This is a genomic window from Clostridium beijerinckii (assembly GCF_036699995.1).
GTDB classification, from domain to species: Bacteria; Bacillota; Clostridia; order Clostridiales; family Clostridiaceae; genus Clostridium; species Clostridium helianthi.
In genome coordinates this window covers 437,501-552,843 of record NZ_CP144906.1, presented here as the reverse complement: position 1 = coordinate 552,843, position 115,343 = coordinate 437,501, and the positions used below count along the sequence as shown (strand labels likewise).

The 115,343-nt window shown below is 30.2% G+C and carries 99 protein-coding genes, 9 tRNA genes, 1 rRNA gene, 1 pseudogene and 2 riboswitches (2 of these 112 running past the window's edge); of the genes and pseudogenes, 15 read left to right on the top strand and 95 right to left on the bottom strand.

Annotated features, from left to right (window positions below):
* From dpaL to PZA12_RS02750, 4 genes and pseudogenes are all read right to left on the bottom strand, one after another.
* Nucleotides 1-830, bottom strand: partial view of a diaminopropionate ammonia-lyase gene (gene dpaL / locus PZA12_RS02765; protein ID WP_078115822.1) — the 5' portion only. Its footprint begins 385 nt before the window's first position; only the first 830 of its 1,215 coding nucleotides appear in the window; its start codon is at nucleotides 828-830; the stop codon falls past the left edge of the window.
* A 326-nt stretch (nucleotides 831-1,156) separates the two neighbouring features.
* Nucleotides 1,157-1,693 carry a helix-turn-helix domain-containing protein gene (locus PZA12_RS02760; protein ID WP_039768184.1) on the bottom strand — a complete coding sequence of 179 codons (537 nt, stop codon included), beginning with the start codon at nucleotides 1,691-1,693 and terminating at the stop codon, nucleotides 1,157-1,159.
* A gap of 469 nt (nucleotides 1,694-2,162) precedes the next feature.
* Nucleotides 2,163-4,165 (bottom strand): annotated as a pseudogene (locus PZA12_RS02755) (methyl-accepting chemotaxis protein).
* 76 nt (nucleotides 4,166-4,241) lie between these two features.
* Entirely contained in the window at nucleotides 4,242-5,246 is a 1,005-nt protein-coding gene (locus PZA12_RS02750; protein ID WP_103697901.1) for a BMP family protein, read from the bottom strand.
* A 173-nt stretch (nucleotides 5,247-5,419) separates the two neighbouring features.
* Between PZA12_RS02750 and PZA12_RS02745 the strand changes: the two genes are divergently transcribed.
* Nucleotides 5,420-6,853: a DDE-type integrase/transposase/recombinase gene (locus PZA12_RS02745; protein ID WP_168983577.1), complete on the top strand. Its 1,434-nt coding sequence runs from the start codon at nucleotides 5,420-5,422 to the stop codon at nucleotides 6,851-6,853.
* A gap of 280 nt (nucleotides 6,854-7,133) precedes the next feature.
* Here PZA12_RS02745 and PZA12_RS02740 read toward each other — a convergent pair whose 3' ends face one another.
* The 5 genes from PZA12_RS02740 to PZA12_RS02720 form a co-directional block, all read right to left on the bottom strand.
* A complete protein-coding gene (locus PZA12_RS02740; protein ID WP_078115819.1) occupies nucleotides 7,134-8,075 on the bottom strand; it encodes an ABC transporter permease in 942 nt (313 codons plus the stop codon).
* Nucleotides 8,075-9,145, bottom strand: a complete 1,071-nt coding sequence (locus PZA12_RS02735; protein ID WP_039773871.1) for an ABC transporter permease — start codon at nucleotides 9,143-9,145, stop codon at nucleotides 8,075-8,077. Before PZA12_RS02735 ends, PZA12_RS02740 begins: the two co-directional genes overlap by 1 nt.
* Nucleotides 9,142-10,677 (bottom strand): ABC transporter ATP-binding protein, encoded by a 1,536-nt coding sequence (locus tag PZA12_RS02730; protein ID WP_242984905.1) that lies wholly within the window; start codon nucleotides 10,675-10,677, stop codon nucleotides 9,142-9,144. The genes PZA12_RS02735 and PZA12_RS02730 overlap by 4 nt, the downstream gene beginning before the upstream one ends.
* 548 nt (nucleotides 10,678-11,225) lie before the next feature.
* Nucleotides 11,226-11,300 (bottom strand) — tRNA-Trp (locus PZA12_RS02725).
* A 188-nt stretch (nucleotides 11,301-11,488) separates the two neighbouring features.
* The gene (locus PZA12_RS02720) at nucleotides 11,489-12,391 is read right to left on the bottom strand and encodes a metal ABC transporter substrate-binding protein (RefSeq protein WP_077841454.1); all 903 of its coding nucleotides are present in this window, start codon (nucleotides 12,389-12,391) and stop codon (nucleotides 11,489-11,491) included.
* 447 nt (nucleotides 12,392-12,838) lie between these two features.
* Between PZA12_RS02720 and tsaE the strand changes: the two genes are divergently transcribed.
* From tsaE to rimI, 3 genes are read left to right on the top strand one after another with little or no spacing between them, the layout of a single operon-like run.
* Nucleotides 12,839-13,300 (top strand): tRNA (adenosine(37)-N6)-threonylcarbamoyltransferase complex ATPase subunit type 1 TsaE, encoded by a 462-nt coding sequence (gene tsaE, locus PZA12_RS02715; RefSeq protein WP_011967818.1) that lies wholly within the window; start codon nucleotides 12,839-12,841, stop codon nucleotides 13,298-13,300.
* On the top strand, nucleotides 13,297-14,028 hold the full coding sequence (gene tsaB, locus PZA12_RS02710) for a tRNA (adenosine(37)-N6)-threonylcarbamoyltransferase complex dimerization subunit type 1 TsaB (protein ID WP_077841453.1): 732 nt from the start codon (nucleotides 13,297-13,299) through the stop codon (nucleotides 14,026-14,028). The genes tsaE and tsaB overlap by 4 nt, the downstream gene beginning before the upstream one ends.
* Nucleotides 14,028-14,468 (top strand): ribosomal protein S18-alanine N-acetyltransferase, encoded by a 441-nt coding sequence (rimI, locus tag PZA12_RS02705; protein WP_077841452.1) that lies wholly within the window; start codon nucleotides 14,028-14,030, stop codon nucleotides 14,466-14,468. The genes tsaB and rimI overlap by 1 nt, the downstream gene beginning before the upstream one ends.
* Nucleotides 14,469-14,620: 152 nt before the next feature.
* Here the strand turns inward: rimI and PZA12_RS02700 are convergent, their stop codons facing one another.
* The 7 genes from PZA12_RS02700 to kduD all read right to left on the bottom strand — a co-directional run bounded on the left by PZA12_RS02700 (nucleotide 14,621) and on the right by kduD (nucleotide 20,846).
* Nucleotides 14,621-15,385 carry a DeoR/GlpR family DNA-binding transcription regulator gene (locus PZA12_RS02700; RefSeq protein ID WP_077841451.1) on the bottom strand — a complete coding sequence of 255 codons (765 nt, stop codon included), beginning with the start codon at nucleotides 15,383-15,385 and terminating at the stop codon, nucleotides 14,621-14,623.
* Between the two features lie 195 nt (nucleotides 15,386-15,580).
* Nucleotides 15,581-15,742 (bottom strand): rubredoxin, encoded by a 162-nt coding sequence (rd, locus tag PZA12_RS02695; RefSeq protein ID WP_023974876.1) that lies wholly within the window; start codon nucleotides 15,740-15,742, stop codon nucleotides 15,581-15,583.
* A gap of 772 nt (nucleotides 15,743-16,514) precedes the next feature.
* Nucleotides 16,515-17,096: an ECF transporter S component gene (locus PZA12_RS02690; protein ID WP_078115818.1), complete on the bottom strand. Its 582-nt coding sequence runs from the start codon at nucleotides 17,094-17,096 to the stop codon at nucleotides 16,515-16,517.
* Nucleotides 17,097-17,284: 188 nt separating this feature from the next.
* A riboswitch (FMN riboswitch) is annotated at nucleotides 17,285-17,402 on the bottom strand.
* A 158-nt stretch (nucleotides 17,403-17,560) separates the two neighbouring features.
* On the bottom strand, nucleotides 17,561-17,950 hold the full coding sequence (locus PZA12_RS02685; protein ID WP_078115817.1) for a bacteriohemerythrin: 390 nt from the start codon (nucleotides 17,948-17,950) through the stop codon (nucleotides 17,561-17,563).
* Between the two features lie 317 nt (nucleotides 17,951-18,267).
* Nucleotides 18,268-18,894: a bifunctional 4-hydroxy-2-oxoglutarate aldolase/2-dehydro-3-deoxy-phosphogluconate aldolase gene (locus tag PZA12_RS02680; RefSeq protein WP_078115816.1), complete on the bottom strand. Its 627-nt coding sequence runs from the start codon at nucleotides 18,892-18,894 to the stop codon at nucleotides 18,268-18,270.
* Between the two features lie 88 nt (nucleotides 18,895-18,982).
* Nucleotides 18,983-19,930 carry a sugar kinase gene (locus PZA12_RS02675; RefSeq protein WP_103699000.1) on the bottom strand — a complete coding sequence of 316 codons (948 nt, stop codon included), beginning with the start codon at nucleotides 19,928-19,930 and terminating at the stop codon, nucleotides 18,983-18,985.
* Between the two features lie 133 nt (nucleotides 19,931-20,063).
* A complete protein-coding gene (gene kduD / locus PZA12_RS02670; protein WP_103698999.1) occupies nucleotides 20,064-20,846 on the bottom strand; it encodes a 2-dehydro-3-deoxy-D-gluconate 5-dehydrogenase KduD in 783 nt (260 codons plus the stop codon).
* Nucleotides 20,847-21,089: 243 nt separating this feature from the next.
* Between kduD and PZA12_RS02665 the strand changes: the two genes are divergently transcribed.
* Nucleotides 21,090-21,899 (top strand): IclR family transcriptional regulator, encoded by an 810-nt coding sequence (locus tag PZA12_RS02665; RefSeq protein WP_078115814.1) that lies wholly within the window; start codon nucleotides 21,090-21,092, stop codon nucleotides 21,897-21,899.
* Between the two features lie 242 nt (nucleotides 21,900-22,141).
* Here PZA12_RS02665 and PZA12_RS02660 read toward each other — a convergent pair whose 3' ends face one another.
* From PZA12_RS02660 to PZA12_RS02650, 3 genes are all read right to left on the bottom strand, one after another.
* The gene (locus PZA12_RS02660) at nucleotides 22,142-22,954 is read right to left on the bottom strand and encodes a Cof-type HAD-IIB family hydrolase (protein ID WP_078115813.1); all 813 of its coding nucleotides are present in this window, start codon (nucleotides 22,952-22,954) and stop codon (nucleotides 22,142-22,144) included.
* Between the two features lie 131 nt (nucleotides 22,955-23,085).
* The gene (locus PZA12_RS02655) at nucleotides 23,086-23,703 is read right to left on the bottom strand and encodes a DeoR/GlpR family DNA-binding transcription regulator (protein WP_078115812.1); all 618 of its coding nucleotides are present in this window, start codon (nucleotides 23,701-23,703) and stop codon (nucleotides 23,086-23,088) included.
* 302 nt (nucleotides 23,704-24,005) lie between these two features.
* Complete coding sequence (locus PZA12_RS02650; RefSeq protein WP_078115811.1) at nucleotides 24,006-24,473, bottom strand: methylated-DNA--[protein]-cysteine S-methyltransferase; 468 nt, start codon at nucleotides 24,471-24,473, stop codon at nucleotides 24,006-24,008.
* 753 nt (nucleotides 24,474-25,226) lie between these two features.
* Between PZA12_RS02650 and PZA12_RS02645 the strand changes: the two genes are divergently transcribed.
* Complete coding sequence (locus PZA12_RS02645) at nucleotides 25,227-27,320, top strand: glutamine synthetase III (RefSeq protein ID WP_103698998.1); 2,094 nt, start codon at nucleotides 25,227-25,229, stop codon at nucleotides 27,318-27,320.
* 155 nt (nucleotides 27,321-27,475) lie between these two features.
* Here the strand turns inward: PZA12_RS02645 and PZA12_RS02640 are convergent, their stop codons facing one another.
* From PZA12_RS02640 to PZA12_RS02610, 7 genes are all read right to left on the bottom strand, one after another.
* Complete coding sequence (locus PZA12_RS02640) at nucleotides 27,476-28,369, bottom strand: ROK family protein (RefSeq protein ID WP_078115809.1); 894 nt, start codon at nucleotides 28,367-28,369, stop codon at nucleotides 27,476-27,478.
* Nucleotides 28,370-28,917: 548 nt separating this feature from the next.
* Nucleotides 28,918-29,841 (bottom strand): DMT family transporter, encoded by a 924-nt coding sequence (locus PZA12_RS02635; RefSeq protein ID WP_103698997.1) that lies wholly within the window; start codon nucleotides 29,839-29,841, stop codon nucleotides 28,918-28,920.
* A gap of 56 nt (nucleotides 29,842-29,897) precedes the next feature.
* Nucleotides 29,898-30,854, bottom strand: a complete 957-nt coding sequence (locus tag PZA12_RS02630) for a Gfo/Idh/MocA family protein (RefSeq protein WP_103698996.1) — start codon at nucleotides 30,852-30,854, stop codon at nucleotides 29,898-29,900.
* 257 nt (nucleotides 30,855-31,111) lie between these two features.
* The gene (locus tag PZA12_RS02625) at nucleotides 31,112-33,289 is read right to left on the bottom strand and encodes a Tex family protein (protein WP_103698995.1); all 2,178 of its coding nucleotides are present in this window, start codon (nucleotides 33,287-33,289) and stop codon (nucleotides 31,112-31,114) included.
* A gap of 155 nt (nucleotides 33,290-33,444) precedes the next feature.
* Nucleotides 33,445-33,780: a hypothetical protein gene (locus PZA12_RS02620; protein WP_077844648.1), complete on the bottom strand. Its 336-nt coding sequence runs from the start codon at nucleotides 33,778-33,780 to the stop codon at nucleotides 33,445-33,447.
* A 51-nt stretch (nucleotides 33,781-33,831) separates the two neighbouring features.
* Entirely contained in the window at nucleotides 33,832-35,331 is a 1,500-nt protein-coding gene (locus PZA12_RS02615) for a sensor histidine kinase (RefSeq protein WP_078115804.1), read from the bottom strand.
* Nucleotides 35,321-36,016 carry a response regulator transcription factor gene (locus PZA12_RS02610; protein ID WP_011967784.1) on the bottom strand — a complete coding sequence of 232 codons (696 nt, stop codon included), beginning with the start codon at nucleotides 36,014-36,016 and terminating at the stop codon, nucleotides 35,321-35,323. Before PZA12_RS02610 ends, PZA12_RS02615 begins: the two co-directional genes overlap by 11 nt.
* 194 nt (nucleotides 36,017-36,210) lie before the next feature.
* Here PZA12_RS02610 and PZA12_RS02605 point away from each other — a divergent pair, with 194 nt between their 5' ends.
* Nucleotides 36,211-36,543 (top strand): hypothetical protein, encoded by a 333-nt coding sequence (locus PZA12_RS02605; RefSeq protein WP_017213034.1) that lies wholly within the window; start codon nucleotides 36,211-36,213, stop codon nucleotides 36,541-36,543.
* Nucleotides 36,544-36,680: 137 nt separating this feature from the next.
* Here the strand turns inward: PZA12_RS02605 and prfB are convergent.
* The 15 genes from prfB to PZA12_RS02530 all read right to left on the bottom strand — a co-directional run bounded on the left by prfB (nucleotide 36,681) and on the right by PZA12_RS02530 (nucleotide 48,845).
* Nucleotides 36,681-37,779 (bottom strand): peptide chain release factor 2 gene (gene prfB, locus PZA12_RS02600; RefSeq protein WP_423220254.1). Its coding sequence is split into 2 segments (ribosomal slippage): nucleotides 36,681-37,706 and nucleotides 37,708-37,779, totalling 1,098 coding nucleotides; the frame shifts between segments, so codons are not numbered across the junction.
* 170 nt (nucleotides 37,780-37,949) lie between these two features.
* Nucleotides 37,950-40,508: a preprotein translocase subunit SecA gene (gene secA / locus PZA12_RS02595; protein ID WP_078115802.1), complete on the bottom strand. Its 2,559-nt coding sequence runs from the start codon at nucleotides 40,506-40,508 to the stop codon at nucleotides 37,950-37,952.
* Between the two features lie 344 nt (nucleotides 40,509-40,852).
* On the bottom strand, nucleotides 40,853-41,386 hold the full coding sequence (gene hpf / locus PZA12_RS02590) for a ribosome hibernation-promoting factor, HPF/YfiA family (protein WP_077839666.1): 534 nt from the start codon (nucleotides 41,384-41,386) through the stop codon (nucleotides 40,853-40,855).
* A gap of 415 nt (nucleotides 41,387-41,801) precedes the next feature.
* Nucleotides 41,802-42,458, bottom strand: a complete 657-nt coding sequence (locus tag PZA12_RS02585; protein ID WP_078115801.1) for a ComF family protein — start codon at nucleotides 42,456-42,458, stop codon at nucleotides 41,802-41,804.
* The gene (locus tag PZA12_RS02580) at nucleotides 42,431-43,447 is read right to left on the bottom strand and encodes a hypothetical protein (protein ID WP_078115800.1); all 1,017 of its coding nucleotides are present in this window, start codon (nucleotides 43,445-43,447) and stop codon (nucleotides 42,431-42,433) included. Before PZA12_RS02580 ends, PZA12_RS02585 begins: the two co-directional genes overlap by 28 nt.
* Before the next feature lie 18 nt (nucleotides 43,448-43,465).
* Entirely contained in the window at nucleotides 43,466-45,694 is a 2,229-nt protein-coding gene (locus PZA12_RS02575; protein WP_078115799.1) for an ATP-dependent RecD-like DNA helicase, read from the bottom strand.
* 284 nt (nucleotides 45,695-45,978) lie between these two features.
* A complete protein-coding gene (gene metK / locus PZA12_RS02570) occupies nucleotides 45,979-47,154 on the bottom strand; it encodes a methionine adenosyltransferase (protein WP_077839670.1) in 1,176 nt (391 codons plus the stop codon).
* A gap of 236 nt (nucleotides 47,155-47,390) precedes the next feature.
* A riboswitch (SAM riboswitch) is annotated at nucleotides 47,391-47,487 on the bottom strand.
* Between the two features lie 135 nt (nucleotides 47,488-47,622).
* Nucleotides 47,623-47,707, bottom strand: a tRNA-Tyr gene (locus tag PZA12_RS02565).
* Nucleotides 47,708-47,719: 12 nt separating this feature from the next.
* A tRNA-Thr gene (locus tag PZA12_RS02560) sits at nucleotides 47,720-47,794 on the bottom strand.
* 30 nt (nucleotides 47,795-47,824) lie between these two features.
* Nucleotides 47,825-47,900: transfer RNA gene (locus PZA12_RS02555), tRNA-Val, on the bottom strand.
* Between the two features lie 9 nt (nucleotides 47,901-47,909).
* Nucleotides 47,910-47,994 (bottom strand) — tRNA-Tyr (locus PZA12_RS02550).
* Nucleotides 47,995-48,006: 12 nt separating this feature from the next.
* A tRNA-Thr gene (locus tag PZA12_RS02545) sits at nucleotides 48,007-48,081 on the bottom strand.
* Nucleotides 48,082-48,111: 30 nt separating this feature from the next.
* Nucleotides 48,112-48,187: transfer RNA gene (locus PZA12_RS02540), tRNA-Val, on the bottom strand.
* A 9-nt stretch (nucleotides 48,188-48,196) separates the two neighbouring features.
* Nucleotides 48,197-48,281 (bottom strand) — tRNA-Tyr (locus tag PZA12_RS02535).
* A 159-nt stretch (nucleotides 48,282-48,440) separates the two neighbouring features.
* Complete coding sequence (locus tag PZA12_RS02530) at nucleotides 48,441-48,845, bottom strand: hypothetical protein (protein ID WP_078115798.1); 405 nt, start codon at nucleotides 48,843-48,845, stop codon at nucleotides 48,441-48,443.
* A 100-nt stretch (nucleotides 48,846-48,945) separates the two neighbouring features.
* On the opposite strand from PZA12_RS02530, the gene yyaC reads away from it, so the two are divergent.
* Nucleotides 48,946-49,482 (top strand): spore protease YyaC, encoded by a 537-nt coding sequence (yyaC, locus tag PZA12_RS02525; RefSeq protein WP_077842704.1) that lies wholly within the window; start codon nucleotides 48,946-48,948, stop codon nucleotides 49,480-49,482.
* A 67-nt stretch (nucleotides 49,483-49,549) separates the two neighbouring features.
* On the opposite strand, the gene PZA12_RS02520 is transcribed toward yyaC, so the two are convergent.
* From PZA12_RS02520 to PZA12_RS02400, 25 genes are all read right to left on the bottom strand, one after another.
* Nucleotides 49,550-50,584, bottom strand: coding sequence for a rod shape-determining protein (locus PZA12_RS02520; protein WP_011967774.1), 1,035 nt, complete (start codon nucleotides 50,582-50,584; stop codon nucleotides 49,550-49,552).
* A gap of 79 nt (nucleotides 50,585-50,663) precedes the next feature.
* Nucleotides 50,664-50,918 carry a sporulation transcriptional regulator SpoIIID gene (spoIIID, locus tag PZA12_RS02515; RefSeq protein WP_011967773.1) on the bottom strand — a complete coding sequence of 85 codons (255 nt, stop codon included), beginning with the start codon at nucleotides 50,916-50,918 and terminating at the stop codon, nucleotides 50,664-50,666.
* Between the two features lie 105 nt (nucleotides 50,919-51,023).
* The gene (locus PZA12_RS02510; RefSeq protein WP_168982701.1) at nucleotides 51,024-51,761 is read right to left on the bottom strand and encodes a M23 family metallopeptidase; all 738 of its coding nucleotides are present in this window, start codon (nucleotides 51,759-51,761) and stop codon (nucleotides 51,024-51,026) included.
* A 441-nt stretch (nucleotides 51,762-52,202) separates the two neighbouring features.
* The gene (gene spoIID / locus PZA12_RS02505; RefSeq protein WP_078115797.1) at nucleotides 52,203-53,261 is read right to left on the bottom strand and encodes a stage II sporulation protein D; all 1,059 of its coding nucleotides are present in this window, start codon (nucleotides 53,259-53,261) and stop codon (nucleotides 52,203-52,205) included.
* A gap of 289 nt (nucleotides 53,262-53,550) precedes the next feature.
* Nucleotides 53,551-54,813: a UDP-N-acetylglucosamine 1-carboxyvinyltransferase gene (murA, locus tag PZA12_RS02500; protein WP_078115796.1), complete on the bottom strand. Its 1,263-nt coding sequence runs from the start codon at nucleotides 54,811-54,813 to the stop codon at nucleotides 53,551-53,553.
* Nucleotides 54,814-54,974: 161 nt separating this feature from the next.
* Nucleotides 54,975-55,625: a hypothetical protein gene (locus tag PZA12_RS02495; RefSeq protein WP_077837984.1), complete on the bottom strand. Its 651-nt coding sequence runs from the start codon at nucleotides 55,623-55,625 to the stop codon at nucleotides 54,975-54,977.
* A 214-nt stretch (nucleotides 55,626-55,839) separates the two neighbouring features.
* Complete coding sequence (gene atpC / locus PZA12_RS02490) at nucleotides 55,840-56,247, bottom strand: ATP synthase F1 subunit epsilon (protein ID WP_077837985.1); 408 nt, start codon at nucleotides 56,245-56,247, stop codon at nucleotides 55,840-55,842.
* A gap of 15 nt (nucleotides 56,248-56,262) precedes the next feature.
* A complete protein-coding gene (gene atpD, locus PZA12_RS02485) occupies nucleotides 56,263-57,654 on the bottom strand; it encodes a F0F1 ATP synthase subunit beta (protein ID WP_077837986.1) in 1,392 nt (463 codons plus the stop codon).
* Nucleotides 57,655-57,668: 14 nt separating this feature from the next.
* Nucleotides 57,669-58,520 carry an ATP synthase F1 subunit gamma gene (gene atpG / locus PZA12_RS02480; RefSeq protein WP_103699363.1) on the bottom strand — a complete coding sequence of 284 codons (852 nt, stop codon included), beginning with the start codon at nucleotides 58,518-58,520 and terminating at the stop codon, nucleotides 57,669-57,671.
* A gap of 41 nt (nucleotides 58,521-58,561) precedes the next feature.
* Nucleotides 58,562-60,076, bottom strand: a complete 1,515-nt coding sequence (atpA, locus tag PZA12_RS02475) for a F0F1 ATP synthase subunit alpha (RefSeq protein WP_077837987.1) — start codon at nucleotides 60,074-60,076, stop codon at nucleotides 58,562-58,564.
* 10 nt (nucleotides 60,077-60,086) lie between these two features.
* On the bottom strand, nucleotides 60,087-60,626 hold the full coding sequence (locus tag PZA12_RS02470) for a F0F1 ATP synthase subunit delta (RefSeq protein WP_078115795.1): 540 nt from the start codon (nucleotides 60,624-60,626) through the stop codon (nucleotides 60,087-60,089).
* A 2-nt stretch (nucleotides 60,627-60,628) separates the two neighbouring features.
* Nucleotides 60,629-61,108, bottom strand: a complete 480-nt coding sequence (locus tag PZA12_RS02465; RefSeq protein WP_023974852.1) for a F0F1 ATP synthase subunit B — start codon at nucleotides 61,106-61,108, stop codon at nucleotides 60,629-60,631.
* A 52-nt stretch (nucleotides 61,109-61,160) separates the two neighbouring features.
* Nucleotides 61,161-61,376, bottom strand: coding sequence for an ATP synthase F0 subunit C (atpE, locus tag PZA12_RS02460; protein WP_017209887.1), 216 nt, complete (start codon nucleotides 61,374-61,376; stop codon nucleotides 61,161-61,163).
* 54 nt (nucleotides 61,377-61,430) lie between these two features.
* On the bottom strand, nucleotides 61,431-62,111 hold the full coding sequence (locus tag PZA12_RS02455) for a F0F1 ATP synthase subunit A (RefSeq protein ID WP_171773307.1): 681 nt from the start codon (nucleotides 62,109-62,111) through the stop codon (nucleotides 61,431-61,433).
* 1 nt (nucleotide 62,112) lies between these two features.
* A complete protein-coding gene (locus PZA12_RS02450; RefSeq protein WP_078115793.1) occupies nucleotides 62,113-62,478 on the bottom strand; it encodes a hypothetical protein in 366 nt (121 codons plus the stop codon).
* A gap of 720 nt (nucleotides 62,479-63,198) precedes the next feature.
* The gene (locus PZA12_RS02445; protein ID WP_077837992.1) at nucleotides 63,199-64,380 is read right to left on the bottom strand and encodes an acetyl-CoA C-acetyltransferase; all 1,182 of its coding nucleotides are present in this window, start codon (nucleotides 64,378-64,380) and stop codon (nucleotides 63,199-63,201) included.
* 121 nt (nucleotides 64,381-64,501) lie between these two features.
* Complete coding sequence (wecB, locus tag PZA12_RS02440) at nucleotides 64,502-65,692, bottom strand: non-hydrolyzing UDP-N-acetylglucosamine 2-epimerase (RefSeq protein ID WP_078115792.1); 1,191 nt, start codon at nucleotides 65,690-65,692, stop codon at nucleotides 64,502-64,504.
* A gap of 237 nt (nucleotides 65,693-65,929) precedes the next feature.
* A complete protein-coding gene (locus PZA12_RS02435) occupies nucleotides 65,930-66,424 on the bottom strand; it encodes a deaminase (RefSeq protein ID WP_011967758.1) in 495 nt (164 codons plus the stop codon).
* Nucleotides 66,425-66,505: 81 nt separating this feature from the next.
* Nucleotides 66,506-67,135, bottom strand: coding sequence for a uracil phosphoribosyltransferase (gene upp, locus PZA12_RS02430; RefSeq protein WP_077837994.1), 630 nt, complete (start codon nucleotides 67,133-67,135; stop codon nucleotides 66,506-66,508).
* 149 nt (nucleotides 67,136-67,284) lie between these two features.
* Entirely contained in the window at nucleotides 67,285-67,734 is a 450-nt protein-coding gene (rpiB, locus tag PZA12_RS02425; RefSeq protein WP_078115791.1) for a ribose 5-phosphate isomerase B, read from the bottom strand.
* 50 nt (nucleotides 67,735-67,784) lie between these two features.
* Nucleotides 67,785-68,834 carry an L-threonylcarbamoyladenylate synthase gene (locus PZA12_RS02420; protein WP_077842712.1) on the bottom strand — a complete coding sequence of 350 codons (1,050 nt, stop codon included), beginning with the start codon at nucleotides 68,832-68,834 and terminating at the stop codon, nucleotides 67,785-67,787.
* Nucleotides 68,835-68,888: 54 nt separating this feature from the next.
* Entirely contained in the window at nucleotides 68,889-69,476 is a 588-nt protein-coding gene (locus tag PZA12_RS02415; RefSeq protein ID WP_011967754.1) for a hypothetical protein, read from the bottom strand.
* 63 nt (nucleotides 69,477-69,539) lie between these two features.
* The gene (gene prfA / locus PZA12_RS02410; RefSeq protein ID WP_077842713.1) at nucleotides 69,540-70,622 is read right to left on the bottom strand and encodes a peptide chain release factor 1; all 1,083 of its coding nucleotides are present in this window, start codon (nucleotides 70,620-70,622) and stop codon (nucleotides 69,540-69,542) included.
* Nucleotides 70,623-70,757: 135 nt separating this feature from the next.
* Nucleotides 70,758-72,518: a peptide chain release factor N(5)-glutamine methyltransferase gene (gene prmC / locus PZA12_RS02405; RefSeq protein WP_078115790.1), complete on the bottom strand. Its 1,761-nt coding sequence runs from the start codon at nucleotides 72,516-72,518 to the stop codon at nucleotides 70,758-70,760.
* A gap of 25 nt (nucleotides 72,519-72,543) precedes the next feature.
* The gene (locus PZA12_RS02400) at nucleotides 72,544-73,128 is read right to left on the bottom strand and encodes a thymidine kinase (protein ID WP_017209894.1); all 585 of its coding nucleotides are present in this window, start codon (nucleotides 73,126-73,128) and stop codon (nucleotides 72,544-72,546) included.
* 189 nt (nucleotides 73,129-73,317) lie between these two features.
* On the opposite strand from PZA12_RS02400, the gene rpmE reads away from it, so the two are divergent.
* Both rpmE and PZA12_RS02390 read left to right on the top strand, forming a co-directional pair.
* The gene (gene rpmE / locus PZA12_RS02395) at nucleotides 73,318-73,527 is read left to right on the top strand and encodes a 50S ribosomal protein L31 (RefSeq protein ID WP_017209895.1); all 210 of its coding nucleotides are present in this window, start codon (nucleotides 73,318-73,320) and stop codon (nucleotides 73,525-73,527) included.
* Between the two features lie 213 nt (nucleotides 73,528-73,740).
* Nucleotides 73,741-74,847: an MGDG synthase family glycosyltransferase gene (locus PZA12_RS02390; RefSeq protein ID WP_077842716.1), complete on the top strand. Its 1,107-nt coding sequence runs from the start codon at nucleotides 73,741-73,743 to the stop codon at nucleotides 74,845-74,847.
* 40 nt (nucleotides 74,848-74,887) lie between these two features.
* Here the strand turns inward: PZA12_RS02390 and rho are convergent, their stop codons facing one another.
* From rho to PZA12_RS02325, 13 genes are all read right to left on the bottom strand, one after another.
* Nucleotides 74,888-76,330 carry a transcription termination factor Rho gene (gene rho, locus PZA12_RS02385; protein ID WP_078115789.1) on the bottom strand — a complete coding sequence of 481 codons (1,443 nt, stop codon included), beginning with the start codon at nucleotides 76,328-76,330 and terminating at the stop codon, nucleotides 74,888-74,890.
* 310 nt (nucleotides 76,331-76,640) lie between these two features.
* Nucleotides 76,641-78,251 carry a CTP synthase gene (locus PZA12_RS02380; RefSeq protein WP_011967747.1) on the bottom strand — a complete coding sequence of 537 codons (1,611 nt, stop codon included), beginning with the start codon at nucleotides 78,249-78,251 and terminating at the stop codon, nucleotides 76,641-76,643.
* A 164-nt stretch (nucleotides 78,252-78,415) separates the two neighbouring features.
* Nucleotides 78,416-78,724: a hypothetical protein gene (locus PZA12_RS02375; RefSeq protein WP_078115788.1), complete on the bottom strand. Its 309-nt coding sequence runs from the start codon at nucleotides 78,722-78,724 to the stop codon at nucleotides 78,416-78,418.
* Between the two features lie 105 nt (nucleotides 78,725-78,829).
* On the bottom strand, nucleotides 78,830-79,246 hold the full coding sequence (locus PZA12_RS02370) for a DUF1934 domain-containing protein (protein WP_011967745.1): 417 nt from the start codon (nucleotides 79,244-79,246) through the stop codon (nucleotides 78,830-78,832).
* 124 nt (nucleotides 79,247-79,370) lie between these two features.
* Nucleotides 79,371-80,108: a stage II sporulation protein R gene (gene spoIIR / locus PZA12_RS02365; RefSeq protein ID WP_078115787.1), complete on the bottom strand. Its 738-nt coding sequence runs from the start codon at nucleotides 80,106-80,108 to the stop codon at nucleotides 79,371-79,373.
* A gap of 63 nt (nucleotides 80,109-80,171) precedes the next feature.
* A complete protein-coding gene (ispE, locus tag PZA12_RS02360) occupies nucleotides 80,172-81,014 on the bottom strand; it encodes a 4-(cytidine 5'-diphospho)-2-C-methyl-D-erythritol kinase (RefSeq protein ID WP_077842721.1) in 843 nt (280 codons plus the stop codon).
* Between the two features lie 147 nt (nucleotides 81,015-81,161).
* Complete coding sequence (gene cphA, locus PZA12_RS02355; RefSeq protein WP_078115786.1) at nucleotides 81,162-83,804, bottom strand: cyanophycin synthetase; 2,643 nt, start codon at nucleotides 83,802-83,804, stop codon at nucleotides 81,162-81,164.
* A complete protein-coding gene (locus PZA12_RS02350) occupies nucleotides 83,776-84,621 on the bottom strand; it encodes a cyanophycinase (protein WP_077838006.1) in 846 nt (281 codons plus the stop codon). The genes cphA and PZA12_RS02350 overlap by 29 nt, the downstream gene beginning before the upstream one ends.
* A gap of 341 nt (nucleotides 84,622-84,962) precedes the next feature.
* Nucleotides 84,963-86,525: a DUF3794 and LysM peptidoglycan-binding domain-containing protein gene (locus PZA12_RS02345; RefSeq protein WP_077838007.1), complete on the bottom strand. Its 1,563-nt coding sequence runs from the start codon at nucleotides 86,523-86,525 to the stop codon at nucleotides 84,963-84,965.
* A gap of 463 nt (nucleotides 86,526-86,988) precedes the next feature.
* Nucleotides 86,989-87,231 carry a Veg family protein gene (locus PZA12_RS02340; RefSeq protein WP_011967739.1) on the bottom strand — a complete coding sequence of 81 codons (243 nt, stop codon included), beginning with the start codon at nucleotides 87,229-87,231 and terminating at the stop codon, nucleotides 86,989-86,991.
* Nucleotides 87,232-87,749: 518 nt separating this feature from the next.
* A complete protein-coding gene (locus PZA12_RS02335; RefSeq protein WP_078115785.1) occupies nucleotides 87,750-88,289 on the bottom strand; it encodes a glutathione peroxidase in 540 nt (179 codons plus the stop codon).
* 238 nt (nucleotides 88,290-88,527) lie between these two features.
* On the bottom strand, nucleotides 88,528-89,388 hold the full coding sequence (gene yabG / locus PZA12_RS02330) for a sporulation peptidase YabG (RefSeq protein ID WP_077838009.1): 861 nt from the start codon (nucleotides 89,386-89,388) through the stop codon (nucleotides 88,528-88,530).
* 274 nt (nucleotides 89,389-89,662) lie between these two features.
* A complete protein-coding gene (locus PZA12_RS02325) occupies nucleotides 89,663-90,661 on the bottom strand; it encodes a CotS family spore coat protein (protein WP_011967736.1) in 999 nt (332 codons plus the stop codon).
* Between the two features lie 108 nt (nucleotides 90,662-90,769).
* Here PZA12_RS02325 and PZA12_RS02320 point away from each other — a divergent pair, with 108 nt between their 5' ends.
* The gene (locus tag PZA12_RS02320; protein ID WP_077838010.1) at nucleotides 90,770-91,891 is read left to right on the top strand and encodes a glycosyltransferase family 4 protein; all 1,122 of its coding nucleotides are present in this window, start codon (nucleotides 90,770-90,772) and stop codon (nucleotides 91,889-91,891) included.
* A gap of 326 nt (nucleotides 91,892-92,217) precedes the next feature.
* Here PZA12_RS02320 and PZA12_RS02315 read toward each other — a convergent pair whose 3' ends face one another.
* The 3 genes from PZA12_RS02315 to PZA12_RS02305 are packed head-to-tail and all read right to left on the bottom strand — an operon-like array spanning nucleotide 92,218 to nucleotide 95,153.
* Nucleotides 92,218-93,273, bottom strand: coding sequence for a CotS family spore coat protein (locus PZA12_RS02315; RefSeq protein WP_077842726.1), 1,056 nt, complete (start codon nucleotides 93,271-93,273; stop codon nucleotides 92,218-92,220).
* Nucleotides 93,274-93,328: 55 nt separating this feature from the next.
* A complete protein-coding gene (locus tag PZA12_RS02310; protein ID WP_077842727.1) occupies nucleotides 93,329-94,135 on the bottom strand; it encodes a spore coat protein in 807 nt (268 codons plus the stop codon).
* Between the two features lies 1 nt (nucleotide 94,136).
* Nucleotides 94,137-95,153 carry a CotS family spore coat protein gene (locus PZA12_RS02305; protein ID WP_065415916.1) on the bottom strand — a complete coding sequence of 339 codons (1,017 nt, stop codon included), beginning with the start codon at nucleotides 95,151-95,153 and terminating at the stop codon, nucleotides 94,137-94,139.
* Nucleotides 95,154-95,281: 128 nt separating this feature from the next.
* On the opposite strand from PZA12_RS02305, the gene PZA12_RS02300 reads away from it, so the two are divergent.
* Nucleotides 95,282-96,400: a glycosyltransferase family 4 protein gene (locus tag PZA12_RS02300; RefSeq protein ID WP_077842729.1), complete on the top strand. Its 1,119-nt coding sequence runs from the start codon at nucleotides 95,282-95,284 to the stop codon at nucleotides 96,398-96,400.
* A gap of 157 nt (nucleotides 96,401-96,557) precedes the next feature.
* On the opposite strand, the gene PZA12_RS02295 is transcribed toward PZA12_RS02300, so the two are convergent.
* The 5 genes from PZA12_RS02295 to tsaD all read right to left on the bottom strand — a co-directional run bounded on the left by PZA12_RS02295 (nucleotide 96,558) and on the right by tsaD (nucleotide 101,759).
* On the bottom strand, nucleotides 96,558-97,712 hold the full coding sequence (locus tag PZA12_RS02295) for an ABC transporter substrate-binding protein (RefSeq protein ID WP_078115783.1): 1,155 nt from the start codon (nucleotides 97,710-97,712) through the stop codon (nucleotides 96,558-96,560).
* A gap of 12 nt (nucleotides 97,713-97,724) precedes the next feature.
* On the bottom strand, nucleotides 97,725-98,033 hold the full coding sequence (locus PZA12_RS02290; RefSeq protein ID WP_011967729.1) for a PTS lactose/cellobiose transporter subunit IIA: 309 nt from the start codon (nucleotides 98,031-98,033) through the stop codon (nucleotides 97,725-97,727).
* 200 nt (nucleotides 98,034-98,233) lie between these two features.
* Entirely contained in the window at nucleotides 98,234-99,463 is a 1,230-nt protein-coding gene (locus tag PZA12_RS02285) for a S1C family serine protease (RefSeq protein WP_077842731.1), read from the bottom strand.
* Between the two features lie 265 nt (nucleotides 99,464-99,728).
* Nucleotides 99,729-100,730: an alpha/beta fold hydrolase gene (locus PZA12_RS02280; RefSeq protein ID WP_077842732.1), complete on the bottom strand. Its 1,002-nt coding sequence runs from the start codon at nucleotides 100,728-100,730 to the stop codon at nucleotides 99,729-99,731.
* A 9-nt stretch (nucleotides 100,731-100,739) separates the two neighbouring features.
* Entirely contained in the window at nucleotides 100,740-101,759 is a 1,020-nt protein-coding gene (tsaD, locus tag PZA12_RS02275; RefSeq protein WP_078115780.1) for a tRNA (adenosine(37)-N6)-threonylcarbamoyltransferase complex transferase subunit TsaD, read from the bottom strand.
* Nucleotides 101,760-102,234: 475 nt separating this feature from the next.
* On the opposite strand from tsaD, the gene PZA12_RS02270 reads away from it, so the two are divergent.
* Both PZA12_RS02270 and PZA12_RS02265 read left to right on the top strand, forming a co-directional pair.
* A complete protein-coding gene (locus tag PZA12_RS02270; RefSeq protein WP_078115779.1) occupies nucleotides 102,235-102,933 on the top strand; it encodes a RusA family crossover junction endodeoxyribonuclease in 699 nt (232 codons plus the stop codon).
* 21 nt (nucleotides 102,934-102,954) lie between these two features.
* Nucleotides 102,955-103,518: a GDSL-type esterase/lipase family protein gene (locus tag PZA12_RS02265; RefSeq protein WP_077838020.1), complete on the top strand. Its 564-nt coding sequence runs from the start codon at nucleotides 102,955-102,957 to the stop codon at nucleotides 103,516-103,518.
* A gap of 77 nt (nucleotides 103,519-103,595) precedes the next feature.
* Here PZA12_RS02265 and PZA12_RS02260 read toward each other — a convergent pair whose 3' ends face one another.
* Nucleotides 103,596-104,552: an NAD(P)/FAD-dependent oxidoreductase gene (locus PZA12_RS02260; protein WP_103698772.1), complete on the bottom strand. Its 957-nt coding sequence runs from the start codon at nucleotides 104,550-104,552 to the stop codon at nucleotides 103,596-103,598.
* 24 nt (nucleotides 104,553-104,576) lie between these two features.
* A complete protein-coding gene (yedF, locus tag PZA12_RS02255; protein WP_103698771.1) occupies nucleotides 104,577-105,149 on the bottom strand; it encodes a sulfurtransferase-like selenium metabolism protein YedF in 573 nt (190 codons plus the stop codon).
* A gap of 289 nt (nucleotides 105,150-105,438) precedes the next feature.
* Between yedF and PZA12_RS02250 the strand changes: the two genes are divergently transcribed.
* Nucleotides 105,439-107,322 carry an LTA synthase family protein gene (locus tag PZA12_RS02250; RefSeq protein WP_103698770.1) on the top strand — a complete coding sequence of 628 codons (1,884 nt, stop codon included), beginning with the start codon at nucleotides 105,439-105,441 and terminating at the stop codon, nucleotides 107,320-107,322.
* Nucleotides 107,323-107,378: 56 nt separating this feature from the next.
* On the opposite strand, the gene PZA12_RS02245 is transcribed toward PZA12_RS02250, so the two are convergent.
* The 6 genes from PZA12_RS02245 to PZA12_RS02220 all read right to left on the bottom strand — a co-directional run.
* Nucleotides 107,379-108,188, bottom strand: a complete 810-nt coding sequence (locus PZA12_RS02245; protein ID WP_078115776.1) for a putative ABC transporter permease — start codon at nucleotides 108,186-108,188, stop codon at nucleotides 107,379-107,381.
* A gap of 45 nt (nucleotides 108,189-108,233) precedes the next feature.
* The gene (locus PZA12_RS02240; protein WP_103698769.1) at nucleotides 108,234-109,577 is read right to left on the bottom strand and encodes a TldD/PmbA family protein; all 1,344 of its coding nucleotides are present in this window, start codon (nucleotides 109,575-109,577) and stop codon (nucleotides 108,234-108,236) included.
* Nucleotides 109,578-109,579: 2 nt separating this feature from the next.
* Entirely contained in the window at nucleotides 109,580-110,965 is a 1,386-nt protein-coding gene (locus PZA12_RS02235; protein WP_103698768.1) for a TldD/PmbA family protein, read from the bottom strand.
* Nucleotides 110,966-111,257: 292 nt separating this feature from the next.
* A complete protein-coding gene (locus PZA12_RS02230) occupies nucleotides 111,258-112,409 on the bottom strand; it encodes a polysaccharide deacetylase family protein (RefSeq protein ID WP_192927460.1) in 1,152 nt (383 codons plus the stop codon).
* Between the two features lie 165 nt (nucleotides 112,410-112,574).
* Nucleotides 112,575-112,649, bottom strand: a tRNA-Asn gene (locus PZA12_RS02225).
* Between the two features lie 72 nt (nucleotides 112,650-112,721).
* Nucleotides 112,722-115,343: ribosomal RNA gene (locus tag PZA12_RS02220) — 23S ribosomal RNA — on the bottom strand (it continues 289 nt past the right edge of the window).

Below are 115,343 nucleotides of genomic sequence, written 5' to 3'. Positions count from 1 at the left end.
TTTTTCTCTGAAGTTCTATAAATGCAATCGGCCTTATTAGGTTCAACTATCGTTGTTATTGGTCTTTTTTCACCATAGACACTAGCAAAAAATCCTTGAACTGCTCCTGCAAAAGCTCCAACCCCTGCTTGTAGAAAAATATGTGTTGGCATATCTTCTTTCATTTCTTGCAACTGCATATATACTTCATATGCCATTGTAGTATATCCCTGCATAATCCAAGTTGGTATTTTTTCATAACCTTCCCATGCTGTATCTTGAACCATTACCCATCCATTTTTCTCAGCTAAATCATTTGAAAACCTTACAGCCTCATCATAATTCATATCAGTTATTGAAGCATCTGCCCCTTCGGCTTTTATATTATTTAATCTCTCTAATGAACTACCTTTTGGCATATATACTACAGATTTTTGTCTCAATCTATTCGCTGTCCATGCAACACCACGCCCGTGATTTCCATCTGTTGCAGTAATAAATGTTATATCCCCAAGTTCTTTTTTCACTTCATCAGAAGTTATTTTATCGTATGGTAGATTATCTATATCTTGTCCTAGTTTTTCAGCAATATAATTACCTATCGCATAACTTCCTCCAAGCACTTTAAATGCATTTAATCCAAATCTGTATGACTCATCTTTTACATATATATTACTCACACCTAAAGTACTAGCTAAATTCTTTAGTTCAGTAAGCGGAGTCATACTGTAATTATGAAAATTGCTATGAAATTTTTGTGCTTTTCTTGCAACATCAATATTTAAAAAATCTAATGATGTTTTCTTTTCATTTTTCCTTTTAAAATTAACATTCTTAAAATTTTCAGTCATTATGATTATCCTCTCTACTCTTAATACATAAAATCAATTGTTATTATTTTTACCTATACTTAATTTTTATGATACATCTTACTCTTATTAATTATTTAACAATAGATTACTGATAAGATACCCCTTTGCACAAACCGTCTACTCTATGTTTATTTAATTAAAGAATACTATTCAATATCCCGTACCAATAAAAAAAAGCCACCACAAATGATCATGTGATGACTTCATCGTCAATATAAGTTTAATGTGACTAAATTTATTTAATGTATGTATAATATCATTTCTTAGAGATGTTGTCAATAAATTCATAATAATTGTATTATTTTTTAGAATTGAGGAGGAGTAATGGTTGAAATAAATATTAGTTCTTCTGAACCAGTATTAATAATTTGGTGTGGAGTTGTTCCAAAATAGTAAATTGTATCACCTTCTTCGAGGGTATACTCATCTGTGCCTATTTTTATCCACATCTTTCCCTTTAAAACATAGGTTACTTCTTCTCCGGGGTGAGTCAATGGTTCACTACAAGTCATGGCTCCTGGCTCCAGCTTAGCCATAAACATTTCAAGTTGCCTATCCATATCTGGGCATAGTAGTTCATATGTCATATGAGATTCTGAGAATCTTATTTTCTTCCTTTCATTATGTCTTACTACTGGGTTTTTAACCTTATTATCTATTAAAAAGTAAAACACAGCCACTCCCAAAACTTCTGCAATTTTTCGTAGTGATGAAATTGATGGCTCTGATAAATCTCTTTCTATTTGACTTAAAAAACCAGATGTCAAATCTGTTTTTTCAGCTAATTCCTTTAGGCTCAATCCTAATTGTTGTCTTCTTTCTCTTATTTTTTCTCCAATCATATAAAATCTCTCCTAATACTAAGAACATTTTTATAGAATTCCTCTAAAATCTCCTATTATCTATTATTTTATATAAGTAATAAATAATTTCAAACCATTATTCTATTTGGAATTCTAAATTTATAAAGTATAAAAAATATTATACTATTAAATATTCATTTTTAAACTATTTTATTGTTATAATATTATATAACAATAAAATTATAACGCAAAAACTATCTTTATGTATAAATTTACTTATTAATTTTTTTCGTTGATAATAGCTAACTGTTATATCATATAAATCCTAATATCAACTATTAGCATTTAAATATGTATTACTTGTATCTTCCATAGTCATGATCTCAGTAAAAATGTTTTCTTATGACTCAAATGCGAATTTGAGCTGAGCCTACTTTATATAAACTATTATTAAATATTCGAAGCTTCGGTCGACACAAAACTATAGAAATTAAATTCATTGCATATCTTAATTTATCTTAAATCTTTTTATTTCTAAATTTAACTTTTCTGCTAATAATTGAAGCTCGTCTGCATATTCAGTATACTTATCCATAGCCCCACTTATTTCTTCTGTTGAAGCTGTCACTTCTTCTGATACAGCTGCATTTTCTTGTGATATAGATGAAATATTTTCAATTTCTGTTACTACTCTGCACTTTTTTTATCTATATCAGCAACAGATAGTTTTACTTCCTCAACCTTATTGATCATCCCCCCAATTGAATTAAGAATTTCATTAAATATATCATGTGTGTTGTTAACTGATAAATCTTGTTCATTTATTACCTGTTCTGTAACTTTAATAGCCTTTACAACTGTATTTGACTTTTCTTGTATATTTACTATGATATTCTTTATTTCTTCTGTTGCCGTCTTAGACTGCTCTGCAAGTTTTCTTATTTCTTCTGCTACAACAGCAAACCCTTTACCAGCTTCACCTGCACGTGCAGCCTCTATACTTGCATTTAAAGATAAAAGATTAGTTTGCTCTGTTATTTGAGATATCTTTTCAGATATTGTATTTATTATTTTAGTACTTTCATTCATGTCCTGAACTATGTCGTTAACTTCATTAGACGCAAGTTTAGTTTTATTTGATTTTTCCGCTAATATATCTACCATAGATAATCCTTTAGATCCTAACTCTTTAGTTTTTTTAGAAAGCTTATCCATTTCATAAGAATTTTTACTAATTTTATCTAGTCTATTTGATAAATCATTCATTTCTAAAACTCCATTTTGGACATTTTGTGATTGAGTTGTTGCACCTTGTGAAACATCTTCTATTGCTTTTGAAACTTCACTTATAGAGGCTGTTACTTCCTGTGACATGCTAGCCAAATTTGATGAAGTTTCTAATACTGTTTTAGATGATTTTGTAACATTCTCCATAAGCCTTGATATATTTCTTATCATCTCATTAAAAGAGTTTGATAAATCCATAAATTCATCTTTTGTATATGTGACCATAGATACTGTTAAATCTCCCTTAGAAGCCTTTTCAAATACTCCTTTTAGTTTTTTTATATTTTCCGCTATACCTCTACTTAATAATAAGGATAAAATTATTGAAGTTAGACTTATAACTAAAGTTATAATTGATGTGGTAGTCAATATGGAATTCGTATCATTAATTATTTCTTTTTCATCTAATGTAGCTACTAATTTCCAGCCTGTAGCCTTATTGGTTTCATAAACTCCAAACCTCTTTACATTATTATCTTCATAAGTTACAAATCCCTTATCTTGAGTTTTTACATCTTGCCAAAATGATTGTTTAGATGCATTATCACTACCGATTAAATCTTTATTAGGATTAACTATCATATTTTTTCCTTCAATGTCAGAAATAAAAATATATCCTGTATTTCCTATTTTCTTTGTTCCTATCTTTTCTAAAAGAGTATCAACTGAAACACTCATTGCGCAGACACCTATTACATTTCCATCCCTTTCTACGGCTTTTGCTATAGCTACAACATTTTTTCCCGTTTGAGCATCTTGAAATGGTAAAGTTATTATTACTTGATGATTACCCTCAAGCGCTTTCTTATACCAACTTTTCTCTTTGGGATTATAACCATAGGGCATTTTTTCATTGGGGTATATTTCAAATTTTCCATCTTCTGTTGCAAAATATACACTATAAATATCTCTATTACTTTCTTTTACGTTCTGTAACATTGCTGCTGTAAATGAATATGCTTCCTCCTTATCAGAATTAATAAAGTTATAATTACTTGATAACATGTTAGTCATGCTGCTAAAACCATTAAAATAATTATTAATTCCATCATTCATCTCTAAAAGTGTTTGCTGACTTGTTGTCTTTAATTTTTCGTTAAGAATTAACTTAGCTTGTTTATTAGAACCATATCCAAGAATAATTAATGGTATTATACATATTCCGAACAAACTAATAACCAGCTTAGTTCTAATACTATTTAATTTTAACTTATGTAACTTCATTTTTAACCTCCTTGATCTAAGTAAATTCTATATGATAAAAAAACCTCCGAGAAAACGGAGGCTTTTCATTTTTTAATTATTTTTTAATAAAGGTACCAGCCTTAATCTTATCAACTATCTCCAAATATTTACTCTTAATATCTTGTGGCACTTTATCACTTAATGTACCAACACTTAAAGATCCATTTTCAATATTTCCATATATAGTTTTATTACCAAACTTGCCGTTTATAACATCATCCATACAAAGTTTTATCATAGCTGCATTATCTGTCACTACACTAGAAATTATTATGCCAGATTTATCATCCTTTACAAGATCACTTGGCTGACCAATATCATATGTATTTGATTTATTAGCTAATGCTTGGCGTGCTCCTGAATCAACAGCACTTGCGTCACCAAACATTACGTCTACATTCTTAGATGTTATCATAGAATTTGCAATTTCCATCCCCTTTGCAGTGTCACTAAATGAACCTGCATAAGCTGATGCAACTTGGATATTTGGATTAACAGCTTTTGCTGCTGCTTCATAGCTTTCAAGTTTAGTTTTTGTAGTATCTAATTCCATACCTCCAATAAAACCAATATTATTAGTTTTGCTCATAAGACCTGCAAGAGCACCTGCCATTTGGCCTATTTGCTCTGCATCTGGTAAAAGAGAAACTATATTATCTGTTTCGACTGTACCATTTAATAATGCAAAATGTACATCCGGATAATCTTTGGCTACTTCCTTTACTGCATCTGAATATTGATTACCTGGTGCAAAAATCAAGTCATATCCTAAATCTGCATATGAACGTATGCTTTGAGCAAAATCCGCTGTCTTAAGGCCATCTGTATATTGAGTTTCAAAGCCCTTTTCTTTTGCAGCAGTAACCATCGCATTATAACATGCAGCTCCCCATCCCCCATCAGAAATTGAAGTATCAGAAATCATTGCAACTTTATAGGTTTTATTTTTTGCATCCTTTGAATCTTTTGTTGAAGTTTCAGTAGTTTTTGAACCTCCACACCCAGCTAGTAATGCAACTAATGTGCACATTGTTAATACTAATGATAATAATTTTTTCATATATTACCCCTCCATTTGTTTATGGTACTGTCAAAGTTTTTTATCTAACTAAGGCAGCAACCCTTTAATTTTTCTTATTTTTTATATAAATAACTTGCCACCCCCAAAAAGTTAAGATATTTTATACTTGCAAAACAAAAACACTGAACTAAAAAAGGAGGCAAGCTATTACCATGATTAATAAGTTTCTTCTTGAAACTGTAATTTATCTTATTGAAATTATAAAGTATCTCATGACTTTGCTGGTTGGCAAAAACTTGCTTAAAAGCATTTCGGACGAACCTGTTAAGAAAGAATACCGAAAGCTTCAAGTAGATGATCAACCAATCTTTGATGTTCCCGAAAAACTTAACTATAAGCTTCTAATAGCTGAATATGAGTTTAAGCACGGCAAAGAATTTGCTCCTGTGAAACCTCGCAAAAACAAAGCGTTAGCTCCTAAGGATGTTATCTGTCCTAAGTGTGGTGCTCCACATACCTATCTTTACGATAATAACGGAGGCCGAGGACAATATCTTTGCAAAGTCTGTGATACCACATTCAATCCTAAAAATTACTATCAGAAATCCATAGTGTTAAGATGTCCTCACTGCAGTAAAACACTTGAAAGAATCAAGGCGCGTAAGGATTTCTACGTTTATAAGTGTAAGAATGATAATTGCTCTTTTTACCAAAATAATCTTAAATCAATGACAAAATCTGAAAAACAAGATTTTAAGAAGAATCCTGGTAAGTTCAAAGTTAGATACATATTTAGAGATTTCACTTTTGACTTTAAGCCACTTTCTAAAGAAAGTCCGGTAAAATCAAAGGTTTCTCTTCCAAACATTATGATTTCTTCTTACACCTTAGGACTCATTCTAACTTACTACGTTAACTACGGTTTATCTTCCAGAAAGACAGCTGCATTGCTTAAAGATATTCATGATATTAAAATATCTCATCAAGCAATTTTAAACTATGTTAATGCCGTTTCAATTGTAGTTAAGCCATTTATAGATAACTACGATTATAAACTTTCTGACTCTTTCTGCGGCGATGAAACCTACATAAAAGTTAACGGTAAGTGGAACTATATTTTCTTCTTTTTTGATGCTGTTAAAAAGATTATTCTATCTTACAGAGTATCACCACATAGAGATACCGAAACGGCTGTAAAAGCCATCGATGATGTTCTAAGTAAGTTAAAAGAAATACCTGAAGATCTTAATCTTATAACTGATGGTAACCCTATATATCTTCTTGCACAGCACTTCTTTGCAAGCCATAGTATAAAATTCGATGTTACTCAAGTTATAGGCTTAACCAATAAAGATGAAGTTTCAAAAGAATATAGGCCATTGAAGCAAATTATTGAACGTCTTAACCGAACCTTTAAAGGCAATTATAGAGCTACTACTGGCTTCGGAAGTCCTAACGGGTCGGTTGCATTTGTAACTATGTTTGTGGCATACTTTAACTTTCTAAGACCACATTCTGCCCTTGAAGGCAAAACTCCTGTAATCCTTGAAGAGTTAGAGTCAATGTCCAACATGCCTACTAGATGGTGCAAATTTATTGAACTATCTCAAGACTTTGTTCTAAATAACTGTACAATAACTGCCTAATGATCTAAAGCAGTTGGTGAAACGCACCCTTGACACGCCCACAAAGATAAATGGTAAAATATCTCAATAGGCGGGTCTATTAGTCATGTTCAAAATTATCATTCACCCGTCCTTAACTGCCTAAGACCATTTATCTTTAGGTGTGTCAAGGGCAACTAGCAAACATAATTTAACATTAAATGGTAGTTGGATTGATTTTTCATATATTTTTTACACTACCTTGTTTATTGCTTTTATCTATAATTATTGTAGGTAAAACCTATAATTTAGATTTCTTTTATTAACGTTCTTCTCTGAAATATGGTTTTCCATTTGCCTTTGGACCTGCCTTTTTTATTCCAAAGAATGCCAATGCAAATAGTGTACAAAGATATGGAATCATTGCAAGCAGCTGATAAGGAGTATCTGCGCTAGCTACCTGCATCCTTAATTGAAGAGCATCGGCAAATCCAAATAATAATGCTGCTAATAATACTCCGCCTGGCATCCATCTTCCAAATATTACTGCTGACAATGCAATAAAGCCTCTTCCTGACACTACTCCATCGGAATATGTGTTAATATAACAAGTTGTAAGATAAGCTCCTCCAATACCAGCTAAAGCTCCACATATAATGCTTGCAATATATTTCTGTCTAACCACATGAATTCCTAGTGATTCTGCCGCCTTAGGATATTCCCCTACAGCTTTAAAATTTAAACCTGCCTTTGTCTTATTTAAAAATATTGCAGTTATAGGCACCATTAAATATGTGAAGTATACTATAGGTGTATGATCAAATAATACTGTACCTATAACAGGTATATCACTTAACAAAGGAATAGGCACCGCTTCCATTAAAGGGCCTTGTATTAATGATGAATTTATTCCAAAATATATCTTATAAATAAATGATGCTATAGCAGGTGCAAATATGTTAATCGCCATACCATAAACTATTTGTTCTGCACAAAGATGTATTACACAAAAAGCATAAATCATATTAACAAGTATTCCTCCAACTGCCCCTGCTAAAACTCCAATGTAAGGATTCCCTGTAGCATATCCCACTAAAAATCCAATAAGTGCACCAAAAGCCATAATTCCGTCAAGTCCAATGTTCACCAGTCCAGCACGTTCTGAATAAAGTTCAGCAATTGCTACCATTAAAATAGGAGTTGCCATACGCACTGTAGATAAAAGCAATTCTTGAATGAACGTTGCATTTAAAATGTCCCCCATTATCCTTCCACCACCTTTGTTTGTTTCTTTGAAGTTATATTAATAAAGAACTGTTTAACTTTTGGAAGATTAACAAGCGCACTTCCTGCAACTGCAAATACAATAACCAACGCTTGAATGATATCTATTACTGAAGTTGGCATACCAGTACCAACCTGCATTGTATTTGCTCCAGTACGTAGTATTGCAAAAAGATACGCTACAAGCACAGTACCTATAGGATTTAATTGGCCAATGAGTGCAATCGCCACACCGTCAAAGCCATATCCAGTTCCAAATCCAGACATTAGACGATATTGTACTCCGTGAAGTTCAACACTTCCACCTAGTCCAGCTATTGCTCCTGAAACTATAAATGACATTAACATAAATTTTTTAACAGAAAATCCATTATACATGGATGCTACTTCATTCATTCCCACTGCACGAAGTTTAAATCCTTTTGATGTGTAAAATAAAAAATAATATATTACAAGAGCTAAAACTATAGCAATTATAAAACCAGTATGTACGTTAGATCCAAACACTCGTCCAAGTTTTAAAGCATCACTGACAGCCTCTGTCTGAGGAACATTTCCTTCTCTTAAAGGACCTGTATAGAGATATCCCATAAAAAGTACGGCCACATAGTTGAGCATAATGCTAACTATCATTTCGTTTAATCCCCTTGTAATTTTCAATATTCCCGGAATAGCACCCCAAATTCCACCAGCTGCTGCTCCTAGCACTAAACTTAATATAATAAGCCAAACTCCTGATACACCTTTTAAAGTTACTGAAATCCATATACTAGTTACAGCACCAATAATAAATTGACCCTCTGCTCCTAAATTAAAGACACCACATCTATATGCAAAGGTTGCTGCAAGTCCCGTAAAAATTAAAGGTATTGCTTTAACTAATGTCTTCCCAAAACTTGTTAAATTTCCAAATGCACCTTTAAATAAATACAAGAAAGCCTCTCCTGGATTTCCTCCAATAGTTGTAATCAATATTGCACCCACTATAAAAGCACATATTATTGAAATGATAGGTATAAACATTTTAATTAAGACATTTTTTAATTTCATACTAATACTTCCTCCATATTTTCATTAGTTTTTCCAGCCATAGCAAGGGAAATTTCGTTAATTGGAGGATTTTCACCTGAAAATATACCAACAATTTTTCCTTCAAACATTACTAAAATTCTATCTGACAATTTTAATACTTCATCAAAATCTGCACTTATAAGCAAAACTCCACAGCCTTTATCTCTAGAGGCTATCATCTTATCATGAACATATCTTGTAGCTCCTACATCTAACCCTCTTGTTGGATGTACTGCTACCAAAAGTTCTGGATTTTCTTCTATTTCACGTGCTAAAATAATTTTCTGCTGATTACCACCAGAAAGGTTTCTTGTTTCCTGTTCTACTGAATCACATCTGATATCATATTTTTCTTTCATCTTGTTCGCATATTTCGTAATTTCTTTTTTCTTTAAAAACCATCCTTTACCCAGAGAAAATTGTGATTTTTCTATATCTTTAAGTACCATATTCTCCTTAATGGTCATATTTCCAATAAGTCCCATCTTATTTCTGTCTTCAGGTATATGTGAAACACTTGAATTTATAAAATTTTCCGGTAAGAATTTTGAAATCCTCTTTGATTTCAGCAAAACTTGTCCATTATCTGGTGAAATAACTCCTGTTACCAGTTGAGCTAATTGAGATTGCCCATTGCCATCAACACCTGCAATGCCAACTATTTCCCCTTTACCAATAGTTAATGAAATATCAAATAATCCATTATGTTTTGATTTCTTATTATAATCTACATGTTCTATTGAAATAATATTTTCTTTTGTACTTTTAACTTTCTTATATTTACTCTGAACTAACTCTCGTCCTATCATAAGATTTGCAAGTTCTTCTGAGTTTGTATTATTTTTATCTAATGTTTTAATTGTTTCTCCTTGTCTAAGAATAGTTATTTTATCACTAATTTCTAAAACTTCTCTCATCTTATGAGATATAAAAATAACGGACTTCTTTTCGCTTATAAGCTTTCTAATAATTTCAAATAATCCAACAACTTCAAGATCTGTTAATGCTGCTGTCGGCTCATCTAAAATTAATAACTCCGCTCCTCTGTATAATGCCTTAAGTATCTCAACCTTTTGCTGTTCACCTAATGATATTTCTGTTATTTGTTTATCAAGTTCTACATTTAGTTCATACTTCTTCGCAAGCTCCATTATGTCTTTTCTAATAATGTCTTTTTTAATAAAAATAGATTTATCTTTTCTTATTCCTAATATTATATTTTCAAAAACAGTCATAGCCTCCACAAGCATAAAATGCTGATGTACCATACCAATTCCCATTTTAACTGCCTTTGCAGGAGAATCTATTTTCACTATATTCCCATTAATGTGTATATTTCCTTTCGTTGGTTGGTACAATCCCACAATAATATTCATAAGTGTACTCTTTCCTGCTCCATTTTCACCTAAAAGAGTATGAACTTCACCTTTGTTTATTATTAAATTAATATTATTATTTGCAAAAACATTGTTAAATTTCTTTGTCATATTTTCTATTCTAAGAAATTCCACTCTATAATTCCTCCCATATAAATATTTTTCTAGTAAAATAAAAAAGTCTTATTCCATAAATTACGGAATAAGACTTCTCTGTCTAATTTAAATTATATTAATTTTTTTTACTTATACTAAACTATATCCACATTATATATTCTTTATTTTTCATTGTCAACATTTTTCAAATTAATTATTTTAGTTCTACTATTGGTTTATAATAACATCTTATATCAACTTTTGCATTACAAATTCTTATAATATATAAATGTACAACTTATGTTTGATTAATATATCTTTAATTTGCTTATTAAAGCAAATATTCTACATTTTCATGCTGCAATAGCAACATATAATCAACTTTAAATATTGACATACTATAAAATACTTTTTAATTTCTAAAATTACTTTGTATGAATTTCTTTTTGATTAAATCTTGCTCTATGATAAATATTAGGAAATAAATTCCGAAAACTTTTAATAATATAAAGCTACGTCTTTCACTAGGTCCTAAGAGTTTATTTTTGCAAGTAAAAAAATCGTAGTACAATGTACTACGATTTTTGTGGCAGGGGCAGTAGGATTTGAACCCACAACCAATGGTTTTGGAGACCACTACTCTACCGTTGAGCCATACCCCTAAGACAATAATCATTATATAACATATCTATAAAGAAATCAACTTATTTTTATAATTAATTATCATGAAAATAAAACTACACTAAATAGAAGATACTTTATATTTATATTCAAAATTTACAGATTCTTTAGTGCAGTATATAATCATATCTAATAATAAAAGGATATATAACTCAAAAAATAAGTAATTCTATTTTGCATTACTAGAATTTACGACTTCATTGGGTTTAGCCCATTTTGATAATTCTTTTATATTGTATAAAATCAAATCATCAAAAGACATATCTCCATAATATTTCCACAGCTTTATAGTATTATAACCTGACAAATCTAATTTTGTTCCTTTTTCACCATCAACTATTATTATTATTTTTTTAGGATCTAAATTATTAATTTTTATAAACTCACTTAACTCATGATTATCAAGCTGAATAGTGTTTAAATTTAAAGACTTAGTTAAATAATCAAAATCATTATTTAATGTAATAAATTTATATTCACTTAAGGATTTTAGTTTTTCACTATATTCCTTTATGCTAGTATCAAAATTTTTGATAGCTTCATTATAATTTTCCTCATAATAATCTCTATTTTGAGGATCTCTATCTTGAATAGCTGCTTTTACATTGTATAATGCTATTTTATACTCTTCTATGCCTTCAAAATAGTAAGGATTTTCTTTAGTGTCATTATCATGCCCATAATTTAATAATTTTATGCCTCTAGCTAAATTTATTATCCCAAGGTTTCCTTTCTTCAATTCACTAATTAGTGAATCACTCCATGGTTCAAAAGATGTACCGGAATATATAAATAAATCCATATTGGATATATTATTTAAAACATCTTCACTATATTTAAATTCACTAATATCTTTCTCATTAGTAAACATATACTCTGCATTATTCTTTTCCTTTATAATTTTTTTAACCATATAATATTGTGGTTTATTAACTGTCATTATATTTAGATATTTATCTCTGCTTTCAGTTCTATTATTCTCAGTATTAGCTAATAAAGGATTTGAAAAAAAACTCATACCAAAAGACAATGCTATGGTTATTATAACCATGGCAAAGGTAATTTTCTTCAAAGACAAGTCACCTCCAAAATTTAACTGACTTCATTTATAACTTTATTTTTAATATGTACTGTAATTAATTTCTTAAGTTAATTATTAATTAACATTTATTAGGTTAAACATAAAATAATTCACTTTATATATATTGAGTTACATATGTTACCTCAGTAATTACTCTGTTAATTAAATTTTAGCATATACCTGTTTTTATTATACCAACTAATTTAAAATAAATATATACAAATTTATTACATTTTTTTGGATGCTTATTTCCTGTTTTATATAATTAAATTAGTTAATACATTATTAATTTGCTTTTATGCAATTTTGAGATAAAATAAAAAGATGAGAGTTTGTAGATTTAACAATTATTAGGTTCTATACATAATAACTATATGTAAGTTATTGATATAAAATTCTAATTAATAAGAATTAATTCTCACTTAAAGGAGGCACTTCATGGAATTTGAAATTTATAATGTAGATGATACTGCTAAATTAGGAATAAATTTAGGCAAATTATTAAATGCCGGTGATATAATCTGCTTAACTGGTGATTTAGGTGTAGGTAAGACTCATATTACAAAGGGCATAGCTAAAGGATTAGGCATTAACGATAATATTACTAGTCCAACATTTACTATAGTGAACGAATATGATAGCGGTCGATTAAAGCTCAATCATTTCGATGTTTATAGAGTAAGTGATCCTGATGAAATATATGCAATTGGATTTGATGATTATATATTTTCAGATGCAGTATCAATAATAGAGTGGGCAAATTATATAGAAGAAATTCTACCAAATGACTTACTTCATATAGATATAAAGAAAGATTATAGCAAAGGCGAAGATTATAGGAAAATCACGCTAAATGCTTATGGAAAAAGATATGATTATATAAAGGAGTTGAAAATATGATTATTCTTGCCGTAGATTCATCTTCTAAAGTGGCAACTGCTGCTTTGATGAAAGATGATAAACTACTTGGAGAAATTACATTAAACGATAAGAAAGAACACTCTATAATACTAATGTCTATAATTCAAGAGTTGCTAAACAATAACAACTTAAGTATTGATGATATTGATGGCTATGTTATTTCAAAGGGTCCCGGTTCATTTACTGGACTTAGAATAGGCATGGCAACAATAAAAGGTCTTAGCTTGGGAAGTAACAAGCCTTACATTAGTGTTTCTAGTTTAGATGCACTTGCATTTAGCGTATCTAATTTCGATGGTATAATATGCCCTATAATGGATGCTTTAAGAAATAGTGTTTATACTTCACTATATAAAGGAGAATATACTTGCAATAACAATAATGATTCAAATTCACCTATAAAATTGGAACGTCTATTAGATTATTCAGCATTGGATATTGATGAACTTATAGAAATAATTAAATCCAAAAATGAAAAAGTTATTTTTATAGGCGATGGTGTTGATAAATATAAAGATTATTTGATTGATAATTGTCCAAATTCATATTTTCCTCCTAATCACCTTAATTTAATTCGTGCCTCTTCATTAGGCGAAATAGGCAGCATACTATTAAAGAACGGAGAATATGACGATCCAAATTCCGCTCCAGTTTATCTTAAAAAATCTCAGGCTGAAAGAGAATACGAGCAAAGGATGAGATTATAGTGAATATAGCTATAAATTTAATGAAAGAAGAAGATATAGATGAAATTTTAGATATAAGCTCGTTGAGCTTTTCTATATGCTGGAGCAAAAGTTCTTATATGCAGGAACTAACCAATCCTGTTGCTAAATATTTTGTTGCTAAAGTTGATGATAAAGTTGTAGGATTTGCTGGAACATGGATAGTATTGGATGAAGCTCATATAACAAACATAGCAATACATCCAAACTATCGAAAACAAGGAATAGCCTCTAAACTCCTAGAAGAATTACTATCTTATTGTAAATCTCAAGGGTGTGTAGCATATACTCTCGAAGTTAGAAAAAGTAACGCCGCTGCCAAAGCCCTTTATGAGAAATATAACTTTAAACAAGAGGGAATTCGAAAAGGGTACTATGAAGATAACAAGGAAGATGCTATTTTAATGTGGTTAAAGGAGTAATATCTCAATTGCAAATTTCTGTGCTTAGGTAAACATATCAAAGAGACAATTAATGCAATCATTATGTTCAAATTGCATAAATTGTCTCTTTACACTTATCATCAATTTATATGTAGCAAAAAACTACCTCTACTAATTGATTCACTTCTATTCTATATCAATTCAATTTCATTACTTTCTAATACATCTATAATTTGTTGATTAGGCTTTTCATCCGTTATTATGGCATTTATATCATCAATCATTGCAAATTTATAATTACCATCTACAAAAAATTTCTTGTTCTCCATAACTAAAAATGTCTTTTTACTAGATTGTATTATTGTAGCCTTAGTGATTCCATCCTCAATTTCAAAAGTAGTTATACTTTTGTCAAAGGCATCAATTCCACAACTTCCTATAAAAGATTTATCGAATTTATATTTTTTAATAAAATCATTAGTTGAAGATCCAATAAAGCCATTAAGAGATTTATTTAAAACCCCGGCTGCAACTACAACCGTAATATTATTGGTTGCTTTTGCTAAAATATTTGCTATCTCCAACATATTTGTTACTACAGTTATTCTTTTTTGAGTTGTCAAAATAGATTTAGCTATAAGAATATTAATTGTTGATAAATCTAAAAATATAGTTTCCCTATCTTGTATTAGCTCTAAGGCTTTCTTAGCAATTATGCTTTTAGTTGAAATATCTATCTTCTCTCTTTCTGAAATGTCATACAACTGAGATGATTCCCTTATTTGGATCGCACCTCCATACGTCCTTTTTAGCTTTCCCGTATGCTCAAGCTGTTTTAAATCTTTTCTAATACAATCTTCTGTTACATTAAACTTTTTACTTAAATCCTTAACTTTAACTTTTCCATATGTATTTAAAATATTTAATATTTCGTTTAGTCTCTCTTCTGTAAACATATCTATGCATTCTCCCATTTTTATTATTTAGGACCTTGTGGTAAATAATTAATATAAATATATTATAAGGGACTTTCAAAATCTAATAAAATTATTTTGATAGCCCCTTATATCTATTGTTTTTAAATATTTTATTCTTATTTATAAATTTTCTAAAATAATTATATAGTCAAATTTAAATTAAAACAATATCTATTATTGTTCTTTTTCAAAATCTGATTTTGGAACTCCACATAATGGGCAAACCCAATCGTCTGGAATATCTTCAAATTTTGTTCCAGGTGCAACTCCATTATCTGGATCACCTGCTGCCTCATCATAAATATAACCACATACTGTACAAATATATTTTTCCATAAAAAAACCTCCCTTAGATTTGATAATTAAATATTAATAAATACATATCTTACTATGTTAATCTATCATCTTGTAAAATATATATCAATTAAGCGCTTCTGCATTTATTGTAATGAGCTAATTAGAATGACCTTTAATTTAAAGGTTTCTATAATTATATCATTTTTGTGACTTCTTGCAGAGTTAATAATTTAACTACTACCTCTTTATTATTACTTGTTATTCCTTTTGATATACATTTAGCCATTCGTCTTGTTGCATTCTAAATGCTATGATAAATTATTATGATCTCATTTTCTTTATATTCACTTGATCATTAAATATCTTCTTTAATCTTTTAATGTTTTCTATATATATAATACCAAATAATCCATTATTAATCAATAATTATTATTAATTAATTTTAACTTTCTACTAATAAATTTACTTTATCACTTTTGGGATAATAAATATTAATATATCTAAAAACTATAATATATCTGTTTAAAGTTAATTATTTATATATTATTATAACCAGTATGCCAAATTAAATCTAAATTATAAATTTGAAAGGAGAAAGCACTCCTCTTTATTTCAATAGTTACTATTAAAATTTGATCCTACATTAAATAAATTATCATCTTTAGCTTATTTAATAATCATGTTAAAAATCAATTTAATATAAATGGTTATATATAATACTAAATTTATATACCAACCAATATACAATAAAAAGCTGTAACAAAATTTGAATTATTTTGTTACAGCTTTTTCTACTTATATTATTTTAAAATTATACAATTTTTGTCTTATTTTCTGAGCTGCCAAAGTTTGGTTCAACCTTAAAAATTGAAACAGATACTTTTTTGTATAGAATATATGTTAATACTGACACCATAATGGCCTTTACTCCATTGAAAGCTAGTAATGCCCAAACATAATTCTGTAACATATCTGCTGGCATCTTCATCCCATAAGCTGGCAATAATAAATATATGTTACCCACAATTCCCATTGCCTCCATTGCAATTCCACCTATTATCATTCCTAATATTGCATTTTTCTTGCTCTTATTTCTATAGTAAATAAATGATGCTGGTAAAATTAATGCTGCCCCAAACAAGAAGTTTGCTGTCTCTCCAACAAAACCTGTTTGACTTCCTCTAATTAATGGAACCAAAAGATTTTTTATTAATTCTATTATTACCCCTGCTACAGGACCAAATCCAAAAGCACCCAACAATGCTGGTACATCACTCAAATCTATCTTAAGCCATGGAAACGCAGGTATTATTGGAAAATCAAAATACATAAGTATAATTGCAATTGCTGATAATAAAGAGATTTTGATTAATTTACTTGTTTTTTCATTCATATTCTTTGCCTCCCAAAAGATTATCTTCTTGGTGTAGCTTATTAGGAATTTAGTATCAAAGTATTCTTATTACATTATTTACTCCTGAATTATTTGCAATACTTATAAAAAAATAAAAAGCCCTGATGTAAAATACATCAGGGCATACATTCAGTAAGTAATAATAAATCAAGTTTCAATTCCTAATAGGTTACCTTCTTTCATCCAGACTATACTGTCGGCCTCGGAGTTACACCGAATCTGCTTTCTTAAAAGCTCGCGGGCTATACCGCCGGTAGGGATTTACGCCCTGCCCTGAAGATATATATTTTATTTTCTTTATTATATAACTTTAATCAATACTTTGCAACATCTATTTGAGTACTCTTTACATTTTTAAATTTATAATAAAAAAAAGAGTAAGATTTCTATATCTCACCCTCACCGCAAAATAATTATAATAAAACGTTTTTATTATAATTATACTATTCTCCTATGAGCTTATCAGTTTTCAATATATGCTCTGTTAACCAATCATTTAAAAAATTCAAAAGTTTTATTAAACTTTCATCTTGATTTTCATCAATGTTTTTGTAATCTATTTCTTCAAGACTTTTAATAAACTTATCATGCTCAACTTTTTGAGTAAAGAGTCTTTTATAATTTATGCTTTTCATATATTCTTCTTCTGACTTGAAGTGGAAAATTGTGTAATCCTTTAGTTCATCCATAATATGTATTATCTTATCATACTTATCAATTGCAAATTCATCTTTTAACAGCGTATAAGCTTTATCTGCCAATTCAAAAAGCTTTTTGTGTTGCTCATCAATCTGATCAATTCCGATTTTGTATTCTTCCTTCATTTCATACATGTATAATACCTTCCTTCTACTCATTATTTTAATTATACTCGGTCCATTTTTTATTAATATATCATTTTTTTAATATAAAGTCACTATCATTAGTCTTTTATTCAATAGATAAATTTCTAAATATAAATTGCAAATTGATATTATTTAACCCTACATTTTAAATAATATTAACAGTATCTGTTGCTTTCTAAAACAATCTGCCTTTTAACATAACTATTTTATAAATATCTAAAAAAAATAGCTCAGAAAATCATTAATAAAAAAAGATTTAAAGCACTTAATTTTATTGATTAAGTGCTTTAAATCTTTACTGAAAATTATAAATTTTTAACTTTACTTATAACATCTGCGCAATATTCTTTTACACCTGCAACACCGTTACTTTTATAAACTTTATTTAAATCGCTACCTATACCGCTACAATCTGCTCCTGCTTGTATCCATTCACTTATATTATCTTTGTTTACGCCTCCAGTAGGCATAACGCTAAGATCTGGGAATATTGATTTTGCTGCCCCTATAAATGCCTTTCCGACAACATTACCTGGGAATACTTTAATAAATCTCAAACCTAATTTGTAAGCCTTATTTAACTCTGACATTGTCATTAAGCCTGGAATTATTAATGCTTTTCTTTGATTTGCATAAGCAATTACATCTTCATCTATACAAGGAGAAACAATAAAATCAGAATTGTTTTCAATACATGCATCTACAGCATCTTTTGTTAACACTGTTCCAGCACCAACACAAGCATTTTTATATTCTTCTTTTAATTCTTTTATTAACTTTGGTGCATTTGGTACACTCATAGTTATCTCTATAATTTTCATTCCGCCTTCAATTGCTGCTATACTTATTTCTTTTGCTTCTTCATATGTCTTAGTTCTAATAACAGCTACTGCCTTTTCTTCTTTTAATGTATTATATATTTTTTCAAACATTATTTATTACACCTCATCTTTAATTTATTTTATTTAAAATTAATCTACATCATTCATAAAATACTTTATTAAATACAAATATCTATTCTTAGCGTTCTATTTTCTTTGCTTGCCCTAAATGTACTAAAACATCATCATAGTAAGGTAGTCCCTCATTATCGCCTTCGACACCTACAACTAATGATCCAACTGCATTTGCAAATCTAACACAATCTTCTAGTGACTTACCTTTCAATAAGGCCGTTAAAAATCCTGCCGCAAATCCATCGCCTGCACCTACTGTATCAACTAAAGCTTTTGGTTTAATAGCTTCAATATCATAAATATTTTTACCATCTGAACCTATTGCTCCCTTGGCTCCTTTTTTAACTATTACTTTTTCTATTCCTTTATTATGGAAAACTTTTATTGCTTCTTCTATATTTGCATCTCCCAATAATATCTCTATTTCTTCATCACCTATTAAAAGAATATCAACATAAGGTAAAAGTTTTTCTATATAGTTTTTTGCTTCTTCCTTAGTCCACATCTTTAATCTGATATTTGGATCAAATGATATTATAAGATTATTTTTTTTAGCTAATTTTACTGCGTCTAATATAACTTCTCTATTATTTTCAGTTATTGAAGGAAAAACGCCTGTAATATGAAGCACTTTCGCATTTTTTATATATTCCTCATTCAATTTCTTTGCATCCATTGTACTAGTTGGTGATTTTTCTCTATAATAAAACGATCTACTTGATCCATCAGATAAAACTTCTCTGAAATACACTGAAGTTGGATATCCATCAACAAGTTGTACTTCTGATGTGTCTATCCCCTCACCTCTTACAGTCTTTAATATATATTTACCGAAATCATCATTTCCTAATCTACTTATCCATCCAGATTGCAATCCTAATCTTGCACATCCCATTGCAACATTTAATTCTGCTCCACCTACTTTTCTTTTGAATGTGTCACAAAATATTATTGGTCCTTTTTCTTGAGGACACATTGCAATCATTGCATCTCCTATAGTAATTACGTCCATAAATACACCACTTTCACTATATATTTGTTTTTAATCTTACCAAAATAATCTAGAGATAGATTTCCATATCTATACTTTTGATAAGGCCATTTTTTAATTTTAGTCAATATTTATATATAATTTTGAATACTGATTATCTTACTAACCATCCTCCATCAACTGCTAGAATATGGCCATTAACATAATCAGATGCTCTACTTGCTAGAAATACTACTGCTCCCATTAAGTCAGATGGTTCAGCCCATCTATCTGCTGGTATTCTTCCCTGGATTTCTGCATTTCTTTCTTTATCTGCTCTTATTGGCTCAGTATTTGCTGTCTTTATATATCCAGGTGCTATCGCATTTATTTGAATATTTTTACTCGCTAATTCATTAGCAAATGCCTTTGTTATACCTGCAACTCCATGTTTACTTGCTGTATATGGAGGCACGAACTTTCCACCCTGAAATGATAACATAGACGCTATATTTATTATTTTACCAGAGCCTTGTTTAACCATTATTTTAGCAACTTCTTGACTTAAGAAATATACAGCATTCAAATTAATATCCATAACTGCGTTCCAGTCTTCTTCTTTATAATCAAGAAGAGGTGTTCTTCTTATAGTTCCAGCGTTGTTTACTAATATATCTACTTTCCCATAAGATTTCATCGCAGAATTAATCACATCCTGCCTTCCTTCTTTTTGTGTTAAATCTGCTTTCACAAATATGACTTTTCTGCCTTGTTTTTCTATCAATTCTCGTGTATCATCCCAATTATCACCGTGGGTAGAAATAACTAAATCTGCTCCTGCCTTAGCTAATGCAACTGCATATCCTTGTCCAAGACCTGTATTTCCTCCAGTAACTATTGCCACTTTTCCATCTAATCTAAAAAAGTCCATTGAAAACTGATCCAAAATGTTTTCCATTATCTATTCTCCCCTTTCCATATAAATATTTCCATCCTTATATGTATTATTAAATTTTTTCAACGCGCGCCATCGTTCCGTACTGTGGAACGCCGTTTCATTTATTATCTTAATTCTAATATCATCACTTACAATTGTCAATGATACTGATATAAAAATAAAATTTTTAACTTTTTATTTGTTAAAATTAAAATTAAACATTACAATGTAGTATAAAGATAAAACTATTTAGGAGGATTTTATATGTCAGAGGATTTAAGCAATCCAAACTTAGTTCAATCGGTGGAACGTGCTCTTGATATACTTGATTGCTTAGCCGAATATCCAAAAGGATGTGGAATTGCTGAATTGTCAAAAAATTTAGGTTTAAGCAAGAGTACCATACATAGAATAATTACAACTTTAAAATATAAAGAATATGTTACACAAAATACAGAAAACGATAAATATCAATTAGGAATTAAGCTTCTTAACTTATCTTCTTCTATAACAAATAGTATGGATTTAATAAATGTCGCCAGACCTCATATATATGACTTTGCTAATAAGTTTGATGAAGTAATACATCTTTGTATTCCTGACGAATCATTTAATAACATAATTTATGTAGATAAAGTATCTTCCGAAAATACTAGTAGAAATATAATAATGTCTTCTAGTATAGGAAAAAAAGCGCCTATTTATTGTACTGCTTCTGGTAAATTGATATTATCTCAATATTCTGATGATAAAATAAGAGAATTATTAAAAGATACAGAATTCATAAAATATGCTGAGAACACAATAACTGATATAAATGTTCTTATAGAAGAAATTCATGTTATAAGAAAGAACCTATATGCATTAGACAATATTGAATACGATACGGGTGTTATATGCATAGCTGTTCCTATTTTTGATAGAACTAATAAAATTATTGCCGCAACTAGTCTCTCATCTGTAACACTCTTTAATACTATGGATGATTTATTAAAATACAAAGACGAATTTATGAATGTAGCTAAAAATATTAGCCGACTTATGGGATATGCATATTATACAGATATAAAATAAATATTTGGAATAAAAGATTAATAAATTTCAAATATAAAAAGGCTGGAATTTAAATAAATTACATACATTTGCTTAAGTTTATAAATAAACATTCCGCAAGTGTATGTAATTCATTTTTATTTCACATAACTTCGATAGTATGAGTTAAAATTTAACTTTTTTATACTTATTATCTATGCTTACACATCTCTAAAAAAGCATTTTATGAAAGTTCTAAATACAGCAGACATAAAACATTTTCTTTATTTCTTGTTGATAACATATTTTATCAGTGCTTCTGCTACCCCATCTTCATCATTAGTTAAGGTTACATCATCAGCATGTTTCTTCACATCTTCTGGAGCATTTCCCATCGCTACTCCAACTCCTGCATACTCTAACATATCAATGTCGTTATAATTGTCTCCCATTGCTATTATTTCTGATTTATCTATACTGAATTTCTTTTGTAAGCAGGTTATTGCAGATGTTTTTGATGCTTTTATAGGCATAATTTCTAAGTATGTTGGCTTTGAAGGATATATATTTAAATCATTCCCATAAATATTTTCTTTCAAGAAGTTTATTTCTTTTGGATTAGACATACATAAAATCTTACTTGGTCCTACCCCTTCTCTTTTCCATTGTTCTATTAATTTATTAAAATCAATGATATTAGGAATGATGTTAGTTATTTCGCTTTCTTGTTTAGCCCAGTAATCTAATTTTTCTATATACCATTCATCTTCCTTGTATAAACTCATATGAATGTTATTTTCACTTGTTAACTTATATATTTCCTCGAAATTAGAAACATCAATTACTTCTCTAGCCAATACACTATTATCTTTATCTAAAATTAAAGCACCACTATAGCATATAATTGGTTCCTCTATTCCAAGTTCTTCTTGAAGAAATCTTATCCCTTTCGGCATTCTAGCTGAAACTAAAATTACAGGTATTTTCTTATCATTTGCAACTTTATTTATAGTACTTTTCACCTTTTCAGTTACTTCATGATTTGAATTTAACAAAGTTCCATCAATATCCAAGCAGACCATTCTAATTTTTTTCATTGACTCATCCCCTAACTATTTATAATAAAACATTCAATTGCTTATAATTACTTATTGCATTGAATACTTATAAACAAATAAAACTCAATTTTATTCTCTTAAATAACACTACTTAAATTAATATGTTTTCTTTATATAATCACTAGACTTTTAGGATTAATTTTAATATTATGCAATTCCATAATATCACTAAAAAAAGAAACCGAGATTGGATCAACAATAATAATATCTACCTGATCTAGGTTTAACCCTTTATAAAAGGCATCTTTTTCATACTTTTGATGTTCGGCAAGCAAAATAACCTTCTTAGCCCTTTTCACAATTTCCCCTTTAATATAAGCGTCTTCTTCATTTTCATAATAAATGCCATTACCTTTTATAGCTCCAGCACCTATAAATGCTGCCTCAAACTCAACTCCGCTGAAATACTCATCATAATTCCTTCTATAGAAAAAGCGATTTTTCTTATTAAATTTTCCATCAATCAAATTTACTACCATCCCACTCTTTTCTGAAAGTATATTAAAATTATCTATGGAATGAGTAAATATGGTTACTTTTTTATCTAATGATCTTGAAAGAAATTCAATACTAGTAGAAACATCAAAAAAATATGTTTTATTGTTATGAATAAATTTCATTGCCTTTTCAACAATCTTAGTTTTTTCATTAACATTTAATTTCAACCTCTCCTTATATGAAAATATATTGTCTCTATTAAAATTTTCATATCCTTCTTTCCCAATCATAAAACCACCCCTTATAAGTAATTATAAGCATATACAATTATTTTTTCAATACTTATAAGCACTTTAATCATTATTCACCTAAAACACTTTATATAATAATTATTTTCATCTTCAAAACATTTCCTAAATTTTTAATAACCATCAAAAATTTAGTATTAATTATTTGAGCACTATAACTTTACTTGAAACAATGTTCTTTGTTTGTCGTAAATAAAAAAAGCAAATCTCTACAAATAGTTTACTATTCATAAAGACTTGCTCACCTATATTATTAATATTATTAAATTATGTTATTTTTCAAGTTATATTTTATAATCCTTCTCAATTTCAAGAAGCTTTTCCTTTACATTAAGACCACCAGCATATCCAACCAATTTACCATTAGCACCAACCACTCTATGACAAGGTATTATAATTGGAATTGGATTTTTATTATTAGCCATACCAACAGCTCTCGCTGCTTTTTCATTGCCTACTATTTTGGCAATTTCACCATAACTCCTTGTTTCTCCAAAAGGAATCTCTTGTAGAGCACTCCATACTTTTCTTTGGAACTCCGTCCCCTTAGGCGCTAATGGTAAATCAAAACAATTTCGCTCTCCTTCAAAAAACTCTTCCAATTGTTTTATAGCTTTTCGTAGTAACTCTGTTTCATTTCCTTCTATATTAAGTTCATCTTTGCTTATGAAACAAATTTTTGTAATTGCTGTACCATTTTCCACTATGCTGATTTTGCCGATTTTAGTGTTATAGTAATATACATTTTCCATAATGCACTTCCTTTTCGCAATATTATTTTTTTTCTATTACAATTAAAATAGGTGCTTCTTCACTCCTATTTTGCAAAAATTCTTTAATTATATAGTGGGAAATCATGCTTATGTCACTAACATACCTGAACATACTTTTCATCTCCATCTAAAAACTAATGTCTTTAATCAGACTAGAAACTTTGTTACTTAATATATTACCATAAAATTAAATTCAAAATAACCAAACAATTTTATAAAAAATCAAATATTTTATTTTGAATTTATATACCTTAATAATATATCTTCTATGAATAAAGCCATATCAGAATAATTTTTTTAATTATAATTCTTATATTAAAATTAGTAAAAATATAATATAAATATTTAAATTTCTACTAATTTTTTACTGCAAAAAATCGGATTTTTGTATTGTACAACCTATAACAATATAGTATAATTGTTATAGAAAATACTTAAGGCTATGGCAGTCTTATCAGTGTTATATATTAACTATGTTTGATTTATTAATTGAATAAGATTTTAGCAAAGGAGCTAGAGAATATTAAAATAATTCTTTAGCTTTTTATTTTTTTAACATGAATTTTTTGCCATATATGAATTTATATGGCAGGAACTTATATGTGGCAATTTCTTATTTCTTGTTGACAATTTATCATTTATACTCTAAAATTTTTTTAAAATTATTAATGTTTTTAATTAGTTAATATTAATTTAAATAAATGTTGTGTATTCTGAAAGGGGATCTTATTAATGAACAAAATCAATGAAATTTTTGCTTCAAATGTATTCAGCGATGCTGTAATGAAAGAACGTCTTCCTAAAGCTACTTATAAAGCTTTAAAAAAGACAATTGAAAAAGGAACTACTCTTGAACCAGATGTAGCAGATGTTGTTGCAGCTGCAATGAAAGATTGGGCTGTTGAAAAAGGTGCTACTCACTTTACTCACTGGTTCCAACCTATGACTGGAATTACTGCTGAAAAGCATGATTCTTTTATAAATCCAACTTCTGACGGAAAAGTTATATTAGAGTTCTCAGGAAAAGAATTAATTAAAGGTGAGCCAGATGCATCTTCATTCCCTTCAGGAGGACTTAGAGCTACTTTTGAAGCTAGAGGATATACTGCATGGGATTGTACTTCACCAGCATTCATAAAAGATGGTTCTTTATGTATACCAACCGCATTCTGCTCTTATAACGGAGAAGCTTTAGATAAGAAAACTCCATTATTACGTTCAATGGAAGCTTTAAACAAACAAGCTCTACGTGTTTTAAAAGCATTAGGTAATACTACTACTAAAAGAGTAATTACAACTGTTGGTCCTGAACAAGAATACTTCCTAATCGATAAGTCAATGTATGATGCTCGTAAAGACCTTATCTTAACAGGAAGAACATTATTCGGAGCAAAACCTTCAAAGGGTCAAGAACTTGAAGATCATTACTTTGGAACAATCAAACAAAGAATTTCTGATTTCATGAAAGAAGTAGACGAAGAACTTTGGAAGCTTGGAATATTAGCTAAAACTAAGCATAATGAAGTTGCTCCTGCTCAACATGAGTTAGCTCCAATATTTAGCACAACAAATATATCAACTGACCATAACCAACTTACAATGGAAATAATGAAGAAAGTTGCTGCAAAACATGATTTATATTGCTTGCTTCATGAAAAACCATTCGCTGGCGTAAACGGGTCAGGTAAACACAATAACTGGTCAATGGGTACTGATGATGGAATGAATCTTCTTGAACCAGGTAAATCTCCACACGAAAATCAACAATTCCTTTTATTCCTTTGTGCTGTAATAAAAGCTGTTGATGAATATCCAAGCTTATTAAGAGTATCAGCTGCTAATGCTGGAAATGATCATAGATTAGGTGCTAACGAAGCTCCTCCTGCTATAATCTCTATCTTCTTAGGCGATCAATTAGAGGATGTATTAGAACAAATTGAAAAGGGTCCAGCTACAAGTTCTAAGTCTGCAAGTGAATTAACTATTGGAGTAAATACATTACCTCCACTTCCAAAGGATGCAACTGATAGAAACAGAACTTCTCCATTTGCGTTTACTGGAAATAAATTTGAATTTAGAATGGTTCCATCTTCTGCTTCAATTGCTGGATGTAACTTTGTATTAAATACTATAGTTGCTGAAACTTTATCTGAAATTGCAGATAAACTTGAAAAAGCTACTGATTTAGATACTGAAATTCAATCAATCTTAACAAATATCGTTAAAAACCATAAGAGAATCATATTCAACGGTAACGGATATTCAGATGAATGGGTTGCTGAAGCAGAAAGAAGAGGACTTCCAAACATCCACTCAACTGTAGAAGCTGCTAAAGCTCTGATAGATGAAAAGAATCAAGCTGTATTAGAAAAGCATGGAGTTTTAACTAGAGTAGAATCAACATCTCGTTATGAAATCACTTTAGAAAACTACAATAAGATTATAAATATTGAAGCTTTAACAACACTTGAAATGGCAAAACGTCAAATTTTACCTGCTGTAATTAAGTTTGCTACAAGTCTTGCAGAATCAATTAATACTATAAAGGCTACTGGTGTGAATGCGGACATATCAGTTCAAACTGAATTATTAACTGAAGTTTCAACATTAACAGCTTCATTAAATAAGAATGTTGCTCTTCTTGAAAAATTAGTTGAAAAAGCTGATAACTTCGATGGAGATATATTCGATTTAGGAATGATGTACAGATATGAAGTATTTGAACAAATGAATACTTTAAGAGCTGATGCTGATAAACTTGAAACTCTAGTAGACCAAGAATTCTGGCCAATTCCAACTTATAGCGATATGTTATTCAACGTTTAATATAAAATCTTTATATAAAATGGAGTGATTCTTTTTAGAATCACTCCATTTTATATATTATTACTAAGTTAATTTGTATAATGTTATTATTAGAAAAGCTAAATGCTAATGATACCCTCCTAGAAAATATCATTAGCATTTAATACAATTATATTTTATTTGCTAGTTATAAAATTGTATAGTGCTCCTATGAGATTAGCATCATTTCTAAACTTACAGCTAACTACATTAGGTATTGGTAAATCATCAATTTCAAAACTCTTCTGATACTTGTCCACATTCCTCTTAATATATTGTATCAATATCTCTTGACTACTTATCCCTCCACCAATTGCAAATATTTCTGGATCTAATATACACTGTAAATTAAAAATTTGTACTGCTAGCTTATAAGTGAAATCATCTAAAATTTTAAGAATATCTGGATCGTTATTATTTGCATATTCAAATATTTTATACCCATCTAATTCATCTGTCGGAAGACTTTTTACCTTTGCAACTTCATTTATCAATGCTTTAGAACCACTTATAGATCCCCAACACTCATCCGTGTTCTCAGTATTATTTACATTTGTATTTATAAAGCTAAACTCACCTGCAAAGAAGTTTTTTCCTTTATGGATTTTCTTATTTCGAACTATTCCTCCACCCACACCTGTTCCTAGTACTATTACAACTCCATCATCGAAATCTTTTAAACTTCCTTTCCAAACCTCTGCTAAAGCTGCACATTTTCCATCATTCTCTATTGTAATCTTTATCGGGCATCTTTCTTTAAGAATTTTTACAATCTCTTTACCTTCATTATATGACAGTGCACCACCTGTATAAGTATAGCCTTTTTCACTATCTAATACTCCTGGCATACTTATAGCTATTCCTTCTATATCATCTTTATATATATCATAGATTTCACCTATTACATCTATAAAACTTTCAATTTTATCAAGTGGTGTTGGTTTTTTACCCTTTTCAATAAACTCCAAATCCTCTGTCATCAGTGCATACTTAATAGAACTTCCACCAACATCTAACACTAAATATCTCATCTTTACACCTCTCATTATTATCTTTAAAATTTAATTCACCCACACTCTATGCCCTAATATTTACAAAAATAACGTTTACTAAAATAATAATAGCATAATGTTAAACCTCTTTCAATTCAAAGTAAGTAACTTAAAATTATCAACATCTTCTTATAGTTATCCACACAATATGTCTATACATCCTGTTAATTCTTTACTAACTCTAATTAGTAAAAGCTCTATTAACAACCTTATTGTAGCTGGAATTATAATTTCTGCCAACCACAAATCTCCCATGCCTAATCATAAAAAAATACCATCTATATACTGTATACAATGCTTGTACAAATATAGCTGATTCTGATGGCATAAAGTATGATCTCTTTATAAAAGAAGACTTGCCTTAGAAGCAAATCTTCTTTTATAAAGCCAATACTCATAATGGTCCTATATCAATCTTAAATCACTCTCTCCTTACTTAGAATTTAATCATACATCTGTTCATGAGTTGAAAGAGTTCTTTACAAAATTAAGATTTCTAAATATATGTTATGCACAATATTCCTATTCTACTTTTCTTTCTTAACTCTATAAACTAGAAATATTCCATAACAAACTAAAATAAGCGCTATTAATATCTTAATATCAAATATATTTTCACCTAAGATTGATGCTGATAGCAATGTTCCAAATACCGGTATTAAAAAATTAAATACTGATATTAATCCTACTTTGTTATATTTTAATAATTGTGTCCAAACAGCAAAGGCTATTGATGATAGTAATGCCATATATATAAGTAGTGATGTTGATTTCGCTGTAAATCCTTCTAAGCTACCTCCCAATGTAAATCCTAGCGCTGTAAGAAGAATTCCTCCTATAAACAACTGAAAGCCAGTTACTATTGAGGGTTCTTGAGTTTGAGTTATCTTCTTCCCATATATTGCTGACACAGCAAATATTATTGCGGCAATCATTATAAACCCCTCACCTTTAAAAGTGACAGATGTTCCTCCTAATGATTCTCCATTTAAGTTAACAATTACTACTCCTATAAATCCAATAACACATCCTATTATCTTATTTAAATTTAACCTATCATTCTTATATATAAAATGAGCTAGAATTATACTTACAAAAGTTCCTGTTCCATTTATTATAGATCCTCTAACCCCTGTAGTATATGACATTCCAACGTAAAAGAATATATATTGAAGTGCAGTTTGAGTTAACCCTAATAAGGTTATCTGCCCAAATTGCTTTCTAGTAAATTTAAATATAACTCTTTTTGATATAAGCTCAAATATAAGTATAAAAATACCTGCAAGTGTAAACCTATATCCTGCAAAAATTAATTTAGAGCCTATGTCACTTATATTGAATAGTGAATATCCAACTTTTATAGCCGGATATGCACTTCCCCATAAAAAGCAACATAATGTTGCTAAAAGTACAATATTTTTTCTGTTAGTATAAACTTTTACTTCATCCATTTTATATGTTTCTCTCTCCCGCCTAATCATTGTAAGTAGTTCATCAAATCACTTTTTTATTCCGCATTCATTCTAATTCTATCTAATACTTCCATAACCCGAATTGATTCATTTAAAGTTAAATAATCACTTTCAAGCTTTGACTCTTTTAAACAGTTATGAACTTCTTTAATCTCTGCATACATGTCATCAAATTCTATATCTTTTTCAATTGTATATGACTTGCCCGAATTTAGATTAACAACAGCTTTGTTCGGTCTATTATACATCGGAATCTCCATCCATCCCTTTGTTCCTCTAATAATAGCTGTCCTTTCTTTATTTCTATCAATTGCCCCTTCTACAGTTCCTATTACTCCATCTTCAAAAGAAAGTATTGCTTTAAAATAGGAATCGACTCCTGATTCATTTATATCCATGTAAGACTTAACATTTATAACTTCTGAATCAATAATATCCATTACAAATGACAATGGATAAATTCCTACATCAAGTAGCGCCCCACCTTGTTCCTTGTCTAATAAATACGATCCCGGTTTAATGTTTTCTACATTATTGCAAAAGTTAGCTTCTATAGCCGTTATATCTCCGATCTCTTTATTTCTTATTATTTTCTTAATATCACTAATTATCGGAATAAATCTTGTCTTCATAGCTTCCATAAAGAATGTACTATTTAGTAAAGCTTCTTTCTTTATTTCTACCATTTCTTCTGAATTTATCCCTACGGGTTTCTCACACAACACAGCCTTTTTATGCCTTAAAGCTTCGATGGACCAGTGTTTATGAAAGCCGTGAGGTAATGCTATATATACAGCATCCACTTCTTCATCTCTTAATAATTCATTATAATTTTCATAAACTTTCTCACAATTATACTTGTCATAAAATTCATCACGTTTTTCCTTAGTTCTAGATGCCATAGCATACAGTTTACCTTCATTAGAATATGATAAACTCTTTGCAAATCTCAAAGCTATATTTCCAAGTCCTATAATTCCCCATCTAATCATTACTTTTCCTCCTTATTATAAACCTACAATTTTATTCATCTTTATTTATTAAAAATACTATTCTATATTACTATATCATACTCTCCATTCATACACGCTAATCGCTAGTACAAAAATATCCGCAATACTTAGAATGTATTAAACAATTATTAGTATACAATCATATATTTCTGCCTATAAAAAGTTTGTAAGCAGAAAAGTCTTAAGAATAAACATACCCATACTCTTAAGACTTTAAATTTGATTTATTATGTTAACTATACTTCTGCTGATTCATCAATATCTTTCATAGTTAATGATATTCTCTTTCTCTTTTCATCAACTTCTAATATCGCTACCTTCACTATATCTCCAACTTTAACTATATCTAAAGGATGCTTTACAAATCTATTTGCCATTTGACTTTTGTGAACTAATCCATCTTGATGCACTCCTATATCTACAAATGCTCCAAAATCCGATACATTTCTAACAGTTCCAGCTAAAACCATCCCAGGTTTTAAGTCTTTAAGTTCTATTATTCCCGTTTTTAGTATTGGCTTTGGCATTTCTTCTCTAGGGTCTCTGCCTGGCTTCTTTAATTCTTTTATTATATCCTTTAGAGTCATTTCCCCAACTTCCAATGTTTCACTTAATTTTTTTAATCCTTGGGATTGAGCTCTTTCATCAATGTCCCCTAATTTATTATTCTTAAGGTCTTCTTTATTGTAACCAAGTATTTCTATTAGCTTCTTAGCTATATCATAAGACTCTGGATGCACAGATGTATTATCCAAAGGTTCTTTGCTATCATCAACTCTTAAAAATCCAGCACATTGCTCATAAGCCTTTTGACCTAATCTCTTAACTTTTAATAGTTCTTTTCTTGAAGTGAATCTTCCAACTTCTTCTCTATAGTCAACAATATTTTTAGCGATAGATGCATTTATTCCCGAAATATGTGTTAAAAGCGATGGTGTTGCTATATTTAAGTCAACTCCAACAGTGTTAACTGAGTCCTCTACTACACCTGCTAAAGATTCTTCTAACTTTTTAGGAGTAACATCATGTTGATATTGTCCTACTCCTATAGCCTTAGGATCTATCTTAACTAGTTCCGCAAGTGGATCTTGCAGCCTTCTTCCTATTGAAATTGCTCCTCTTACTGTAACATCTAAATCTGGATATTCCTTAGTTGCAAGCTCTGATGCTGAATAAACCGACGCTCCTGCTTCAGATACTATTACATATGCTAATTCTTTTCCAGTTTCATTTTTTATCTCCGTAATCATTTCAGCAATAACTTCTTCTGATTCTCTTGATGCTGTACCATTTCCAAGGGATATAACATCAACATTATGTTTAGCAATAAGAGCTTTTAAAGTTTTCTTCGTTCCTTCGATATCTCTTTTAGGCACTGTAGGATATACTGCTGTATTTTCCAAAAATTTTCCTGTTGCATCTAGAATCGCTATTTTACAACCAGTTCTAAATCCTGGATCATATCCCATTACTACTTTTCCTTTAATAGGCGCTTGTAATAACAATGCTTTCAAGTTTTCTTTAAATATCTTAATAGCACCTTCTTCACCTATATCAGTTAATTCACTTCTTATCTCTCTTTCTATAGATGGATAAATTAATCTTTTTAACGAATCTCTAATTGCAAGTTTTAATTTTTCATCTAAAGTTTCATTACCTTTTAATACTTGATTTTCTAAGTATTGAATTATCTTATCTTCATTAACAGTTATCTTAACATTTAGGATTTTTTCTTTTTCCCCTCTGTTTATAGCTAATATTCTATGAGGTGGTATCTTATTTACTGCTTCAGAATATTCATAATACATTTCATATGGAGTTGGCTCATCTGAACTTCCCTTTGATTCTATATTACCTTCTCTAATAACAAATTCTCTTATATACTTTCTGTACTTAGCTTCATCAGAAATGCTTTCAGCTATTATATCTAAAGCTCCTTGAATAGCTTCTTGGCTATTTGTAACTCCCTTTTCTTCACTTATATACTTAGCCGCCTCTTCATCTAAGTCCCCACTGAATTTTCCTTCCAAAATTAGTTCAGCAAGAGGCTTTAATCCCTTTTCTACTGCTATTGTTGCTTTTGTTCTCTTTTTAGGTTTGAAAGGTCTATATATATCTTCAACTTCTGTTAAGGTCGTTGCACTTTCTAAAGCTTTTCCTATTTCGTCAGTATATTTTTCTTGTTCTTTTATAAGCCTTGTAACATCAGCTTTTCTTTCTTCTAAATTTCTTAGATAAGTAAGTCTTTCAGATAATTTTCTTAAGACTTCATCTGAAAGTCCTCCTGTTGCTTCTTTTCTATATCTTGAAATAAATGGAACTGTATTTCCATCATCTAAAAGTCCAATAACATTTTGAACCTGACTTAACTTTATTTCTAATTCTTTTGCGATTCTTTCTTCAATTGAATTCATAATTTCCTCCTGCTTATATTAAATTACCTAAATAGTCATTGCCACAACAATACTATTTTACCATATAAATCATTATTGCCATTACTATTTTTAGTAATGGCAATAATCCTATATCACTATTAATATTATAAACTTATTTTAATTGAAAGCAATAATTATATATATTTTTCTTCTACAGTTGTCCTCACTTTCAGTTTCCCATTTTCCTTACTAATCTCAAGAATTAATTTTCTTAAATCCTTTTTGTTTAATTCATTATATACTACGATTTCTTGTTTTTGCCCATCGTTATAATAGCAGAGTTTAAGTTCTGTTACTCTATTCAAATAACTTAAAACTAAAGTCTTAACTACTTGCCCATCCTTTCTTATATTGGATATCTTTAATGGATGTTTTTCAATTCCCTCAAAGCTTAAATATATATCCCTTAAGTCTTCACCTGTTAAGTTTTTAATAAGAATATCTTTTGTTCCTGGTATATTAAAATACATATTTACCCCTCCAATTTTTATTGAATAAGTATAGAAGACTAAACTTTAAATTTAGATTTTATTCTTAAATACAACAAGTGGGAGCATTATCTCAAAAGTTGTCCCTATTTCACTATCTATAATTCTAATATCACCATTATGTTTATTTAATATCTTCTTTGTGATAGATAATCCAAGTCCTGTTCCTCCAGTTTTTGAGTTTCTTGATTTATCAACTCTAACAAATGGATTAAATATATTTTCTCTATACTTTTGAGGAATACATTCACCGTTATCTGATAATATAATATAGAAATAATTATCTCTCACTTCTGTTTTTACTCCTATTCTACTTCCTACAGGATTGTATTTAACTTTATTGTCCAAAACATTATTTATAGCTCTAGATAACTTTTCTTCATTTATCATTACATAATAGGGCTCTTCAATTATTTCAAAATCATATTCGAACTTTTTATGATCAAATTCCGGAATATAGTTTGCTATTATTTGTCTAACAAATTCAGCTATATCTGCTTTTACGGTAATCATTTTATAATCAGAATTATCATATAATGAAAATTCAAACAAGTCTGTTATTAATTTATTTGCTCTTTGTGAATTCTTATTTATTATGTTTAAGTATTCTAACTTTTCCTTTTCATCTAAATCATTATTATTAATTAAAATCTCACTATATCCTAAAATTGATGAAAGAGGGTTTTTTAAATCATGCGATATATCTAATATTAAATCCTCTTTTATCTTCTGTAATTTTTCCTTTTGACTTTTTTCATTTTGTATAGTTCCTGCCATCATATTAAATCCATTTGCTAATTCAAGAAATTCATTCTTTTTATCTATATCTAAACGTATATTATAATTGCCATGAGATATCTCTATTACTCCAGCCAATAATGTCTTTATTGGTTTTATAAATGCGCTAGAAGTTGCTTTAGCTAAAATATACACTATCGAGAGAATTAATAGAACATTGAACGCACCCATTATTTTTATTATTAGATTATGAGGAATTACTTTGGTGATTCTATTCGGCTTTGTAATCTCTGAATACGGGAATCCAACTACCACTAAAGAATCTTCTTCTTTTAGATACTTGCTATATAGTGAATATTTAACATTATCTTTTGTTTCAATTATTGAATTATTGAAATCTGATAATGCAAACATTGTTCTAATATCATCATTTAGTGATTCTTCATTATCCTTTGTTAATCCAAATAAATACATATAGCTTTGCAAATTTATATTTTTAAATTCCTCGATAACATGTCCCCTCATGTAAAGAACTTTATTCTCATTATTTATTTTTACCATGAAACCATCTATATCAGACAAATCCCCATCCGTTATACTCGTATAATCTTTTACAAGCTTATTTTGTAGCCCTCCAAAATAAGAATTATATGTATTAGGTCCGCATAAAGTTCCATAAACAACAATTGAGCCAATAATCGCTATTAATAGTATTATGTTTATAGCTATATATCCCAAAAAATATATAAAAAATAACTCTGTTGTAACACTCCTTTTTATTCTTTTAGCTTTCATGCATTGCAACCCTCTCAATTTTATAACCTATCCCTCTTATGGTTTTTATGTAGATTGGATTCTTAGGATCATCCTCTATTTTCTCTCTAATATGACTTAAATGAACCATTATATTATTAGAGTCTCCAAAATAAGCTTCCTCCCATACTTCTTCATATATTTGTTTCTTAGTAAATACTTTCCCTAAATTTGAAACTAATAACTTTAAAATTTTGAATTCCTTTGGATTTAGATCAATCTTTCTGTTCCCCTTATAAACTTCAAAAGTCTCAGTAAATAGTTTTAATTCTCCTGTCGAATAAATTATGTCCTTATGCTCAGCATATTTGTAACATCTTCTAAGATTAGATGCCACTCTTGCAGATAATTCAATTGGACTTATAGGCTTTACTAGATAATCATCAGCTCCAAGTCCTAAAGCCAAAACTTTATCAGAATCGTTCCCCATCGCTGTAATACAAATTATAGGAATAGTAGAGATGGCTCGTACCTTTTGTATCACTGAAATCCCATCAACATTTGGCATCATTATATCTAATAAAATTAAATCTATTTTTTCATTTTCAAATATATTTAAAGCTTCTCGTCCATCGGAAGCTTCATAAACTTCATAGTTTTCCTTTCTCATATGCAATGAAATAAGATTTCTAATATCTCTTTCATCTTCAACTATTAGAATATTCATAAATTCAACTCCTCCACTAATATGAATATATTTTATCATATTTATATACCATTTTAGGAATTAATTTCAATTATTAATTCTGATATTATATGCTAATCATATAAGAATACTTATTTTATATAAATTTGTTATTGATTGAATAAAGATCTAACGGTATAATTATTATGTAAATAATTACCAGGAGTGATGGGTTTATGGTTAAAAATATTAGTAGAATTTGCTCTTTCTCATTATTATTTTTACTCTCAATACTTGCATTAAACGAATTTCAAATAATGAGTTACTCAGTTAACTTAAAAAATATATTTTACTTTCTAGTATTAATTTTGATTATGTTTTCGTCTGTCACAACTCTTCTAACAAACAAATCAGGCTTTTTTAAATTTGTTAGTGTAGTAATAATGACAGCATTGGTAGTTGGAGGAATCATGTCTATACTAAAACCTGGACTTAATATTTCCCTATATGTGTGCATAATTCTTATTGCCGTCTATTCTTTAATCGATATATTTTATAAAGCTGCTTAGCTATACAGATATACCAGTTTATTTTTACTATTTATTTTATATAAACTTTATTTTTAGAAAATTTCTCTTAATAAAAAGGCTTCTATCATAAAATCATTTAGATAGAGGCCTTTTTCATTAAGAGAATATATATTCTTTTATTGTTGCTTTAGATATGCATTTATAAACATATCAATCTCACCATCCATTACTGATGTAACATTTGATGTTTCGACATTAGTTCTATGATCTTTAACCATGCTATATGGATGAAATACGTATGATCTTATTTGACTTCCCCATCCCATATCTTTTAATTCTCCGGTTAAATCCTCAATTTTTTCTTTATGTGCTCTTTCTTTTAGTTCAACAAGTTTAGATTTCAGCATTTCCATAGCTGTATCCCTGTTAGAAAATTGACTTCTTTCATTTTGGCACTGTACAACTATTCCAGTTGGAATATGAGTTATCCTAACTGCTGAGTCCGTTTTATTAACATGCTGGCCTCCAGCTCCTCCTGATCTATAAGTATCTATCTTTAGATCATCAGATCTTATTTCTATATCTTGTTCCTTTGTAAGTTCTGGAAGAACTTCCATAGATGCAAATGATGTTTGTCTTTTACCATTGGCGTTATATGGCGATATTCTAACCAGCCTGTGAATACCTTTCTCCGCTTTTAAGTAACCATATGCATATTCCCCAGTAACTTTTAAAGTAACGCTTTTAATTCCAGCTTCATCTCCAGGAAGTAAATCTAGAGTTTCAATACTATAGCCTTGTTTCTCACACCATCTTGTATACATTCTTAAAAGCATTTCTGTCCAATCATTAGCATCAGTACCTCCAACACCAACGTGAAGCGTCAAGATGGCATTGTTTTTATCATATTCTCCGCATAGTAGTACTTTCATATTATAGTCATCAATCTGTGCTTCTATATCTCTTAAAGTTTGTATTATTTCATTAGCAGATTCTTCATCATCATCTTCCATGATTTCTTTTAGTACTTCTATATCCTCAATCCGAGACTTCAGCTTATCGAAATTTTCAATTTTGTCTTTTATCAACTTACTCTTTTTTGTAACTTCTTCTGCCTTTTTTATATTATCCCAGAAACCTGATTCTTGCATTTGATATTCTAACTCATTGAGCTCCTTTTCTAACCTATCTCGGTCAAAGTGAAGCCCCCATTTCTTCTATAGATTTTTTTATACCTGGAAGTTTAACCAATTCCTTTTCAAGTTCAATTATCATCTATTATTCACCTCTTTCAAAAAATCCAGTATTAATAAGAATTCCGCAGAAGCCTTCTTAAAACTGTATTTAATTCTAAATAACAATTCTTCAAACCTCTACGGAATTTATTATATCATATTTATCATTTTTCAAACTCTTTAGAGCTTATTACAAAGTTTCAAACTTGTTTATGCTTCTCTTCCACAACAATTTTTAAATTTCTTACCGCTACCACAAGGGCACAATTCATTTCTTCCATGCTTATCTAGATTTCTAACTGGAGCTACTGGCCCTGCACTAGGTCCACCTGGTTGATTTTGTCCTGGCCCTGGAGCCGCAGCACTTGAAGATTCCGCATGAATTGCTGCAGTTTCTTGAGCAACCCTTACTCTTTCTGGTGCAACTTCTATTCTAACATGGAATAACAGCCTAACTGTTTCTTCTTTGATTGCTTTAATCATATCATTAAACATTTCGCTACCTTCCATTTGGTACGCTTGAACTGGATCAATTTGTTTGAATGATTGAAGCCCTATACCTTGTTTTAAATGATCCATATTATCTATATGATTCATCCATTTAGTATCAACAGCTCTTAAAAGAACAACTCTTTCAACTTCTCTTAATCTTTCTGCACCAAACTCTTCTTCCTTTTGTTCATAGAACTTACGTGCTGATTCAAATAAGCTTTCGATTATTTCCTCATTTGACAGATTTTCAAGACTAGGTAAATTAACTGTACCTGGAGCTATACATATATCTTGTAAAGCAACCATTAGATGCAAGAATTCTTCTCTATAATCTTCTGATTCACCTGTAACATAAGTATTAACAGCTTCAGCAATAATATCCTTTGTCATTGATAATATTTCTTCTTTTACATCTTCGCCTTCAAGAACTTCTGATCTTTGTTTGTAGATAACTTCTCTTTGGATATTCATTACATCGTCATAACCCAATAATTGTTTTCTAATATCAAAGTTATTACCTTCAACCTTCTTTTGAGCATTCTCAATAGCTTTTGAAACCATTTTACTTTCAATTGCTTCTTCTTCTTGAAGTCCTAATTTTTCAACAACACCTTGAATCTTCTCTGATCCGAATATTCTCATTAGATCATCTTCTAAGGAAATAAAGAATGTTGATTCACCTGGATCTCCTTGTCTTCCTGAACGTCCTCTTAACTGGTTATCTATTCTTCTTGATTCATGTCTTTCAGTACCTATTATTTTAAGACCACCAAGTTCAACTACACCTTCGCCAAGCTTGATATCAGTACCTCTACCTGCCATATTAGTAGCTATAGTAACCATGCCCTTTTCACCAGCATGACTTATTATTTCAGCTTCTTGTTCATGGAATTTAGCATTTAATACTTGATGTGGTACTCCTTTTTTCTTAAGCATACTTGATACAAGTTCTGACTTTTCAATACTTACTGTACCAACTAACACTGGTTGCCCTTTAGCATGAGCTTTTTCAACCTCTGAAGCAACTGCCTTTATTTTTCCAAGCTCTGTGCTAAATACTAAGTCTGGATTATCTTTTCTTGCTATTGGTCTATGTGTTGGTATAACAATAACATCTAGCCCGTAAATTTCTCTAAATTCATTTTCTTCTGTTAATGCAGTACCAGTCATACCTGATAACTTTTTATACATTCTAAAATAGTTTTGGAATGTTATAGTAGCCAAAGTTTTTGATTCTCTAGCGATTTTAACTCCTTCTTTAGCTTCTATCGCTTGATGAAGACCATCTGAATACCTTCTTCCCTCCATAAGTCTTCCTGTAAATTCATCAACAATTATTACTTCGCCATCTTTAACCATGTAATCTTTGTCTCTTCTCATAGCAAAGTTTGCTTTTAACGCTTGAGTTACATAGTGTTGTAATTCAATATTTTCAGCATCTGCATAATTGGCTACTTTAAAGGTTACTTCTGCTTTTCTAACACCTTCATCAGTTAACATTACTGCATTTGCTTTTTCATCTCTAGTAAAATCTTTCTCTGCAACTAACTTCTTTGCAAAATAGTCTGCAACTTTATAAAATTCAGTAGATTTTTCACCTTGACCTGAAATTATAAGCGGAGTTCTAGCTTCATCTATTAATATTGAGTCAACTTCATCGACTATAGCAAAATTTAATGGTCTTTGAACTCTTTCCTCTTTGTAAATAACCATGTTATCTCTTAAGTAGTCAAATCCAAATTCATTATTAGTTCCATAAGTGATATCTGATGCATATGATTCTCTTCTTTGATCATTATTTAATTCATGTACAATAACACCTGTAGTCAATCCTAAGAAACCATATAACTCACCCATCTGCTCAGCATCTCTTTTTGCAAGATAGTCGTTAACTGTTACTATGTGAACACCATTTCCACTTAACCCATTTAAGTACGCTGGTAAAGTAGCAACTAGAGTTTTACCTTCACCTGTTTTCATTTCTGATATTCTACCTTGGTGAAGTATCATACCACCCATAAGTTGTTCATCATAGTGCTTCATTCCTAAAACTCTTTTTGAAGCTTCTCTTACAACTGCGAATGCTTCTGGCAAAATATCATCTAATGTTTCACCATTTGCTAATCTTTCTTTAAACGCTGGAGTTTTTGCCTTTAACTCCTCATCAGAAAGCTTTTGCAGCTCTTCATCTAGATCATTTATTTTTTGTATAGTAGGTTTGAGCCTTTTAACTTCTCTTTCACTATATGTTCCAAATACGGCATTTAATAGTCCCATAATGTCATCCTTTCGAAATTATATATTTCACGTTAATTTCCAATATATTTTAACTATCCATAATTCATAATCTGTAATTTATTTTATAAATCACGTATTTTATAATTATAACATTTTACTTATCTTATTTTCAATAAAACTCATGATTTTTGTATTAAATCCTATATAAAGCACCCAATTTTAACTTTTTTTTAATATTTTAATCACAAATTATTAATATTAATTGAAAATTTTATGTAAAAATATTGTCATCATCTATTCAATCATTTGATATGAAAAATAACTGTCCAATGATGCAAATTAAATAAGCACATTGGACAGCCATTATTAAAATCTCTTATATGTTATATGAATTCTGGTTCTAACAAACCATAATCCCCATCTTTTCTCTTATAAATTACATTTACTTTACTACTATCTGCATCTTGATATACAAAGAAATTATGTCCTAATAAATCCATTTGAAGAATTGCCTCTTCAGAATTCATTGGTTTTACCCCAAATTTCTTTACCTTAACCAATTTACCTTCTTCCTCTTCTGATGGCTTAATATCTATATTATTTATTTCTCCAAATCTCAATGACCCACTATGTTTTCTAGATAATCTAGTTTTTTGTTTTCTAATTTGTCTTTCTAATTTATCTTCCACTAAGTCAAGAGATTTATACATATCGGAAGTTGATTCTTCGCCTCTTAATACTACTCCATTAAAAGGGATCATAACTTCTATTTTATGTCTATTTTTTTGAACACTTAGTGTAGCCTTAGCTTCTACATTCATTTCAAAATACTTTTCCAATTTGCTTATCTTTTTTTGCACTATTTCTTTTAGCGCATCTGTTAGTTCCATATTTTTTGCTATAACTGTGACTTTCATAAATTCCAGCCCCTCTCATATGAAAAAGTTTTTAAACTTAATATCTTTAAGTTATTAATATTCTATCACTTTTTTATTAACTTAACAAGATAATTATCAGTAAATTCTGAAAACTAAAGACAAAAAATAAATCTAATCGCAAACTTTAGATTAGATTCCTCACATTTCCTATTAATGATAATTTTAAAATAAATAGAGGTAAAGCTAGTTGACCTGGTTTTTGACCCCACACTCGCCTGCTGGAGCTTTTGCTAATAGAATTTAATCCCTCACTACTAACCCTCTCAGAATACAATCTGGCAGGACTTACTTCTATACCGCACCATGCTCCTTAGACATTTTGTCTAAATTACGTGGATCGTTTTGCCTGCGACTAGCTTCGACTTTCAACCACAAACCTAGCTTTACATTAATATTATATATGACTTTTAGCTAAGGTCAAGAGTTTTATGTCTTTTACTTGATATTTTCTTAATAATTTATAAGCTTCTTTAAGAGTTGCACCTGTAGTTGTTACATCATCTACCAATATAATATTATATTTCCTAATTTCTAATCCTTTTTTTATTTTGAAAGCATCCTTTATATTCTCATATCTTTCGTCCTTCTTTAATCTTTTCTGTTCTTTTGTTTCCTTATCCTTTATCAAAATTTCTAGAACTTCAATTGATAAATCCTTAGCTATTTTCTTCGCTATATACTCACACTGATTAAATCCCCTAATCTTTTTAGATTTTTTTGATAGTGGTATATAAGTTATTACATACTCCTGATATTTCAAGTTTCTTATAATATATTCTTCTAAAAATTCTGCTAATATATCTCCTGCTGTAAAATTGCTTTTATATTTAAATTTAAGTATTAAATCTTTTAATACGCCTCCATAATACCCATAACTTATTATTTCATCTTGATATGAATCTGCTATTGTTTTTATACTTTTCCTACAGTGCTCACATATACCAAAGCAGTTATCTTCTTTACATATAATGCAATAACTTTCTCTTGGATATATTACTTCAATTAATCCTTCTAATATACTTTTTATAATTCTATTAAACGCTTTTCCCATACTTTTTTATTGAAATCTCTTGCCATATTCTTCGCCTTCTCAATATCTTCTGATATGTCGTTTGATACCAAAAGAACCTCTGGTAATTTTAGATTTACATTTCTTATTTGGCCACATATATACAAAAGCTTTTTATACGTATATCTTTCATTATCGGCAAAAAGTACTACTGCATCATCCATATAGCAATATTCAAGTAACTCCTCTATTTTATTAGTTATTATAAATATTGCCTTATCCTTATATTTTGATACTTTTTCACTCTTTTTTATATCATCATTTCCTGAAACTTTTATTACTTTTACATTTGAAAGTTTTAGTTTATTACAAAAATAATCATATACTATATCAAGCTTCTCTTTGTTAGGTACATAAATAGCCACCTTATGGCTATTTTCCCTAAACCATTTAAGGTAGTCATATAGAGAAAATGGAATATCCGAATTCAAATCTATTCGTGTAGTTAGAACCCTAGGCTCTACAAATGGTTTTTTATAATTATATGCTGCAAGTTCGAATTTTTCTCCTACTAAAGCCGTCTTTTCTATGCTATATAACAAAACTCTTTCTCCTATATTTGAACACATCTCTAACATCTCTCTTATATTTACATTGCTTAGATTAGAAAAATATGTTATATCATCAAAAATAACTAAATCATAGTTCTGCTTGATCTTTGCCAGGTTATTATAGTGTGCAAAAGTAAGTTTAGTATTTGAAATTTCTTTTACAATATATGAATGAGTTATATCAGAATACATTTCTCTTGTTATATTTACTAATTCCTTATTTTCACCTTCTTTTCCCCATACATATAAGACCTTCCCATTATTTTGTGAAACTTTACTTATTATCTTTGAAAAAACACACGATGTATTAAATGGAACTGTTATTACTGTTAAAAATTTAATATTTTTCTTATACCAATAATCTATCTTATCAAATGCATACTTTAAATCTTCTAAAGTTACTTTACATAAATTCCTCATACACCTATCTCCTTTCTCTTATTCTTCGAATTCATCTTTGGTTATTATCTCTCTTATTCTATATTTCAAAGATGAGTATCTTTCTATACTATTTGTATTGTTAATCATATACATTAATGCTTTTTGAAACCCAACAACTACTACTAATTGTTTTGCCCTCGTAATACCCGTATAAAGCAAATTACGATTCATAAGAAATGGCGATCCCATAAATACCGGAATTATTACAACCTTAAATTCACTTCCTTGGCTTTTATGTATTGTAGTAGCATAAGCCAAATCCAACTCATCTAAAAAATTAAAATCATATATAACTTTTCTTTCTTCATCAAATATGATTGTAAGTGTTTTCCTTTCTTCATCTATGCTTTCTATGAATCCCAAATCACCATTAAAAACTCCCACTCCTTCATTTTCGCCATAACCACTAACCCTAATCCACTTTAATGTATAATTGTTTTTTGTTTGCATTACCTTATCACCTTCTCTGAAAATTATATCTCGAGAAGTCTTTTCTTTTTTATCTTTTGATGCCGCATTAAACATTTCTTGAAGCTTCATATTTAAATTTGTGACTCCAAGCACACCTTTTCTCATAGGAGTTAAAACCTGCATATCCTTCAGTTTATTCCAAGACTTATTAAACTTAGGGAGTCTTCTATTTATTAGATCCATTATAGTATTTGCAATTCTTTCTTGATTATCTTCGCTAATAAAGAAAAAATCTCTATCTTTTTGATTTAGTAAAGGCATCTGTCCCTCATTTATTCTATGAGCATTTACTACAATTAAACTTTCTGATCCTTGTCTAAATATCTCTTTTAATCTTACTACCTTTATATAATCGCTTTCTATAAGATCTTTTAGCACATTTCCTGGTCCAACAGAAGGTAATTGATCAACATCTCCCACAATTATCAACCTAGTTCCTAAATTAATTGCTTTTAGTAGATTCTGCATTAAAATAATGTCAATCATAGAAGCCTCATCAATTATTATTACATCACAATCTAGAGGCGATGATTCCCCTTTTTCAAATACTGATTCATCATCCTCAGAAATTCCCATTTCTAATAGTCTATGTATTGTTTTAGCTTCTCTCCCCGTTGATTCAGTCATCCTCTTTGCTGCTCTTCCTGTTGGTGCCCCAAGTATTACTTTCATTCCATTGTTCTCATATATATGTATTATTGCCTTTATAATTGTAGTCTTCCCTGTTCCTGGCCCACCAGTAATTATTTCTATACCATTATTAAATGCGCCAATAATTGCTTCTCTTTGTGATTCTGCAAATTTTATATTTTGTTCTTTTTCGAAAACATTAATTTCAAAATCAACATCCGAATTTATAGTTTGTATTTGCTGTAATCCTAAGGTTATTATTTTACTAGTAACACCTAGTTCGCAATAATAATATTGAAGCAAAAATCCCACTTCAATACCATTTATGTTTTCAACAATAATTTTTTGCTGCGCAGCCATATCATATATATTTTTTTCAATTAGTTCCTTGGATATTAATAAATTATTTTCGCATTCTTCTATTATATTATTTTTAGGCATAAATGTGTTTCCTGCAGAACAAAATTGATTCATAACATATTTAATTCCACTTTGAATTCTAAAATCCGAATTCTTTTCAATGCCAATGCTCATAGCAATTCTATCAGCTGTTTTAAACCCAATTCCTGATATTTCATCGCATAATATATATGGATTATTAGATACTATCTGCCTCGCATTTGGACCAAATTTCTTATATATTTTTACGCACTGATTGTTAGTGACCCCGTGTTTATGAAAATATAAGATTATATCTTTTAAACCTTGTTGCTCTATATAGGATTCATATATTATTTGAAATTTCTTTTCCCCTATACCCTCTATCTCCATAAGTCTCTCAATATGGTTTTCCATTATGTCTAAAGTTTCTTCACCAAATCTCTCTATTATTTTCTTAGCTGTAACTGGTCCAATTCCATGTATTATTCCTGCACTTAAATATTTTTCTATGCCATCTAATGAATTTGGAAGAAGTTCTTCATAATCCTGAATATTAAATTGATTACCAAATTGTTTGTGTACTGTCCAGTATCCTGTTAACTTTACATTTTGCCCCTCTTTTAAGAAAGGCACTGTGCCTACAGCACTAATTAATGTCTTTTCGTTTCTAATCCTACAAACGACATAACCAGTATCTTCACTTTTAAAAACAATATTCTCAACAAATCCATTTAGAACTTCCATATAGAATCTCTCCAAATCTTTATATATTTACCTTAAACTTTCTAAAATTAAAATTTAGCGTCAGATTTAACTTTAATTTTTTCTTATAATTATATCATAAATATTTATAGCAATTTAAAACTAATCATTTATAGCTCATAATCTTTTCCTATACTTGCCTATATATAATTATAAATTTCTCCATAATAAAAAGCCGTCTATATTTAAGACGACTTTTTACCATTCTACAAAAACTTTTATTATATATACAAATCTTGATAATAAAAATTCACTTAAGAATTATCTTATAGATTTTTTCTTATTTCATCTACTTTATTTAATTGTTCCCATGGTAAGTTAAGATCATTTCTTCCAAAATGTCCATATGCAGCAGTTTGCTTATAGATAGGTCTTCTTAAGTCAAGATCTCTAATTATAGCTCCTGGTCTTAAATCAAATACTTTCTCTACTACTTCAACAATCTTATCTTCATCTACTTTTCCTGTTCCAAATGTTTCAACTTCAATTGAAACTGGCTTTGCAACACCAATTGCATATGCTAATTGAATTTCTAGCTTATCTGCAACACCAGCTGCAACTAAATTCTTAGCAACCCATCTTGCAGCATATGCAGCTGATCTATCAACTTTAGTTGGATCTTTACCTGAGAAAGCTCCACCACCGTGTCTGCCATATCCACCATAAGTATCAACTATTATCTTTCTTCCTGTTAATCCTGAATCCCCTTGAGGTCCTCCAACAACGAATCTTCCAGTTGGATTTATGAAATATCTTGTCTCACTGTCCAATAATTCTGCTGGTACAACAGCATCTATAACAAACTTCTTAAGATCTTCCTGAATTTGCTCTAAAGTAACTTTCTCATCATGTTGTGTTGATATAACTATAGTATCAATTCTCTTTGGCACATTATCTTCATATTCAACTGTTACTTGAGTTTTACCATCTGGTCTTAAGTAACTTAATGTACCATTCTTTCTTACCTCTGTAAGTCTTCTTGATAATTTATGAGCCATATATACTGGAAGCGGCATAAAATCTTCAGTTTCATTAGTTGCAAAACCAAACATCATTCCTTGGTCTCCAGCACCAACTGCTTCTACTTCATCTTTTTCACCTTTTTTTGACTCAAATGCTTCATCTACACCCATAGCTATATCTGCAGATTGTTCATCTATCGATGTAAGAACTGAACATGTATCACAGTCAAATCCAAATTTTGCTCTATCATATCCAATTTCTCTTACTGTTTCTCTAACTACCTTAGGAATGTCAACATAACAATTTGTTGTTATCTCTCCCATTACCATAACCATACCTGTTGTTGTGCAAGTTTCACAAGCAACTCTAGCCATTGGATCTTTAGATAGAATAGCGTCTAGTATAGCATCTGAAATTTGGTCACACATTTTATCAGGATGTCCCTCTGTAACTGATTCTGAAGTAAATAATCTTCTCATATCTTTTCTCTCCTTAGATTTAAATATTATAATTATCTTCACGAATAAAATTATTTTATTAAAAACTATACATAGTTTTATAGAATAGTACTCGTTTATAAAAGCTTTACCTTATTTAAATACAATAAATAATAGTTAAACTATTTTATTAATTGTTTCTTTTATAATTTAAGCATGCGCAAACTTAAAAAAATAAAAAAGCTCTTCGATAAGAAGAGCGCAATTTAGCAATCATTTTCTTATCTTGTAGAAACTCTACAGGAATTGGCACCTTATATAATACAGGTTGCCGGGTTTCACAGGGCCCTTTCCCTCCACCTCTCTTGATAAGAGTAACATAATTCAATTTTCAAAAGTATTTTATCATATGCGGTACAATTAGTCAACATTATGAATCTACTTTTTCCATCATTTATTTTTCATTTTAAATAAAAAATAAAAAAGAATAAACTTAAGTTTATTCTTTATTGGTGGAGGAAGATGGATTCGAACCATCGAAACGAAACGTAACAGATTTACAGTCTGCCCCCTTTGGCCTCTCGGGAATTCCTCCGCATTATTTTATTGGAGCTGGCAATAGGAATCGAACCTACAACCTGCTGATTACAAGTCAGCTGCTCTACCGTTGAGCCATGCCAGCATATATTAATTAGATTTAGCATTTTTATAATGGTGGGCACAACAGGGCTCGAACCTGTGACCCCCTGCTTGTAAGGCAGGTGCTCTCCCAGCTGAGCTATGCGCCCATTATAAATTGGTGGAGGAAGATGGATTCGAACCATCGAAACGAAACGTAACAGATTTACAGTCTGCCCCCTTTGGCCTCTCGGGAATTCCTCCGTATTATTTTATTGGAGCTGGCAATAGGAATCGAACCTACAACCTGCTGATTACAAGTCAGCTGCTCTACCGTTGAGCCATGCCAGCATATATTAATTAGATTTAGCATTTTTATAATGGTGGGCACAACAGGGCTCGAACCTGTGACCCCCTGCTTGTAAGGCAGGTGCTCTCCCAGCTGAGCTATGCGCCCATTATAAATTGGTGGAGGAAGATGGATTCGAACCATCGAAACGAAACGTAACAGATTTACAGTCTGCCCCCTTTGGCCTCTCGGGAATTCCTCCGTATTTATTTTTTATATCTTGTTGCCTCATTTGTCGGTCAACAATGATTAGTATATCGGTAAAGCGATTTTATTTCAACTCCAATATACACCCATATATGTAATTTAAATTCATATTGCTCTCATTTTCTACAATATACTCTCATTTAATATAGTAATCTTAATTATTTTTTATTCTTTTGTTAATCTCTTGTATATCTAAAAAGGAAGATGATATTTCTTGAATTTTCTTATAATCTTCTGTTGTTAATCTCTTTTTTAAGAGACTAAATATTTCTATTAGGCTTTCATTATCATTAGTATCCTCATAATATTCTTTTATTTTACCTATATCAAATGCAGATAATTTTTTTATTATCTTTTCAAGTTCCTTTTTATTATCTGTAGATAATTGACTTAACGCCTTTTCCTTATTCATTTTATATAATGGCTTCGAATATGAAACATTTTCTTGTACAACAACTTCTTTTGCAGAATTTTCATCTTGCGGTTGCCAATATAACAGAAAATACATATTTATTATTATTGTAGGAACTAAAACTAAATATATTAAAAATTTTTTCATAGGCACCTCCTCATTTACTATTAATTTCCAAAAAATATTTTTTTATACTATCTTCTGTTAATTACTCATATATATATTTTATAAAGGAGGTATATGTCCCTTGAGCAAGCCAGATATTAAACTTGATCCTAAATTTTATTATGATTTAGCTTTAGAAGTTAAAAAATTTATATCAAAAGACACCATAATAGTTTGTATTGGTACTGACAAATGTATTGGGGATTGCTTAGGTCCTCTAGTTGGATCTATACTCACAGAAAACTTTTTCCCTTTACCTGTTTATGGAACTTTATCTTCTCCAATTCATGCTTTGAACATAGATGAACGTTTAAATGAAATATATAGTAATCACCCTAATGCATCAATAATTGGTGTTGATGCCTGCTTAGGTGACGAAGATGATATTGGTGAAATTCGTATAAGGGACTATGCCATACATCCTGGTAAAGGAGTCGGAAAAGAACTTCCTGAGGTAGGAATTGCATCAGTTATAGGCATTGTAGACTCTAGTGATAATGCTGAATTCTTTTTTTCACGGAGCATAAGACTCTCATTCATTATGGATATGGCTAAAATTATATCTAAAATATTTATTGATGCCTATAGTTTAAGTCACGGAAAATATCCTAAAATTTAAGCATTTTATAGTCAACCAAATAAATAGCAGTCAGTAGTAAAATTACTAATGACTGCTATTTATAAAGCTATTCTATAAGAACTATTTGCTGAGAATTAACTTGACTATCTAATTTGTCTATATAATTAAGCACTTTACCTGTACCATTTGCAACACATTCAACTGAATTCTCAGCTATAGTTGCTACTACGCCAGTCTTAAACTCTATAAGTTTATCTAACCCATGTATTAAAGCTCCCCCACCGGTCATTAATATTCCTCTTTCGATTATATCCGAGGCTAATTCAGGCGGTGTTCTTTCTAATACCTTTTTTACAGTATCAACTATTATTTCCACAGGTTCTTTTATTGCATTTCGGATTTCTTCTGTTGTAATTTCTATTTCATCTGGTAATCCTGTAATGAGGTTTCTACCTTTCATCATACAAGTTAGATTTCTAGAGTTTTTAAATGCTGATCCAATATTTATTTTTAAATCTTCAGCTGTTTTCTCACCTATCATTAATTTATATTCATTACGTACATATTTTATTATGGCTTCATCGAACTTGTCTCCTGCTACTTTTATTGACTCTCTTTCTACCACTCCACCTAATGAAATAACAGCGATATCACAAGTACCTCCGCCAATATCCACTACCATACATCCATTCGGCTTGGTAATATCTAATCCTGCTCCAATGGCTGCTGCTAGTGGTTCCTCAATTAAATGGACTGTTTTTGCTCCTGAATTCATAGCTGCATCAATAACAGCTCTCTTTTCTACTTCTGTAGCTTGAGATGGTACACAAACAATTACTTTAGGTGCACTTATACTTCTTTTTCCGCACGCTTTTTTTATAAATTCCTTTAGCATTTTTTGTGTTATATCGTAATCAGAAATCACTCCATCTCTTAATGGTCTTACTGCAACAATATTTCCTGGGGTTCTACCTATCATTTTTCTTGCTTCTTCCCCTATAGCCAACAATTTATTATTATTTTTATTTATAGCTACAACAGAGGGCTCTTTTAATATTACCCCTTTACCTTTTACGTAAACTAGTACAGTTGCCGTTCCTAAGTCAATTGCGAGGTCTATCCCCGTTCTCCAAAAGCACATTTTTTATTCACTCCTATAATACATATTAATACCTATATTTACATAATTCTACTAATAATATATTATAGACTTAATCCTACTAAGATTCAATAATTTTATACTTCATTTGTGTAGCTTTTCCACCTCTAATATGTCGTTCAGCCTTATTTAATTCCAAAATAGAATGAGTTTCTTGAGCAATTTCTGGGTTAATTTTTAACAATCTCTCTGTCATATCTTTATGGATTGTACTCTTGCTAACACCAAAAACCTTAGCTGTTTTTCTTATTGTAGCTTTTGAATCTATGATATATCTTGCAACATCTAAAACTCTTTCTTCAATATAGTCTTTCAAAATACCACTTCCTTGATTTTATCATTTTATTGTCATTTATTTTTTGATTTATTAGTCATTTATTTCAATGAAAAACAAATGACTAATATATATTTTCATAAAATTTTATTTAGATTTTAAATTAAAATATTTTTCTGGATTAACTTGTTCTCCATTAGCATCAATTACTTGTAAATTTAAAAATTCGCCAAATACATCTTTACTAAATACCTTTGCGCTATCTCCTACTTTTGCAATAACTTGATTTGCTTTAACCTTATCTCCTTTTTTTACTGATAAGTTTGCATCAAGATTTCCATATCTTGTCTTTAGGCCATTAGCATGTTTAATTTCTACTACAACACCTTCTTCAACACCAGTATTTTCTGCAACTTCCACTACACCATCTGCTGCTGCCTTTACTTCTGATCCTACTGTTGATTGTAGATTTATACCTCTAATAGTTCTGAAAACTCCTTCTTCCATCTTAACTGGTGCAGGATAGGTATATTTTCTACTTTCTACTCCATCTATAGGATTTACAAATGTTACTGTATTATTTGTAGATACTGATGCAGCCTTTTCTGTTTTTGTTTTATCTGCATTATCTTTATTACTATTATTTTGAACATTCTCTACTCTTTCAGCATTTTGAACTGAATTATTAGAATTTCCTTCATTTCCAGAATTCATTGTTAGATCTTTATTTACGTCTTCTGTTTTATTAACTTGGTTTTTGCTGTTGAGCATTTTATAAGAGATAGTTCCAACAGTTACTACAATACAGAGACATAGGAATAAGGCGATATAAAATCCCTCCTTCCTAAATAAGTTTTTAAGTTTTTCTTTTAAATTTTTGTCCAATATGAACACCTCCAATTGTTATAGTTCCCTTTTTATGAAAAATAATACATAAATTTGCTTTTTTATCATGCATTATTTACATTTAAAGGCATTTTAAAATTATTTTTACAAGTGTATATCTAGTGTTAAAAAGTACATATAATTTAATTATTAAACAATAGATATATCCATCAGGGATTTAGACCCTAATTTAAGAAGTTCTACTTTATAATTTCTGTTTTAAGTAGTGATGTTCTAAATTATGTCCATCTCCACTTTTTTTAAACATAGATATACAAAAATTCAATTAATTGGAGTATATAATCCATGCTAATTTAATAGACAAAAATAGAAAAAGATACTTGCTATAAAAAAATAAACAAGTATCCTCTTTACATTTATTCAATTATTTATATAAAGGTATGCCAAACCTATGTCTAAGTTAACGTAAATACTCTCTCCTTAGTTGTAATTTATTTCTTGAATTTCGACTCCGCTATAGTAATGTTTAAGAATTTCATCATACTTCGATCCACTCTTTGCCATCGCATTAGCTCCCCATTGGCTCATCCCTACACCGTGGCCATAACCCTTACAGTTGACTTTTACAGAATCTTGTTGAAAGTCTAATGTGAAATTGGTCGAATTCAAATTGAACAATGTCCTAAATTCAGTTCCTTTAACAGTCTCATTCCCTATTTTTATTTCTTTTACACTTCCAGCTTCTGTAAAGCTTAATATCTTAATTAATGATGATAAATTACTTTTATTAGCATTAACACCTTTATATCTAGAATTAATTTTATCTATAAAATCGTTTATAGGAATTTGTGTGCTTGTCTTATATTTAGGTGCAATTTCTTCACCCTTACTATCCTCTGATTTTAAATATGGTACATCCATAGAAAATACATCTTTTGCATCTTCTGTTTTTCCAGAGCTAGTTGCAAAAAATTGAGGGTATTCCAACACTGAACCATCATAGGTAAGAACTTGCCCTTTTGTATCCAGAACTGCTTTTTGTATCTTCTCCCAATTACTTTCAGCTTCACTTTTACTCCATTTAGAGATTCTCTCATCCTTACTCATGTATACTTGGCAGTGGGTTGTATCACAAATTTCAGCTCCTTTCTCTTTTTCTTCTTTATTAGGGTTATTTCTTTTACTCATATAAAATGTTCTTGCTGCAACAGCTTGAGCCTTCAAAGCTTCTTCCTCAAAATTAGCTGGTACTTCACTCGCAACTACTCCCATTACATACTCTTCCAAATCTATTTCCTCAACTCTATCTTCTGACCTATGATATAGCTTAACTTTACCATTAGAGGGAAATGTTATTTTTGAACTCTTCATTATATCTTTGTCTCTCAAGTTAAACGAATCAATCTTCCCTTTGCCATTTTCTAAGAAAGCTATTGGTAATGCTATTAATATAGTAAAAATGATCAAAGTCATAGCTGCAATTATTTTCACATTATTGCTAATCTTTATACTTGTAGTCCTCGCATTAATTATCTTCATATTCTACCTCCTAAAGCCTGCACTCTAAAGTATATTGTCTTAGCCTAATAATTATGTTAACTTTAAACTACTCAAATTTAGATAAACCATAACTTTCTTAATTGATCTTTCCTATAACTCACCCGCAGATTTTACTGGAATATAAATTCCTAAAGAATAAAAAAAGCATAATTAGGGATAGGTAATTAAATTTCATGTAAATTCTTCTATAAAATTTACACGAAAAATTTTTATACCTTGTTCATAACTACGAACCCTAATTATGCATATACATAATTCATATCTTAATCTATATATTTATTCTATATATTTCTGCTCCTAAACTCCTAAACTTTTCTTCAATACTTACATATCCTCTATCAATATGATAAACATCATTTACCACTGTTTCACCATCTGCTACTAATCCACTTAGTACCATCGCTGCCCCAGCCCTTAAATCAGTTGCTTTAACTTCACAACCTGTAAGTTTTGGCCTGCCTTCAATTATAGCAGTTCTTCCATCAATCTTGATGTTAGCTCCCATCCTCTGCAATTCAGCAACATGCATAAATCTATTTTCGAAAACTGTTTCTGTAATAACACTAACTCCCTCAACAATAGATAATAAACTCATCATTTGAGCTTGCATATCTGTTGGAAATCCTGGATAAGGAAGTGTTTTGATATCCAATGGCTTCTTACTTCCCCTTCCATCTACTACAATGGAATGATCTTTGTAATTGCTGAATCCTATACCACATTCTCTTAATTTTTCTATTACAGGTCTTAAATGCTCTTCATTTACTCCATTTATTTTTATTTTACTATTTGTAATAGCTGCTGCTATCATGAATGTTCCTGCTTCTATTCTATCATATATAGGTGTATAACTAATTCCTTTTAGATTTTTAACACCAGTTATAGTTATCTTTCCAAATCCTGCTCCTTCTATTTTAGCCCCCATCTTATTTAAGAATTGTGCTAAATCCCAGATCTCTGGTTCTTCCGCTGCATTCTCTATTATAGTTGTTCCTTCAGCAAAGACCGATGCCATCATAATATTTTCAGTTGCGCCAACAGATGGAAAATCAAGGTAAATCCTGTTACCCACCATTTTCTTTGCTATCACCTCTACAAACCCATGACCTATTACAACATCTGCTCCAAGTAATTTAAATCCTTTAAGATGCAAATCAATTGGTCTGCTTCCTATGTTACATCCGCCTGGTAATGATAATTTACAATATCCAAATCTAGCAAGCATAGGTCCCATAATTAAAAATGATGCTCTCATTTTTCTCATAAGTTCTTCATTAGCATCCATTTCTACTATATTTTTTGTATTTATCGTCAATCTATCATTTACGTTTGAAATATTAACGTCACAGTTTAGTTCGCTTAATAATTTACAAATAACCTCAACATCTTCTAACTTAGGTGCATTATCAATAATTATAGGCTCTGGGCACAATATAGTTGCCGCAATTATTGGTAAAATTGAATTTTTTGCACAACTTATATTAACTTCCCCTCTCAGTTCTTTTACACCTTTAACCACTATTTTCTCCATATTATCCTCCATAATGAATTGTTAAGCATATGAAAAATAACTGTCCAAAATATTACATATACTCTGCTTTAGAAAAATCCAATAAGATTTCGCTAATAAACAAATCTATATTATACCCAAAGCAAAATAAAGGTTATATTGAAAAGCTTTTTCAATATGTCTTAATATGTTGTAAATATTATTGGCGTACCAATTATTATATGTGAACCAGTATCATAATCAACTAATGCAAAATTAATTTTTTCTCCATCGTTCAAATAACCTGTTGCTGAGTATCCATTACTGATTTTCATAAGTTGTGCCTTCCTTATGTTATATTCACTGACTAATCCATTTGTAAAATAATCACTATCTAATCCTTTTTCTTTACCTTCATAGTAAAGAAAATATTGCGTATTTTCTAATTTTGAATTTTCAATATTCTTAAGTATGTTTTTCAAATACTTTGTCCCATATTTAGGATTCTTGTTCGTTAATATAATTTCAACATAACTATATACATCTTCACGCCATATTTTTATATTAATATCCAAATCACTGTTAAACGCTTCAAACTCATCATTCCCATCATCCTTATAAGAGAAATTCATATTTGTGGGTAAACTTTCTTTTATTCTATACCCTTCATCTGCAATATTATTTTTCGTCCTATACTGAAGTTTTACACCATTTTCCTGAAACTCACTTATATCTTTCACTTTCATTTCTAAAGTATTGAATGAATTTTGAGCGCTGACTATATCGCTGGAAATAGCGCCTATATTAAAAAAAGATAATAATATAAAAATTACTATACTCATTTTTATATTCATATTAAGCCCCCCTTAATTTATCTTCTTAATTATGGCCATCTCCTTTAACTTTTATTCTCTTTTCTATCCAGCTATATAATATATAATATAAATTTCTTAAAATTTTGTGATAGATTGTCAATATCTAGAATAAAAAATAATAAAAAATAAAGTGTAGCATCTTTATACGGTATTTACCTATATAAAAGATGGTACACTTTAATTTATAGTAATATTATCTATTAGATTTTTTTAGAGCTAATCTTTGCTTTGCCCTAAAGAATGCTGCTTCTGCTCTTCCTCTATTGTAGTTTTCTGAGTTTTTTAGTCTATCTTCTGCTCTTCTAAGAGCTCGTTCCGCTCTTTCTTCATCAATATCTTCCTCAAACTCAGCAGCATCACTACTTATAACCATTTCGTTATTATTAACCTGAACAAGTGACTTAGAAATAAATAACTCTTCATCATTTCCCTTAGCATCTTTGAATTTCGCGATGCAAGGTATCGTAGTAGATATTAGACTTTGATGATTTGCAAGTACTTGAAATTCTCCATCTGCACTTTTTAAAGTTACTTTTTCTACTTGATCATTATAAACTTCACGACCAGGTGTTATAATTTTTAGTAAAAAGGTATTAGCCATAATTGCTCATCCCCTTTATCCTAATTTTTTTGCTTTTTCTATAACATCATCTATAGTTCCTGCAAATAAGAAAGCTGATTCTGGTAACTCATCGTATTTACCTTCAAGAATTTCTTTAAATCCTCTTACTGTTTCTTTTACTGGAACATACTTACCTTTTAATCCTGTAAATTGTTCACCAACTGTAAATGGTTGAGATAAGAATCTTTGAATTCTTCTTGCTCTAGCCACGATAGCCTTATCTTCATCCCCTAATTCGTCAACACCTAAGATAGCTATGATATCTTGTAATTGCTTATACTTTTCAAGAACGTGTTTAACATCAGCTGCTACTTTATAGTGCTCTTCTCCAACAATTCTTGGATCAAGGATTCTTGAAGTTGATTCTAATGGATCAACAGCTGGATATATACCAAGTTCCGCAATACCTCTAGATAAAACTGTTGTTGCATCTAAATGCGCAAATGTTGTTGCTGGAGCTGGGTCTGTTAAGTCATCAGCTGGAACATATACAGCTTGAACTGACGTAATAGAACCGTTAACTGTTGATGTAATTCTTTCCTGAAGTGCACCCATTTCAGTTGCAAGTGTTGGCTGATATCCAACCGCTGAAGGTGTTCTTCCAAGTAATGCTGAAACCTCTGAACCTGCTTGAGTATATCTGAATATGTTATCTATGAATAATAACACATCTTGACCTTTATCTCTAAAGTACTCTGCCATAGTAAGACCTGTTAATGCAACTCTCATTCTGGCACCTGGTGGCTCATTCATTTGTCCAAATACTAATGCTGTCTTATCAATAACTCCTGACTCTCTCATTTCATGATATAAGTCATTACCTTCTCTTGATCTTTCACCAACTCCAGTAAATACTGATAAACCACCATGTTGTTTAGCTATATTGTTTATTAATTCTTGGATTAAAACTGTTTTACCAACTCCAGCTCCTCCAAATAGACCTATCTTACCACCTCTTTGATATGGTGCAAGTAAGTCTACTACCTTGATTCCTGTTTCAAACATTTCAGGCTCAACTGATTGATCTTTAAAGCTTGGTGCTGGTCTATGAATTGGATATTCTTGTTTTACTTCAATATCTCCACACTTATCAATAGGCTTTCCTAAAACATTAAATAATCTTCCTAATACTTCTTCTCCTACTGGAACAGAAATAGGTGCTCCTGTATCAACAGCATCCATTCCCCTCTTTAATCCTTCTGTAGCTGACATAGCTATTGTTCTAACTATATCGTCTCCAACGTGTTGTTCAACTTCTGCTACTAATTCATAATCTCCCGCCTTAATAACAATGGCATTATATAAATCTGGGAGAGAATCTGAATCAAACTTTATATCTATTACCGGTCCAATTACTTGAACTACTTTTCCCATCTTTCCAGGCATAAGATACCTCCTTACTAATTTTGAGCTGCTGCTCCTCCAACAATTTCAGATATTTCTTGCGTAATCGCACCTTGCCTAATTCTATTAAATTTAAGCTTTAATTTGTCTAATAGATCATCTGCATTTTTTGTTGCTCCGTCCATAGCTGTCATTCTTGTACTTTGTTCACTACATTTTGAACTTAATAAAATGCTTCTGATTTTTCCTTTTAGATAAATATTAAGAGCATCTTCTAATACTATATCTAAATCCGGCTCAATAAGAAATGATCCTGTTGTTCCTTCAGATTTACTTATAGGCAAAATCTTAACTGACTTTGTTTCTTGTTTAACTGATGATATAAAGTCAGAGTATACAATATTCACCTCTGATACATCACTATTTAAATACATTTCAAGAGCTTTATCAAATATTTCTTTTGCTTCGCTTACTGTTGGCACATCTTCAATCCCAACATATTCTCCTACTGGTTCTATCTTAATTCTCTTTAAATAACCAAGACCTTTGCTTCCAACTAAAACAATCTTTGCAGTATCCTTTTTATCTTTAATTTCACTTACTAATTGAGATACTACACTACTGTTAAACCCACCGCACAATCCTGAATCTGATGTTATTACTACATATAGTTTATTTTGACTATCATTCCCTTCAAAATAAACATTGCTTCCTTCTTCACCAGCTGTAGTTGCAAGATTTCTTACGACAGGTTCAGTTATATCAATAAACTTATTGTTTACTGCTAACTCATTTTTAGTTTTTCTTAACTTAGAAGTGGCAACAAGTCCCATTGCATTAGTGATTTTTCTTGTATTTTCAACTGATTTAATTCTCTTTTTAATTTCAAGAAGTCCAGCTGCGCCCATTATCTCCACCTCCTAAGAAGGGCATAGCTTAAGAATTTAAGCTATGCTTCTTGTAAAAATATCTTTTTAAACTCAACTATTGCTTCCTCTAACATAGATTTTATTTCATCAGTTAAAGTTTTTCCTGTAATAATTGATTTTTCAATTTCTCTATGATGAGTATCAACATACTCTAAGAATTCTTTTTCGAATCTCTTTATATCGCTAACTTTAATGTCTGATAAGAAATCATTAACAGCTGCATATAATATTATGATTTGCTTTCCAACTTCAAGTGGACTATATTGATCTTGTTTTAATACTTCAACTAATCTCTTACCTTTTTCAAGTCTTCTACTAGAATCGGCATCTAAGTCAGATCCAAATTGTGAAAAGGCTTCTAGCTCTCTATATTGTGCTAGTTCTAATCTTAAAGTACCACTTACCTGTTTCATAGCTTTAATTTGTGCACTACCACCAACTCTTGATACTGATATACCTGCATTTACTGCTGGTCTTTGTCCTGCATTAAATAAATCAGATTCTAAGAATATTTGACCATCAGTGATTGATATAACATTAGTTGGTATGTACGCAGTAACATCTCCAGCTTGAGTTTCTATAATTGGAAGTGCTGTTATTGATCCACCACCTAATTCTTTAGATAGCTTCGCAGCTCTTTCAAGTAATCTTGAATGTATATAGAAAACATCTCCTGGGTAAGCTTCTCTTCCTGGTGGTCTCTTAAGTAATAATGACATTGCTCTATATGCAGTTGCATGTTTTGAAAGATCATCATATATTATTAATACATCTTTACCTTGATGCATAAAATATTCTCCTATGGTACATCCAGAATATGGAGCCATGTATTGAAGTGGAGCTGATTCTGAAGCTGTAGCACTTACAACTATACTATAATCCATAGCACCCATTTCAGTTAATGTATTAAATATATGAGCAACTGTAGATTGCTTTTGACCGATAGCAACATATATACAGATAACGTCTTTACCCTTTTGGTTTAATATTGTATCTATAGCTATAGCTGTTTTACCTGTTTGTCTGTCTCCAATGATAAGTTCTCTTTGTCCTCTACCTATTGGAATCATTGAATCTATAGCTTTAATTCCAGTTTGTAATGGCTCATTAACAGAACTTCTATCAATTATACCTGCTGCTGGAATTTCGATTGGTCTAGTTTGGCTTGTGTTTATAGGACCCTTACCATCAATTGGTTCTCCTAATGCATTAACAACTCTTCCAATCATTGCTTCGCCTACAGGAACTTCAACAACTCTTCCTGTTCCTTTAACTGTATCGCCTTCTTTTATTCCTTTTTCTTCTCCTAAAAGAACACAACCAACATTATCCTGTTCAAGATTTAAAACCATCCCATATACATTATTAGGAAATTCTAACAATTCCCCTTGCATACAATTATCTAATCCATAAACTCTTGAAACACCATCTCCAATTTGGATTATAGTACCAGAATCTACTGTTTTAATATCTTTTTCGTATTTCTCTATTTCCTTCTTTATAATAGAAGTTATTTCTTCTGGTTTAATATTCATGGATTCACCTCTATTCTTTCTTAAGCATTAATTCTTTCATTTCTTCTACCTTTGATTTTATAGTTCCATCAATAATATCATTTCCAACTTTAACATAAACTCCGCCTAGAAGACTTTTGTCTATTTTAGTATTAAATATAATATTTTTTTCGTACTTTTTTTCAAAGATAGCTTTTAATTGTTCTAATTCTTCATCTAAAAGTGGTACAACTGTTTTAACTATACCTCTTATAGTATTTCTTCTTTCTAGATCAATATTTTCCATTTGACCTAGTATTTCTCTTAACTGAAGAATTCTATCCTTTTCAATCAATATCATCATGAAAGAAAGTAATTCTCCATCAATTTTTCCTTTAAACAAATCAGTAAATAACTGTTTCTTTTTTGCTGTGTTTATTTTAGGATGATTAATTACTTCATAAAACTCTTTATTTTCATCAAATATATCACATATATCTGTTAAGTCTCGTAAATATTCATCCACTTTATTATTCTTTTCAGCAATTTCATACAGAGCTAACGCATATCTTTTCTCTAAATACTCCTGCATACTTACATACCTACCTTAGCAATAAAATCGCCAATAAGTTTTCTATGTGTTGCTTCATCTACTTGCTGCTCTAATGCTTTAACTGAAAGCTCTACCGCTAAATCTACTGCTTGTTTTTTAATCTCATATTCTGCTTTTTCTTTTTCTCTTTCAATTTCTAAGTTAGCTCTTTCTTTTATTGAATTTGCTTCCACTTTTGCATTTTGAACAATTTCCTCGTAAAGTTTATCACCTTTTGCTCTTTGAGCTTCAGTGATTTTCTTACCTTCTTCTTTAGCTGATTGTAAAATTTGTTCATTCTTTACCAAATACATTCTAGCTTTTTCAGCATCTTCATCTGCTTTACTTATCGTTTGATTAACGAGATTTTGTCTTTCTTCAATTATTCCTTTGATTTTATCCCAAAAGAAATGTTTTAAAATCAAGATTATCAGACCAAAATTAATCCAATTGAATATAATTGTTGATACATTTACTTCCATTTTTACTTATATCCTCCCTTCGGAGTCAATGCAATTAACTCATACAAATTTATTATCTGTTCATTAACATAAATGCCATTACTAATCCATATATTGCTGTAGTTTCACAAAGTGCTGCACCTAATATGAAAAATGTCATTACTCTTCCTGATGCTTCTGGTTGTCTTCCTACTGCTTCAACTGCCTTACCAGCTGCAATTCCAATACCTACTCCTGCTCCAATACCAGATAATACAGCTATACCAGCTGCTAGAACTCCTAAACTCATTATGATTCCTCCTAAGATATTAATTAATTTTAATTTTTTAATAATTTTCTAAACTTATTCTTCTGCTATTTGTTTGATATTAATCATAGTTAGCATTGTAAATACTATCATTTGAATTAATCCATCAAATAAATCGAAATATGCGTGTAATATTACAGGTATACCAAATTGTGCAAAAATTGATATTGAACTCAATCCATGATACACCAATTCTAATAATATTACTGCCGCAACCATGTTACCAAAAAGTCTTAGCGCCAAAGACATTGGCAAAATAATTCTTTCTATTATGTTTAATGGCAGCATAGGGATAAATGGATGTAACAATCCCTTTCCAAACCCAAGTATTCCATTCTTTTTAATAGCATTTAAATTCACTACTAAAAATGTGGTTATTGCGAAGGATGCTGTTATGCTCAAATCACTTGTAGGTGGCTTAAATCCTAATAATCCAACTAGATTTAGTATTAGCAAATAGATCATTAATGTTCCTATATAAGGCAGAAATGATTCATATTCTTCACCCATAGTACCAACCATAAAGTCCCTTATTGTTTGATAGACTTTTTCCAAAGCCGCTTGGACCTTGCCAGGTTTTAACTTCAAGTTTTTTGTTAATAGAAAAGCACCTATCCCTAAAATTGCGATAACAATCCATTCAATTATTATCCCTGCAGTAATATCTACTGTAACGCCAAAAATTTCAGGTGAAAATATAGGTATCACGGGCTCCACTCTAAACACTTCCTTTCCTATTTTCTTTAATACGAAAAACTATAAGTAGTACATAATGTGAAACAAAGCCTATCATATAATATATTACGTATTTTATATTTCCTAAAAACGGAAATACTGTAGCAATTATGAATGCCATCCTAATAAAATACGTAGGAATTATAATCCATGCTCTATTTTTATCCAAAAATTTCCCAACGATATAACCACTTGCTAGAAAATTTATTAGCGACACACACATGCCTATCATATAGATTCCTGCATTTATAAAGGTGGAAATTAAGACTATTATTAAAGATATCAATAATCCGCTCCCCAAATCGTATTTTATCGTTTGTAGAAGCAGTTTATTCACTTCTTTATTCATACATAACCCCCTTAACCTCAATATCAGTAATTATATCTTTATATTTATCTTTAATAAAACACTATTTAAAAGTAAAATCAGCTTATTTTTACTTTATAATGAATTTATATTTCATATGCTCGTGAATGCTCAGCTAATATTGGTTATTTCTTCATTTTTCTCATTTAATGATTTTTAAAAGCTTGTTTGATTCAATTTTCTAAATATTCTGTAACATTTATCTACAAAATATTATTTTTGTTAACATTTTCATTACAAATTTTGTCATCAATTTTCAAAAATTTGGTGAATTTTATACTATTTTTGGGTTTTATAAAGCTATACTTACTATTATACATTTCATATTATTGAATACAGAAATTAATCCTTATTCAATATTTATTTTTTTTAATCTATAATTACCAAATTTATATGTATTATTATTTAGCAAATCCTCACATTAACTATGTTATGAAGTATATAAAACACCTTAATGAAATATATGATTAAAAACTCTTTCATTTTTTCCACTGATTTATATATAGTAATTATTTTGATAATATTTTCACCCCTTCTATCAGATGATTAATGTACATAATAATTTTGATTTTTTTACTGACCTTATCTAATTTAATACATGCATTTCTATTTTCTTCTTTTCATTTTATTTTATACTTATATTTAATAAAAAAAGGTTACCATGAAAATTATCATAGTAACCTTTTTAAATCTTAATTTATATTAAACTCTTTCAACGATAAGAGCTGTTCCCATTCCGCCACCTATACAAAGTGTAGCTAATCCTTTTTTAGCATCTCTCTTTTCCATTTCATGAAGAAGAGTTACTAATATTCTTGCACCTGATGCTCCAACTGGGTGACCTAAAGCAATTGCTCCACCATTTACATTAACTTTTGACATATCGAATTTTAAGTCTTTAGCAACTGCTAAGCTTTGAGCAGCAAAAGCTTCATTAGCTTCGATTAAATCTAAGTCTTCTACTGTTAAGTTAGCTTTTTCTAAAGCTTTCTTAGTTGCATGGAATGGTCCATAACCCATGATAGCTGGATCTAATCCTTTTGAACCGTAAGAAAGTATTTTAGCCATTGGTTTAAGTCCTAATTCTTCTGCCTTTTCTGCACTCATAACAACAAAAGCTGCTGCTCCATCATTAATACCTGATGCATTACCTGCTGTAACAGTACCATCTTTAATAAATGCTGGCTTTAATTTAGCTAAAGTTTCTGCTGTTGTTCCGAATCTTGGGAATTCATCTGTATCAAATACTTTTGGTTCTCCCTTTCTTTGAGGAATAACAACTGGAACTATTTCATCTTTAAATCTTCCTGACTTGATTGCTGCTTCAGCTTTTTGTTGAGATGAAGCTGAGAAAGCATCTTGTTCTTCTCTAGTTAATCCCCATTGTTTAGCAATATTTTCAGCTGTAACTCCCATATGATAGTTGTTAAAAGCATCCCATAATGCGTCTTTTATCATTGTATCAACTAATTTACCATCGCCCATTCTTTGTCCCCATCTTGCTTTGTCCAATGCATATGGAGCAGCTGACATATTTTCCATACCTCCAGCAACAACAACATCAGCATCTCCTGCTTTAATCATTTGAGCTGCTAAACTAACTGCTCTAAGACCTGATCCACAAACCTTATTAATAGTCATAGCTGAAACTTCTTGTGGTAATCCAGCTTTTATTGTTGACTGTCTTGCAGTATTTTGACCAAGACCAGCTTGAATTACATTACCCATAATAACTTCTTCAATTAATTCAGGTTTTACTCCAGCTCTATTTACGGCTTCTTTAATTACTAAAGCTCCTAAATCTACTGCTGAGACATCCTTTAATGCTCCACCAAAACTACCTAACGCTGTTCTTACTGCACTTACAATAACTACATCTCTCATGTTTGACCTCCTAAAATTTTATAGATTATTTTATTAACTTTCGTTAAATTATTAACATAACTAAATTATACCTTTTATTATTTCTTTTATCAAGCATAAATTGTTAAAATTTAAACAAACTTTATCTTTTAAATTCTTCTACTTCTCTTGTTGTCAAACCAAAATATTTTAATATAGCATCTGCTATTCTTCTAGATGCAATTCCATCTCCATAAGGATTTATAGATTTACTCATTTTACAATAAGCATCAGGGTTTCTAAGTAATTCGTTTGCCTCTGATACTATTTGATCTATATTAGTTCCAACTAGCTTAACAGTACCTGCCTCTACAGCTTCTGGTCGTTCAGTAACGTCTCTCAGCACAAGTACAGGCTTTGCTAAATGTGGTGCTTCCTCTTGCAATCCCCCTGAATCTGTCATAACCATAAATGATTTATTCATCAAATTATGAGTTTCCTTAGTATCTAATGGTGACAGCAAGTGAACTCTTTCTTTTCCTCCAAGTCTCTCATAAACTACATCTTTAACTACAGGATTCAAATGAACTAAGTACACTAATTCTACGTCTTCATTCTGTTCAACTATTTTGTTTAATGCTATACATATATTTTGGATTCCTTCTCCCCAGTTTTCTCTTCTATGAGCAGTGATCATTATTACTTTCTTACTAAAATCAATATTATTTAGCTCTTCGTTTTCAAAGATGTAATCATCTTCAACTGTATGTTTCATAGCATCGATTACAGTATTTCCTGTAACATATATATCACTCGCATTTATTCCTTCCCTTAGTAAGTTTTCCTTCGAACCTTTAGTTGGTGCAAAATGTAAATCAGCTAGACTTCCTGTAAGTTTTCTATTCATTTCCTCTGGAAAAGGAAAATACTTATTAAAAGTCCTTAGACCAGCTTCAACATGCCCAACTTTAATTTGCTGATAGAATGCAGCTAAAGAACCTGCAAATGTAGTTGTAGTATCTCCATGAACTAATATCATATCTGGCTTTTCTTCTTTAAAAACTTCCTCTAACCCTTCTAAAACTCTACTTGTAATTCCTGTTAAAGTCTGTTTTGTCTTCATTATATTTAAATCAAAATCAGGTTTTATGTCAAATAACTCTAAAACTTGATCTAACATTTCTCTGTGTTGAGCCGTCACGCAAACTTTCGATTCAATCTCTTCTCTTCTTTCTAATTCCTTTACTAAAGGTGCCATTTTTATAGCCTCAGGTCTAGTTCCAAAAATCGTAATAATTTTCTTTGTACTCAAATTATTTCCTCCTATATTTAAGCAATTATAGATTTTTCTCATTCTATTTCTAAGTACTGTCTTTATGTATATTTAAAATCAAGTTAAACTTAATTCAGGCGTAGTTTAGTCTCCATCTGAATCTTAGTTGAAACTTATCCAGCGCCGTGCAGCCGTTATCTCCTCATTAAAGGAAAAAGCGTATTACGCATACTAGCTATCTGGTAAAGTTTATACTTTAAAAATAAATCCAACTCGCAATGCTTGTTGGATTTATTCAAATATGCAAATTCTAAAAAATTAATATCCTGCGTCTTTTACTATTCTTAGAGAGTCATCGTCTTCTATCCATGAATCTACACTTATTTCTCTATACTCCTGCTTTGAATCCCTTATAATAACATTAGAAATTCCAGCATTAATTATCAATCTCTTACACATGGAGCAAGAGTTTGCATCCCTTACATATTCTCTTGTTTTTGCATCTCGTCCTACTAAATATAATGTAGCTCCAATCATATCTCTTCTAGAAGCGCTTATTATTGCATTAGCTTCACTATGTACACTCCTACACAACTCATAATGAGTACCTCTTGGAACTTTCAACTTTTCTCTTATGCAACTATTCAAATCCATGCAATTTTTTCTACCTCTAGGTGCTCCTGTGTATCCAGTAGAAATTATTTCATCATTTTTAACAATTATAGAACCATAGTTTCTCCTTAGACAGGTTCCTCTCTCTAAAACTGTTTCAGCAATATCCAAGTAATAATTTTTCTTATCTCGTCTCTCCATTTTCTATATTCCCCCCAGTAAAATTATCTTGGGTCATTCAGAAACTTATGTAGATAGCTTTTAATTCTAATAGATTACTAATTACTTAGTACCAAATAATCTATCTCCAGCATCACCAAGACCTGGAACAATATATCCATGTTCATTTAATTTTTCATCAATTGATGCTAAGTATATATCAACATCATCATGTGCTTTTTTAATAGCTTCTATACCTTCTGGTGCGCCAACCAAGCACATTAATTTTAAATTTTTTGCTCCTCTATTTTTTAACATAGTTAAAGCATCTATTGCAGATCCACCTGTAGCAAGCATTGGATCAACTACTATAATATCTCTTTCTGCAATATCTTGTGGCATTTTACAAAAATATTCAACTGGTTGAAGTGTTTTCTCATCTCTATATAATCCAATATGTCCAACCTTAGCTGCTGGTATTAAATTAAGTACTCCATCAACCATTCCGAGACCAGCTCTTAAAATAGGAACTACAGCCATCTTCTTTCCTGCAAGCATTTTACATTTAGTAACTGCCACTGGTGTTTTTACTTCTACTTCTTCTGTATTTAAATCTCGTGTGACTTCATATGCCATTAACATTGAAATTTCTTCTACTAATTTTCTAAAATCCTTCGAACCTGTTTTTTCATCTCTTAAGATTGCCAACTTATGTAATATTAGTGGATGATTTATTTCTACAACTTTGCTCATTATTATTCCTCCAAGTTTGCTTTTAGTATTTATAGCCCTTTATATTTATATACCCCATTTAGCTTTCTAATAATGTAAATTAATATTGTTGCAGCATAGCTACTTTTTTCTAACCTAAATGATCTTGATTGCAGCATAGCTGCTTTTTTCTAATGTGTATACTTTTTTTCAATATCTGAAATCTTATCTATTCTTTTTTGGTGCCTATCTCCTTCAAATTTAGCTGATATAAATGTTTTTACTATATCTAAAGCAAGACCTGCTCCAACAACCCTTTGACCCATAGTTAATATATTAGCATTATTATGTTCTCTTGTTGCATGAGCACTAAATGTATCTGAACATAGCGCTGCTCTAATTCCTGGTACCTTATTAGCTGCAATACCAATTCCTATTCCTGTACCACATATTAATATACCAAACTCATATTCTTTTGCAGCAACCGCTTCTGCTACTGGTAATGCAATATCCGGATAATCGCAAGAACCTGTTGAATATGTGCCAAAATCCTTAACCTCATACTTTTCACTTTCCAAAAACTTTATGATTTCATTTTTAAGTTCAAATCCACCATGATCGCATCCAATTGCAATTTTCATAATTAAATCATCTCCTAATTTATTTTGTGGTTTTTCAACATGCATAATTATTATACATTTATAATATCAAATCCAGCAGCTTTATTTAATCTATTCATAATAGCTACCCCTACACCTTTTTCTTCATATCCTTCTGCAAAAACCAAATCCGCTCCTAGGTCATCACACTTTCTCAATGCTTCAAATAAACTTCTAGCAACTGTTGATAAATCACTTAGACTACCTAATACTATACCAGTTCCTTCTGTATATTCATCAACATTTTGTTCAACAGTGAGGATACATACTTTTTTACCTTTTTCTATATTATAGTGTACCATTTCACGGATTTTTTCAATAGTTTTTTTTCTTTCCCCAGAAATTATTGTAACTTTAGCATTTGGTGCATAATGCTTATACTTCATTCCAGGAGCCTTTGGCTTTAAGTTTTCACTTGGTTTTTCCATTATAGCTTTATCTATTTCAATTCTTGGATCAACTTCTCTAAGCATCTCTAATGTAATACCACCTGGTCGTAAAACTATAGGTGGTACTACTGTGCAATCCACTATAGTAGATTCAACACCTATGTCACTCTGTTCTCCTCCAAGAATATAATCAACTTTCCCATCCAGATCCTCTATGCACCTCTGAAAATCTGTCGGACTCGGTCTCCCACTTATATTAGCAGAAGGCGCTGCTATAGTTGTCTGAGATAATTCAATGAGTTTTCTAGCAACTTCATTATCAGGCATTCTTATTCCGATAGAGTTTAAATTAGCACTTGTTACATTAGGTATTATATCTTTCTTACTCAAAATTATTGTGAGTGGCCCTGGCCAAAATCTATTTATAAGTTCATCAGCTACTTTCGGTATTTCTTTTGCATATAGATCAAGTTTCTTCGACGAAACATGAATTATAAGTGGATTGTCTTGTGGTCTTCCTTTGGCCTTAAATATCTTCTCTACAGCTTCTTCATTAAGCGCATCTGCACCCAACCCATAAACTGTCTCCGTAGGAAAAACTACAGTACCGCCATTTTTTATACATTCAGCAGCTTCTCTGATTTTCTCTTCATCCTCACTAACATTTTTGATCATACTAATTTTAGTTTTCAAACATATTACCTTCTTCCCCTAATTCTAAACTTATTGTTTCTAAAAAATTCCTGATTAAACTATAAGCTGGCCTCTTGATATTTTTATATTTTGTATACTTTCATCAGTGTAAATAGCTTTAACACAATTCCTGTATATTGAATCTAATAATAAATACTTCTTCAATCCACCTCTTTTTATTACTTGAAAATAATACTCTTTCTGAGAATTTAATTGTTTTATAGAATTATAATCTTCGATAATTTGTGGATATCTTCTTAAAAAGCCATCATCAACAGGTCTTAACCCCTTATTTTTAAAAACAACATTTGTTATTAAAACTATTTCCAAATCATAGTCAGATTTATTTGTATGTACCAATACAACTTTATCGCATATAATTAAATATTCTTTAATGGAAATACCGACCTTGAAAATCAACCTATTATTTAAGCACCTATATTCAACAATATAGGCATTCATCTTAATTATAATAGCTATAACTATTAAAAATTCTATAAAAATTACATAACTAATATAAAAAATAGTAGTTAATCCGGTTATTATTAGAACTGTTGGAAGAAAAAACGCAATAATAACCATGGTAATTAAGAAAATTTTTAAATGTAATCGCTCTTTTTTTACAGCCTTATATATATCCATAATCAATCTCCAATGTACTTTTAAAGCCCTACATATATAATGCAAGGCTTTGCTTTATAGTTATTACATTTGTGTGTTTCCCATTAATTTCATCTTTTCAGCTTGGTCAGCTGTAATAAGTGCATTTATCATTTCATCAATATCTCCACCCAAAAATGTATCTAACTTATATAAAGTTAGTCCTATTCTGTGGTCTGTAATTCTTCCTTGAGGATAATTATATGTTCTAATTCTTTCACTTCTATCCCCAGTTCCAACTTGGCTCTTTCTATCTTCTGCTATTCCTTCTGCTCTTTCTCTTTCTGCCTGTTCATATAATCTTGATTTTAAAACTTTCATAGCTTTTTCTTTATTTTTTAATTGTGACTTTTCATCTTGACATGAAACTACAAGCCCTGTAGGCAAGTGAGTAATTCTAACAGCTGAGTCTGTAGTATTAACGCACTGTCCTCCATTTCCTGAAGCTCTAAATACGTCTATTCTAACATCTTTATCTGCAACTTCTATTTCAACATCATCTACTTCTGGTAGCACTGCTACTGTAGCTGTTGAAGTATGAATCCTTCCACTTGATTCAGTATCTGGTACTCTTTGTACTCTATGCACTCCACTTTCATATTTTAATTTAGAATAAGCGCCATTACCTTTGATCATAAAAACAACTTCTTTAAAACCACCAAGATCTGTTTCATTCAAACTCATGATTTCTACGCCCCATCGTTGAGTTTCAGCATATCTTGTATACATTCTAAATAAATTGTATGCAAATAGTGCAGCTTCTTCACCGCCTGCACCCCCTCTGATTTCAACAAATACGTTCTTATCATCATTAGGATCTTTTGGTAATAATAAAATTTGTATTTCTGTTTCTAGTTGTTCTTCTCTATTTGTGAGATCAGCTATTTCTTCATTTAACATTTCTCTCATCTCTTTATCGCTTTCACCGCTTAACATTTCTTTGTTAGCTTTTAAATCTTCAACTACTTTCTTATATTCCCTATAGCTATTAACTATAACTTCTAAGTCAGCATGTTCCTTACATAGTTTTCTCCATTCATTCTGATTCTGCATAATTGATGGATCACTTATTTTCACTGATAATTCATCATATTTGTTTTCTATAAATTCTAATTTATCTAATAACATTTGATCACTCCGTACTTCTTTTTTCACATTTCTACATTATATCATATTTTAATCACTTAACCAACTAACCTCATTTATAAATTGTGCATACTATGTCTTCTTAACTCGTTCTTATATCTCAAAGATCTGTTTCAATTAAATTTTAATTCCAACTACCACCCTATCAAGGCTAGCAAAATCTTTAACAATTTTAACATTAGTAAAACCGTTATTTTCCATTAATAGTTTTACCGCTTCTCCTTGATTATATCCTATTTCAAATGCTAATATCCCATTTTCTCTCAATGTATATTGGCTTTGGTCAATTATTTTTCTATAAAAATCTAATCCGTCATTTCCACCGCTTAATGCAGTGTGCGGTTCATAATTTTTTACATCCTCCATTAATTTCTCAATTTCACATTCCTCAATATACGGAGGATTTGATACTATAATATCATACATTTTATTATTTTTTATCGACTCTTCTAACAAATCACTTTTTATAAAGAAAACCCTATCTTCTAACTTATTTTTCTCTATATTAATTAGTGATACTTTTTCAGGAATAGGATAATAGTCTATTAAATCAACTTTTATATTTTGCCTAAAATGTGCTAATGATATACCAACCGCACCTGACCCAGAACACAAATCGCATATTTCCATTTCTTGATTTTCTTCTATAATTTTAAGAACTTCATCTACAAGTATCTCTGTATCCCCTCTTGGTATTAAAACACCTTCTTCAACATAAAATTCGATACCCATAAATTCACATTTATTTAGAATATATTTTACTGGCATTTTATTTCTACGTTTTTCAATCAAATCAAAATACTTTTCAGCATCTTCCTTACTCACTTCATCTTCTTTATGTGTAATTAAATAAACCCTATCTTTTTCAATAATATTTCCTAACAATAGCTCTGCATCTAACCTAGCAGTATCTATTCCATTTTCTTTTAATGTCGATGTACCAGTTTTTATTAACTCTTCAATATTTTTATTTGGATCTTTTATTCCTTCTGCTGCTTTCAACGATGCAATAGCTACTTCAATTTGGGAATCATCTGGTTCTTTAGTTGTTAACAGTTGCAACTTAAGACCAGGATACGCTATTATTTGAGCTAGTATGCTGTCATTTTTACCAAGCCATTTTATTATCTCATAGCTAATCCCTGTAACTACTGGTATAAGAACAATTCTAAGAGCTAACCTTTCAACAATTCCACCCCACCCAGTAAAAGAAAATACTATAATGCTAACAAACATTACCAAAAACAAAAAGTTAGTACCGCATCTTGGATGTAATCTTGACTGTTTTCTAACATTCTCTACTGTTAATTCTTCCATAGCTTCATAACAGAATATCGTCTTATGTTCAGCTCCGTGGTATTGAAACACTCTATATATATCGTTAAGTTTGCTTATAAAAAACATGTAAAGCAAGAGAATCACTATTCTTATAAGAGCTTCAATCAGGTTCAGCATTACATTGGAAATACCTGCACCTTTGAAAACTGATGCTATGCCTGTTGGCAATGCAACGAAAAGTCCTATGGCAAAAAGAAAAGAAATAAACATAGTTATTGCCATTAATACACTATTAGCCTTTTCTCCCAGTTTGTCATCTAACCATTTTTCAAATTTAGAAGGTTCTTCATTATCTTCTTCCAAAAATGATGCTGAGTAGTTTAATGATTCCATTCCAACCTTCATTGATTCTACTAGTACAAAAAAACCTCTAAGAAAAGGTATATTTAAAATCGGATATTTTTTTGTCACTGGTCTATTATCTTTAAAATCTATTTCTATATTCCCTTTAGGAGTTCTAACAGCCGTCGCAAGATTTTTACTTCCTCTCATCATAACACCTTCTATGACAGCTTGCCCTCCAACATCACGTCTTTCCATTTATAAAAATCACTTACTCTCCTAATTAATTTTCTTTGTATTTATAGTAGCACTCTCCACATAATGACTCATATTCAACATTATCTTCATCATCAATTGCGATTTGTTCTCCCTCAAATACAAATTTATTATTTATTTTTCTTCCATTAAATATAGCTTTCCTACCGCATGCACAGATTGTTTTCATTTCTTCAATACTATGAGCCAACAATAACAATCTTGTACTACCTTCAAATCCATTTCTTTTAAAATCAGTTCTTAGACCATAACATATTATAGGTATATTAATCTTTACAGCAATTTCAAATAACTGATCTATTTGTGATTCTCTTAAAAATTGAACTTCGTCTACTAGTATACAGTCTATTTTATTATTTTCTTTTATATAATTACTGATTATTTGAAAGATATCATCCTGATCTGAAACTAATAAATCTACCCGCCTATTTACTCCTAACCTAGATACAAGTGTGTCTCCACCTTTGTTATCAATTCTAGGTTTAATAATTACCACCTTCATACCACGTTCTTCATAATTATAAGCAACTTGCATTAAATGAGTTGATTTTCCAGAATTCATGGCCCCATATCTAAAATATAATTTACTCATCTGTAAAATACTCTCCTTATTTAAGGTATCATAATCGATTATATCATTTAATAGTGATCATAAAAAGACATTTTTATATTATTTACATACACGGATTTATTATTGACGCTAAAATTCTACTATGATATAATATGGTGGTTGTTATTGAATAATTAACATAGTTTATATAATTGAAAGAGGTGAAAAATAATGAGAGAAGGCATACATCCAGAATACCACCACAATACAGTGGTTAAGTGTGCATGTGGAAACACTTTCACTACTGGTTCTGTTAAAGAAGAACTAAAAGTTGAAATATGCTCTAAATGCCACCCATTCTTCACTGGTAAACAAAAAATTGTTGACGTTGGTGGAAGAGTTGATAAATTCAACAAGAGATTCAACCTTGGCAGCAAGTAATAACTTTATGAGGAAAGACGATGTCTTTCCTTTTTTATTCAATTTTCTAATATATTAGAAATATAGATTTTACTGCAATTGTTTGCAAACTTATACATACTTAAAATTTAAATAACTAAATTTTAATATATTAGCGTATATAATTTAATATTTAAATTATATACTATACATGGTAAACTATGTAATATAATAATGTTGAAATGAGTGACTTTCATGAAAAAAGTTTTAATCTTAACAACATCTACAGGACAGGGACATAATCAAGCTGCTGCTTCCGTAGAGGAATCATTTAATAATTCTGGTTATGAGATTACAAAGCTTGACTTTTTAGCCAAGAACAGCAAGCTTCTTAACGATATAATTGTAATTGGATATGAGTTTTCGGCATCGAAGTTTCCCAAAACTTATGGTTTCTTTTACAAACTAACTGATACCAAATTAACCAATAAACTATTAAAACTCATCTTCTTTATGGCAAGAAAGAAGGTTTCGAAACTTATAAACAAAATACAACCCGATGTTATCATAGCTACCCATTCAATTAATATTAGCGTAATTTCAGATCTAAAAAAGAATGGATTAGATATACCTTTTATTTTAGTAGTTACAGATTTTAAAGCTCATTATCTATATGTGGATTCTTACGTTGATGCTTATATAACCGGAAGTAACTATACAAAAAAATCTCTAGTAGATAGAGGTATTAATCCTAATAAAATTTATCCAATAGGCATACCTATAAGTAGTAAATTTTATACTGAAGTTACATTAGCAAACGATTTAAAAGATGATGAATATTTTAATTTATTGCTTATGGGAGGAAGTCTTGGATTAACTACTATTTTTACAGTTCTTAAGGAATTGTTAAAAAATCCACACAAGTTAAGAATCACAGTAGTTTGTGGCAAAAATGATAACTTAAAAAATAGATTAATTAGTTATTGTAAGGAAAATAACTTTGAAAATAAAAAACTTCATATATTAGGTTTCACAAAAGATATCTCTTATTTAATGGATTATTGTGATATCTTAATATCAAAACCTGGCGGATTAACTGTTACAGAATCTATAGTAAAGAACATTCCATTAATAATTCCATTTGCCATACCAGGTCAAGAAAATGAAAATATAGATTTTCTAACTAGCGAAGGTTATTCAATATATGTAAAAGACTTAAGCAAGCTGAATGATAAAATAAATTACTTAATAAACAACCCTAATGAGCTATCCAAAATTAAGCTAAAGCTCAAAGAGTTATCATCAACCTATTCTTTAACTAAAATAGTCGATATAGCAGATGATTTAATTTCTAAGAAATAAAAGATGGCCACTAGAATAAAATGGTCATCTTTTTTGTTACCTATTGAATTTTTTTCTGGAATACATCTATAAATTCTTTATTGTCGCCAGTTTTAGATAACATATTAATTAAATTCTCTGTAATATCATCTGAGTTTCCATCTCTATACATCTTTTTCCTTATGGAGAATGCCACTTCTAATTCTTCTTTAGATAAAATTAAATCTTCTTTTCTTGTTCCAGACTTATATATATCTATAGCCGGGAAAATTCTTCTCTCTTGTAGACGTCTATCTAAATGAACTTCCATATTACCTGTTCCTTTAAATTCTTCAAATATCATATCATCCATTCTCGACCCTGTTTCGATTAGTGCAGTGGCTAGTATTGTTAAGCTTCCGCCCTCTTCAATTTTTCTTGCTGCTCCAAAAAACTTTTTAGGCATTATAAGTGCACCTGGATCAAGACCACCTGACAATGTTCTACCTGTAGGAGTTATTGTCAAATTGTATGCTCTTGATAGTCTAGTTATACTATCCATGAGAATAACAACATCTTTTCCTTGCTCAACCATTCTCTTAGCTCTTTCTAATACCATCTGAGCTACCTTTGCATGGTTTTGCGGTTCCTCATCAAAAGTTGAATAAACTACATCTCCATTAATAGACCTCTTCATATCAGTAACTTCTTCTGGTCTTTCATCTATAAGCAAAACAATAAGCTTTACATCAGGATAATTTTTAGATATATTTTGAGCAATCTTTTTTAATAATGTAGTTTTCCCTGCCTTTGGTGGAGCGACTATAATTCCTCTTTGTCCTTTTCCTATTGGGCATATTATATCCATTAGTCTCGATGATAAATCATTACTATCAGATGTTTCTAATTTTAATCTTTCTTTTGGATATATTGGTGTTAATGTTTCAAAAGATTTTCTTCCTATAGCTTTTTCCGGATGTTCTCCATTAACTTTTTGAACAAATAATAAAGCTTTAAACTTCTCAGTTTCCTTTGCTTCTCTTACCTTACCCTCAACTTCATCTCCTGTTCTTAAATTAAATCTTCTAATCTGAGATGGAGACACATAAACATCTTCGCTACTAGTTAAATAGTTTTTACATCTTAGGAAGCCAAAACTATTATTTTCAAGTATTTCTAAAATCCCATTTGCAACGTTGGATTCATTTATCATTTCTTTTAAATTTTCTTTCTTTTCCACATTCCCAATTTCATTTGTCCTAGATTTCACTTCTGAATCATTGCTTTCTTTATTCGCCTCAATATTATTACTTCTAGGCATAACACTTCTAGTCTCTTCTACATTCTTAGGTGCTATATTTTCTCTTAATATAACACCATTCTTTTCTATAAAGTTACTAGGAACTTTCAATATTTCTTCTATTAGCTCATTCTTTTTATATTTAGATATATTTTTCACACCTAAATCTTTAGCAATATCTTTTAACTTTGTTAAAGTCATGCTTTCATATTCTTTTTTTGTCAAGTTCGCACCTCCAATTTATAGATATGAATCTATAAAATCAATTCTTTTATAATTTTAGTTATATTTTATATCGGAAAATTTAACAGTAAGATAGTTAGAAATGATATATATTTGAGAATATTTTAGAATAATACTTGTAAAAATACATTTTCTATTAGTTTGGATATTTATTTCAAATTTAATGCAATATATTAAATTTTATTTTATATAATTCATGATCAATAATTTAAACTACTAAAGTTATTAAAATAAGTTTAATATATAATAAATTATAATACTTATTATATATTAAACTCAATAATAAAACAAATTACTTTGATTTATTTTCTTCTAATGCTGCTTTAATAAATCCTACAAACAACTTATGTGGCTTGTTAGGTCTTGATTTTAGCTCTGGGTGAAATTGTACTGCAACATACCATGGATGATCTTCTACTTCAACAATCTCAACTAATCTTTCATCAGGACTTGTTCCTGCAATTTTCATTCCAGCTTCAGTTATTTGTTTTCTGAATTCATTATTAAATTCATATCTATGTCTATGTCTTTCATTGATAATTTCATTTTTATATACTTCATAAGAGTTAGTATTTTCAGCTAATCTACAAGGATATAATCCTAATCTCATTGTACCACCAAGATTTTCTATATCCTTTTGATCTGGCATAAGATCTATTACTGGATAATTTGTACCTGGGTTTATTTCCGAACTATTTGCATCTTCATACCCTAATACACTTCTTGCATATTCAATTACGGCACATTGCATTCCCAAGCAAATTCCTAGGAAAGGTTTCTTATTTTCTCTCGCCCATTTTATAGCTGCTATTTTACCTTCTATTCCTCTGTCACCAAATCCACCTGGCACTAATATTCCATCAACATCTTTAAGTAATTCTTGAGCATTACTGTTTTCAATATTTTCGGCATTAATCCACTTAATTTCAACATTAGTATTATTAGCATATCCACCATGACTTAATGCTTCAACTACTGATATGTATGCATCGTGTAACTCAACGTATTTACCCACTAATGCTATCTTCACGTTGTTTTTAAGGTTCTTAATCTTTTGTACCATTTGAATCCATTCGGAATTATCAATATCTTTACATCCTAAATGTAATTTTTCACATACAAGATTATCTAAACCTTCTGAATGTAGCATTAATGGAACTTCATATAAATTTTCCGCATCAAGATTTTGAATTACTGATCTTCCGTCTATATTACAGAACAATCCAATTTTAGCTTTAACATCATCTGATAATTCTTTTTCAGTTCTGCATACTATTATATCTGGTTGGATACCTATCATTCTTAATTCTTTTACTGAATGTTGAGTAGGCTTTGTCTTTAATTCTCCTGCTTTTCCCAAGTATGGTACCAAAGTAACATGTATGTAACAAACATTTTCAGCTCCAACTTCACTTTTTATTTGTCTAATAGATTCTAAAAATGGTTGTGATTCTATATCTCCAACAGTCCCACCGATTTCAGTTATTACCACATCAACATCTCTATCTTTTGCTACTTGGTATACTTTATCTTTTATAGCATTAGTTATATGAGGAATTACCTGAACTGTACCTCCAAGGTATTCTCCCCTTCTTTCTTTTTCTATAACAGAACTATATATCTTACCAGTTGTAACATTTGAATTTTGGGTTAAACTTTCATCTATAAATCTTTCATAATGGCCTAAATCTAAATCCGTCTCAGCTCCATCATCTGTAACAAAAACCTCTCCATGCTGATAAGGGCTCATTGTTCCCGGATCCACATTAAGATATGGATCAAATTTTTGAATAGAAATTTTTACCCCTCTATTCTTCAATAATCTCCCAAGAGACGCTGCTGTTATTCCTTTTCCTAGTGCTGATACAACTCCGCCTGTAACAAAAACGTATTTAGTACTCATTTTTATCCTCCCTATGTTAAAATGTTCTTCTAAATTAATATTGACTTTTTCAAAAAGTCATGCTATAATGAAAATCACCCCATAATATAATATGGGGCACTTGTGTTGCTTAATAACATAGGTATTATAATATCACATATCTACTCCAATATCTAGTCTTTTTTTTATAATAAATTGGTCATGCTATTCTTTCCTATATTATCTTCTAATTCAAAGTACTTCTCTCTAAAAAGTCTATTTATTAATAACTTTTCTTCTGCTAGTTTCAAATTGTTACTTATACTCTTAGAAGTTTTTAGATTAAAAACTTCCTTAACTCTCTCAGTATCTAAACAGTGATTATATTTTAATAATAATAATAATATATATTTATTATCTCTATTTTTTAGCAATTCTATAAATTTTTCTTCATCAATTCCGTAATATTCGCATATGTTATTCAATATCTCTATATATTTCAATCCATTTTGCATATATATTCCTCCCTTTGAAATTATATCCCATTTTTTTCTAATTTAATCAACTTATTCCTAAATCTCTTTATACAAAGGGAGTATTTAAATAAATATAGAACCTACTTAATTTAATTTCACACCGATAGTTAAGTTTGTCTTCAATGCAGGCTGTCCACCTATTTCTAGTATGTACATTGCGGTTATTGTTCCGCCCTCTTTGCTAATATCAATATTAAGTTTTTTAGTATCTATTTGAAGATCCATAACACCGTACGGCGTTTTATATAGAGATATTGTTCTATGATTATTTCTAAATTCCATTTTAGTTTCTGTAGTGCCTTCTCTTATTAAATCAAAAGAATCATTTCTTATTATTATAGTAGTCTTTGTCCCTTCCATCCCTGAAAGCTTTGTTTCCTCATACTCTACCTTAAATCCATCTTCTATTTCATGGAAATCTCCCGGAGTTACTACACCTACAAGATCCTCTTCATTATCCAACACATAACTATCCACCGTTATAATAGCTTTTTTCTTCATATTTCCCTCCACTTATAATATATTATATTTGAAAATTTTTTTAACTTGCAGAAGTAAGCTTTATTAAATTCATTTGACAACTATATAAATTTTGTGAATAAAACTTCCAAATATCCTATTAATCTTATTTAAATATATCTCGAAATATTTCCACTATTTTAAACTTTATCTTTATATTATTTCCATCAGCTTGCTTATCTTCTACATTTTCAGTTGAATCGTCTTTAGATTCTAATCCAAAACTTTTTCCATTTGACTTTATTTTATTCTCCGTTTTATCATATTCCACTTGTGCCTTTGATTCGTCTACAAAACATAGTGGAGGAAACATTACACACCACCAGTTCCTTCCTTGTCCACTTCCTATAATTATTCTAAAGGCCTCATAATTTCCTTGCGGCAAAGTGATATTACCATAAGACTTATCAGGAAAGTTTTCCCTAGACAATTCAACTTTTACATCATAATCATAATTATTATCCTTAATTACCTCTTGTGCAAGTGTTTTAACATCTTCCATCTTATCTTTTATAATTTTTCTTGATTCATCTAATGACTGTGAAGAATTTAAATAAGGATATAGATAATCTATAACTCTATTCTTAACTTTTAACTTCAATTGCTGATCATCATCGTTATCACTATTAGCAATAACATGAAATCTTATTAATGAATCTTTAACCTCGTCGTAATTGAGCACCCTCATATTATTCTCGTTTTTATTACTTTCTGTTGCAATTAAACTATTTACCAAACTTGTACTATTACCTCCGCTAATGCTTGTACATCCAGAAAATATATTTATACTTAATGTTATTAAAACTACCAATACTATTTTTTTTAATTTCAAATATTTTATCATAAACAAACCCCCTTGTAGCTAAAATTATTACCACTTGGAGGTTTTTTATACATTCAATTTGAATTAAATTGTTCTTGTTATAAATACATCTTTATATTTTTTTTTCATTTCATCATAACATAACTGCGCTTTTAGCATATCATCAAAAAAAGCAAAAACAGTCGGCCCACTACCACTCATCATTGTACCTATAGAGCCAATAGATTTCATTTCTTCCTTAATGTTAGCAATAACTCTATGTTTCCTTAAAGTCACATTCTCTAATAAATTTTTCATATTATTTGCTACAAAATAAACATCATCATTATTCATATTTTCTATTAAACTATCTATTTTAGGATGAAATACAACTTTTGATAAATCAAAACATTTATAAACTTCTTTTGTTGATACACCAAAAGGTGGCTTTACTAAAACTATTATTTTATCTTTAAATGATTTTAATTGGGTAATTTTTTCTCCTATACCTTCGCAAAGTGCTGTTCCACCTTTTATGCAATATGGTACATCAGCTCCTAGTTTTAGCCCTATAGATTTCAATTCTTCATCACTTGCATTTACATTAAACATCTTATTCATAAGCTTTAAAACTCCTGCTGCATCAGTACTTCCGCCTGCCAATCCAGCTGAAACAGGTATATTCTTAGTTAACTTTATATCTACTCCCTGACTAATAGAATAAGTTTCCTTAAATATTTTCGCTGCTTTATAAGCTAAATTTCTTTCATCTGTAGGAACATAATGTTTATTACAGTTTAACCTTATCTCAGATTCAGTTTTTTCTATTTCTATTATGTCATATAAATCTATAGTTTGCATTATCATTTTTAATATATGATATCCGTCTTCTCTTTTCCCAACAATATCTAAGGCAATATTTATTTTGGCATAAGCCTTAATCTTCATTATCTTATTCCTTTCTTAACATTTTGACAATATTTTATCATAGGTAAAAAATCTTGTCTAATTAATAAATTAAAAAAGGATTAATAATGCTTTTTAAACATTCTACTATGCGTCGATTTTAGATAACTTTAAATCTTTTATAAATAGTTATAGTGTATTACTATACTGTTTATATTCTTCATCGAACGTATCTAGTTGTTTGTTTGGTTCCTCATTTATAAACTCTAAAAGAGAATCTAATTTTTCATAGAATACTACAATTATATCGTCCTTATTACTTATATCTATTGCATATTTTAACGCTTGAACTTCGTCTAGACAAATCTTTAAATTTGCATTTTTATTAGTTTTCAATATTGACTTTTCTAATATATCTGCAATCTCTCCAGATTTTCTACCCCTTTTATCCTTATCTTCTTTTATTACTATTTTATCAAAATTATTAGCACATATTTCTCCTATTGCGTATCCTATATCGTCTTTTCTATCTCCTGGTATTCCAATTACCCCAATTAAATCATTATCTCCTTTAATCTTTCTCAATGAAGATATAACCGCTTTATACCCTTCAATATTATGAGCATAATCTAATATAACTCTTCTGTTAAGGTAATTATACATATTAAATCTTCCGCTATTATCTTCGTTCTTTAACCCAAAATCCATAAAACCTTTTGAAATCATACAATAATCAACTTCTAAGCCTACAAGACCTGCACAAGCCGCCATTGCATTTTCTATATTATATTCTAATGTTCCATTATATGATATTGGTAACTCTCTAGCAGATACAATTTCATACTTCTTCTTATTATTAATCACACAAATCTTATCATCTTCAACAAATACAGCTATTTTTCCATTAGCTATATTTTCTTGTATCAACGGATTTTCTTTATCTTTTGAAAAATAAATCTTTTCTGCTGAGAATCTATTTATTACAGTTTTGCTATATTTATCATCGGCATTTACAACAACAAAACCATCATCTTTTACAGCTTCTCCTACTAAAGCTTTTGTAAAACTCAACTCTTCAATAGAATTAATTCCATCCAAGCCCAGATGATCATTTGTTATATTTGTGATTATTGCTACATCTGCCAACTCATATGCTAGCCCGCTTTTAACCAATCCTCCTCTAGCAGTTTCTAAAACAGCTACATCTACATCTTTATTCATCAGTATTGATCTTGCGCTATTAAATCCAGAATCGTCTCCCTTATGTATACACTTTTCATTCAAATATACACCATCAGTCGATGTCATGCCTACATTGCTTCCCATCTTTCTTAGTACATGACTTATTAACCTTGTAGTAGTTGTCTTTCCATTAGTGCCTGTAATAGATATTACAGGTATATTTTTAGGTTCTTCATCATAAAGCGTTTCAAGTATTGCTTTTCCAACATTACGCTTTTTACCTTTTGAAGGGAAATGGTGCATTCTTATACCTGGTGCAGCATTTATCTCTAAAACTATTCCATTATTGTCCTTGAGCGGAACACTAATATCTTTTGCACAAATATCAACTCCACAAATATCTAAACCTAAAGTTTTAGCTGCATTTATACAACTTTCTATATTCTCTTCGCAGATTTCATCAGTACAATCTATTGCTATTCCGCCAGTAGAAAGATTTGCATTCTCTCTTAATAATATTTTTTCACCCTCTTCAGGGATATAGTTTAGCTCCAATCCTCTTTTAGAAAGACATGCTATTAACTCAGCATCAATTTTTATTTTGGTTAATGCTTTTTCATGATCCTCTCCTCTTAATGGATCTTTATTAAGAACCTCTATTAACATTCTTAAACTATCTTTTCCATTTCCAATAACATATGGAGCAATTCTCAATGATGCAGCTACCACTTTATAATTCACGACACAAACTCTGTAGTCGCTTCCTTCAAAGTATTTTTCCAAAATTATATCCTTTTGATTTTTTCTTAAGTTAATATATGCATCAACCAATTGTTTTTGATCTTTTATATTTAGTATTACACCTTGACCTTTGTTTCCACATTGTGGCTTTAAAACCACTGGATATCCAATTCGTTCTGCTTCTTGTAATAACCCAATTAAATTAAGCACTTTGCTTCCATCAGCTACAGGTATATTTTGAGTTTGAAGCAACTGTTTTGTTAAGAGCTTATCACAAGATATATCAACTCCTACACAACTAGTCTTGTTTCCTATAGAAGCTTCTATAAGTCTACCTGCTTTTCCATATCCTATTTGATATATGGTGCTATCCCCTAATTGCATAACAGGAAGTTTATATTCCCTTGCCGCATCACATATTGCTTTTGTAGTCGCACCCATTTGCTCATTTTGCAATATGTTTTGTATAATTTTCATTCTTCCATCGAAATTTATTGGATTTTGTGCTATCAAAGAATTCATCAAATCTATGGCTAAATTAGCCACCTCAAGTATTGTATTTTTATATTCATATTGTACGATAATATAATACATATCGCCTTTAATTTCTCTTGCCTTTCCATAAGCAACATCTATCCCCAAATTATTTTGTATCGCTATCATAGTGTGTTCACAAATATGCGCTAGGTAAGTTCCTTCTTTTAGTCTTTTAACAAAACCACCTTCTTCATCAATTCCGCATCTATGATTTTTTAATTCAGGTATTATATTTACAAGATTAAAATTAAAATTCGGTATGTCCTTACTTGGTATTTCAGAATATCCTTCCAAATCCATATCTATTCTTATACATTTTTTATGAGAATAAATATTTTGGCCTTCATATATTCTCTTTTGTATTATCTTCATGATTAAACTTTTCCTCCTCAAAAGGTGACTTTTTTATAAGATCAAATTTATTTCCATCAGTTAATACATGCAACTTAACATTATGCATACTCAAAATATCATCTGCATATAATTCTGAAACATTAGTATATGTAATTGCACTACCATCGATAAAGTAAACTGCCCCTTCACCTATTACCTCTATCATTCCAGATTGGTTTACTACTATTCCTGTATTCTCGTCTATTCCTATACCTAAAACCTCAGGATTTTGTGCAATTCCTGTTAATAGTCTTCCTATTCTTCCTCTTTGAGCAAAATGTTGGTCAATTATAACGTCCTTAATCAACCCAAGCCCTGGAGACATTTTTAGTGTGCATTTTCTAGGATCATCGTCATCTTCCCCTTGAACTATCATTGTGTCACTCATTACAGATGCCCCTGCTGAAGTACCTACTATAAATGCACCATTCTTCCAAGCTTCTTCTAATGCATCATAAACCGGAGTTCCGCCAATTAAACTTGTTATCTTTAATTGATCTCCACCGGTAAAAAATATTAATGAGGACTCTCTGATTAGCTCTACATTCATATCATCAGACGCTTCTGTTCTCTCGCTTATATCTAATACCTTTATATTTTTTACTTCAAGCTCTCCAAATACCTCTTTATATTTATTTGCGGCTTCTTTAGGATAATCAGTTGCAATAGTTGCAATTAATAAAGTATCTTTACTTTTGTCAATTGAATCACATACTCTTTTTAAAATTTCTTTTTTGCCTTCTTTATCTTCGGCTCCTCCAATGATTATTAAATTACCACTTAAAACTTTTTTCAAATTTTCTCACCTCATATCATGCATTACATATTCTATCCACCAGATTAAATAATTATTCAAGAAATTTGGCTGCTGCAAATGCCAAATCACGTTTCCTATAAGAATAATTTCTCTAGTTTTTACTTCCTTAAGTTAGAAGTAATTAGCAACTATAAAACAAAACTTAGTTTGTGTATTTTTCATTTTATTATGTAACTATTTTTTTCTTCATATCCAAAAACTTTTTCTAAATTCTTTCTATTTTTTAGATTTTAATAATATTGCTTCGAAAAAAAGAGATACTCCAGAATTCATCTAATGAAATTCTTAAAGTATCTCTAATATTATGAATTTAATTAATTTTAGAATATTGCCCTTCCTGGTATTATCAATTTTTGTCCTTCTTCAATATGTTCTGGATCTTCAATCTTATTTATCTTAATCAAATCGTCAACTGTTGTATTATATTTTTTTGCTAAGTTCCAGAAAGTATCCCCTTTACCAATTACGTATATAGTAATACTGGCTTTCTTTTCTGGAATATCGCCCTCTTCTTCAACCACATCTGAAACAAATTCTTTATTCATTTCATACAATACTCTGCCAGATAGTATCACAGTAGCTTTAATCGCTATATTATTTCCTTCTATAGCTGCTTCAATGTTTTCTAAATTGCTTTTAATTATAGATTTCATATTTTCATCTGCACCTGCTATATCAATTGCAGCTGAAAATGGTATCTCTGCTTTAACACTTGATAGGTATTTTTCCTCATCAGTTGTCTTATACAATATACTTGCTTTTATAATTCCCTCTACAATAACTCTGTCTTTTACAACTTGTTTATCTGTTAATATTATAGCCCCATTAGCGGATATTATATGTTCAGGTCTCAAATCATTATCTTTCAATTGAATATTATACTTAACAATTGCTTCAGAATTATTCATTCCATGAAGAATTCCAACTTCATGTTCATCTTTTTTGAGACTAAGCAAACAATTGGTAGAATATGCATCTTTAATAGTATCTATGTTTTCTTTTGAAAATATCTTAACATTTGCTCTAACTACAAGCTCATCATTTATAATTCTTATTTCGCCTAAATCATCTTCTTCTAGCATTAAATCATTATTTGATATTTCATAGGAAACTGTTGGAATCATATCTGATGTTATACCATTAATTTCTTCCTCTTTTGATAAATAAATATCATCTTCTAATGGAATTATTTCCTTAGAATCTTCTCCTTTGTATAGTATATTTAATTTGCAGTAACAGCCAAGATAAACTTTATCTTCTGTTATTTTTATTTCCTTTTTATGAAGTAGTAAGGAACACTTTAATATTTTGCTGATTTGTGGTTTATCCATACCAACTCTAATCATAGATTTACCTACTAATTCAACATCTTCTGTTGCATTGATTTTATTAATTGTCTCTGTCTTTTTCAATACTTCTACTTGATCATTGCCCTCAATATCTTTTACAAATTCAAATTCATTGCTCTTGTAAAGTTCCCACTCTACAGTAACTATACCCTGAATAGATATTTTCCTCTCATTCATTATGTTTGCTTCAATATGTTCAATATTACACTCTGCCTCGCAAATTACTCTATTTTCCCCTTGATTTAAGTCAATATTATTTGTAAAGTTCTGATTATAATTTACTGAATTTACTGCGAGTCCCTCTTCTTTAGCTAAATATATTACTGTGTACTCAACCTTTCCTTCTATAACTACTTTATCTCCAATTATTTCTTTATTAGTTATCATGGGTCTAGCTTCAACAGTTAATATCTCTTGTACATCAGGATGGGTATCAGGGATTAAGTATTCATCTTTTAATACCGAATTCGTATTATTTTCCCTAAGCAATTGTTCAAACTGTACATTTTCTTTTACAATATCTATATCTGCCATATTTTATACCTCCATAAAATTCCTACTATTCATTTATATACATCTAAGTAGAAATTTATGATAAATATATTTTTATTTTATTCCCGAAAATCAAGTAAACCTTTTACTTGATCTACTTAACAATATTTTTTTAAATTTTTTTGCGTTTTTTATTGACATATACTATTTTTTGTCGTAATATAGTAATTGGTTATTGACCATATAACCTCTCATAAATTCTCAATACCCTTTTATACCATAGTTGAAAGATGGAAACCCACCATCTTTCTTTTTTTATAAAATTATTTAGTTAATCTAAATCCTATTATTATTTTAATCTTAAAATTATATTCTATTTATAGCTTTCTACGTATAAAAACACTTCTTACAATTTCTAATTCATTAATTATTTTAAATAAATATCAACGGCAGAAACTCATTTTTAAAATAAGAGAAAAAGAAAAAACTCCGAATTAATCGAAGCTTATATTCTAGTTGGAAATACCAATTGTACAGTCTTTGTTAATACATCTGAATAACTATAAGTCACGGTCCTTTGGGTGTCATTTTTTAATCTTATAACAAAAATACTTGGGTATACACTTTCAATTATACCATCATTAACTAAAATCTTTTTCCTTCCACCATTAGCTTTTAGAGTCACTTTCTGACCGACGTGTCTCTCTATATCGTTTTTAATGGAAGCAATAGTTTTAACTTTTTCCATGTAAACACCCTCTTTCATACTAATTATATAACAAAATCATAAATTAGTCAAGTAAAATAAATATTTTATCATTTATAGCACCATATTGTCAATGTAAACATTTTTCCAATTATATATGTTTTCAAGCTATTTTATTATATTATCTGCTTTTTCTTAATTATTATTCCCCTTATCGTTAAATTTAATTCTATAACATTTCATGATCTATAAATAACCTTAATTTTATTTTCAAGTAGATTCCATGGTCATGACTTTGATAATTTTATTTCGAGCATTTCCAATGTTATATACTGACCAATACTACTTACAGTAATATTGGTCAGTATTTTATTCTCTAATATATTTTTTAAGAAAATCTTAGTAGGCATTTTATATAAAGCTGGAATTCCCTCCCCGTTCAGAATTTATTCTCAACCATACCAAATTACATTTTTTAATTATATAAAAAATATTTTTCACTATAAAACAAAACACTCCTTTAATCACACGTACATTAAAGGAGTCTTTATATTTATTCTTTATTTTTCATTAATTAATTTTTCAATTTGATCAGCAATTTTTTCTGGCTCATAGGTTGGTGCAAATCTAGCTATCACTTTTCCTTCTTTTGATACAAGAAATTTTGTAAAATTCCACTTAATATCATCTCCGCTTGTATTAAAGCCTTTTTCTGATAAAAGATTATACAATCCCTTTGATGCATCGTCTTCATTTGCAATAGGGGCCTCTTTCTTTAAGAAAACATATAACGGATCACTATTCTCTCCATTTACATCAATCTTTGCAAATGTTTTAAAAGTTGTTCCGTATGTTAATTTACAAAAATTTGATATCTCTTCATTAGTCCCAGGCGCTTGCTCAAAGAATTGATTTGATGGAAAATCTAATATTTCAAACCCGCTGTCTTTATATTTATCATAAAGCTTTTGAAGCCCTTCGTATTGTGGAGTAAACCCACATCCTGTAGCAGTATTAACAATTAGTAATACTTTTCCTTTATATGTCTCCATAGAAACCAGATTTCCATTTATATCTTTTACTGAATAATCATATATCATTTTGCTTCTCTCCTTATCATCTTTAATATAAAATTAAGCGAATAAGCTTATATCTTAACAAATTATATTTTATAAAATTCAATTTTTTAAAATTATTATATATTCTATTATTATTTTTGTCAAATAGAAATACTATATTCATTAATTATAGTTAAAAACTTCAATACTCTTACTAATTACTTTGATGTATTGAAGTTTTTAATCATTTATTTTATGCAATTACTATCTAAATTATTTATTAAATATAAGGAGATTTAGGATATCCTTCTCTGTACTTTCCCCTAGTCTGCAATCCTCCAACTCCCTTTATTCCTGTTATCGTGTTTTCAATAACATCAGTTATTGAAACCACCTTATCAATTCTTGTATAAGCAATCTTCTCACATACAAAAACAGGATCAAGGCAATGAATTAATACTCGATTTGGACTCGAGGCAAAATTTGCACCTACGTCTAATATTCTTTCATAGCAACTTTGACAAGCCCCTGCAAATATTACTAGTTCATCATAACTCGAATTATAATTTCTTAAATTTTTGACCGACTCTAAATAATATCTTGAATTTCTATAATTATCTAGATTCAAATAATCCCTTGGTTCTCGTAAAACACTATCGTGCCCAGTTAAAACTACTATGTCAGGTTTTACTTCTTTAACTAAATCTACTATTACTTCCGGTTGATCTTTTTCCGCTATAGCTCTCCCCACTGCATCTAAAGATAATTGCTTATATACCTTTAGACAAGTCTCCATGTACTCACTATCCCCATCTACATGGAGAATTTTCCCCGGCCTTCCAAACATCAATTCATTTTTCGTCTTTATCTTGGGAGATTTTTCAACTTTATCCCTAAGATCACCTCTTAGTATCATAGCTTTCTTTATGGCCTCATTAACTCTTGTATTTAATATTTTATCCTGAGACCCAGTGTCCTCTTCAGCAATTTCAAGGTCATCCAAACTTGCATCTGCTATTATTCTTATATTAATTCCTTTTAGAATTATATTATACTTTCCACCACTATCTTTAATATCAATTATTTTAAAAGTAATATCTTTATTATAAGATTTTCTAACAACTATATCTCCTATTTCCATTACTTTCTCCTAATACATTCTTTCACATTATAATATGGTAAAGATTATTAAAGGTTTCTAAATTAATCCAAGAATGATTTTATTCTATCTAGCGAAGAACAAAGTCGTAAGCTCTACTTTGGATACGTTAATTAACCCGCTCAAAAGGTCATACTCTCAATGAGTACCTCTTCCACAGATTTTACCGAATTACAATTTTCTAAAGAATAAAAAAATAAATGAACTAACACGAAATAATTTTTAATTATTTCGGTAGTTCATATTATTATGTTTATTATATCTTATATTCATTCTTGAATTTTTCTAAAAATTCTAGGTATTTCTCTTGCTCATGTATTATTGATTCTAACTTACCTGCAAATGTATTTTGCCCCCAATTAACTTCATTATAATAATATCTATTTGCAAGCCTCCAATATCTTTGTGGGAATTGAAGATATGCATATAATACCTTATATTCCTCTGGTTTTAATTTTGATACTGAATCATAGGATTCTATAATAGCTGTCGCAAATTCTAAATTCCACTCAACTCTCTTTAGCACCTTTATCATAAAATTGCTTATATCAAAAGTTCTAACTTCTCTTTTACAGTAATCAAAATCTATAACATGTACATCCATACTATCGCTTAAAATTATATTATGATAAGTAAAATCATGATGGCAAAAACTTTTTTCATTCTCAGCAATTGCACATAACTCATAGTAATCTGACTCATTTAAAGTTACTAAGGATTTCTTTCCGATCTCTTTATAAAACTCCATAGACTTTAAATAAAGCATATCAAAATCACTTTTTATACTTTTTTTCCTTACCATATCTCTCATTTTATCTAAAGATTTAATTCTTTTTTCTATTAAATGAGGCCATCTGCCAAGATCACTTTTGAGCTTAGAATTCTCAGGTGGATCATATCCCTTAGATGCTTCATGGAGATTAGCTAAAGTCTTTGCTGCTATTTTTACTTCATCTATGTTATGGAAGTCACATTCCCTTCCTTCTAACCATTCAGACAAAGTATATAAGTCTTCATTAACCAACGCATAAGGCTCTCCATTTATGTTTAAATAGTATTTATCTAAATTATTAAAACCATTTTTTCTTAAGTGCTCTTTAGCACCATACACGAACAATAACTTTTGGGGTCCATAATTTATTTTTTTCAAACATCTCTCGCCTTTATCTGTTTTAAGATAGTATACGCCTTTATTTGCCTTTATTTTTTCTATCTTTATATTGAATTGTCTTTCAATTTCAAATTCCCTCATCATACTTCTCACCTCCTGTATATTTATATGAGGATATCATTTCTTTTATTAACATTTTTTATATTCTTTTAATATAATAGATTAAGACAAATGCTATGAAAGGGTTTAATAATGAAAATAGGAATAGATGGTAGAGCTGCAAAGTGGTATCGAGGCACTGGTATAGGTACCTATACTTATCAGTTAATATCTAGCCTCAACAATGTTGATAGTAGCAATAACTATTTAATTTTCACACCACAATGCGACTTTATAACCGATTTAAAGAATAATTTTAAAACAGAACTTATTGAATCAATACCTTCTAATAGTTTTTGGGATGATATAAATGTTCCCAATATATTAAATAATGCAGACATAGAGCTTTACCATGTCCCACAAAACGGGGTTGGTCTATCAGAAAATGTTGAATGCAAAAAAGTTATTACTCTACATGATATAATTCCTTTAAGAATGCCTGAAACTGTTAGTGATAGATATTTAAAAATATTTAATAATGAACTGCCTAAAATTTTAGATAATTGTGATGGAATAATTACTGTATCTAATTACTCTAAGAATGATATTGCTAAGGAATTTAACTTTCCTGCTGAAAAGATTTATGTTACCCCATTAGCTGCTGAAGATATTTACAGACCAATGAGTAAATGTAGATCTAAAGACTTTATTACCGAGAAATATGGGATAAAGGAAGACTTCGTACTTTACGTTGGAGGATTTAGTCCAAGAAAGAATATTATAGGACTAATAGAAGCTTATTCTAAACTCCCAAGTAAATTAAAAGAAAGCTTCAAACTAGTTATAATTGGTCGTAAGGGTCCTTCTTATACTAAATACAAAAATAGAGCTGATGATCTAAATATATCTAATAACGTTATTTTTACTGATTTTATTCCCATTGAAGATATGCCGTTATTTTACAACGCTGCCGAGGTCCTTGTATACCCTTCTTTTTATGAAGGATTTGGACTTCCTCCTATAGAGGCTATGGCATGCGGTACTCCTGTAATAGCTTCTAATGTTACGTCATTACCTGAAGTATGCCATGAATCAGCTCTTTTTATAGATCCTAATGACATTGATTCACTATCATATGACATAGAAAGAGTTTTAAGTAATAGCTTATTAAGGTTAACAATGGTCAAAAAAAGCCTAACACGAAGTAAAAACTTTTCTTGGAATAAAACAGCTCTAGATACAATAGCCGCCTATGAAGCTATAATAAATTCATAGAATAAGACACTAACTATATAAAGTAAAATTTATATTTTTTATATAACTAGTAAAATTCCTTCATAGTTTTTGTAGTTAGCTACCTTATAAGTGATATATATTACAACAGTTTCAATTAATCAATTTTTATTAAATATCTATATAAAGGCAAGAAAATCATAAGAGATTTTCTTGCCTTTATAAATTCTCCATATTTTTTAACTAATAAGAAACCAATATTCTATTTATGAAATAAAATATTGGCTTAATCATTATTATAAATAAATCAATTATAAATTAGATTTATATTATTCTTTGCATTCAAATAAATTAAACTTATACTTAAATTACTTCTTTACTTCAGAACCTATGAAAAATTTATTTTTTAAAACTTTTAAAAATTCATATCTAAAGTCATCATTGCTCAACTTTCCTTCAAATCTGCTTAAATATACTTCATATTCCCAGTTCTTTCTCTTATGATAATAATCTCTTGATATTGTATAGAAATCTTTAGGGAACTTTATAAGTATATACAAAAGTTCTTTTTCTTCTTTTTTTAGAATTGACACATTCTCATATCCATTAATGCAAGTTGACATCTTGTCTACATCGAAGGCGGCATTCTTTATACACTTCAAAATAAAATTCCATATATCCATTACTCTTAAATCTATGGTCATAAAATCAAAATCTATTATATTTATTTCATTATTTTTGGTTAAGAAATTATGATAAGCTAAATCATTATGACACAAACGAATAGTATCCCCATCCTGTCTTAGGCTATCATATGAGCTTTTTTCAAGGTCATCTTGAACCTCTTTAATTTCATTTAAATACTTATCTACATTGTTCATAAATAATTTATCAAATTCATTTTTATATTTGTACGTATCTACTAAGCTCTTCATCCAAATCAAATCATCATATGCTTCTTTAATTTTATCTTTCAAAGATATATCTAAAAAATCTTTTTTGTATTTATCTTTCAAATATTCTCTTAATCCTTTTGAAGCTTTATGCATTAAAGCTATATTTTCTGCACAAAGATCAATTTCTACTGGATTAGAAAATGATGCTTCTCTTCCATTCAATATGTCCATAACAATATAAATTTGTCCATTCCACTCTTTATAACATAAATCATCTCTGAACCTTTTATATGTTATTACATGTTCATAACTCTTTTTTACATAGTCTAAAGAATCACTTATTAAATTGACTCTATCTACATCATAATTTACTCTTTTCAATATTTTATTTCCTTCGTCTGTATATACCAAAAATACTTTTCTAAGTGGAACAATGTCGTTTACTTTTATTCCTAGTTCTTCGAAGAACTTTAGGCTCAAATCATAATCGCATAAATAATTTTTTTCTGAATACTTAGTTCTATTCATATTCTTCCTCCTAACAACTAAGCTTTAGGTATAAACAATAACTACCTTTGGTTACCTATATGATAAAATTTTTACTTTCATACTTTAAACTTTTCTTCAATCCATTTAATAATTGTTCGTCATTCCTTGTTTTCCTACTACCCTTGCATTCTCCATTTTGCATATCATAAATTTCTCTTATATTATCCTTTCTACTATCTCTATACCTCTCCCAAAACTTTAAGAAATCCTTTGGATAGCTACAAAGCCCTCTTAAATAATCAAAGCTGTTAAATGATAAGTGTGATCCATGCACAAATAACTTTATTAGTTCTTCCTCATCTATATTAATTTCCTTTCTTTGTAGTTTCTTAATATAATTATATAAGTCCTCTTCTACTAAGTTATATGTCATACCTTTTATTGTACACACTTCTATTTTTTCATTATTTTTTCTTAAATTACTTTTATCAACTTTACCAAGGCAGATTTCTTCTCTATTCATACTACGTCTTATAACTCCAAAGTAGTCATGTTCATAAATATAATTTATAGCCTTATTAGCTTTTTCCAACATTATTTTTCCGTTTGATAATATGATATTCTCTATCTCATTTGTACATGTTTTACTAGATACATATGAATAATTCTTTTGTAGTTTTCTTATCTGCACTTTATAAGATTCCACTTCTCTGCCTATTGTGCTTTTAATTTTGCTTAATCCCGTTAGATTGCCACCTAATAATAATTTATGAAATTCTATAATTAAATCAACTTGAGAAACTATATCATTTCTTTGCATATTTTTATCATAACTAAAACCTTGTCCAACAATAGCTATTCCTTTTTTATTTAAATACTGATTAATCAATAATTCATCCATATTAATTTCCCCCACTAAAATAACTATCAATAAACTTTTCTCTAAATTCACAATCGTTTAAGTACTTCTCTAACTTATTAATAAAAAATTCTTCTCCCCATGGTTGCTGTTCCCAATAAACCTGCAACCCTATTTGCCAGAAAGCCTGAGGAAATCTTATAAATTCTCTAATTATAGGTAGCTCTTCTTTTCTTATTTCTATTCTCTCACTATAGGCATTTAAAATTAGATTGCATTTGTCGCTTTCCCATTTTCCATCTTTCATTGATCTTATTAATAAAGAAGATACGTCGTGGAGATGTGAATCTAATATGCAGTAATCAAAATCTATAATATTAATATTTTTCTTATTATCTATTAATATATTATGATGGGCATAGTCATGGTGGCAGAATCCTCTTGAAAAGACTTCCTTCTCCATAACCTTTACATAATTATTTTTTTGAAGACCTGTTATACTTTTTTCTGCTCTATTTAATTCTTTTTCCATATTATCCAAATACAATAAATCAAAATTTGATTTATATGCTTTTTGACTTATTCTATTTTTAAAATCCAAGATTTCTCTTTTCCTTGTTTCAAAAACATCTATCCATGAAAACCATCCAATCCTTGGTTTCATCTCTTTCTTCAATGTAAAGCCTTTGCTACATTCATGTAATTTTGCAAGCTCATTTGATACCATTGATAATTCTATTGGATTATCATAATTACTTACTCTCGATGGAATCCATTTTGTTAAGTACGCATACTTTCCGTTTATGTTCCCATATTCTTTTTTTTCTCTATTCATAATAAATTCAGGGATATCCCCAAATCCATTTCTTTGTAAATGCTTCATTGCAGATAAGATAAAATAAAAATGAGAGAATTCATATTTAACTACTTTCAAACAATATCTCTCATCCTTTGTAATAACTTTATAACTATTTTTAACTTTTTCAATATCTTCTACATCTAAATTATAATTTTCTTCAATATAGCCTTTAATTTTAAGTATCTCCTTATTATTCTCCATAAACTTTTCCTACCAGCTATTATTTATTTTTATTATATGTGCTCAAATAATTTATTGTGATTTATATTCACAAAAATTAAAAACTAATAATATTCTGTACTATATATGTAATTTGTTGAGGTGTTCATATGAAAATTGCCATTGATGCTCGTAGTTCCACTTTACATCAAGGAACTGGAATTGGTACTTATACTAGTAATCTTATATCAGAGATTCTTTCTTTAGATTCGAATGATGAATTCACTCTATTTTGCTCTGGAAAATTTAACAAAGAATTCAACAAGGAAAATGTTAATATAATTTATTCTTCAGGTAGACATGGCGGTTTTTATGAAAAATATTATATACCTAATGCACTAAACAAGGTCCATGCTGACCTATACCATATTCCTCAAAACGGAATAGGATTTGATTTTGATACAAAAATACCAACTATAGTTACAATCCATGATCTAATCCCATATATAATGCCTGAAACTGTTGGCAAAGGATACCTAGAACGATTTTTAAATAATATGCCAAATATAATTTCTAATTCACGCGGCATTCTAACAGTTTCTGAATACTCTAAAAGAGATATATTGAAGTTCTTTAGTTTTTATCCTGAAGAAAAAATATTTGTAACTCCACTTGCCGCTAATAATAATTTTAAACCTTTAGATAAGAATCAATGCAAGCTATACGTAAAAAACACATTTAAAGTTGATGATCCTTATATACTATATATAGGTGGGTTTAGTTTAAGGAAAAATGCCTTAGGATTAATTAAATCATTTTGTAAAGTTTATAAAGACTTGAATAAGCCTTATAAGTTATTGCTTGGGGGCCCTTTAAAAGATGAGGGTGAAAAGTTACTTTCATTTGTTCAAGAAAATAATTTACAAGACAAAGTTGTCTTTTGTGGCTATATAGAAGATGATATTCTTCCTGTTCTTTATAGCGGGTGTGATGCATTTGTATACCCTTCCTTCTATGAAGGATTTGGACTTCCTCCACTTGAAGCAATGAGCTGTAAGGCACCAGTTATAACATCTTCTATAACTTCTATTCCAGAAGTAACTGGCGATAGTGCTATTTTGATAAATCCATATAATATAGATGAATTAGACAATGCGTTAGTTGATCTTTTGAATAATGAAACTTTAAAAGCTGAGCTTAGTGAAAAGGGATACCTAAGAAGCCTTAACTTTACTTGGAATAAGACCGCCAAGAACACCTTAAATGCCTATAGAAGTTTAATATCTTAGACTTTTATTATTATTTAAATCTCTCGTAATAAATCAAATGTGAATTCAGAGTGATATTTCAAATACTATATTAAAATAAATTCAGCATTATAAGAAACACCTTACTGTTTTCCTTATAATGCTGATAATCTAAAACTATTTATATAAATTTTCATTATTAATTGGTATTTGCTCGAATCTCTTGCTTTATCTTTATATATTCGTCGTAATCACTTATGCTTGGAGTCTTTTCTTCTATATTGCTTAATACTACAAGAGGACTTTTTTCAGTAAAATTTTTTACTGGCTCTTCAATATCTTTAGTATTATAAGTATATAAATAGCTTGAGAAAAACTTTCCTTCCTTAACATATTTAACAGCTTCCTTATTGTTAGTTATTACGTAAGTTATAAATTTTTCAATTAGCTTATCATTCTCGCTGTTTTGGTTTAATATCAATAAATTATCGCCTTCTGATGAAAAAAACTTATTAGCCCCTGATTTAAGGCTAGGCACGTTATTAACGCTCCACGTACAAGGAACATCTAATGCTGCTATTTCTTTCATGGCATTAATAGACGATATTCTTGCTAAGAATTCCCCTCCACTTTGTAAGTTTAAAATGTTATTATCCTCTAATTTTTTCATCGTAGCTTGAACTTCTGATTTAACTACATCTATGCTTTTATCACCATCACTTAATGTTTCCATGGTTAATAAATCCATCAAATCTTCGTAATCTTGATCAGTTGCATTAATTATAAATATTTTTCCGTTACTTTTTTCATGAATATCTTTTCCAACCCTTATGATATCATCCCATGTATTCAAACTATCTCTTTCATATCCATAACTTTTTAATAAATCTTCTCTGACATAGAAAGCTAATGGCCTAGATGTTAAAGGTATTCCTATGGAATTATCACCATACTTAACCTGAGCTACCCTATACTTAGAAAAATTCTTAGCATATTCGCTCAAGAGCTTATCATCCTTATTATAATATTCATAGTTATCTAATTTTAGTTTATCAAAACTAAACCTATCTATCTGAACTATACTAGAAATCTTTGATTTCGTACTTCCTTCTGAATTATTATTAAGTATCTGATTGTAATTTTCTAACTTTTTTACACTTATTGAAGTTCTATCATTCTCCTTCATAAAATTATTTGCGCACTCAACTAAGTACTCATAGGAATTCTCATTTACTAAGAGCTCTATATTTCCTCTAACTTGCTGCTCTTTATTTGGTTGAAATAGATTAATGCTTACTATTCCCATTAGCAAAAGAACCGAAAATACAATAGCATATTTAATTTTATTTTTCATATTTACATACCTCTATTTAATAGAACTTATTTTTTCATGCACTTCTATTAATTCAACTGCTAAATCCTTCAAAACCATTGTAGTCATTAAGTGATCTTGAGCGTGAACTAAAAGCAATGAGAATTCTATTTTCTCATTTACGGCTTCTCCCTGAATTAAACTTGTTTGAGAATTATGTGCATATCCTAATTCCTCATCAGCTTTTATTATTAACCCTTTTGCTTTATCAAAATTTCCTTGTTTAGCTAAAGTAATTGCTTCCATAGAAAAAGTTCGCGCTTCCCCGCTGTGCATTATTATATTTAATATTATTTCCTCCATATATTTATCCCCTTCTCCATTTAGATATCAAAAAACTATTAAATTAAGATATCTTACCCTTATAATCTTTAATTTTACTACTTTTCCTTAAAGTTTTAAAGAATATTATTTTGATGCAATAAAAACTAGAATTGATAATATTATATTTATCAATTCTAGTTTTAATAATCAAATATATTCAATTTCCATCTAGAAAAATTTTAATTAGATTTTTCTTCTAATACAACTGATAAATCAACAGTTTTCTTATCTCTAATTACCTCTATCTTCATAGTATCTCCAGCATTCTTACTTTCCTTTATTGCCTTAAGTTCATCGAATTTCTTAGCTTCTTTTCCGTCACATTTAACAATTATATCTCCAATCTTAAGACCACCTTTTTCAGCCGGTGAATACTCTTCAACAGAAGATACATATATTCCTTCTACCAAATCGTATTTCTTAGCAGTAGCGCTGTCAATTTCTCTTATTTGGATTCCTAGATTTAATATAGGTTTTGATAAAGCATCTATCTTATTTTTAACTTCATTTATAGGTATTGCAAACCCTATACCTTCAACTGGTGTTGATGATCCCGATGCATCAGAACCTATCTTCATAGAATTTATTCCTATAACTTGCCCTTTAGCATTCACTAATGGACCTCCACTATTTCCAGGATTAATAGCTGCATCTGTTTGAATGAAATCTACACTTTTTCCACTATCATCTATTGTTCTATTGCTTCCACTTATAACTCCCTTTGTAAGTGTCTGAGCAAAATTCTTTGAAAGAGGTGTTCCAATTGCTATAACCTCAGCTCCTGGATATACTTCATCAGAGTCTCCAAGTTCTGCAACAGCAGGAACTTTAGTTCCGTCTTTTAACTTAAGCATTGCAACATCTCTATCTTGATCGTAATTTACTACTGTTGCACTTACCTCAGTATTATTACTTAAAGTTACTGTAATTTCTTTAGCATTTGCAATTACGTGATAGTTAGTTAGTATATATCCTTCTTCATTTATAATGAATCCTGATCCCATCCCCTCAACTTCGCCGTTCATAAATCCACTGTTAGATGAACCTTTAGTGGAAACAATGACAACTGCTGGTGCAACTTTATTAAATGCATCTGCCGCTGACATTGCATCAGGAGTGCTTGATGTGAATGATTGCGGAATATAACTTGTTATTTGTTTAGTTGCAGCAACATTATTAGTTTTCATGAATGAATAAGTAGCAGCACTTCCAATTGCCCCTCCTACCATTGTAAGAACTAAAATTCCTGCAATCCTTCCTAGCATGCGCAGACCTCTTCTTTTCTTTCTCTTCGGCTCTACATAATTATTACTATTTTGAAAACAATTTTCCCATGCAACTTGCTGACCTTTATCTACTGGTAATGATTCTACATCAATAAATTTTTCATTATTATCATTATTATTCATGTATTTTTCCTCCTATATATCAATTCTCAACTTATATGACTAGTAATTAAACTATACAAATTTGTTCGCATAAAGTATATTAGCATACTTTAAATATCTACTAGTATTATCTTTATAATGTTAGTATAGATTTATTATGTGTCAAACAAATGACAAGAATATATAATTTGATATAATTTTTTATGAATTTTAGCCCAATAGAAGCTTTATTTCTTAATTATTCAATAATACTTAATATTTAAGAAAATATACATATTTATTAGCATCAAGATTTTTTAGCTACCTTCTTAGCATCTTTTAAAACACTATTAACGCCGGTAACTACTGAGTTAGGATCTAATACAGACATTGGAGATCCCTCTATTTCCTCTTTATATATAGTTGTTACTGTTGCATTACCAATCTTTTTAACAGGATCAGCTTCATTATTAGTTATTAAATATAATGGCTTATTTCCTAGTAGTTCATTGGTTTGACTATTCGAAATGCCTTTATATAAGTTTTCTAGCTCGTTTGAAACTGCCTGTTTATAATTTTTCTTATTTTCAAAGCTCTGAAATTCATCTAATTCATTCTGATTTAAATACTTCTTAAAAGTATCATTCTCCATAGTTAGCCCTGCTTTATTTAGCAATGCAGTCAAACTAAAATTTGTACCGATTTTTTCAAATATACTTCTATAATATTTGGATTTAATACTATCCTTAAATTCCTTAGTTTGCATATTTTCCTCTGATATTGGGTTAATTAACACAACTCCTGCTACTGAATCCGAATATAAATTGGCAAAATTACTAAGAACTAGGCTACCGTACTCCTCTCCAACTAAAACGTATGGCTCTGGTGCTCCAGCTTTTCTAAGCAGTGCTTTCAAATCCTTCGCTTGCTCTTCTGGTGTTCTATTGTCTCCACCATCATTAAATCCATATCCTTCTCTATTATATGTAAAGGTAGATATCTTCTTTTCCTCTAATGACTTACAAACATCATCCCACTCATACATTGTAGTTCCGATTGATCCATCAAATACTACAGTATAATCTCCACCAGTCTTAAGTTTATACTCCATTTTTCGTCCATCTATTCTGACGTACTTAAATCTAGATTTTAATCTTGTATTATCTACAAAGTCATTTAAAATTTGCACTAAAAAACCAAAGATAAATAATCCCACAAAAAAGATAACACATTTTTTTAAAATGCTCCTTTTGCTGGTTTTATCTTTCTCAACCTTATGTACTCCATTAGAATGTGATAACAGCTTCATACCTAGACTCTACCTCTCCCCTAGTTTTAAGTTAGGTTTTGCATTTATATTTAAATCTGATACTGCTCCCTCTTGATAGTTGAAATATGCTGCACTTCCTACCATTGCTGCATTATCTGTACACAATATAGGTGATGGAAATAGAATTTCAATCCCTTTTTTTCTACCTTCCTCTAGCAAAGTTTCTCTTAAACAAGAATTCGATGCAACACCACCTGCTACTGCAATCTTTTTTATTCCTTTTCTTTCACAAGTTAAGAATAAATTCGTCTTTAATACATCTATTATCGCATTTTGAAATGACGCTGCAATATCAGCTTTATTTACCTCTTCTTCTTTCATTTTTGCTTTATTTAAATAATTCAACACAGCTGATTTAACTCCACTAAAAGAAAAATCTAATGTATCATCTTGAAACTTAGCTCTTGGAAATTCTATTGCATCCTTATTTCCTTGCTTCGCTAGCTTATCTATTTTGGGTCCGCCCGGATATCCAAGTTCTAATGCTCTTGCCACCTTATCATAAGCTTCTCCTGCCGCATCATCTCTTGTTTGGCCAATAACCTCAAAATCCCTATATCCTTTTACATGCACAATAAAAGTATGTCCTCCTGAAACCACTAGTGAGACAAAAGGTGGCTTTAAATCTTTATGCTCAATAAAATTAGCACTAATATGTCCTTGTATATGATTAACCCCAATTAAAGGCTTTTTAGAACCTAATGCCAATCCTTTTGCATATTGAAGCCCAACCAAAAGTGCCCCAACAAGTCCTGGTCCATACGTAACTCCTATTGCGTCAACATCGTCTATTGAAATTCCTGCTTCTAATAATGCGGCTTTTACAACACTATCTACTGCCTCAATATGCATTCTCGACGCAACTTCTGGAACCACTCCTCCAAATTTTTTATGAGTATCAATTTGTGAAGCAATTATATTTGATAAAACTTCTCTACCATTCACAACAACTGCAGCAGCAGTTTCATCACAACTTGATTCTATTGCTAAAATTATTTTTTTATCCATATCTAATACCTCTTTTTATTACAATTCAAATAAAATTATTTATTCTTATCTATCTAAATAAGCTGATTAAGCCTATTTATAACTTAATTTTAACTAATCTAACAAGAAAAAACTTTGATATATTAGTTAAAATTAAGAACTAAATAAATTAAATACTTACTATAGCATTATTTAATTTATCTAAATCTATTTTATCTTAAAAAAAAGATAAAATCTCGTATTTATATATTGTTTAATATCTTCTTAATATTTATGAAATCATATCTTTTTAATGCACAAACTATTCTATATTTTAATTACTAAAATATTATACTTTATCTATACAATATTATCAAAGTTCAATTTTTCTAGGTATACAAATGCACTTAACATATATCTTATTCTCACAATTTCATTGTAATATTAACTTGTTGTATAAAAGGTACATATGATGTATATTTGAGATAACAAATATACTTTCACGAGGAGAATTTAAATGTCTAACTATGCTAAAGTTATAATTAAAGGATCACCTATTACAAAATCCAATTTTAAGTTACACAATCTAAATGGACGTGCAATCCTACCACATAGCTCTGGAAAATATCATGATAGGTATGCTCTATACGAACAGGAAATAGCACTTCTTGCAAGAAATCAAAATCCTGATATTGTTTTTTCTGAAAGTCTAATAGCTTTACTAAGAGTATATTATAAAAGTGAAAAGCGTCATCCAGATACCATTAATATTACAAAAAGTATATTTGATGGCATTGAAAAAAGTGGATTAATTATAAATGATGCTCAGATAACCAAAATCTTTACAGAAGAATATTATGATAAAGAGAATCCAAGATTTGAACTAGAACTCTTTGCTGAAAGTGAATATGATTTTAGCTATAAAGTTGTCAAAAGAACTACTTCCTTAAAACCTAAATTATATTCTCCAATAAGAAAAAATATACTATCTGATAAAACTAGTAGTTCTGCAACTGATTATCAAAAAGATAAACTTGATTGCAATGCTGAAAATAAATGTGATAAAAAATCAAAAAAAACCTCATCTAACTCATTAATGTCTAGCGAAATGATTATATGTAGTATCTGCAATAAAGCCATTATTTCAGATGATTATGTAAAAGCCGATTCAGGAAAAACATTAATATGTAAAAAGTGCTTTAACAAACTATTCTAATTACATAAAAGGAGTCTATATATGAATAATAAGCTTGATATCATTTTCTTTGGAGACAGCCTAACTTTAGGATATGGGGTAACTAAACAAAATTCTTGGGTTTACAAACTTACGCAAGAACGCTCCCTTTCATCATTAAATAAAGCCTGCAATGGTGATACTACCACTTCAATGCTTACTCGCTATAATGATGATGTTTTAATTTATTCTCCATCAAAAATTTTTATAATGGGAGGTAGCAATGATCTTCTTCTTGGACGCAAAATTCCTTTTATAATTAGTAATATTGAAATAATGATTAATGATGGACTAAATATAGGCTCAAAAGTGACTTTAGGAATTCCCCCTAAGATTATTGGCCAAATGGCAAATTCGCTTTTTTCTCCTTCGCATCTATATTCTTATGCAGAAAAAGAACTTCCATATTTAAAGGATGAACTCATTAATTTATCTAATAAATACAATCTTCAATTTATCAATTTCTACGATTTGACATTTAATAGGGATGATATTTATTTAGATGGAATTCACATGAATTCACTTGGCCATCACCTAATGTATGAAAATGCTCTCCATTATTTTTAAACCATATTATTCTGTGAATTAATTAGCAGTAATTTTAGCTTTTATTATATTACTGCTAATATATTTCTATCTAACTTCTACATGCTTTTCTTTACAAATCTAGCCGCAATAATTCCACATTGTATACCATCAGTTTCTTCCATCCAAAACGCTTTTTCTCCGTATATAACATTTCCACAAGCAAAAAAACCTTCTAAAGATGTTGCAAAGTCTACTACTTCAAATCCAGATGTCTTAGAATTTATATCAAAGCTTGTTTTTTTAATTACGGTTGTTTCTGGCAAGAAATTAACTGATAATAGAAGCGAATCACATTCTTTTTCTATTGTTTCTTCATTCTCTAAATTAACTATTTTCAGCTTCTCAATTCGCGTTTTTCCTTCAATTTCTGTTACTCTAGAATTCTCTATTACCGGTATATCAAAGCCATCAATAATATCTCGTATTTCCGAATTAGCCATTTCTTCAAATGTATTCTCAATGACAACCGCTTCTATATTTCCACCTTCTACTATAAGCCTTCTTGCAACTATGAATCCCCATTTATTTTTCGCTATAATCACAGTCCTTCTTCCTGGTAGATATCCATCTAAATTAATTATTCTATGAGCCTCTCCTACAGTGAATATTCCTGTAAGTCCATTTGTAGGAATTATAACATTTCCTGAATATGTTTCTTTTGCTCCCATAGCAAATATTATTGCTTGAGCGGTTAAATCTTTAATACCATCTCTAGAATTTACATATGTAACTTTTTTTCTTTCAGTCACTTCTAAAACTGTAGTATCTAAAAGTATTTCTATTTCAAATTCTCCTAACTGCCTCTCTATAAAATCAATATACTCAGGACCGGTCACTGGCTCATCTAGAAAGTTTTTTCCAAAGCCATTATGAATATATTGATTAATTATTCCTCCGACGTTAGACTCTTTTTCAATAATTAGTATTTTTCTTATTCCCTCTCTTGCAGCTCCAAGTGCAGCTGTCATTCCAGCTATTCCTGCTCCAATAATAATTAATTCATAATCTGGCATTATAATATCCTCCACTATTAATTCCTAAAGCTTTATTAATTTTTTTGCTTTCTTCATTGCAACTACCATATCATACATGCTTGCTATTTCTCCAAAAGTTATTTGTTCTGTTAATTTATAATAGTCTAAGGATGTATCACTTATTAAAAGTTTAACGCCCTTTTTATATAACATTCGTATATCTTCTATAGCCTTAGAATCCCATTTAAACAACTTAACCCCTGAATTTAAGAATAAAATTTCTTTTGGAAGTTTATCATACTCATTCAATGCTTCGAAATATTCACTCATTAGAGTTATTCCCAAATCATCATTTCCCTCACCAATTTTATCTCTTGTTATTAATATAGAAAAAATTTCTTCCTCATCTTCTGATTCTAAGCATCCTCTCTTTTCCATCTTTATTAAAAATCTATTTTTTTCATCCTCTATATCTACTTTATATCCTTTATGTGCTGCATACCTTATAACATTGGACCGCCCTAATTCATTGTTTACTACTACAACAGCTTCTCCTTCTCCAATTGAATTAAAATACTTCTTAACTTCTCTTATTATTTGTAGATACGATAATCCTCTGCAATCTATTTCTTTCATATGTTTGACCCCTTTATAATTATTTTAATCTATAATTAATATATCAAATTTTTCAATCGATTTCTTAACTAATATATAACTTAATTTAAAAATATATTAAATTAAGTTATTATAAGTCTATTATATAAGTTTTCCCACATTAATAGTATACCATGCTAATTTTTATATATAGTTTTTTATTCACAAATTATTTACCTTTTAATTACTAATATATCATTAATTTATATTTGTTTAATCCATAAATTTATGTATACTATAATGTAGTGATATATTGAATTGAGGTGAAATCATGAGTTCTTCTAACTCATATGTTGTTAATTTTTTAAAAAATAGCTTAAAGAATAATATAAAAAAAGATAAGGTTATAAGATTAATTTTCTTTCTAGTAGCTTTTGTCTCTATAGTATTAAAAGGGATTATATTTCAAGGATTTGTTACAAGCAAAGATCCATATACATTTAGCTTTTCTACTGGCTATGAATCTGCTAGTTCTTTCTTAAATTATTATATGGCCTTTACTTTAATATTCTTAAGTTTCTCATTACTATTTAAAGGTAAAGGTAGAATAATCTATACTCTCGTAATCGATTTTCTTTTAACGCTGTTAATATTAATTGATGTCTGGTATTTTAGAGGTTTTTTAACTGTTCCATCTGCATTAATATTAACTCAAACTGCTAATTTAGATAATATGTCTGGAAGTATATTATCTATGACTAGCAATTTAGATTTTATATTTGCATTTGATTTTATAATACTAGGCATATATGCTTACATAACTAGAAAATCATTTACTCAAGTACATAAACGAGCATTTAAAACATTCTTTTGTACTTTTGTATTGCCAATATTATTTATAATTTACGTACCTATAAGTATAACTGTATTCAATAATACAGATGTTCATAATGCTTACTTATTCAGTAATTATGATAAGTCAAATACTGCTAAATATTTTTCTCCTATTGGGTATCATATTATGGACTGTTATACAGTTTATAAAGATTCTAAACCATATAAATTAACAGATCAAGATAAGGCTGATATAAATGAGTTATTTGAAATAAAAAAAGAGAACCTTCCAGATAACGAATACCTTGGAATGGCAAAAGGAAAAAATTTGATTTATATTCAAGTTGAATCTTTAGAAAACTTTGTTATTGGAAAAACAATTAATGGAAAAGAAATAACACCTAATTTGAATAAATTAGTACAAAAATCATTGTACTTCCCTAATACATTTGAGCAAGTAAACGAAGGGACAAGCTCCGATGCTGATTTAATGGTTAATACTTCAATGTTGCCTTTAAGACAAGGAAGTACATTCTTTAGATATCCAAATACTAATTATAATTCATTACCAAATTTATTAGAAGGTGAAGGCTATGCTACTTCTGCTATTCATCCTGACAAAGGTTCTTTTTGGAATTATAAAAATGGATTACTTGGAATAGGTTTTGATAAATTTACTGATTACTACTCATTTAATGTTGATGAACAAATTGGCCTTGGTATAAGTGACAAAAGATACTTCGAGCAAGTTGTTCCTATGTTAAAAGAATTAAAGCAGCCATTCTACGCTGAAACTGTAACATTGACAAGCCATGGTCCATTTGATCTTCCTGAAAAGTATAGAGAACTTGGACTTGATCCTGAATTAAATGAAAGTAAACTTGGTGGATATTTTGAAAGTCTTCACTATACAGATAAACAAATAGGCTATTTTATTGATCAATTAGATAAAGAGGGATTACTAAAAAATAGCATTATAGCAATAATGGGTGACCATACAGGAATTCATAAATATTATGATGATAGCATTGGACAGCTATCTCATAAAGAAGATTGGTATCTAAATACAGGAAATCCGACTGTTCCATTTATTATCTATAATCCATCTACAAATGAAGGAAAAACATTTGATAAAATGTACAATGGCGAGATTGATGTAATGCCAACACTCTTATATTTACTTGGAGTCGATAAAGATAAGTACGAGAACACTGCTTTAGGTAGAAACTTATTAAATACAAATAAATCTTTTGCAGTAATAACTAATGGAACACTTAAAGGCGGGGAAAACTTAACAGATAAAGAAAAAGATATTTATAAAAAATCATTAGATCTTTCGGATAAAATGATACGTGCAAATTATGCTCACAATTCTAATTAGATAATTATATTTTAACTATAGTAAAGAGATGATCAAATAAAATTTGACCATCTCTTTTACTTTTTCTTAATCTTTTTTATCTCTTCTTTTAATCTATCTAGTGAATGTTGATACTTCAAAGACTTTATATTTGGAAATGCTTTAATTATTCGTTTATTCACAGCCTTATTGTTTAAAACCAAATTTTCTAATTTAACTTTTAGCTTGCTAATTTGTTCTTTCGCATGAATAACTTTTTCACTTTCCTGTTCTATCAAGCCATCAAATCTGCTTAAATTTTGCTGTAGAACCACTTTATAGCTTTCAGTTTTTTCTTTTATCTCATCAAATAAAGCGCTCATTTCTTTAAGTTTTCCACCTAATTTCAAAACTTTAACTGTTGTAATTATCCCATCTGTTAATAAATATAAGATTGAAATATTACAAATCCACATAGAAACCTTTAATGATATGTGACTAACTAAGTCTATTATAATTGGATTAATAACTTTTATTGTGACTAGAGATAAAAGGCCAAATAACACTGAATTTAATAGACATACTCTGCCCTTTATATTAAATTTATAGCCTGAATAATCCCACCATTTAAGATTAAATATTGTTTCTAGCAAAAAACCTGTTAAATACTCTAATGTGCTTGTAAAAATCATTGCACTTAAGAATAAAATTACAATATTATCTGAAAATGGAGCCAGTAATATAATTACTATAAGTGCACCTGATCCATAAATAGGGCAAAATGGTCCTTTTAAAAAACCTCTATTTACATACTCCCTATCGATTATAGAGCAATATATAGTTTCACATATCCATCCGAGAAAGCTATAAATTATAAAAGAAAAAAGATACATATAGATTACATTCATAACTATTTAACCTACCTTAGCATATCTATCAAATTAATAACAAAATTATTTTCCAGCTATTGAAAGTTCTTTCACAACAACTGACGGACATCCTATGCTACTCATCGGGAACTTTAAGTCGCTTCCTACTTCCTCTATATCTTTCAATAATGTAAAGAAATTTCCTGCGACTGTAATTTGTTCTACCGGAAAACTCTTCTTTCCATTTTCAATCATAAATCCTTTAGCTGCTAAAGAAAAATCTCCAGTTACAGCACTAGCTCCAGAGTGAAGACCTGCAAAATCTGTAATTATTACGCCTTCTTTAACTTCATTGCAAAGTTCTTCAAAAGATTTATCACCTGGATTTATATAAAAATTTGTAGCACTAACGCCTACTATTGATGCATAAGAAGACTTGAATCCATTTCCTGTAGATTTAATTCCTGCTTTATGCGCAGTTTTTAGATTATATAATAATGTATTCAATTTTCCTTTAGATATTATCTCTTTTTTGATAGTTGCTACTCCTTCATCATCAAATGAAGTTGTTCCAAGCCCATCCTTTAAGTGAGGATCATCAATTAGAGTCACTACATCTGATGCTATAATTTCACCTTCTTTTCCTTTCAGCAAAGATAACCCTTTTTGTGCTTGCTCTGCATTAAAAATTCCTGAAAAAGTTCCAAGCAGTGATACCATAGCCTCGTTATTTATAATTATCTTATATTTACCTGATGGAATGCTTTTCCCACCAATTCTTGAAAGCGCTTCTTCAAGACCTTGCTTAGCTAAACTTTTTGGATCTATATCATCTATCTTTTTAGCCATAACATACCCTGTTCCATCATACTTTTCACTATTATCTTGTATTATTGGAACGACATATGCACTTAGATTATTTCTTTCATTTTTCAAATTAAGTCCCTTTGAATTTATTATTCCATAAGTAGCTTTACCATATCCAATTCCACAACCTTGGAAACTTGCAACTTTATCACATTGTTTTTTACATTCCTTCTCCATTTCTAAAGAAAGAGCTATAAGCTCATCAGGCTTAATATTATCCAAATCTTTTTTGTAACAGTCTAATTCTTTATATTTCTTATCCCCTTCATATATAAACTGTTCATCATCATTTTCTATAGCAAATGCCGCTTCCTTTGCATTTCTTATAAGAGTTTTTATTGCTTCTTCATCTAATATTTCAGTATATGAATATCCCATTTTGTTATTGATTTTTCCTCTAAACGAAAGACCAAAGGCATTATTTAGTTTATATTTTTCAACTTCGCCTTCATAAATACTTAAACTTAAACTTTCAGCATCAGAATAATATATTTCAAACTCTTCAAAGCCTGAATTCTTAGCTTCTTTAAATAATTCTTCTTTAAATAATTCAAAATCCATATTTATCTACCTCCAACAGTCATTTTCTTCACTCTAATCATAGGCTGACCTACATTGGTAGGAATACTTCCTGATGATGAGCCACACATACCTTGAGCTACATCTAAATTATTTCCGACCATATCTATATCCATAAGTACTTCACTACCTTTACCAATAAGACTTGCTCCTCTTACTGGCTCCTGAATCACACCATTTTTAACTAAGTACCCTTCTTGAACTGCAAAATTAAACTCACCAGTTACAGGATTAACCGATCCGCCTCCTAGCTTCTTTGCATATAATCCTTCTTCTATAGATTTAATGATATCATCCGGATTATCATTTCCAGCTGCTATATAGGTATTAGTCATTCTTGAAGTTGGTTGGAACTTGTAACTTTGTCTTCTTGAACTTCCTGTAGCCTCCATATTCATACGTCTTCCATTTAACTTATCAATCATATAGCCTTTTAAAACACCATTTTCAATTAAAATATTTTTTTGTGTCTTATTACCCTCATCATCTATATTTAGTGATCCCCAAGCATTAGGTACAGTTCCATCATCTATAGCTGTTACTTTTGTTGATGCAATTTTCTCACCTAATTTATTAGCAAAAACTGAATTTCCTTTAGCTACAGCACTGGCTTCTAAAGAGTGTCCGCAAGCTTCATGGAATATAACACCCCCAAACCCATTATCTATAGCAACAGTCATATTACCTGCTGGGCAGTTCTTTGCATAAAGCATTGTATGAGCTATTCTCGCTGCTTCCTTTCCGTGATATTCTGGATCAACGCTATCAAACATTTCAATTCCCATATGTCTTCCAGGTCCTTCAAATCCAGTTTGGTTTTCACTTCCTTTTGATGCTATTGCACTTATGCCTAACCTTGTTCTTATTCTTGTATCTTGAACATATAAACCTTCAGTATTTGCAATTAAAATATTTTGCTCTTTATCTGCATAACTTGTAATAACTTGAGAAATATCACTATTATAATTCTTTGCTGCATTATAAGAACTTTTTAAAATTGCTATTTTTCTATCGTATGCAACATCCTTAGGATAATACAATATTGGATGTATTGTAGATATACTCTTCTCAGTTAATACTATTGAATTTATTTCACTTTTATTTGCATCACCTAAAGCTAAAGCTGCTCTATAAGCAGTATCTAAAAGACCGCCTAAACTATTATTATTTGTATAAGCATATACACTGTTCAATCCCTTGAATATTCTTATTCCTATACCATAACTTCTTCCACCTATGGCATCATCTACTTTGCCGTCAATTAATGCTATAGAATTATTAATTGAATTTTCTTCAAATATCTCAGCAAAATCGCCACCAGTTACTAAGCACTTTGCTAATACCTCTGCTACAATATTTTTTGATAACATCTTATTCCTCCTTATTTCTAATATAAAGATAATTTTCAGTAATATTATAATTATATACATTCTATTATTAAGATTATTGTTATAAATTATAACCTTAGTGCTTCCATGTATGCAAATCTAATTATATATTAATAGTTTATCATTAATTATTTCTATTTCAATTAATTGATAAAAATAATATTTGTACCAATTATATAAAAAAAACTATGCGATTTTCATTTATTTTAATTTATGTAACCAAAGTTTAGCTACATAAATTAAAATAAATGAAAATCAACATAGTCATATTAGGCTATTTCATAATTTTAAATTCATATCCTTGTTGTTTTAGATATTTGATTATTTCTGGTAATGCTTTTGCAGTTTCCTCTTTTCCATAAGTATCATGCATTAATATTATTGCTTTTTCTCTTCCTGATACAGTTTTTATAACTTCCTGTTTTAACTGCTCTGCATTTTTATGTGCCCCTTCTGCATCTTGAGACAATGAATTCCAATCTATTTGATGGTAGTCTTTTTCATGAAGAGCCTTATCCATTGCATCAGCTCCCGATGGGTCCTTCTTATCCCATGTCATTTGACCTCCTGGGAATCTAACAGCTCGTGTTGAAAAATCCTGTCCTAAAATATTTTTCAAAGATTGATTGGTTTTTTCAAAATCAGACATACAATTTTCTAAATTTATTTTTCCATTTGGATATAAATATCCATAATTATGTGAATAAGTATGATTACCTATTGCATTTCCTTCTGCAAGTTCTCTTTTAACTATATTTTTATTAGTTTCACTTTCATCTATTGCTTTTCCCACAAGAAAAAAAGTAGCATGAACATTCTCTGCTTTAAGAGTATCCAAAACTTTTGGAGTCACAGTTTCTGACGGACCATCGTCAAATGTTAAGTAAACAACTTTCTTTCCATCAGCTCCATCAGGCATTTGCCCCTTCATCTGCTGATTTAAATATTTCTCTATAAAAGCAACATCCTCTACTTCTGAGCTTCTCGCTGAATTATATACGTCACTATCTGTCTGATTTTTATCTCCTTCAGAATATGGATTTCCATTTGCATTAAGAGCTTCTGCTGTTTGCTTATTCGTAACAGATTTTTGCACTGCAATAGCGATTCCTATAATTATAGCTACAGCTATTATCGTAAGTAAGATAGCGAACTTTCTCTTTTTTATACCATCGAAACTTTCTTCACCAACTTCATCAATCTCAAATGGCCTTATATTATCACTAATATCACTAATATCACTAATATCACTAATATCACTAATATCATTAATTTCAGAATTATCTTCATTGTGTTTAGAATTATCATCTATCTCACTATTTTCACCATTTTTAACAACTTCATAAGTCTCACCAGCTTCTTTTACTTCAGCAATCTTACTGGTTTCATTACTATAATTCTTACTATTATTAATGTCATCGCTCATATTATAATACCTCTTATATTTCAATAGATTTTATTATTAATTATTCTGTAGTATCTAATTTAGTTATTAATAACTTTCACATCCATATATAGTATAAGTTTTTACTCTATTTTATACAATAAAAAAAAGCCGATTTCTCGACTAAAAATTCTTTTATTATAAATATGGCTCCGCGAAGAGGACTCGAACCTCCAACCTATCGGTTAACAGCCGAGTGCTCCACCATTGAGCTATCGCGGACCGTCATTTGAAAGAATATAATGTTCTTTCAAAATTGCATATAATTTTAATGTATATTACAACTTGACTATATTGGTCAAGCCCTCGACCTATTAGTATCAGTCAGCTAAATACGTTGCCGCACTTACACCTCTGACCTATCAACCTTGTAGTCTTCAAGGGGTCTTACTAGCTTATGCTATGGGAAATCTCATCTTGAGGTGGGCTTCACACTTAGATGCTTTCAGCGTTTATCCCTTCCCGACTTAGCTACCCAGCTATGCTTCTGGCGAAACAACTGGTACACCATAGGTCAGTCCATCCCGGTCCTCTCGTACTAAGGACAGCTCCTCTCAAATTTCCTACGCCCGCGACGGATAGGGACCGAACTGTCTCACGACGTTCTGAACCCAGCTCGCGTGCCGCTTTAATGGGCGAACAGCCCAACCCTTGGGACCTACTTCAGCCCCAGGATGCGACGAGCCGACATCGAGGTGCCAAACCTCCCCGTCGATGTGAACTCTTGGGGGAGATCAGCCTGTTATCCCCGAGGTAGCTTTTATCCGTTGAGCGATGGCCCTCCCACGAGGTACCACCGGATCACTAAGCCCGACTTTCGTCCCTGCTCCACTTGTAGGTGTCGCAGTCAGGCTCCCTTCTGCCTTTACACTCTTCGAACGATTTCCGACCGTTCTGAGGGAACCTTTGGGCGCCTCCGTTACATTTTAGGAGGCGACCGCCCCAGTCAAACTGCCCACCTAACAATGTCCTGTCACCAGTTTCATGGCATCCAGTTAGAACTTCAATACTATCAGGGTGGTATCCCAACAACGACTCCACCAAGGCTGACGCCCTAGTTTCCCAGTCTCCCACCTATCCTGTACAGACAATACCGAAATTCAATGCTAAGCTACAGTAAAGCTCTACGGGGTCTTTCCGTCCAATCGCGGGTAGCGAGCATCTTCACTCGCACTACAACTTCGCCGGATTTGCAGTTGAGACAGTGCACAAGTCATTACGCCATTCGTGCGGGTCAGAACTTACCTGACAAGGAATTTCGCTACCTTAGGACCGTTATAGTTACGGCCGCCGTTTACTGGGGCTTAAGTTCACACCTTCGCGATATTTCGCTAAGTGTTCCCCTTAACCTTCCAGCACCGGGCAGGCGTCAGCCCCTATACATCAGCTTTCGCTTTAGCAGAGACCTGTGTTTTTGTTAAACAGTTGCTTGTGCCTATTCTCTGCGGCCTGATTTCTCAGGCACCCCTTCTCCCGAAGTTACGGGGTCAATTTGCCTAGTTCCTTAACTGCAATTCTTCCGTCGGCCTTAGGATTCTCTCCTCATCTACCTGTGTCGGTTTGCGGTACGGGCACTACTTCTCTCTCTAGATGCTTTTCTTGGAAGCATGGAATCAGATACTTCGGTTCCGTAGAACCTTCCCCATCACGCCTCAGAATTGTTGGAACGGATTTGCCAATCCCAACTCCCTAAACGCTTAGACTAGCATCCAATAGCTAGCACATCCTATCCTTCTCCGTCACACCATCGATAATAACGATTATAGTGGTATTGGAATATCAACCAATTGTCCATCGACTACGCCTTTCGGCCTCGCCTTAGGTCCCGACTAACCCTGAGAAGACAAACTTTACTCAGGAAACCTTAGATATTCGGCCTGTAGGATTCTCGCCTACATCTCGCTACTAATGCCAACATTCTCACTCGTAATCAGTCCACCGCTCCTTACGGTACGACTTCAGCCCGATTACGACGCTCCTCTACCGCTCACGTAAAACGTGAACCCGTAGCTTCGGTGGTAAGTTTGAGCCCCGGACATTTTCGGCGCAGGATCTCTTGACTAGTGAGCTATTACGCACTCTTTTAATGAGTGGCTGCTTCTAAGCCAACATCCTAGTTGTCTTAGAAATCCCACATCCTTTTCCACTTAACTTACACTTTGGGACCTTAGCTGACGATCTGGGCTGTTTCCCTTTTGACCATGGAACTTATCTTTCATAGTCTGACTGCCGGACTGATAGTATGTGGCATTCGGAGTTTGATAAGGTTCGGTAAGCGCTATGCCCCCTAGCCTATTCAGTGCTCTACCTCCACTACTCACATTTTCCGACGCTAGCCCTAAAGCTATTTCGAGGAGAACCAGCTATATCCGAGTTCGATTGGAATTTCTCCGCTATCCACAGCTCATCCCATGCTTTTTCAACAGCAACGTGGTTCGGTCCTCCACGAGGTTTTACCCTCGCTTCAACCTGGCCATGGATAGGTCACCCGGTTTCGGGTCTACAGCATGCAACTAGTCGCCCTATTAAGACTCGGTTTCCCTTCGGCTCCGTACCTTAAGTACTTAACCTCGCTACATACCGTAACTCGTTGGCTCGTTCTACAAAAAGCACATCATCACACACATAAGGTGCTCTGATCGGTTGTAGGCACATGGTTTCAGGTTCTATTTCACTCCCCTCCCGGGGTTCTTTTCACCTTTCCCTCACGGTACTGCTTCACTATCGGTCATCAGGTAGTATTTAGCCTTGGGAGGTGGTCCTCCCTGCTTCCCACAAGGTTTCACGTGTCTCGTGGTACTCTGGTGCAGAACTGATTATCATAGTTTTCACTTACGGGACTATTACCCACTGTGGTCCAACTTTCCAGTTGTGTTCAATTAACTATGATTTCTCGTTATGTTCTGTCCGCAACCC

What these genes read in the sequence shown, in the direction of transcription:
- PZA12_RS02650 (WP_078115811.1), bottom strand. Translation starts at nt 24,473, where the DNA reads ATGGAAAATGTATATTACTATAACACTAAAATCGGCAAAATCAGCATA.
- PZA12_RS02580 (WP_078115800.1), bottom strand. Translation starts at nt 43,447, where the DNA reads ATGAGGAATTTATGTAAAGTAACTTTAGAAGATTTAAAGTATGCATTT.
- PZA12_RS02735 (WP_039773871.1), bottom strand. Translation starts at nt 9,145, where the DNA reads ATGAAATTAAAAAATGTCTTAATTAAAATGTTTATACCTATCATTTCA.
- PZA12_RS02250 (WP_103698770.1), top strand. Translation starts at nt 105,439, where the DNA reads ATGAGTTCTTCTAACTCATATGTTGTTAATTTTTTAAAAAATAGCTTA.
- atpC (WP_077837985.1), bottom strand. Translation starts at nt 56,247, where the DNA reads ATGGCTAATACCTTTTTACTAAAAATTATAACACCTGGTCGTGAAGTT.
- rpmE (WP_017209895.1), top strand. Translation starts at nt 73,318, where the DNA reads ATGAGAGAAGGCATACATCCAGAATACCACCACAATACAGTGGTTAAG.
- PZA12_RS02665 (WP_078115814.1), top strand. Translation starts at nt 21,090, where the DNA reads ATGTCAGAGGATTTAAGCAATCCAAACTTAGTTCAATCGGTGGAACGT.
- PZA12_RS02685 (WP_078115817.1), bottom strand. Translation starts at nt 17,950, where the DNA reads ATGTATGAAATGAAGGAAGAATACAAAATCGGAATTGATCAGATTGAT.
- PZA12_RS02340 (WP_011967739.1), bottom strand. Translation starts at nt 87,231, where the DNA reads ATGGAAAAAGTTAAAACTATTGCTTCCATTAAAAACGATATAGAGAGA.
- PZA12_RS02635 (WP_103698997.1), bottom strand. Translation starts at nt 29,841, where the DNA reads ATGGATGAAGTAAAAGTTTATACTAACAGAAAAAATATTGTACTTTTA.
- PZA12_RS02335 (WP_078115785.1), bottom strand. Translation starts at nt 88,289, where the DNA reads ATGATATATGATTATTCAGTAAAAGATATAAATGGAAATCTGGTTTCT.
- PZA12_RS02290 (WP_011967729.1), bottom strand. Translation starts at nt 98,033, where the DNA reads ATGGAGGAAATAATATTAAATATAATAATGCACAGCGGGGAAGCGCGA.
- PZA12_RS02680 (WP_078115816.1), bottom strand. Translation starts at nt 18,894, where the DNA reads ATGTTTGAAAAAATATATAATACATTAAAAGAAGAAAAGGCAGTAGCT.
- PZA12_RS02270 (WP_078115779.1), top strand. Translation starts at nt 102,235, where the DNA reads ATGTCTAACTATGCTAAAGTTATAATTAAAGGATCACCTATTACAAAA.
- PZA12_RS02630 (WP_103698996.1), bottom strand. Translation starts at nt 30,854, where the DNA reads ATGATTAGATGGGGAATTATAGGACTTGGAAATATAGCTTTGAGATTT.
- upp (WP_077837994.1), bottom strand. Translation starts at nt 67,135, where the DNA reads ATGAGCAAAGTTGTAGAAATAAATCATCCACTAATATTACATAAGTTG.
- PZA12_RS02640 (WP_078115809.1), bottom strand. Translation starts at nt 28,369, where the DNA reads ATGAGATATTTAGTGTTAGATGTTGGTGGAAGTTCTATTAAGTATGCA.
- PZA12_RS02745 (WP_168983577.1), top strand. Translation starts at nt 5,420, where the DNA reads ATGATTAATAAGTTTCTTCTTGAAACTGTAATTTATCTTATTGAAATT.
- PZA12_RS02470 (WP_078115795.1), bottom strand. Translation starts at nt 60,626, where the DNA reads ATGCAGGAGTATTTAGAGAAAAGATATGCGTTAGCTCTGTATGAAATT.
- PZA12_RS02265 (WP_077838020.1), top strand. Translation starts at nt 102,955, where the DNA reads ATGAATAATAAGCTTGATATCATTTTCTTTGGAGACAGCCTAACTTTA.
- murA (WP_078115796.1), bottom strand. Translation starts at nt 54,813, where the DNA reads ATGGAGAAAATAGTGGTTAAAGGTGTAAAAGAACTGAGAGGGGAAGTT.
- kduD (WP_103698999.1), bottom strand. Translation starts at nt 20,846, where the DNA reads ATGGAAAACATTTTGGATCAGTTTTCAATGGACTTTTTTAGATTAGAT.
- PZA12_RS02610 (WP_011967784.1), bottom strand. Translation starts at nt 36,016, where the DNA reads ATGAATATTCTAATAGTTGAAGATGAAAGAGATATTAGAAATCTTATT.
- secA (WP_078115802.1), bottom strand. Translation starts at nt 40,508, where the DNA reads ATGGGACTATTAAATGCCGTATTTGGAACATATAGTGAAAGAGAAGTT.
- ispE (WP_077842721.1), bottom strand. Translation starts at nt 81,014, where the DNA reads ATGAAGATTAAGGCTTATGCCAAAATAAATATTGCCTTAGATATTGTT.
- PZA12_RS02625 (WP_103698995.1), bottom strand. Translation starts at nt 33,289, where the DNA reads ATGAATTCAATTGAAGAAAGAATCGCAAAAGAATTAGAAATAAAGTTA.
- PZA12_RS02645 (WP_103698998.1), top strand. Translation starts at nt 25,227, where the DNA reads ATGAACAAAATCAATGAAATTTTTGCTTCAAATGTATTCAGCGATGCT.
- PZA12_RS02700 (WP_077841451.1), bottom strand. Translation starts at nt 15,385, where the DNA reads ATGTTTACAGAAGAGAGACTAAACGAAATATTAAATATTTTAAATACA.
- PZA12_RS02445 (WP_077837992.1), bottom strand. Translation starts at nt 64,380, where the DNA reads ATGAGAGATGTAGTTATTGTAAGTGCAGTAAGAACAGCGTTAGGTAGT.
- PZA12_RS02305 (WP_065415916.1), bottom strand. Translation starts at nt 95,153, where the DNA reads ATGGAGAATAATAAGGAGATACTTAAAATTAAAGGCTATATTGAAGAA.
- PZA12_RS02675 (WP_103699000.1), bottom strand. Translation starts at nt 19,930, where the DNA reads ATGGACGTAATTACTATAGGAGATGCAATGATTGCAATGTGTCCTCAA.
- PZA12_RS02400 (WP_017209894.1), bottom strand. Translation starts at nt 73,128, where the DNA reads ATGAGTAAATTATATTTTAGATATGGGGCCATGAATTCTGGAAAATCA.
- PZA12_RS02760 (WP_039768184.1), bottom strand. Translation starts at nt 1,693, where the DNA reads ATGATTGGAGAAAAAATAAGAGAAAGAAGACAACAATTAGGATTGAGC.
- PZA12_RS02615 (WP_078115804.1), bottom strand. Translation starts at nt 35,331, where the DNA reads ATGAAAGCTAAAAGAATAAAAAGGAGTGTTACAACAGAGTTATTTTTT.
- PZA12_RS02325 (WP_011967736.1), bottom strand. Translation starts at nt 90,661, where the DNA reads ATGATGAGGGAATTTGAAATTGAAAGACAATTCAATATAAAGATAGAA.
- PZA12_RS02315 (WP_077842726.1), bottom strand. Translation starts at nt 93,273, where the DNA reads ATGAATAGAACTAAGTATTCAGAAAAAAATTATTTATGCGATTATGAT.
- PZA12_RS02465 (WP_023974852.1), bottom strand. Translation starts at nt 61,108, where the DNA reads ATGGAAGTAAATGTATCAACAATTATATTCAATTGGATTAATTTTGGT.
- PZA12_RS02240 (WP_103698769.1), bottom strand. Translation starts at nt 109,577, where the DNA reads ATGGATTTTGAATTATTTAAAGAAGAATTATTTAAAGAAGCTAAGAAT.
- tsaB (WP_077841453.1), top strand. Translation starts at nt 13,297, where the DNA reads ATGATTATTCTTGCCGTAGATTCATCTTCTAAAGTGGCAACTGCTGCT.
- PZA12_RS02740 (WP_078115819.1), bottom strand. Translation starts at nt 8,075, where the DNA reads ATGGGGGACATTTTAAATGCAACGTTCATTCAAGAATTGCTTTTATCT.
- PZA12_RS02495 (WP_077837984.1), bottom strand. Translation starts at nt 55,625, where the DNA reads ATGAATATAAAAATGAGTATAGTAATTTTTATATTATTATCTTTTTTT.
- metK (WP_077839670.1), bottom strand. Translation starts at nt 47,154, where the DNA reads ATGAGAAGATTATTTACTTCAGAATCAGTTACAGAGGGACATCCTGAT.
- atpE (WP_017209887.1), bottom strand. Translation starts at nt 61,376, where the DNA reads ATGAGTTTAGGAGTTCTAGCAGCTGGTATAGCTGTATTATCTGGTATT.
- atpA (WP_077837987.1), bottom strand. Translation starts at nt 60,076, where the DNA reads ATGAATATTAAACCAGAAGAAATAACTTCTATTATAAAGAAGGAAATA.
- prfA (WP_077842713.1), bottom strand. Translation starts at nt 70,622, where the DNA reads ATGTTATTAGATAAATTAGAATTTATAGAAAACAAATATGATGAATTA.
- PZA12_RS02660 (WP_078115813.1), bottom strand. Translation starts at nt 22,954, where the DNA reads ATGAAAAAAATTAGAATGGTCTGCTTGGATATTGATGGAACTTTGTTA.
- yedF (WP_103698771.1), bottom strand. Translation starts at nt 105,149, where the DNA reads ATGAAAGAAATAGATTGCAGAGGATTATCGTATCTACAAATAATAAGA.
- PZA12_RS02750 (WP_103697901.1), bottom strand. Translation starts at nt 5,246, where the DNA reads ATGAAAAAATTATTATCATTAGTATTAACAATGTGCACATTAGTTGCA.
- PZA12_RS02345 (WP_077838007.1), bottom strand. Translation starts at nt 86,525, where the DNA reads ATGGCAGATATAGATATTGTAAAAGAAAATGTACAGTTTGAACAATTG.
- spoIID (WP_078115797.1), bottom strand. Translation starts at nt 53,261, where the DNA reads ATGAAGATAATTAATGCGAGGACTACAAGTATAAAGATTAGCAATAAT.
- PZA12_RS02520 (WP_011967774.1), bottom strand. Translation starts at nt 50,584, where the DNA reads ATGTGCTTTTGGAGAACGGGGATAGACCTCGCAATTGACTTAGGAACG.
- PZA12_RS02435 (WP_011967758.1), bottom strand. Translation starts at nt 66,424, where the DNA reads ATGGAGAGACGAGATAAGAAAAATTATTACTTGGATATTGCTGAAACA.
- PZA12_RS02450 (WP_078115793.1), bottom strand. Translation starts at nt 62,478, where the DNA reads ATGAATAAAGAAGTGAATAAACTGCTTCTACAAACGATAAAATACGAT.
- PZA12_RS02690 (WP_078115818.1), bottom strand. Translation starts at nt 17,096, where the DNA reads ATGAATGAAAAAACAAGTAAATTAATCAAAATCTCTTTATTATCAGCA.
- tsaE (WP_011967818.1), top strand. Translation starts at nt 12,839, where the DNA reads ATGGAATTTGAAATTTATAATGTAGATGATACTGCTAAATTAGGAATA.
- PZA12_RS02285 (WP_077842731.1), bottom strand. Translation starts at nt 99,463, where the DNA reads ATGAATAATAATGATAATAATGAAAAATTTATTGATGTAGAATCATTA.
- PZA12_RS02620 (WP_077844648.1), bottom strand. Translation starts at nt 33,780, where the DNA reads ATGTATTTTAATATACCAGGAACAAAAGATATTCTTATTAAAAACTTA.
- PZA12_RS02370 (WP_011967745.1), bottom strand. Translation starts at nt 79,246, where the DNA reads ATGAAGAAAAAAGCTATTATAACGGTGGATAGTTATGTGTTGGATAAT.
- rd (WP_023974876.1), bottom strand. Translation starts at nt 15,742, where the DNA reads ATGGAAAAATATATTTGTACAGTATGTGGTTATATTTATGATGAGGCA.
- PZA12_RS02390 (WP_077842716.1), top strand. Translation starts at nt 73,741, where the DNA reads ATGAAAAAAGTTTTAATCTTAACAACATCTACAGGACAGGGACATAAT.
- hpf (WP_077839666.1), bottom strand. Translation starts at nt 41,386, where the DNA reads ATGAAAGTCACAGTTATAGCAAAAAATATGGAACTAACAGATGCGCTA.
- PZA12_RS02295 (WP_078115783.1), bottom strand. Translation starts at nt 97,712, where the DNA reads ATGAAAAATAAAATTAAATATGCTATTGTATTTTCGGTTCTTTTGCTA.
- rpiB (WP_078115791.1), bottom strand. Translation starts at nt 67,734, where the DNA reads ATGAAAATTGCAATTGGATGCGATCATGGTGGATTTGAACTTAAAAAT.
- yabG (WP_077838009.1), bottom strand. Translation starts at nt 89,388, where the DNA reads ATGGAAATAGGAGATATAGTTGTTAGAAAATCTTATAATAAAGATATT.
- PZA12_RS02260 (WP_103698772.1), bottom strand. Translation starts at nt 104,552, where the DNA reads ATGCCAGATTATGAATTAATTATTATTGGAGCAGGAATAGCTGGAATG.
- atpG (WP_103699363.1), bottom strand. Translation starts at nt 58,520, where the DNA reads ATGGGCGCAGCTGGACTTCTTGAAATTAAAAAGAGAATTAAATCAGTT.
- PZA12_RS02245 (WP_078115776.1), bottom strand. Translation starts at nt 108,188, where the DNA reads ATGAATGTAATCTATATGTATCTTTTTTCTTTTATAATTTATAGCTTT.
- PZA12_RS02575 (WP_078115799.1), bottom strand. Translation starts at nt 45,694, where the DNA reads ATGGAAGTTCTAAATGGATTTGTTGAGAATATTGTTTTTAAAAGTGAA.
- prmC (WP_078115790.1), bottom strand. Translation starts at nt 72,518, where the DNA reads ATGGAAAGACGTGATGTTGGAGGGCAAGCTGTCATAGAAGGTGTTATG.
- spoIIR (WP_078115787.1), bottom strand. Translation starts at nt 80,108, where the DNA reads ATGATAAAATATTTGAAATTAAAAAAAATAGTATTGGTAGTTTTAATA.
- PZA12_RS02280 (WP_077842732.1), bottom strand. Translation starts at nt 100,730, where the DNA reads ATGAAGCTGTTATCACATTCTAATGGAGTACATAAGGTTGAGAAAGAT.
- PZA12_RS02585 (WP_078115801.1), bottom strand. Translation starts at nt 42,458, where the DNA reads ATGGGAAAAGCGTTTAATAGAATTATAAAAAGTATATTAGAAGGATTA.
- PZA12_RS02230 (WP_192927460.1), bottom strand. Translation starts at nt 112,409, where the DNA reads ATGAGCGATGACATTAATAATAGTAAGAATTATAGTAATGAAACCAGT.
- PZA12_RS02310 (WP_077842727.1), bottom strand. Translation starts at nt 94,135, where the DNA reads ATGGATGAATTATTGATTAATCAGTATTTAAATAAAAAAGGAATAGCT.
- PZA12_RS02655 (WP_078115812.1), bottom strand. Translation starts at nt 23,703, where the DNA reads ATGATTGGGAAAGAAGGATATGAAAATTTTAATAGAGACAATATATTT.
- PZA12_RS02235 (WP_103698768.1), bottom strand. Translation starts at nt 110,965, where the DNA reads ATGTTATCAAAAAATATTGTAGCAGAGGTATTAGCAAAGTGCTTAGTA.
- PZA12_RS02320 (WP_077838010.1), top strand. Translation starts at nt 90,770, where the DNA reads ATGAAAATAGGAATAGATGGTAGAGCTGCAAAGTGGTATCGAGGCACT.
- PZA12_RS02300 (WP_077842729.1), top strand. Translation starts at nt 95,282, where the DNA reads ATGAAAATTGCCATTGATGCTCGTAGTTCCACTTTACATCAAGGAACT.
- PZA12_RS02530 (WP_078115798.1), bottom strand. Translation starts at nt 48,845, where the DNA reads ATGAAAAAATTTTTAATATATTTAGTTTTAGTTCCTACAATAATAATA.
- atpD (WP_077837986.1), bottom strand. Translation starts at nt 57,654, where the DNA reads ATGCCTGGAAAGATGGGAAAAGTAGTTCAAGTAATTGGACCGGTAATA.
- cphA (WP_078115786.1), bottom strand. Translation starts at nt 83,804, where the DNA reads ATGAAGATAATACAAAAGAGAATATATGAAGGCCAAAATATTTATTCT.
- wecB (WP_078115792.1), bottom strand. Translation starts at nt 65,692, where the DNA reads ATGAGAAAAATCTATAATTGCTTAAATATAGGAGGAAATAATTTGAGT.
- PZA12_RS02380 (WP_011967747.1), bottom strand. Translation starts at nt 78,251, where the DNA reads ATGAGTACTAAATACGTTTTTGTTACAGGCGGAGTTGTATCAGCACTA.
- tsaD (WP_078115780.1), bottom strand. Translation starts at nt 101,759, where the DNA reads ATGGATAAAAAAATAATTTTAGCAATAGAATCAAGTTGTGATGAAACT.
- PZA12_RS02415 (WP_011967754.1), bottom strand. Translation starts at nt 69,476, where the DNA reads ATGGATATATATAAGGCTGTAAAAAAAGAGCGATTACATTTAAAAATT.
- PZA12_RS02605 (WP_017213034.1), top strand. Translation starts at nt 36,211, where the DNA reads ATGGTTAAAAATATTAGTAGAATTTGCTCTTTCTCATTATTATTTTTA.
- PZA12_RS02375 (WP_078115788.1), bottom strand. Translation starts at nt 78,724, where the DNA reads ATGCAAAATGGATTGAAATATATAGAGATATTGAATAACATATGCGAA.